This window comes from Ureibacillus manganicus DSM 26584, from assembly GCF_000772945.1.
Lineage (GTDB): Bacteria > Bacillota > Bacilli > Bacillales_A > Planococcaceae > Ureibacillus > Ureibacillus manganicus.
The window spans coordinates 115,343-222,806 of the sequence record NZ_JPVN01000005.1 but is presented as its reverse complement, the minus strand read 5'-3'; the positions used below and the strand labels follow the sequence as shown (position 1 = coordinate 222,806).

General features: G+C 35.7%; 103 protein-coding genes, 1 pseudogene and 2 riboswitches (1 of these 106 only partly in view). Of the genes and pseudogenes, 79 read left to right on the top strand and 25 right to left on the bottom strand.

Features of this window, described 5'->3' with window-relative positions; translation table 11 throughout:
• Nucleotides 1-639: 639 nt before the first annotated feature.
• The 6 genes from mutL (at nucleotide 640) to CD29_RS05860 (ending at nucleotide 7,161) form a co-directional block, all read left to right on the top strand.
• Nucleotides 640-2,535: a DNA mismatch repair endonuclease MutL gene (gene mutL, locus CD29_RS05885; RefSeq protein WP_036184051.1), complete on the top strand. Its 1,896-nt coding sequence runs from the start codon at nucleotides 640-642 to the stop codon at nucleotides 2,533-2,535.
• A 183-nt stretch (nucleotides 2,536-2,718) separates the two neighbouring features.
• Nucleotides 2,719-4,350 (top strand): glycerol-3-phosphate dehydrogenase/oxidase, encoded by a 1,632-nt coding sequence (locus CD29_RS05880; RefSeq protein ID WP_036184048.1) that lies wholly within the window; start codon nucleotides 2,719-2,721, stop codon nucleotides 4,348-4,350.
• Between the two features lie 94 nt (nucleotides 4,351-4,444).
• Nucleotides 4,445-5,380: an alpha/beta hydrolase gene (locus CD29_RS05875; RefSeq protein ID WP_328286474.1), complete on the top strand. Its 936-nt coding sequence runs from the start codon at nucleotides 4,445-4,447 to the stop codon at nucleotides 5,378-5,380.
• Nucleotides 5,358-6,290, top strand: coding sequence for a tRNA (adenosine(37)-N6)-dimethylallyltransferase MiaA (gene miaA, locus CD29_RS05870; protein WP_036184045.1), 933 nt, complete (start codon nucleotides 5,358-5,360; stop codon nucleotides 6,288-6,290). Before CD29_RS05875 ends, miaA begins: the two co-directional genes overlap by 23 nt.
• Before the next feature lie 60 nt (nucleotides 6,291-6,350).
• Nucleotides 6,351-6,587, top strand: a complete 237-nt coding sequence (gene hfq, locus CD29_RS05865; protein ID WP_036184043.1) for an RNA chaperone Hfq — start codon at nucleotides 6,351-6,353, stop codon at nucleotides 6,585-6,587.
• Nucleotides 6,588-6,858: 271 nt separating this feature from the next.
• Nucleotides 6,859-7,161 carry a rhodanese-like domain-containing protein gene (locus CD29_RS05860; protein ID WP_036184040.1) on the top strand — a complete coding sequence of 101 codons (303 nt, stop codon included), beginning with the start codon at nucleotides 6,859-6,861 and terminating at the stop codon, nucleotides 7,159-7,161.
• Between the two features lie 78 nt (nucleotides 7,162-7,239).
• On the opposite strand, the gene CD29_RS05855 is transcribed toward CD29_RS05860, so the two are convergent.
• Nucleotides 7,240-8,097, bottom strand: a complete 858-nt coding sequence (locus CD29_RS05855; RefSeq protein ID WP_052124018.1) for a dimethylarginine dimethylaminohydrolase family protein — start codon at nucleotides 8,095-8,097, stop codon at nucleotides 7,240-7,242.
• A gap of 174 nt (nucleotides 8,098-8,271) precedes the next feature.
• On the opposite strand from CD29_RS05855, the gene CD29_RS05850 reads away from it, so the two are divergent.
• The 4 genes from CD29_RS05850 (at nucleotide 8,272) to glnA (CD29_RS05835) (ending at nucleotide 12,776) form a co-directional block, all read left to right on the top strand.
• Complete coding sequence (locus CD29_RS05850) at nucleotides 8,272-9,519, top strand: methionine gamma-lyase family protein (protein ID WP_036184038.1); 1,248 nt, start codon at nucleotides 8,272-8,274, stop codon at nucleotides 9,517-9,519.
• 687 nt (nucleotides 9,520-10,206) lie between these two features.
• On the top strand, nucleotides 10,207-10,794 hold the full coding sequence (locus tag CD29_RS05845) for a Bax inhibitor-1 family protein (protein ID WP_169716158.1): 588 nt from the start codon (nucleotides 10,207-10,209) through the stop codon (nucleotides 10,792-10,794).
• 229 nt (nucleotides 10,795-11,023) lie between these two features.
• A complete protein-coding gene (locus CD29_RS05840; protein WP_036184108.1) occupies nucleotides 11,024-11,386 on the top strand; it encodes a MerR family transcriptional regulator in 363 nt (120 codons plus the stop codon).
• 55 nt (nucleotides 11,387-11,441) lie between these two features.
• A complete protein-coding gene (gene glnA, locus CD29_RS05835) occupies nucleotides 11,442-12,776 on the top strand; it encodes a type I glutamate--ammonia ligase (RefSeq protein ID WP_036184034.1) in 1,335 nt (444 codons plus the stop codon).
• Nucleotides 12,777-12,911: 135 nt separating this feature from the next.
• Here the strand turns inward: glnA (CD29_RS05835) and CD29_RS05830 are convergent, their stop codons facing one another.
• The 7 genes from CD29_RS05830 to CD29_RS05800 form a co-directional block, all read right to left on the bottom strand.
• Complete coding sequence (locus CD29_RS05830; RefSeq protein ID WP_036184032.1) at nucleotides 12,912-13,364, bottom strand: hypothetical protein; 453 nt, start codon at nucleotides 13,362-13,364, stop codon at nucleotides 12,912-12,914.
• 235 nt (nucleotides 13,365-13,599) lie between these two features.
• A complete protein-coding gene (locus CD29_RS05825) occupies nucleotides 13,600-15,036 on the bottom strand; it encodes a PilX N-terminal domain-containing pilus assembly protein (RefSeq protein WP_036184030.1) in 1,437 nt (478 codons plus the stop codon).
• 1 nt (nucleotide 15,037) lies between these two features.
• On the bottom strand, nucleotides 15,038-15,472 hold the full coding sequence (locus tag CD29_RS05820) for a PulJ/GspJ family protein (protein ID WP_036184028.1): 435 nt from the start codon (nucleotides 15,470-15,472) through the stop codon (nucleotides 15,038-15,040).
• Nucleotides 15,472-15,975 carry a type IV pilus modification PilV family protein gene (locus CD29_RS05815; protein WP_036184026.1) on the bottom strand — a complete coding sequence of 168 codons (504 nt, stop codon included), beginning with the start codon at nucleotides 15,973-15,975 and terminating at the stop codon, nucleotides 15,472-15,474. The genes CD29_RS05820 and CD29_RS05815 overlap by 1 nt, the downstream gene beginning before the upstream one ends.
• A gap of 282 nt (nucleotides 15,976-16,257) precedes the next feature.
• On the bottom strand, nucleotides 16,258-18,105 hold the full coding sequence (locus CD29_RS05810; protein ID WP_036184023.1) for a pilus assembly PilX N-terminal domain-containing protein: 1,848 nt from the start codon (nucleotides 18,103-18,105) through the stop codon (nucleotides 16,258-16,260).
• Nucleotides 18,106-18,112: 7 nt separating this feature from the next.
• Nucleotides 18,113-18,577 carry a type II secretion system protein gene (locus tag CD29_RS05805; RefSeq protein WP_036184021.1) on the bottom strand — a complete coding sequence of 155 codons (465 nt, stop codon included), beginning with the start codon at nucleotides 18,575-18,577 and terminating at the stop codon, nucleotides 18,113-18,115.
• Nucleotides 18,574-18,978 (bottom strand): prepilin-type N-terminal cleavage/methylation domain-containing protein, encoded by a 405-nt coding sequence (locus tag CD29_RS05800; RefSeq protein WP_036184019.1) that lies wholly within the window; start codon nucleotides 18,976-18,978, stop codon nucleotides 18,574-18,576. The genes CD29_RS05805 and CD29_RS05800 overlap by 4 nt, the downstream gene beginning before the upstream one ends.
• An 800-nt stretch (nucleotides 18,979-19,778) precedes the next feature.
• Between CD29_RS05800 and CD29_RS05795 the strand changes: the two genes are divergently transcribed.
• The 11 genes from CD29_RS05795 (at nucleotide 19,779) to CD29_RS05745 (ending at nucleotide 30,384) form a co-directional block, all read left to right on the top strand.
• On the top strand, nucleotides 19,779-21,068 hold the full coding sequence (locus tag CD29_RS05795; protein WP_036184017.1) for a VanW family protein: 1,290 nt from the start codon (nucleotides 19,779-19,781) through the stop codon (nucleotides 21,066-21,068).
• Between the two features lie 17 nt (nucleotides 21,069-21,085).
• Nucleotides 21,086-22,750: a GspE/PulE family protein gene (locus tag CD29_RS05790; RefSeq protein ID WP_036184015.1), complete on the top strand. Its 1,665-nt coding sequence runs from the start codon at nucleotides 21,086-21,088 to the stop codon at nucleotides 22,748-22,750.
• An 11-nt stretch (nucleotides 22,751-22,761) separates the two neighbouring features.
• Entirely contained in the window at nucleotides 22,762-23,811 is a 1,050-nt protein-coding gene (locus CD29_RS05785) for a type IV pilus twitching motility protein PilT (RefSeq protein ID WP_036184013.1), read from the top strand.
• The gene (locus CD29_RS05780; RefSeq protein ID WP_036184011.1) at nucleotides 23,808-25,016 is read left to right on the top strand and encodes a type II secretion system F family protein; all 1,209 of its coding nucleotides are present in this window, start codon (nucleotides 23,808-23,810) and stop codon (nucleotides 25,014-25,016) included. The genes CD29_RS05785 and CD29_RS05780 overlap by 4 nt, the downstream gene beginning before the upstream one ends.
• Nucleotides 25,017-25,060: 44 nt before the next feature.
• Nucleotides 25,061-25,588, top strand: a complete 528-nt coding sequence (locus CD29_RS05775) for a type II secretion system protein (protein ID WP_328286473.1) — start codon at nucleotides 25,061-25,063, stop codon at nucleotides 25,586-25,588.
• Nucleotides 25,589-25,861: 273 nt separating this feature from the next.
• On the top strand, nucleotides 25,862-26,332 hold the full coding sequence (locus CD29_RS19575) for a prepilin-type N-terminal cleavage/methylation domain-containing protein (RefSeq protein WP_052124017.1): 471 nt from the start codon (nucleotides 25,862-25,864) through the stop codon (nucleotides 26,330-26,332).
• 100 nt (nucleotides 26,333-26,432) lie between these two features.
• On the top strand, nucleotides 26,433-27,407 hold the full coding sequence (gene pilM, locus CD29_RS05765; RefSeq protein ID WP_036184009.1) for a type IV pilus biogenesis protein PilM: 975 nt from the start codon (nucleotides 26,433-26,435) through the stop codon (nucleotides 27,405-27,407).
• Between the two features lie 2 nt (nucleotides 27,408-27,409).
• Complete coding sequence (locus tag CD29_RS05760) at nucleotides 27,410-27,994, top strand: PilN domain-containing protein (RefSeq protein ID WP_036184007.1); 585 nt, start codon at nucleotides 27,410-27,412, stop codon at nucleotides 27,992-27,994.
• Nucleotides 27,995-27,996: 2 nt separating this feature from the next.
• A complete protein-coding gene (locus tag CD29_RS05755) occupies nucleotides 27,997-28,695 on the top strand; it encodes a hypothetical protein (RefSeq protein ID WP_036184003.1) in 699 nt (232 codons plus the stop codon).
• An 87-nt stretch (nucleotides 28,696-28,782) separates the two neighbouring features.
• Nucleotides 28,783-29,535: a prepilin peptidase gene (locus CD29_RS05750; RefSeq protein ID WP_036183999.1), complete on the top strand. Its 753-nt coding sequence runs from the start codon at nucleotides 28,783-28,785 to the stop codon at nucleotides 29,533-29,535.
• A gap of 132 nt (nucleotides 29,536-29,667) precedes the next feature.
• Nucleotides 29,668-30,384 (top strand): gamma-glutamyl-gamma-aminobutyrate hydrolase family protein, encoded by a 717-nt coding sequence (locus CD29_RS05745; RefSeq protein ID WP_036183997.1) that lies wholly within the window; start codon nucleotides 29,668-29,670, stop codon nucleotides 30,382-30,384.
• An 834-nt stretch (nucleotides 30,385-31,218) separates the two neighbouring features.
• Here the strand turns inward: CD29_RS05745 and lexA are convergent.
• Entirely contained in the window at nucleotides 31,219-31,842 is a 624-nt protein-coding gene (gene lexA, locus CD29_RS05740) for a transcriptional repressor LexA (RefSeq protein ID WP_036183994.1), read from the bottom strand.
• Nucleotides 31,843-32,012: 170 nt separating this feature from the next.
• Here lexA and yneA point away from each other — a divergent pair, with 170 nt between their 5' ends.
• From yneA to CD29_RS05710, 6 genes are all read left to right on the top strand, one after another.
• The gene (gene yneA / locus CD29_RS05735; RefSeq protein WP_140422895.1) at nucleotides 32,013-32,345 is read left to right on the top strand and encodes a cell division suppressor protein YneA; all 333 of its coding nucleotides are present in this window, start codon (nucleotides 32,013-32,015) and stop codon (nucleotides 32,343-32,345) included.
• Entirely contained in the window at nucleotides 32,345-33,031 is a 687-nt protein-coding gene (locus tag CD29_RS05730; protein WP_408056604.1) for a YneB family resolvase-like protein, read from the top strand. The genes yneA and CD29_RS05730 overlap by 1 nt, the downstream gene beginning before the upstream one ends.
• Before the next feature lie 216 nt (nucleotides 33,032-33,247).
• Nucleotides 33,248-33,478, top strand: a complete 231-nt coding sequence (locus tag CD29_RS05725; RefSeq protein ID WP_036183988.1) for a DUF896 domain-containing protein — start codon at nucleotides 33,248-33,250, stop codon at nucleotides 33,476-33,478.
• Nucleotides 33,479-33,608: 130 nt separating this feature from the next.
• Nucleotides 33,609-35,603 (top strand): transketolase, encoded by a 1,995-nt coding sequence (gene tkt / locus CD29_RS05720; RefSeq protein WP_036183985.1) that lies wholly within the window; start codon nucleotides 33,609-33,611, stop codon nucleotides 35,601-35,603.
• A 201-nt stretch (nucleotides 35,604-35,804) separates the two neighbouring features.
• A complete protein-coding gene (locus CD29_RS05715; protein ID WP_036183982.1) occupies nucleotides 35,805-37,487 on the top strand; it encodes a methyl-accepting chemotaxis protein in 1,683 nt (560 codons plus the stop codon).
• Nucleotides 37,488-37,895: 408 nt separating this feature from the next.
• Entirely contained in the window at nucleotides 37,896-39,578 is a 1,683-nt protein-coding gene (locus CD29_RS05710) for a methyl-accepting chemotaxis protein (protein WP_036183980.1), read from the top strand.
• 493 nt (nucleotides 39,579-40,071) lie between these two features.
• On the opposite strand, the gene CD29_RS05705 is transcribed toward CD29_RS05710, so the two are convergent.
• From CD29_RS05705 to CD29_RS05685, 5 genes are all read right to left on the bottom strand, one after another.
• Nucleotides 40,072-40,707, bottom strand: coding sequence for a response regulator transcription factor (locus CD29_RS05705; RefSeq protein ID WP_036183978.1), 636 nt, complete (start codon nucleotides 40,705-40,707; stop codon nucleotides 40,072-40,074).
• Nucleotides 40,708-40,731: 24 nt separating this feature from the next.
• Nucleotides 40,732-41,805 carry a sensor histidine kinase gene (locus CD29_RS05700; RefSeq protein ID WP_036183976.1) on the bottom strand — a complete coding sequence of 358 codons (1,074 nt, stop codon included), beginning with the start codon at nucleotides 41,803-41,805 and terminating at the stop codon, nucleotides 40,732-40,734.
• Nucleotides 41,802-42,485, bottom strand: a complete 684-nt coding sequence (liaF, locus tag CD29_RS05695) for a cell wall-active antibiotics response protein LiaF (protein WP_036183974.1) — start codon at nucleotides 42,483-42,485, stop codon at nucleotides 41,802-41,804. Before liaF ends, CD29_RS05700 begins: the two co-directional genes overlap by 4 nt.
• Before the next feature lie 96 nt (nucleotides 42,486-42,581).
• A complete protein-coding gene (locus tag CD29_RS05690) occupies nucleotides 42,582-43,238 on the bottom strand; it encodes a PspA/IM30 family protein (protein ID WP_036183971.1) in 657 nt (218 codons plus the stop codon).
• A 59-nt stretch (nucleotides 43,239-43,297) separates the two neighbouring features.
• A complete protein-coding gene (locus tag CD29_RS05685; protein ID WP_036183968.1) occupies nucleotides 43,298-43,654 on the bottom strand; it encodes a lmo0954 family membrane protein in 357 nt (118 codons plus the stop codon).
• Between the two features lie 367 nt (nucleotides 43,655-44,021).
• On the opposite strand from CD29_RS05685, the gene sirA reads away from it, so the two are divergent.
• Nucleotides 44,022-44,450, top strand: a complete 429-nt coding sequence (gene sirA / locus CD29_RS05680) for a sporulation inhibitor of replication protein SirA (protein WP_036183965.1) — start codon at nucleotides 44,022-44,024, stop codon at nucleotides 44,448-44,450.
• Nucleotides 44,451-44,578: 128 nt separating this feature from the next.
• Here sirA and CD29_RS05675 read toward each other — a convergent pair whose 3' ends face one another.
• On the bottom strand, nucleotides 44,579-45,073 hold the full coding sequence (locus tag CD29_RS05675) for a hypothetical protein (protein ID WP_036183962.1): 495 nt from the start codon (nucleotides 45,071-45,073) through the stop codon (nucleotides 44,579-44,581).
• Between the two features lie 333 nt (nucleotides 45,074-45,406).
• Nucleotides 45,407-45,823 (bottom strand): annotated as a pseudogene (gene phaQ / locus CD29_RS20630) (poly-beta-hydroxybutyrate-responsive repressor); the annotation flags it as partial.
• A gap of 214 nt (nucleotides 45,824-46,037) precedes the next feature.
• Here phaQ and CD29_RS05665 point away from each other — a divergent pair.
• The 5 genes from CD29_RS05665 to CD29_RS05645 all read left to right on the top strand — a co-directional run bounded on the left by CD29_RS05665 (nucleotide 46,038) and on the right by CD29_RS05645 (nucleotide 50,354).
• Nucleotides 46,038-46,466, top strand: a complete 429-nt coding sequence (locus CD29_RS05665) for a PhaR (RefSeq protein WP_036183959.1) — start codon at nucleotides 46,038-46,040, stop codon at nucleotides 46,464-46,466.
• A gap of 64 nt (nucleotides 46,467-46,530) precedes the next feature.
• Nucleotides 46,531-47,307, top strand: coding sequence for a 3-oxoacyl-[acyl-carrier-protein] reductase (gene fabG, locus CD29_RS05660; RefSeq protein WP_052124016.1), 777 nt, complete (start codon nucleotides 46,531-46,533; stop codon nucleotides 47,305-47,307).
• 52 nt (nucleotides 47,308-47,359) lie between these two features.
• The gene (gene phaC / locus CD29_RS05655; protein ID WP_036183957.1) at nucleotides 47,360-48,445 is read left to right on the top strand and encodes a class III poly(R)-hydroxyalkanoic acid synthase subunit PhaC; all 1,086 of its coding nucleotides are present in this window, start codon (nucleotides 47,360-47,362) and stop codon (nucleotides 48,443-48,445) included.
• Between the two features lie 217 nt (nucleotides 48,446-48,662).
• A complete protein-coding gene (locus CD29_RS05650) occupies nucleotides 48,663-48,884 on the top strand; it encodes a YneF family protein (RefSeq protein WP_036183953.1) in 222 nt (73 codons plus the stop codon).
• Between the two features lie 288 nt (nucleotides 48,885-49,172).
• Nucleotides 49,173-50,354 carry an acetyl-CoA C-acetyltransferase gene (locus CD29_RS05645; RefSeq protein ID WP_088322108.1) on the top strand — a complete coding sequence of 394 codons (1,182 nt, stop codon included), beginning with the start codon at nucleotides 49,173-49,175 and terminating at the stop codon, nucleotides 50,352-50,354.
• A 65-nt stretch (nucleotides 50,355-50,419) separates the two neighbouring features.
• Here CD29_RS05645 and CD29_RS05640 read toward each other — a convergent pair whose 3' ends face one another.
• Nucleotides 50,420-51,376 (bottom strand): alpha/beta hydrolase, encoded by a 957-nt coding sequence (locus CD29_RS05640; RefSeq protein WP_036183947.1) that lies wholly within the window; start codon nucleotides 51,374-51,376, stop codon nucleotides 50,420-50,422.
• Between the two features lie 252 nt (nucleotides 51,377-51,628).
• On the opposite strand from CD29_RS05640, the gene CD29_RS05635 reads away from it, so the two are divergent.
• Complete coding sequence (locus tag CD29_RS05635; protein ID WP_036183944.1) at nucleotides 51,629-51,892, top strand: YqkE family protein; 264 nt, start codon at nucleotides 51,629-51,631, stop codon at nucleotides 51,890-51,892.
• Between the two features lie 85 nt (nucleotides 51,893-51,977).
• The gene (locus CD29_RS05630) at nucleotides 51,978-52,664 is read left to right on the top strand and encodes a hypothetical protein (RefSeq protein ID WP_140422894.1); all 687 of its coding nucleotides are present in this window, start codon (nucleotides 51,978-51,980) and stop codon (nucleotides 52,662-52,664) included.
• Between the two features lie 22 nt (nucleotides 52,665-52,686).
• On the opposite strand, the gene CD29_RS05625 is transcribed toward CD29_RS05630, so the two are convergent.
• The 3 genes from CD29_RS05625 to CD29_RS05615 all read right to left on the bottom strand — a co-directional run bounded on the left by CD29_RS05625 (nucleotide 52,687) and on the right by CD29_RS05615 (nucleotide 55,954).
• Nucleotides 52,687-54,027 carry an amino acid permease gene (locus tag CD29_RS05625; RefSeq protein ID WP_036183938.1) on the bottom strand — a complete coding sequence of 447 codons (1,341 nt, stop codon included), beginning with the start codon at nucleotides 54,025-54,027 and terminating at the stop codon, nucleotides 52,687-52,689.
• A gap of 192 nt (nucleotides 54,028-54,219) precedes the next feature.
• Nucleotides 54,220-54,296: riboswitch (glycine riboswitch) on the bottom strand.
• A 261-nt stretch (nucleotides 54,297-54,557) separates the two neighbouring features.
• Nucleotides 54,558-55,058 (bottom strand): VanZ family protein, encoded by a 501-nt coding sequence (locus tag CD29_RS05620; protein WP_036183935.1) that lies wholly within the window; start codon nucleotides 55,056-55,058, stop codon nucleotides 54,558-54,560.
• Nucleotides 55,055-55,954 (bottom strand): aldo/keto reductase, encoded by a 900-nt coding sequence (locus tag CD29_RS05615; RefSeq protein ID WP_036183930.1) that lies wholly within the window; start codon nucleotides 55,952-55,954, stop codon nucleotides 55,055-55,057. The genes CD29_RS05620 and CD29_RS05615 overlap by 4 nt, the downstream gene beginning before the upstream one ends.
• Nucleotides 55,955-56,038: 84 nt before the next feature.
• Here CD29_RS05615 and CD29_RS05610 point away from each other — a divergent pair, with 84 nt between their 5' ends.
• The 3 genes from CD29_RS05610 (at nucleotide 56,039) to fur (ending at nucleotide 57,748) form a co-directional block, all read left to right on the top strand.
• Nucleotides 56,039-56,578: an NUDIX domain-containing protein gene (locus CD29_RS05610; protein ID WP_036183927.1), complete on the top strand. Its 540-nt coding sequence runs from the start codon at nucleotides 56,039-56,041 to the stop codon at nucleotides 56,576-56,578.
• Nucleotides 56,579-56,719: 141 nt separating this feature from the next.
• Nucleotides 56,720-57,229, top strand: a complete 510-nt coding sequence (locus CD29_RS05605; protein WP_036183924.1) for a hypothetical protein — start codon at nucleotides 56,720-56,722, stop codon at nucleotides 57,227-57,229.
• A 66-nt stretch (nucleotides 57,230-57,295) separates the two neighbouring features.
• Nucleotides 57,296-57,748, top strand: coding sequence for a ferric iron uptake transcriptional regulator (gene fur / locus CD29_RS05600; protein WP_036183921.1), 453 nt, complete (start codon nucleotides 57,296-57,298; stop codon nucleotides 57,746-57,748).
• Nucleotides 57,749-57,864: 116 nt separating this feature from the next.
• Here the strand turns inward: fur and CD29_RS05595 are convergent, their stop codons facing one another.
• Nucleotides 57,865-59,517, bottom strand: a complete 1,653-nt coding sequence (locus CD29_RS05595; RefSeq protein WP_036183919.1) for a zinc ribbon domain-containing protein — start codon at nucleotides 59,515-59,517, stop codon at nucleotides 57,865-57,867.
• Nucleotides 59,518-59,657: 140 nt separating this feature from the next.
• On the opposite strand from CD29_RS05595, the gene CD29_RS05590 reads away from it, so the two are divergent.
• The 12 genes from CD29_RS05590 to CD29_RS05535 all read left to right on the top strand — a co-directional run bounded on the left by CD29_RS05590 (nucleotide 59,658) and on the right by CD29_RS05535 (nucleotide 74,281).
• Complete coding sequence (locus CD29_RS05590; RefSeq protein ID WP_036183915.1) at nucleotides 59,658-60,080, top strand: zinc ribbon domain-containing protein; 423 nt, start codon at nucleotides 59,658-59,660, stop codon at nucleotides 60,078-60,080.
• Nucleotides 60,080-61,642, top strand: coding sequence for a zinc ribbon domain-containing protein (locus tag CD29_RS05585; protein WP_036183913.1), 1,563 nt, complete (start codon nucleotides 60,080-60,082; stop codon nucleotides 61,640-61,642). The genes CD29_RS05590 and CD29_RS05585 overlap by 1 nt, the downstream gene beginning before the upstream one ends.
• A gap of 273 nt (nucleotides 61,643-61,915) precedes the next feature.
• Entirely contained in the window at nucleotides 61,916-62,824 is a 909-nt protein-coding gene (gene xerD, locus CD29_RS05580; protein WP_408056603.1) for a site-specific tyrosine recombinase XerD, read from the top strand.
• A gap of 106 nt (nucleotides 62,825-62,930) precedes the next feature.
• Nucleotides 62,931-64,109 carry a phosphopentomutase gene (gene deoB, locus CD29_RS05575; protein WP_036183910.1) on the top strand — a complete coding sequence of 393 codons (1,179 nt, stop codon included), beginning with the start codon at nucleotides 62,931-62,933 and terminating at the stop codon, nucleotides 64,107-64,109.
• Between the two features lie 48 nt (nucleotides 64,110-64,157).
• Complete coding sequence (locus CD29_RS05570) at nucleotides 64,158-65,462, top strand: pyrimidine-nucleoside phosphorylase (RefSeq protein ID WP_036183908.1); 1,305 nt, start codon at nucleotides 64,158-64,160, stop codon at nucleotides 65,460-65,462.
• Between the two features lie 1,618 nt (nucleotides 65,463-67,080).
• Nucleotides 67,081-68,805, top strand: a complete 1,725-nt coding sequence (locus tag CD29_RS05565; RefSeq protein ID WP_036183905.1) for a SulP family inorganic anion transporter — start codon at nucleotides 67,081-67,083, stop codon at nucleotides 68,803-68,805.
• A 365-nt stretch (nucleotides 68,806-69,170) separates the two neighbouring features.
• The gene (locus tag CD29_RS05560) at nucleotides 69,171-69,524 is read left to right on the top strand and encodes an STAS domain-containing protein (RefSeq protein ID WP_036183901.1); all 354 of its coding nucleotides are present in this window, start codon (nucleotides 69,171-69,173) and stop codon (nucleotides 69,522-69,524) included.
• Nucleotides 69,517-69,960: an anti-sigma F factor gene (gene spoIIAB, locus CD29_RS05555; protein WP_036183898.1), complete on the top strand. Its 444-nt coding sequence runs from the start codon at nucleotides 69,517-69,519 to the stop codon at nucleotides 69,958-69,960. The genes CD29_RS05560 and spoIIAB overlap by 8 nt, the downstream gene beginning before the upstream one ends.
• Nucleotides 69,961-70,005: 45 nt before the next feature.
• Nucleotides 70,006-70,797: a SigF/SigG family RNA polymerase sporulation sigma factor gene (locus CD29_RS05550; RefSeq protein ID WP_036183894.1), complete on the top strand. Its 792-nt coding sequence runs from the start codon at nucleotides 70,006-70,008 to the stop codon at nucleotides 70,795-70,797.
• Nucleotides 70,794-72,260, top strand: coding sequence for a spore germination protein (locus CD29_RS05545; RefSeq protein ID WP_036183892.1), 1,467 nt, complete (start codon nucleotides 70,794-70,796; stop codon nucleotides 72,258-72,260). The genes CD29_RS05550 and CD29_RS05545 overlap by 4 nt, the downstream gene beginning before the upstream one ends.
• Nucleotides 72,261-72,367: 107 nt before the next feature.
• Nucleotides 72,368-73,693: a diaminopimelate decarboxylase gene (lysA, locus tag CD29_RS05540; protein ID WP_036183890.1), complete on the top strand. Its 1,326-nt coding sequence runs from the start codon at nucleotides 72,368-72,370 to the stop codon at nucleotides 73,691-73,693.
• Between the two features lie 222 nt (nucleotides 73,694-73,915).
• Entirely contained in the window at nucleotides 73,916-74,281 is a 366-nt protein-coding gene (locus tag CD29_RS05535; RefSeq protein ID WP_036183888.1) for a GNAT family N-acetyltransferase, read from the top strand.
• A gap of 449 nt (nucleotides 74,282-74,730) precedes the next feature.
• Here CD29_RS05535 and CD29_RS05530 read toward each other — a convergent pair whose 3' ends face one another.
• Nucleotides 74,731-75,237: a DUF309 domain-containing protein gene (locus tag CD29_RS05530; protein WP_036183885.1), complete on the bottom strand. Its 507-nt coding sequence runs from the start codon at nucleotides 75,235-75,237 to the stop codon at nucleotides 74,731-74,733.
• A gap of 149 nt (nucleotides 75,238-75,386) precedes the next feature.
• On the opposite strand from CD29_RS05530, the gene CD29_RS05525 reads away from it, so the two are divergent.
• From CD29_RS05525 to CD29_RS19570, 18 genes are all read left to right on the top strand, one after another.
• The gene (locus tag CD29_RS05525) at nucleotides 75,387-76,163 is read left to right on the top strand and encodes a segregation/condensation protein A (protein ID WP_036183883.1); all 777 of its coding nucleotides are present in this window, start codon (nucleotides 75,387-75,389) and stop codon (nucleotides 76,161-76,163) included.
• The gene (scpB, locus tag CD29_RS05520; RefSeq protein ID WP_036183881.1) at nucleotides 76,138-76,731 is read left to right on the top strand and encodes an SMC-Scp complex subunit ScpB; all 594 of its coding nucleotides are present in this window, start codon (nucleotides 76,138-76,140) and stop codon (nucleotides 76,729-76,731) included. Before CD29_RS05525 ends, scpB begins: the two co-directional genes overlap by 26 nt.
• Nucleotides 76,732-76,878: 147 nt before the next feature.
• Entirely contained in the window at nucleotides 76,879-77,859 is a 981-nt protein-coding gene (locus tag CD29_RS05515) for a D-alanyl-D-alanine carboxypeptidase family protein (protein ID WP_052124015.1), read from the top strand.
• A 393-nt stretch (nucleotides 77,860-78,252) separates the two neighbouring features.
• Nucleotides 78,253-78,984 (top strand): pseudouridine synthase, encoded by a 732-nt coding sequence (locus CD29_RS05510; protein ID WP_036183879.1) that lies wholly within the window; start codon nucleotides 78,253-78,255, stop codon nucleotides 78,982-78,984.
• A 111-nt stretch (nucleotides 78,985-79,095) separates the two neighbouring features.
• Entirely contained in the window at nucleotides 79,096-79,629 is a 534-nt protein-coding gene (resA, locus tag CD29_RS05505) for a thiol-disulfide oxidoreductase ResA (protein WP_036183876.1), read from the top strand.
• Nucleotides 79,630-79,640: 11 nt separating this feature from the next.
• Nucleotides 79,641-81,311, top strand: a complete 1,671-nt coding sequence (resB, locus tag CD29_RS05500; protein ID WP_036183874.1) for a cytochrome c biogenesis protein ResB — start codon at nucleotides 79,641-79,643, stop codon at nucleotides 81,309-81,311.
• Nucleotides 81,312-81,344: 33 nt separating this feature from the next.
• The gene (gene ccsB / locus CD29_RS05495; protein WP_036183871.1) at nucleotides 81,345-82,532 is read left to right on the top strand and encodes a c-type cytochrome biogenesis protein CcsB; all 1,188 of its coding nucleotides are present in this window, start codon (nucleotides 81,345-81,347) and stop codon (nucleotides 82,530-82,532) included.
• A gap of 181 nt (nucleotides 82,533-82,713) precedes the next feature.
• Nucleotides 82,714-83,430 (top strand): response regulator transcription factor, encoded by a 717-nt coding sequence (locus tag CD29_RS05490; protein WP_036183869.1) that lies wholly within the window; start codon nucleotides 82,714-82,716, stop codon nucleotides 83,428-83,430.
• On the top strand, nucleotides 83,423-85,198 hold the full coding sequence (locus CD29_RS05485; protein ID WP_036183867.1) for an ATP-binding protein: 1,776 nt from the start codon (nucleotides 83,423-83,425) through the stop codon (nucleotides 85,196-85,198). Before CD29_RS05490 ends, CD29_RS05485 begins: the two co-directional genes overlap by 8 nt.
• A gap of 125 nt (nucleotides 85,199-85,323) precedes the next feature.
• Nucleotides 85,324-85,866 carry an RNA polymerase sigma factor SigX gene (locus CD29_RS05480; protein WP_036183864.1) on the top strand — a complete coding sequence of 181 codons (543 nt, stop codon included), beginning with the start codon at nucleotides 85,324-85,326 and terminating at the stop codon, nucleotides 85,864-85,866.
• Complete coding sequence (locus CD29_RS05475) at nucleotides 85,853-87,091, top strand: hypothetical protein (RefSeq protein WP_036183861.1); 1,239 nt, start codon at nucleotides 85,853-85,855, stop codon at nucleotides 87,089-87,091. Before CD29_RS05480 ends, CD29_RS05475 begins: the two co-directional genes overlap by 14 nt.
• 786 nt (nucleotides 87,092-87,877) lie before the next feature.
• Nucleotides 87,878-88,050, top strand: a riboswitch (FMN riboswitch).
• Nucleotides 88,051-88,320: 270 nt separating this feature from the next.
• Nucleotides 88,321-88,905: an ECF transporter S component gene (locus CD29_RS05470; protein WP_036183859.1), complete on the top strand. Its 585-nt coding sequence runs from the start codon at nucleotides 88,321-88,323 to the stop codon at nucleotides 88,903-88,905.
• Nucleotides 88,906-89,043: 138 nt separating this feature from the next.
• Nucleotides 89,044-90,324 (top strand): kynureninase, encoded by a 1,281-nt coding sequence (kynU, locus tag CD29_RS05465; protein ID WP_235801784.1) that lies wholly within the window; start codon nucleotides 89,044-89,046, stop codon nucleotides 90,322-90,324.
• A gap of 24 nt (nucleotides 90,325-90,348) precedes the next feature.
• The gene (gene kynA / locus CD29_RS05460) at nucleotides 90,349-91,206 is read left to right on the top strand and encodes a tryptophan 2,3-dioxygenase (protein WP_036183855.1); all 858 of its coding nucleotides are present in this window, start codon (nucleotides 90,349-90,351) and stop codon (nucleotides 91,204-91,206) included.
• A gap of 24 nt (nucleotides 91,207-91,230) precedes the next feature.
• Nucleotides 91,231-91,863 (top strand): arylformamidase, encoded by a 633-nt coding sequence (gene kynB, locus CD29_RS05455; protein WP_036183853.1) that lies wholly within the window; start codon nucleotides 91,231-91,233, stop codon nucleotides 91,861-91,863.
• A gap of 256 nt (nucleotides 91,864-92,119) precedes the next feature.
• Nucleotides 92,120-92,509 carry a MerR family transcriptional regulator gene (locus CD29_RS05450; RefSeq protein WP_036183851.1) on the top strand — a complete coding sequence of 130 codons (390 nt, stop codon included), beginning with the start codon at nucleotides 92,120-92,122 and terminating at the stop codon, nucleotides 92,507-92,509.
• A 44-nt stretch (nucleotides 92,510-92,553) separates the two neighbouring features.
• Nucleotides 92,554-93,888: a type I glutamate--ammonia ligase gene (gene glnA, locus CD29_RS05445; RefSeq protein ID WP_036183849.1), complete on the top strand. Its 1,335-nt coding sequence runs from the start codon at nucleotides 92,554-92,556 to the stop codon at nucleotides 93,886-93,888.
• A gap of 165 nt (nucleotides 93,889-94,053) precedes the next feature.
• Nucleotides 94,054-94,779, top strand: a complete 726-nt coding sequence (locus CD29_RS19570) for a TlpA disulfide reductase family protein (RefSeq protein WP_052124013.1) — start codon at nucleotides 94,054-94,056, stop codon at nucleotides 94,777-94,779.
• A gap of 246 nt (nucleotides 94,780-95,025) precedes the next feature.
• Here the strand turns inward: CD29_RS19570 and CD29_RS05435 are convergent, their stop codons facing one another.
• A complete protein-coding gene (locus CD29_RS05435) occupies nucleotides 95,026-95,802 on the bottom strand; it encodes an enoyl-ACP reductase FabI (RefSeq protein WP_036183847.1) in 777 nt (258 codons plus the stop codon).
• A gap of 127 nt (nucleotides 95,803-95,929) precedes the next feature.
• Here CD29_RS05435 and CD29_RS05430 point away from each other — a divergent pair, with 127 nt between their 5' ends.
• Nucleotides 95,930-96,598 (top strand): DUF1129 family protein, encoded by a 669-nt coding sequence (locus CD29_RS05430; protein WP_036183845.1) that lies wholly within the window; start codon nucleotides 95,930-95,932, stop codon nucleotides 96,596-96,598.
• Nucleotides 96,599-96,626: 28 nt separating this feature from the next.
• Here CD29_RS05430 and CD29_RS05425 read toward each other — a convergent pair whose 3' ends face one another.
• Nucleotides 96,627-96,875 (bottom strand): ferredoxin, encoded by a 249-nt coding sequence (locus CD29_RS05425; protein WP_036183843.1) that lies wholly within the window; start codon nucleotides 96,873-96,875, stop codon nucleotides 96,627-96,629.
• A gap of 104 nt (nucleotides 96,876-96,979) precedes the next feature.
• Between CD29_RS05425 and CD29_RS05420 the strand changes: the two genes are divergently transcribed.
• From CD29_RS05420 to CD29_RS05400, 5 genes are all read left to right on the top strand, one after another.
• Entirely contained in the window at nucleotides 96,980-98,026 is a 1,047-nt protein-coding gene (locus CD29_RS05420) for a helix-turn-helix domain-containing protein (RefSeq protein WP_036183842.1), read from the top strand.
• Nucleotides 98,017-99,468 (top strand): RecQ family ATP-dependent DNA helicase, encoded by a 1,452-nt coding sequence (locus CD29_RS05415; RefSeq protein ID WP_036183839.1) that lies wholly within the window; start codon nucleotides 98,017-98,019, stop codon nucleotides 99,466-99,468. The genes CD29_RS05420 and CD29_RS05415 overlap by 10 nt, the downstream gene beginning before the upstream one ends.
• Nucleotides 99,469-99,581: 113 nt before the next feature.
• Nucleotides 99,582-100,190 carry a LysM peptidoglycan-binding domain-containing protein gene (locus tag CD29_RS05410; RefSeq protein ID WP_036183837.1) on the top strand — a complete coding sequence of 203 codons (609 nt, stop codon included), beginning with the start codon at nucleotides 99,582-99,584 and terminating at the stop codon, nucleotides 100,188-100,190.
• A 138-nt stretch (nucleotides 100,191-100,328) separates the two neighbouring features.
• A complete protein-coding gene (locus CD29_RS05405; protein WP_036183835.1) occupies nucleotides 100,329-101,081 on the top strand; it encodes a metallophosphoesterase in 753 nt (250 codons plus the stop codon).
• 63 nt (nucleotides 101,082-101,144) lie between these two features.
• Nucleotides 101,145-102,113: a YpdA family putative bacillithiol disulfide reductase gene (locus tag CD29_RS05400; RefSeq protein WP_036183833.1), complete on the top strand. Its 969-nt coding sequence runs from the start codon at nucleotides 101,145-101,147 to the stop codon at nucleotides 102,111-102,113.
• Nucleotides 102,114-102,249: 136 nt separating this feature from the next.
• Here CD29_RS05400 and CD29_RS05395 read toward each other — a convergent pair whose 3' ends face one another.
• On the bottom strand, nucleotides 102,250-103,221 hold the full coding sequence (locus CD29_RS05395; protein ID WP_036183832.1) for an asparaginase: 972 nt from the start codon (nucleotides 103,219-103,221) through the stop codon (nucleotides 102,250-102,252).
• Nucleotides 103,222-103,309: 88 nt separating this feature from the next.
• Here CD29_RS05395 and prsW point away from each other — a divergent pair, with 88 nt between their 5' ends.
• From prsW to cmk, 5 genes are all read left to right on the top strand, one after another.
• Nucleotides 103,310-103,987, top strand: coding sequence for a glutamic-type intramembrane protease PrsW (prsW, locus tag CD29_RS05390; RefSeq protein WP_036183830.1), 678 nt, complete (start codon nucleotides 103,310-103,312; stop codon nucleotides 103,985-103,987).
• Between the two features lie 106 nt (nucleotides 103,988-104,093).
• Nucleotides 104,094-104,900: a spore cortex-lytic enzyme gene (sleB, locus tag CD29_RS05385; protein WP_036184089.1), complete on the top strand. Its 807-nt coding sequence runs from the start codon at nucleotides 104,094-104,096 to the stop codon at nucleotides 104,898-104,900.
• Nucleotides 104,901-104,912: 12 nt separating this feature from the next.
• The gene (locus CD29_RS05380; protein WP_036183828.1) at nucleotides 104,913-106,193 is read left to right on the top strand and encodes a PepSY1/2 domain-containing protein; all 1,281 of its coding nucleotides are present in this window, start codon (nucleotides 104,913-104,915) and stop codon (nucleotides 106,191-106,193) included.
• A gap of 87 nt (nucleotides 106,194-106,280) precedes the next feature.
• Nucleotides 106,281-106,937: a flagellar brake protein gene (locus CD29_RS05375; protein WP_036183826.1), complete on the top strand. Its 657-nt coding sequence runs from the start codon at nucleotides 106,281-106,283 to the stop codon at nucleotides 106,935-106,937.
• A 194-nt stretch (nucleotides 106,938-107,131) separates the two neighbouring features.
• A protein-coding gene (gene cmk / locus CD29_RS05370) for a (d)CMP kinase (RefSeq protein ID WP_036183823.1) crosses the window boundary here: on the top strand, nucleotides 107,132-107,464 show its start. The gene runs 342 nt beyond the window's last position; only the first 333 of its 675 coding nucleotides appear in the window; the start codon lies at nucleotides 107,132-107,134; its stop codon lies beyond the right edge, outside the window.

Sequence of the window (107,464 nt, the reverse complement as noted above, 5' to 3'; positions counted from 1 at the left end):
TTCTATTAGACAAAACAGAATGAAAACAAGGGAGAATTGTCCAATAGAAGCGCTCTATGAGACAAAACAGAACAAAAACAAGGGTGAACTGTCCAATAGAAGCGCTCTATGAGACAAAACAGAACGAAAACAAGGATGAACTGTCCAATAAAAGCACTCTATGATACAAAACGAATTGAAAACAAGGGTGAATTGTCCAATAGAAGCGCTCTATGAGACAAAACAGAATGAAAACAAGGGTGAACTGTCCAATAGAAGCGCTCTATGAGACAAAACAGAATGAAAACAAGGGTGAACTGTCCAATAGAAGCGCTCTATGAGACAAAACAGAATGAAAACAAGGGTGAACTGTCCAATAGAAGCGCTCTATGAGACAAAACAGAATGAAAACAAGGGTGAACTGTCCAATAGAAGCGCTCTATGAGACAAAACAGAACGAAAACAAGGGTGAACTGTCCAATAGAAGCGCTCTATGAAACAAAACGAATAGGAAACAAAGCTGAACTATCCATTAAACAAGAGTTTTGTCGGAAATCCCTAATAAATTGTCGGGATTAGACGAAAAAACTACAGGATTATTAGGAAAACTGTCGGGATTCTTAATTAATAACCAAACAATATTAAAGGAGGCGATTCCTAATGGGAAAAATTCAAGTAATGGAAGAATGGCTGTCAAATAAAATTGCCGCTGGGGAAGTGGTTGAGCGTCCTTCATCGGTCGTGAAAGAATTAGTTGAAAACGCCATTGATGCGGGAAGTACGTCCATTGAAGTTTTTCTCGAAGAAGCAGGACTAACCTCCATTCAAGTAACAGATAATGGGAGAGGAATGGATGAGGATGATGCCCTTCTATGTTTTGGACGCCATGCCACTTCCAAAATTTCAAAAGAGCAAGATCTTTTCCGAATCCGAACGCTAGGATTTCGTGGTGAGGCCCTTGCGTCCATTGCATCCGTTTCAAAAGTTACTTTGAAAACATCTGATGGGGAAACGAGCGGCTTGGAAGTGCATCTAGAAGGCGGTCATGTTATATCGAAAACACCGACCGCATTTAGAAAAGGAACGGACATCACAGTATCCCAGTTATTTTTCAACACACCAGCGCGGCTAAAATATTTAAAAACAATACAAACCGAACTTGGGCACTCTATTGATTTATTGAATCGCTTAGCACTTGGATATCCCGATATTGCCTTTAAACTTGTACATAATGGAGGGGTTCTCCTCCAAACGAACGGCAGGGGCAATGTTCAGCAAGTGCTGGCGGCGATTTATGGAATGCAAAATGCGAAAAAAATGATCCCATTCAGTATTGAATCAAAGGACTACAAGGTGCATGGCTACGCTTCAATGCCGGAAGTGACACGTGCATCGAAAAACTATATTTCATTATTTGTAAACGGTCGATGGGTAAAACATTATTTGATTCAAAAAGCAATTGTTGATGCATATCACACATATTTGCCCATTGAACGCTACCCTATTGTAGTTCTCTATATAGAAGGCGATCCGCAATTAACGGATGTCAATGTTCATCCAGCGAAGCTTCAAATTCGCTTATCTAAAGAGCAAGAGCTGTTGCCTTTAGTCGAGAAGGCGGTCCGTGAAGCGATACGTGGGGCAATTCATGTACCTCTAGCGCAAAAAAAGGAAAAACCAACCCGCGTGCCAAGTGAGCAAATGAACATATGGAAAAATAGTACGCCAACATTTAATGAAACAAAATTAAATGAAATTGTGCAACGATTGAACGCTGAACCGACAGTTGTTAAAGAAGTGCCGTTAAATGAAATCTCACAACCTGACATCACACCGACATTTGAAACGAGCGATGTATTCGATACTACCACACAGCATGAAAGTAGCGATGATGAAATCTTCTGCCATCAGGAAAGTAGCGAAAGCGAAAGCGAAACGTTCACTGAAACACCGCCTGTAGCTGAAAAAGAACCTTTCCCTGACTTGGAAATCGTTGGCCAAATTCATGGTACGTATATTGTGGCGCAGATGGAGGATGGCTTTTATTTAATCGATCAGCATGCAGCTCAAGAACGCATAAAATATGAATATTTCCGAGATAAAGTAGGAGAGGTCAATCCAAATGAGCGTCAGTCATTGCTACTTCCGCTAACATTTCATTACTCATATGATGAGGCTTTAATACTCAAAGAAAGTCTTCATGCGTTAGAAGAAGTCGGTGTCTTTCTTGAAGATTTCGGTCAATCCTCGTTTGTGGTTCGCGAACATCCAACCTGGTTCCCTCTAGGATTTGAACAGGAAATTATTGAGGAACTTATTGAACAAGTGATGCAAACGAAACGTGCAGATGTGAAAAAACTACGAGAAGAAGCAGCAATTATGATGAGCTGTAAAAAATCGATTAAAGCGAATTATTTTTTGACAAAGGATCAGATGGTAGCACTTCTGGCAGATTTGAGAAAAGCTGATAATCCATTTACATGCCCGCACGGCAGACCTGTTATGATACACTTTTCAACTTATGAAGTGGAGAAGATGTTTAAGCGTGTAATGTAGGTGAAATATTTAATAATTAATTGTAGTAATCTGCCATTGTCGGAATTTTCTATGAAAATGTCGGATTTACTCTTAATTTTGTCGGTATTCTCAGCAAAAAAGTCGGATATATTCGCAGATTTGTCGGGATTATACTACTCACACCAAACAATTACAAACAAACATAAAAAAGGAGGCAATATCATGTATTCATATAAAGAACGTTCGCACATTTTTAACACGCTTAACAGTTACGCATTTGATGTGCTCGTAATTGGCGGGGGAATTACTGGGGCAGGAATCGCTCTGGATGCTGCGTCACGCGGTCTTTCAGTTGCCCTTGTTGAAATGCAAGACTTTGCGGCAGGAACGTCTAGCCGCTCAACGAAGTTAGTTCATGGTGGATTACGTTATCTAAAACAATTTGAAGTCGGGTTAGTGGCCGATGTTGGCCGTGAACGAGAAATTGTATATGAGAATGCGGTTCACGTAACAAAACCTGAGTGGATGCTGCTTCCAATATATAAAGAAGGCTCTCTTGGGTCAGTAACTACTTCAGTTGCATTAAGACTTTACGATCGACTTGCCAATGTGCGAAAAGATGAACGCAGAAAAATGCTCTCCAAAAAAGAAACATTAGACAAAGTGCCTTTCCTTAAAACAGAAGGTTTAAAGGGTGCTGGCTATTATGTAGAATACAAAACAGATGATGCTAGGCTTACAATGGAAGTAATCAAGAAAGCCGTTGAATATAAAGCTGTTTGCATTAACTATGCTAGGGTTACAGATTTTGTTTACAAAAAGAAAAAAATTGTGGCAGCTACAGTAAAAGATGAAATCTCTGGTGACACGATCACGATTCACGCACACCAAATTGTAAACGCAACTGGTGCATGGATTGAAGATGTGCAAGCACTTGATCAAGCGCAGAAGAAAAAACAGCTGCGCCTAACAAAAGGCATTCACATCGTCATTGATCAATCTGTTCTCCCGCTCGAACAAGCCGTTTATTTTGATACAGAAGATGAGCGAATGGTTTTTGCGATTCCAAGGGATGGGAAAACATACGTAGGGACGACCGATACGTTTTTCGAGGATGATCCGATTAACCCAACGGCAACCAGTGAAGATGTTGAATACTTAATCGAGGCAATTAATTTTATTTTCCCTGAACAAAACGTCGTAGCTCAGCACGTTGAATCTACTTGGGCAGGGGTCCGCCCTTTAATTTATGAAGATGGAAAAAATCCTTCTGAAATTTCTAGAAAAGATGAAATTTGGACGTCTAAAAGCGGATTAATGACCATTGCAGGGGGAAAATTAACAGGCTATCGCAAAATGGCAGAAGAAATTGTTGATAAAATAGTTAAGAAAAATCGTTTTAAACATGCAACGAACTGCATTACGCAAGTTCTAGCATTATCGGGTGCAAAGGGCCTTAATTCGAAAAACTTTGAGGACTATATTAAAAATAAAGCAAAAGTAGGGGAATCACTCGGTTTCTCATATGAAGATGCCAAAGCTTTAACTGCAAAATACGGTACGAATGTAGATGATGTGTTCATTCATGCGAAAAACCATAGTGCAGATTTGAATCTTCCTTTAGCTCTATACGCAGAATTAAGTTATTCCATTGAGAAAGAAATGGCTTATACACCTTCGGATTTCTTTATTCGCCGAACTGGAATGCTCTATTTTGATATTGCAACAGTTGAACAATATAAGAGTGCAGTGGTTGATCTAATGAGCAATACTATTGGTTATTCTGATACGGAAAAGTTAATTTACCAAACGCAACTTGATTTATTTATCGATGATGCGAAAAATCCAAAATAAAGAAGAATGCATTTTTTGAAAAGTACTCCAATTAGCTGTAATATTAAGGATAAGTATTATCGTTAAATACTAGGGGAACTAGGAGGAGCAAAACTTGACTAAGCGTTCGATGGAGTTATTGATTAATGATGGGCATCGAGTATTTGTTCGAATTTATGAACCGACTGGAGAAGTAATTGGACGTTTCCACATATTACATGGAATGGGGGAACACGGGGGACGGTATGATACTTTTGCAACAATGTTAATGGAGCAAGGTTATTTCGTCACCGTTCATGATCATAGAGGTCATGGGAAAACTGCAGAAATGAACGGGAAGCTTGGATACTTTGCAGATGAAAATGGATTTGCTCGAGTAGTTGATGATGTCTATGAAGTGATTCAAAATGTTCGTTATGATTACAAAAAAGTCCCAATATATCTTTTTGGTCATAGTATGGGCTCTTTTATTGCACGACGTTTTATCCAACTATACAGTGATGTTGTCGATGGTTGTATTTTGTGCGGAACAGGCACAACAACAGTCCTCCATAAAGTTGGGAATACGCTTGCTCGAACTCTTGCAAGAACAAAAGGGAAAGACTCTAAAGGTGAGTTAATGAATGAGCTTTCTTTGGGCGGTTTTAATAAGCAATTTAAAAATGTGAAAACGGGATATGATTGGCTAACATCTGACGAAGATGAAGTTCGTAAATACATTGAAGACCCGCTATGTGGATTTATTGCAACGAATCAATTTTTTGTCGATCTGACAGAAGGGTTACTCGTTATTAATCGAAAAGAAGAAAACGAGCGAATTGAAAAAGATTTGCCGATTTTATTGATAAGTGGGACTGAAGACCCTGTTGGACTTAAAGGTAAAGGCGTTTATAAGGTTGCAGAACAATTGAAAAATGCAGGGCTTCAAAATGTAATTATCTATCTGTTTGAAGGCATGCGCCATGAAATTTTAAATGAAGTTAATAAAGAACGCGTATATGACGTAGTAACACGGTGGTTAAAAGCAAATGACAAAACAAGAGCAAATTGAGGTAGTAGCCATTGTTGGGCCTACTGCATCAGGAAAAACAGCATTAAGTATAAAAATGGCCAAAGAATTTAATGGTGAAATTATCAATGGCGATTCCATGCAAATTTACGTGGGAATGGACATTGGAACAGCTAAAGTTACAGAGGAAGAAATGGAAGGCATCCCACATCATTTATTGGACATAAAAGAACCTACCGAAAGTTTTTCTGTAGCGGAATATCAGCAATTAGTACGGGAAAAGATTGCTGAAATTAGATCGCGTGGTAAACTTCCAATTATTGTCGGAGGAACGGGTTTGTATGTTCAAGCTGTTTTATATGATTTTCAATTTACAGAAGAAAAAGTAGATGAAGATGCACGTATGGCGTATTATAAGGATCTTGAACGGATTGGTCCTGAAGCTATGCATGAAAGGCTGATGGAGCTTGATCCAGAAACAGCGAAAACGATTCACCCGAATAATACGAGACGGGTAATACGAGCGCTTGAAATGGTTGAGCTAAACGGTGTCTCTAAAGCGTCGGAGGAGTTTAATAGAGGGACGATTCCTATGTACAATCATTTGATTGTCGGTCTGGATATGGATCGTGAAAAATTGTATGAGCGCATTAATTTGCGTGTTGACCTTATGATGGAGAAGGGATTGCTTGAGGAAGCGAAGTCGTTGTATGACCGAGATATTCGAGGTGTGCAGTCTGTTCAAGCAATCGGCTATAAAGAACTTTATGCCTATTTCGATGGAAGATTAACATTGGAAGAAGCGATAGAGGATTTAAAGCAAAATTCCAGACGTTATGCAAAGCGACAGTTGACTTATTTTCGAAATAAAATGGACGTTCAATGGATTGGCAATAATTGGAGTGAAATTATAAAAATTTCCAAATTTTTTGAATATCAAGAAGGAAAATAGTCGATTAATAGAGAATGTATACGAATAGGTCAAAATTATAAGGAAAAATGAGGTGTTTGTGTGAAATCGATCAATTTACAAGATACTTTCCTAAATACTTTACGCAAAAGCGGTACTTTCGTAACAGTGTTTCTATTAAACGGATTCCAACTGAAAGGAATCGTTAAATCCTACGACAATTTTACTGTATTACTAGAAACAGAAGGCAAACAACAACTAATTTACAAACATGCTATTTCAACATTCGTTCCCGCAAAAAACATCTCCATCCATGATAGTGTTGAAGAAAATGCATAATTTTTAGATCGGCAGTTCCTACTAGCCGATTTTTTTGTGTGCGAAATCTGCTGGACGTTGGTTCTTGTGGATTCGGGGAGAGATATTGCCAGGGATATTAGCCAAAATTAATGAAGTAATCGCCAGTCAGTCAAGGTGACCCCAGGCATAGCCCAAAAATTCAGCAGTATAAAATCATAAATTAATTCAACATGAAGAAGTTAACTTCCTAGCCGATTTCCCTATTATTATCTATAATGGCAATAGTAAAAGAAAAAGGAGTTTTATGAAAATGAAATCGATGACTACAGAAGAAATCATTAATTTATTAGACGCTAACGAAGATTTAAACATTATTGATGTTCGCGAAGATTTTGAAGTTGAAAATGGGATGATTCCTGGTGCTATCAATATTCCACTTGGCTCTATTCCTGAAAAAGTGAATGAATTGGACAAGTCCAAAGAATATATTTTAGTTTGTAAAGGTGGCGTTCGCAGTGCAAATGCTTGCGAATACCTTGAATCACAAGGGTTTCAAGTGGTTAATCTTGAAGGCGGCATGATGGACTATGATGGAGAGCTAGAATTTAAATAAAACTATTGGCACACAGAGGAAATCCTTCTTCTGTGTGTTTTTTGGTGCCAAGCATTTGAATGCCTAGCACCTTGATTATCAAAGCTCTCGTAAAATAGGAAGTGTACAACAACGGAATGACCCGCCAGATTTGATGATTTCTGTAATATCCACTTCAATCACATCAAAGCCACGATCACGCAGTTGTTTATTTACATTCTTATTGATTGGCAAGCTAAAGATTCTCTTATTACCAATATTTAATACATTTGTGCCAAGCTGAAATTGTTCTTCTTCCGATACTTCAATTAAATCATAGCGACTAGCTAAAAAATCAATGTCTTTTTGCATTAAAGCTTTTGGGTAGATCAGTGCCACTTCTGGTGAAATCACATTAAATATGCAATCTAAGTGCAAATATTTTTCTTTAAATGGGATTTGAATTACTTCGTATTGATTTAACAAACGTTGAAGTTGTTGGGCTGCTTTTTCATTTGTTCGATCACTCAAACCGACATAAATTGTCTTTTGATCGATCATTACATCTCCACCCTCAATTTCTTCCCCGATTAAATTATAGTAAGAAATTTCTTCATCTTCCAGCCACTGTTTTAGTACATTTTGCTCACCGGCACGAACATCGGTTGCCATTTCTGCAACAAATATTGTTTGTCCAAGTGTAAAGCCAATATCCCGAGTAAAAACTTGTTCAGGATATTTTTTATGATAAGGTAGTAAAATCACTTCAACATCATGATCCATTAACGTTTTTACAAATTCACGATGCTGCTCTAGCGCGCGTTGAATATGAATTCCTTCATTCTCAAAATGTTTTTGTGTTTCATTGATGACATCACGAATGGTCATATATTGAGGCGAACAAAGAATGACACGTTTTAATACATCGTATTCACTCTTGCAAAAAGTCTTATAAATTTCACTTGGATGTTCTTGCATTAATTATCCTCCAAAAACTCTTTTTCACTATGTTTTCCTAAATAAGCGTGGGTTATTACACAGGTGAGAAGAATAAAATTATTCCATGCAAGTGAAAGGATTTTATTATTATTTCAAAAAATGAAAAGTATTGATATGATGATATAGGAATTCATAAAGAACGGAGTAATACATATGGCATTTATATCATCTATTAAACCTGAAACCCTTGCATTAGCAAGACAAATTGAAGAAAGAGTTCGTCCTTACCACGCAAAAGTAGATCAAACTGCTTTCTTTAATCAGCAAAAGGTGCTTGCTGCTTTTAGGGAAAATCAAGTGAGTGATTATCATCTTCATCCATCTAGTGGCTATGGTTACGATGATGAGGGACGTGACAATTTAGAACGCGTTTATGCAAAAACCTTCGGAGCAGAGGCTGCTATTGTGCGCGCACAAATTATCTCAGGTACGCATGCAATTACATTAAGTCTTTTCGGCGTGCTGAGACCTGGTGACGAGCTCGTTTATATCACAGGGAAGCCTTACGATACATTGCAATCAATCGTCGATGGTGGTGAGAAGGATACAGGATCTTTGAAGGATTTTGGAATTGGCTACTCGCATGTTGACTTGATCGATGACAGGGAAATCGATTGGGACGGGGTTCGTGCTGCCATTAATGAACGCACAAAAATGGTAGCCATTCAACGTTCGAAAGGATATGCTAGTCGTCCTTCATATACGATAGAAGCGATTCGTGAGATGTGTGAGAAAATTCGAGAAATCAAATCAGATGTCGTGATTTTTGTGGACAACTGTTACGGGGAATTTGTTGAGGAGCAAGAACCTACGGAAGTGGGGGCTGATTTAATGGCTGGTTCCTTAATCAAAAATCCTGGTGGAGGATTAGCTAAGATTGGCGGATACATTGCTGGCCGTGCTGATTTAGTTGAGATGTGCGCATACCGTATGACTTCTCCAGGGATCGGTGCAGAAGCAGGAGCCTCATTAAATACTTTGGCCGATTTTTACCAAGGATTTTTTATGGCGCCACATATTGTAGCGCAAAGTCTGAAAGGGGCTATTTTCACTTCAGCGATGTTAGAAGAAGTGGGGATGACAACGTCTCCTCATTATACAGATGTTCGTACGGACTTAATTCAATCTGTGTCTTTCCAAACGGCTAAGCAAATGGTGGCGTTCTGTCAAGAAATTCAAGCCGCATCACCTATTAATGCCCATTACGCGCCAATACCAGCTTACATGCCGGGCTATGAAGATGATGTGATCATGGCTGCAGGAACTTTTGTGCAAGGTTCGAGCATTGAGTTAACTGCTGACGGCCCGATTCGCCCACCTTTTACTGCATACATTCAAGGTGGCTTAACTTACGAGCATGTGAAGTACGCGATTTGTAGCGCGGTGCAGAAGTTGGTTTAAAATTAATAGGTAACAGAGAGGCCTCCTCAAATTCCCGAATGCAACCAGAAATCGAGCAAAAGGTAACAGAGAGGCCTCCTCAGTGCCCGAATGCAATAAGAAATCGAGCAAAATGTAACCGAGAGGCCTCCTCAGTGCCCGAATGCAACAAGAAATTGAGCAAAAGGAACCGAGAGGCCTCCTCAGTGCCCGAATGCAACCAGAAATCGAGCAAAAGGTAATCGAGAGGCCTCCTCAGTGCCCGAATGCAACAAGAAATCGAGCAAAAGGTAACAGAGAGGCCTCCTCAGTGCCCGAATGCAACAAGAAATCGAACAAAAGGTAACCGAGAAACCTCCTCAGTGCCCAAGCGCAATAAAAATACGAGCAAAAGGTAACTGAGCATTTCCTCATTTCCATTAAAGATAGTATATTTTCCAACAATCGATAGAAAATCAAATTTTGTATCAAATCCAAATGACAAAATAATAAACTGATCAGTATTATCCGCACTTAAAATCTACCCAAACACGTTAAATTCCTACCCCACCTATGCAAAATCTGTCACCCCGTAACCAAACCATAACCTCCATTCTTCAATCTTCATCAAAATCTACTAATATCCCACAATCTTTTGAAATATAGTAAGTAATAAAGAAAAGATTGGGGTTGAAAATGGTTTACGCTGGGCGCAACAGAAACGTTAATATGATCTTGCAACATTATGCTGTGATGTGGGGGTTAATGTTGTTTGGTGTGCTGTTTGGGACGTGGTTACCATCTTCAGTAGTCACCCCGATATCATTGATTTGTCTTGCATTAATAGTGGTTACTTGTTTTGTGAAACACATTCGACTCCCTGACATCATTCTTTATCTCGTCCCATTTTTAACGGGGATTATGTTGTTATGGCTGTACCTATTTTTTATTGACATACTTGGGGAAGATCTACTGTTTACCGTTTTCGTAAGTACGGTTATTATATTTACTCTGCTTGCTGTGGCTGGGATGAAAATTCCAGGGGATATTACGGAAATGGGGAGTATCATATTTGCAGTTGTCGTGGTAGTAATCGTTTTTTCATTTGTTTTCGTATTTTTTCCAGTAGAAAATACATTCCTACTATTCCTTGCGGCAATGCTAGTTCTCTTTTTTGCTGTTTACACCGTCTTCGAATTCAACATGATCTGCTACAACTATGTGAGAGATGATGATGTTATTTACGTGACACTTTACCTATTTTTAAGTTTCTTTAATCTAATAGCAAACTTACTAGAAGTTGTAAGGCGAAATTGATTATCACGCACAATATTCCTCATCTTAATAAAGACTACAGATCTCTCGTTTACCTTACGAATCTGTAGTTTTTATCATCTAAATTTCCAAAAAATTCAATAATAAAAGACGTATGTTAGTTTTCCTAACATGTAATTGACAACCAATCTTCCAAAGAGTATATTATTTGTAAGGGGAGGTGGAGAGAGTGAGTAGTGAAAACAAAAGATCTAGTGAACTTCGTCGCTCAATGCCGCTATTGCCAATTAGTACAGTGATGCAATTAACAGAGCTTTCTGCTAGGCAAATTCGCTATTACGAAGAACACGAGCTTATTCAACCGCACCGTACGGAAGGTAATCGACGTATGTTTTCTTTAAATGATGTTGATACTCTTCTTGAGATAAAAGATATGCTTGAACAAGGGGTAAACATGGCTGGAATCAAAAAAGTGTTCGACATGAAAAAACATTCAAGCCAGTTAAAAGCTCAAGCTAAAGAAGAAATATCAGATAGTGAATTACGTCAAATCCTACGTGAAGAAATGAAGCTGGTGCAACGCCAGCAAAAACCGTCCCTAAGACATGGGGATATGTCACGTTTTTACCAGTAACACAATACAGAGAAAAAAATTTTGACAAGCAAGCGAAATTAGGAGAGTGCAATCTGTGGGTAAATACACAAAAGAAGACATTAAACAAATCGTAAAAGAAAACAATGTAAGATATATCCGACTTCAATTTACGGATATTCTAGGTACTATTAAAAACGTTGAAATACCAGTAAGCCAATTAGATAAAGCATTAGATAACAAAATGATGTTTGACGGATCATCTATTGAAGGTTTCGTACGAATTGAAGAATCTGACATGTATTTACATCCAGATTATGATACTTTCGCAATTTTCCCTTGGACTCATGAAAAAGGTAAAGTGGCGCGTCTAATTTGCGATATCGCTACTACTGACGGTCAACCATTTGCAGGGGACCCTCGTTCAAATTTAAAACGTATTTTAAAGAAAATGGAAGAACTTGGATTTACAAGTTTCAACTTAGGGCCTGAGCCGGAATTCTTCTTATTCAAATTGGATGATAAAGGAGAGCCAACGCTAGAAGTAAATGACCATGGTGGTTATTTCGACTTAGCACCAACTGATCTTGGTGAAAACTGCCGTCGTGATATCGTTTTAGAGCTTGAAGAAATGGGCTTTGAAATCGAAGCATCTCATCACGAAGTAGCGCCAGGTCAACATGAAATCGACTTTAAATATGCAGATGCAATTACTGCATGTGATAATATACAAACTTTTAAATTAGTAGTAAAAACAATTGCACGTAAACACGGTTTACATGCAACATTTATGCCAAAACCATTATTCGGTGAAGCAGGTTCTGGTATGCACTTTAACGTATCTCTATTCAGAGGAAACGAAAATGCATTCTTCAATCCGCATACTGAAATCGGATTATCAGAAACGGCTATGCAATTTATGGCAGGTGTACTTCACCACGTTCAAGGATTTACAGCAATCACAAACCCAACTGTAAACTCCTATAAACGTTTAGTGCCTGGTTATGAAGCGCCATGTTATGTTGCTTGGTCAGCTCAAAACCGTTCACCATTAATTCGCGTGCCATCCGCTCGTGGTGCATCTACTCGTATTGAAGTACGTTCAGTAGACCCATCAGCAAACCCATACCTTGCAATGGCTGTAATTTTAGAAGCAGGTCTTGAAGGAATTCGCCAAGGCTTAGTACCACCAGCACCAGTTAACCGTAACATTTACGTAATGACTGAAGCTGAGCGTATTGCAAACGGTATCGACAACTTACCACCTTCATTAGACGATGCACTTCGTCTACTAGAAAAAGATGAAGTTGTTAAAGAAGCTCTAGGCTCACACATTTACGAAAACTTCAAAGAAGCAAAAGAAATCGAATTCGAAATGTTCCGCTCTTATGTTCACCCTTGGGAGCGCGATCAGTACATGAAAATGTACTAATTGGGTGCTTTGCACTCACACAATTCAGAAACGATTCTGACATTATATAGCTAATTCCGGTAAACTTCGGGATTAGCTATTTTTTTTCATTCAAAAATGAAAAAGAGCTCCAATTTAGGAGCCCCTTCCAAAACCTTACTTTTTCCAAGTAACAACATTATCCATTTCGTACATTAACTCACGGTTTTCTTTATCAAACACTTGCACTAATGTTCTAGATAGATTTGGAAATGAATCGTGTGGTTGAACACTTAGTAAAATATAAAAATCTGTATCATTATTATTTTTCTTTTCGTAAATCGTAGTTTGCTTGTCTTTTTTATTTTCCTCAAAACCTAAACTTGTAATGGCATCTTGTTGTTGGTCGACTGTATAATCAACTGCAATGGCTGACAATCCAGCATACTCATTTTGTGCTACCCCTGTTGCTTCAGCAATTTGTTCTTCTGTAAATGTAGCGTTACTAAAATATTGGAAATAAACCCCGGCAGCACCACCCACTAATAAAAGAACAATCACGAAAATCGCAATCACCTTCACGGCAGAACCACCTTGTTCATTGCGTATGTATTGCATAAATTGTTTCAATTGAATTCACCTACTTTTAGTTGGAATCATGGAAACTCTTATTACTTATTAATTTACACTAAACCGCTTACAATTACTGTGTACAAAAAAGGAACACTGAAATGAAGATGGCTGCATACAATATGGATTTTTTCTCGTTAGGCAAAATTTGCATACGACTTATTTGAAATTATGTGTAATTTTCACTTAATTCTAAATATGTCGTATGTCTAAAATGGGGGATTTACAAAATGCACTAGGTTTCGATTAATGGCTGTACAGATACTGGGTCCGTTTTTTCGATGGTATACGCATTTTGCAAACCTCCACCGGCACTACCGTCTATACGAGCGCCACCTGTAATAAGAAAGTTATTGCAAAGGAGTGTGCCATTTAAAGTCGCACCACCTGTCAAAGTGATATCATAATTTGGCATAAATAGTAAAACATTTTCATTGATAGATCCTCCATCAATTTGTACAGTGCCTACACCGTTTGAGTATATATTTCCAGTAAATCCAGCGCCACCGGAAATTTGTAGATCGGCGTCTTTTATATATAAATCAGCATTCAATTTAAGTCCGTCAGCAATTGTTACTTTCGAATCGCCAGCATAATAGAGTTTCAATTTATTAGTCGCACCGCTTAAATTTATATTAGCGTACTGAAACTGAAGGTTATTTTTAACGAAGATTGTTAAATTTCCAGTGCCGATAATGTGTAAGTTGGCCGCAAGTGATAAATCATCGACATATAAAATTTTATCGGAGTTGCCGACGTCTAATGTGAAGTTCATATTATTTCCCACAGACATCTTGTCTATTTTTAAGTTCCCAGTTAAAGAGAGAGTTTTATCGTGATGAGTGTTCCAAGTTGCCTCAATTTTGTTGTTACGTATTAATGGAGAGTAGTTAGGGATGTATGTGGCATTTTCAAACTGTTTTGAGTCAAAGTTTAGATGACTCTTGTAAGTTGATTCTATTAAAAGATTAAAACTTTTAGGGTCGTAAGTAATTGTTCTTCTTTGCCCGTTAGTTAGCCTGATACTATTTTGAGTTGATGAGGCGAGTTCACCTTTAATATTTTTCAATATATCATCATAACCTAAAGATATTTGATCTTTAGCATATACAGCTACTTTACTAAAATCACCTAATCCTCCACCTGTAAGCTGAATGCTATTTAAATTAATAGCAATATTTTGAGATACTGTACGTGAATTGTTATTAATTTTTCCTGTGGATGATAGTTTATAAATCAATTGCTCATTTTGCCAAACGACATCCACTTTAATAGTTGACTCAGGTTGTTGAGAAAATTGTGTTTGGTAGTGGGTATAGGTGCTTGTTTCTAACGCATCTGGTGTCATATTTTTAGTTAAATGATTTAAAAATATTGCTTTAAATGGTTGGGGGGAGGGGGTTGATAATTGTTGTTCGTAGTCTGTTACTGCTAGATTATAGAGTCGATTAATTTCTGTGATAAGAATTGCCTTTTTCTCTACTAATCCAGATTCTGCAATATAGTAGACTGTCTGATCATTTCTTTCATGTACTGTTGTTTTCAACATAAAGGAGGAAAGTTGTAATATACTTAGGCCGATTATTGAAATTATAACTACTGTTAGAATGACGATAATTAACGTAAATCCTTGTTCATTATTGTTCCGCTCTACTTTTGGAAATTTACGCAAATTATGTTTCCCCCCTGACAACGATTACTGTTTGGTTGACTTTATCATTACTTCTAATCTTAATGGTCACTTTTGCCCCAATTTTATCGACAATAAATTCGTCAATTTGCTTCGCGAATAGAGAGCCATTTTTATATAAAATCTTATTAGCGGAATCCCATTGATAACTTAAGTGATTATTGATTACTAGCAAATGATTCCCATTTGAATCCTTTTCGATTTTAACAGTATCTGTTTTTCTAATCTCTCTAGTTAACTCTTTTAAAATTAGAGTGTTGCTCAATAGCTGTTCATTTTGACCTGCTTGTTGATAGTAAGCATTTTGACTTTGTATGAAGACATTAAATATGAGAATCGTTATGAGAGAGGTGATGGCAAGTGCTGCAAGGATTTCGATTAAAGTAAGACCTTGATGATTTGTAACTTTACGATACATTAAGACCCATCACTCCATTCGATTGTATTTTCCATCTGAGCCTTAAGTAGACCGTCCTTTTCCTCAAAAACTTGAATAAGTATTCTGATGAAGTTTGAATTGGTTGCAATTGTATGTTGTTTCAAAGTGAGTTTAATATATTGATCTGTTTCAAAATCATACTTATCAAATACCGTTTTCCCGCTAGTTTGAGAGATTTTGTGATAACAATATTTTGTAGCTGGGCGATTCGCTGGATTCGTATCATTACAATGGTCGAGTGATTCCACTCCAGTAACTAGTTGTCCAAGAACGATGTTACTAGAAAGGTAGTACATCTGCTCCATTTCCGACTGTGCAACATAAGTTGAATCTATAATGGTTTCGGAACTTTTTGTTGTCTTAGCCGACTGAATGAACAGATAGAAAAAACTTAAAAAAATCAAAGATAATATAACGATAGAGACCAAGACTTCTAGTAGTGAAATTCCTGATGAATGATCAATTGATTTTTTAAGTGTCAATTCAGATCACCTACTTTGGAAAGATTGTATTAGGATGAATTGCAAACTAGTGATGTTTTTATAATACAATTGTTACCATATAGTATGAGAGGGGGTTGGGGAATAAAACTACTAAGATAAAACAGCACTGGGATATTTGAGGAATTTAGGTTTAAGTCACCCAAAAAGCTCATGAATAATTCGAAAACCTAATGTAAAAAGGATAGGAATTATTATCAAGTTTTAGATTAACATTGAAAAGGGGATTATCCAATTTACTTTGGATAATCCCCTTTGTAACTACTATTTATAGATAACTTCAAAATCCCTTACAGCTTCAATGCTAGGTAGTAAATTATCTAATGTTGCGGGTTTACTTGGTGAGGGAGTTGAACTTGTTCCTTCGTCAATTGTTAATTGAGAACATTTTTGTTCAAAATCATTTTGGTGTACAAGTTTAGAAATAACATTTATACCATTCTCGGTAAGTCCTGAGATATTCCCCTCTACACATACAAGTGAATCGTTAGAAACATTAACATTACCTTTTTTAAATGTAGCATCACCGTGGACATATATTTTTGAATTATTAATTCCGTTATAAAAATGGTTATCAAATAATAAGTCGCCATTTACATATAGGAATGATTTATTATTTATCCCATTAGTAAATTGACCATTAAATTTCATATCTTTTTTACTATATAATGTTGAATTGTTAATACCATTGTAAAAATGATTGTCAAAAACTAAATTTCCTTCAGAAATCAAAAATGAATCGTCAGAAATACCATTTGAAAATTGATTGCCAAATATCATATCTTTTTTACTATATAATGTTGAATTTTTTATTCCATTGTAAAAGTGATTCTCAAATATCAAATTCCCCTCAGAAATCAAAAATGAATTGTCAGAAATTCCATCTGAAAATTGATTGCCAAATTTCATATCTTTTTTGCTGTATAATGTTGAATTGATAATCCCATTATTAAAATGATTGGAAAATGTCATATTTTCTTTAGTAAATAGTTTAGAATTATTTATCCCACCATTAAAGATGTTATCAATTGTTAGATTTTTATCGGAATACAATAATGAGTCTTCTTTTATGCCTCCATTAAAACTTTTAAATGTCATATCAGAAAAGCTATATAATTTCGAATTTGATATCCCGCCACTTAGTTCATTATCTGATGAGATAGTCCCTTTTGAATACAAGATTGAGTTATTAGTGATTCCGTCATATATTTTTTTCATCTCGATACTTGTCCCGCTATAGAGGCTAGTATTATTAATCCCACCGCTGAGTTGATTTGAAACTGACATATCACCATATTTTGCATAGAAATTTGTATTTTTTAAACCATTATAAATTTCTTTAAACTGGATGTATGTGTTACTATATAAATCTTTATTTATAAATTCATTGCCATCTATACTTCCTGTATAGTTAATTTGATTTTCAATTCTAACAGAAGGGGGAGATGGTTCAGAAATTGTGTTTTTAGGTTGTGCGTTAGAAATGAGTGCATTTATGTTTATTCCAAGAATGTCAGAAATGGAATTCCCTCCGGTACCGGGTATGTTAGGTGTTGAGGGAGTTAATGCTCTATCCAAAACCCTATTAAGTTCTAATTCAAAAGTCCCACTAATGCTGTGGGAATTATTATCAATTGTCCCTTTACTTTCAAAATTGATGATGATTTTATTGTTGACATACGCTGAAACTACATCAACAATTTCAAAATGAATGTCTGATTGCCCACCGATTTGGTGTTTTATCGGAATACCTTTTAATAATCCGTCATTATCTACAGATATGTTTAGTCTACTCAAAATTTCATCTGTAGTATATGGTATTTCCTTTTCGCCATTTGCTACTTTATTAATGTTTTCAACTGCAATATTAGCGATTACTTTATTAATAGCAGGTTGTAAAACGGTTTGAGCATTTGAGATTAATACATTTTCCATATATATAATTCCCATTTCTGCAATGTCCTCTGCTTGCATATTTTCTTCGGTGATAGTGACTTGTTTACTAGTTGAAAATGTGAGATTCATAAGGAGTAATCCTATAATGGTAAAGACAACAATTATCAATAATACCATCACTAAGGCCATACCGTGATCATTATTTAATTTTTTCATAAGTCACCTACAATCTTGATAAGGTTGTTATAATTTCGTATTGCTCACCAGAAGAACTTTCAATTTCAATTCGTACATTAAGTGTTTTTTGTTCTAAAGGGTTAATGGTGAATTTTGTTATTTCGTTACCATCTTTATTAGTTAATTCTTCATTATCCTTCATTATATATAAATAATAAACGAATTGTTTTTCCGAAATTGTTATAGTTTCAGAATCGTTTTTTATGGTTAACTTTTGATCATCATTTTCAATTAATATTTCGTAATTTTTGTTTTGTTTATGTAGTTTATTTAATACTGAAATGATATAATTCGCTTCTTGGTGGAGAAATGCATTAGTTTCTGTATTTTTGCTGATTTTAAATCCGGTTGAAGAAATGCTAATAATTAAAACGGTAACAATTGAAAGAATGGCTATCACAGCTAAAACCTCTACTAAGGTTAATCCAGATGAATTATTTATTTTCTTCAATTATTTTCCAACTCTCCTTTGCAGTAAGTATAGGTATCGGATACTTCTGCACCTTCTTTCATCACTTGTATATGAACCAAATGTAGTTCTGGTTGCAAATTTCCACTTTCCGGATTTTTGTTTAATGAAAGTTTTATTGTATATTCAGAGTTGCCAGATAAGAACTCTTTAGTATAGTATTCTCCGTTTAAAGAAGTATTGGCTTTAACAACTTTACATGACGATTCTCTGACTTCAACAGACGTACTTCTTGCAATATTCATTGCTTGAATACTTTCGTCATTCATATTATTTAACCGAGTAGAGTTTAATAAGAAGCTGAATATAGAAATTAAAATAATTGAAAGAAGAATTATTGCCGCAATAACTTCTACTAGTGTAAGTCCTTTTTCGTTGTGCATGAGGTTAGTATATTCCCCCTTAAATATTTATGTTTAATGAGAATTTAAATTTAATGTGTTTTTATTTTTGTATTTATGAATATAATACTACTATTTGTGTAAATATAAATGATAGATTCATATTTTTTGAATTAATTATGAGAAGTAGTTCGTGATTTATTCTACCACATAACCTACTATTTAAAATTCATAATGCTAGGTTATGAATTTTAAAAGTACAGAAAATTAGCAGCTTTGTTCTTATTTTGAAAGGAGCAAAGCTGTTTTATTCTCATATCTAAATGCAAGGTAAGGAAATTTGTAAAGTGACATCTTTTGTTCATATATTCATTAGATTCTAATCAACAAGTTATTCGATTTTTTAATTAAAAGATAAAAAAATAGTATAAGAATCGAAAATAAATGAGTCTAAAGTAACGTAATTAAAACTATAAATATAAAAATATTTTTAAAATAGATAAAAAAGGGCTATACAAAACTCAACTTTTGATATAAAAATGAATAAATGAGATTATTATTATAGATTAATATAGTTAAGAAAAAATAATTAGTGTGAATTGATACATAGTAATCTTAGTTTAGTGGATGATAAAAAATGAGCCTTATAGGTTATGAGGACTATGGTTTATAAGTGATTCTAATTATATCGATTCTTTAAATTTATTGTTAAGAGCATATACAGTTAAATCAGTTTTGTGTATGCTAATATTATAAAATAGTAGTCATATCTTACCAATTATTTTGATAAAATCTAATATAAATAGTAAATCTATTACTTACTAGAATTTGGGGTGAAATACATGAAAATCCAATTTAAAATGTTCACTCTTGCTGTTATGTGTATTTTTCTTCTATATATGTGGTTACCGACACAAGATATTATGAGAGTCTTTGCTGATGATGAAAGTAACGGTTCTACAATTGCTGGTGTTAATGTAAATGGACTAGATCCAGAGGAAATAGAATCCGTTTTACAGGATGCGGTAAATGTATGGATGCAAGAAGACATTAAGGTGATTGGTGGAGAAATAGGACTTATTGTTGATTCGTCCAAGCTCCAATTTGACATTCCATCTACCATCACTGAATTCCAAACTCTAGTAAAAAAGCCCTGGTATGCATTTTGGGATAATGAACGTGTAATTCATATACCTTTAAAAGTAGCTGAAAATGAGGAGATTAAAAACGAAGTTGCGAAAGTTGCAGCATGGGATACTGATGAAACCTACAATCAACTAATATCTCAAGTTTCCTTTTTAATGGATCATAAAGTAGAAGCAAAAGTTAAGCAATTGGACGCCTATAATACGGAGCGACTTGCCTTAGCGATTAGTAATATTCCGTCAGATGCCTTTGCTCCAGTTGAATTAGTAACGCTTTTAGATGGGAAGATGGTTAACCCTGATGAGGAGTTTTCATTCATCGAAACTGTGAATGAGAATATTAACAAAGTAAATAACGAATCGTTAAATTTTGTTTCTTCCTTATTATATAATGCTGTGTTACAGACGGAATTTGAAATTCTGGAACGTCATCAAAGTAAAGAAGTACCAACATCAGTAGAAATCGGAACAGAAGCAGTCATTAATGTTAACGTTAATGAAGATTTGAGATTCTTAAACAATACGAAATATGTTGGGAAAATTAATGCATCTTTTGATGGGAATTCGTTGAAGGTTGAAATTACTTCTGACACGAAATTCAAAGAAGTGAACGTTACTGTTGATAAAGAAATCCTTATGCCTCGAATGATTTACCGATATTCAAATGATTTACCACTTGGCCAGCAGCAACTGCTTCAAGATGGAAAAGAAGGGTACAGAGTCATTGTTACTCGTACGATTTCAGGAAACGGTACTACTCAAGAACAAAGGATTAGCCGGGATTATTATCCACCAGTTAATGAAATTATCTTGAAATCTTCAAAACAGCCTGACCCGATCAGTGAATTGCAACCAAATACAGGGGAATATGATTCTAACATGGAAATTGACTTAGATGGAGACGGGTTACCAGACATCGAAGTACCAGTAAAGAGTGACGACGAGCCGACAACTTATGATAAAAGTGGCGATAGTGTAACTCCATAGAAAGGGATGAATGCACAATGAGAGGTACAACACGGAAACGACTTGGGGACTTACTCATTGAATCGGGTGTAATTACAACCCAACAGCTTGACTATGCTTTATCCAATAAAAGCAGTGATGAAAAACTCGGGGATTTTCTTATTCGAGAAAATTTTATCACTGAACAACAGTTGATAGAGGTTTTAGAGTTCCAACTAGGAATACCTCATATCAACCTAAATCAATACGCAATTGACCCTGAATTACTTCAATTAGTACCTGGCGAATTGGCAAAACGTGCGAAAATTATGCCCGTTCGTCGAGATAAAAATAAATTATTTATCGCCATGGCAGACCCAATGGATTACTTCGCGATTGAAGAAGTCCGAATGGCTACTGGGTGTCAAATTGAGACAAGTATCGCGGCCAAAGATGATTTATATAGAACAATTACGAAATACTATGACTTGCAAGAATCAATGGATGCCGCACTCTCTGATTTAGGTGTTTCACCGACAGAAACGCAGCAAGAAATTACAGATGAAGATTCACCAATTGTACGACTTGTGAACCAAATTATTGCAAACGGTGTGGCGCAGCGAGCAAGTGATATTCACTTCGACCCTCAAGAAACAGATTTCCGCGTACGTTACCGTGTCGATGGAATTTTAAGGTCGGAACGCTCTTTGCCAAAACATATGCAAAATATGATTACAGCACGTATTAAAATTATGGGGAACTTAAATATTACAGAAACCCGCGTTCCGCAAGATGGTCGTATCAAATCGACTGTTAATTTTAAACCAGTAGATATTCGTTTATCAACATTACCAACTGTCTACGGTGAAAAGATTGTAATGCGTGTTCTTGACTTGAGTAGTGCAATGAATGATGTTTCCAAATTAGGTTTTACAAAGGAAAACGAAAATCAGTTCCGTAAAATGATCTCAAGACCAAATGGAATTGTTTTAATAACTGGTCCTACTGGATCAGGGAAATCTTCAACATTGTACGCAGCTTTAAATAATTTAAATCAAGAAGGCGTTAATATTATTACAGTTGAAGATCCGGTTGAATATCAACTTGAAGGTGTTAACCAAATTCAAGTTAAAGAAGAAGTTGGGCTAACATTTGCTGCAGGTCTTCGCTCGATTTTACGTCAAGACCCAGATATTGTAATGGTTGGGGAGATTCGAGACTTAGAAACAGCAGAAATAGCAGTTCGAGCATCTTTAACCGGTCACTTAGTATTAAGTACGCTTCATACAAATAGTGCAGTTGAGTCAATTTCAAGGTTACGAGATATGGGAATTGAACCTTTCTTAATATCTTCTTCCTTAATCGGGATTGTGTCGCAACGTTTAGTACGTCGCGTTTGTCGTGACTGTGCTCAAACGGTACCAGCAACGGAGAGGGAAAAGGAAATCTTTGCAGAAGCGGGGATTACGATTGAAACCGTTCAACGGGGACGAGGTTGCGGTGCATGTAGTCAAACTGGCTATCGCGGTCGTTTAGCAATTCATGAAATATTACCTGTGGATCGTGTCATTCGGGATCACATTTTACAACGTAGCAACATCACTGTTATTCGTGATTATATGACGGAAAAGGGATTGCCTTCATTAGTAAAAGACGGTTTGTTAAAAGTTCTAGATGGTGTTACTACGACAGAAGAAGTTCTTCGTGTAGCTACATTTGATTAGGAAGTGAGAATATGTTTAGTAATTTTTCGATTGATGCATTACTTCAAAAAGCATATGAAGAAAAAGCATCAGACCTTCATATAACAGTTGGTATTCCGCCAGTATATCGTATTAATGGCCGATTACAACAATATGGACAAGACATTATCAATCCAGAAGATGTACAAGCAATGGTAAATGCAATATTACCAAAACATAAAGCAGATGAATTTGAAGCTAAAGGAGAAACCGACTTTAACTATTCGCTTGGTGACTTATGTCGTTTCCGTGTGAATGCATATCATCAAAGAAATGTTGGAGCCATTGCCTTTCGTTTAATTCCATCAAAGATTCCAACCATTGAAACACTTGGAATGCCTAGAGTATTATTCGATTTGGCTGATAAACCACAAGGGCTTGTCCTTGTAACAGGTCCAACAGGGTCAGGGAAATCTACAACACTTGCAGCAATGCTTGACTATATAAATGAAACAAAATCAAAGCATATTATTACGTTAGAGGATCCGATTGAGTATTTGCATCACCATAAAAAATCAGTCATCAATCAACGTGAAATCGGTGTAGATACGAATGATTTTGCAAGTGGATTACGTGCATCACTTCGTCAAGATCCAGACGTAATTCTTGTGGGTGAGATGCGTGACTTAGAAACCATTTCAACGGCTATTACAGCAGCTGAAACTGGGCACTTAGTTTTTGCAACGCTTCATACATCAAGTGCACCAACAACAATTGACCGTATTATTGACGTGTTTCCACCGCATCAACAAGGTCAAATTCGTATACAGCTAGCGAACGTTTTACAGGGAATTATTTCGCAACGATTATTTGTTCGAAAAGATACAAATGGTCGAATTGCAGCTACTGAAATAATGGTAGCAGTACCTGCTGTGACGAACTTAATTCGTAACGAAAAAGTTCATCAAATTCCAAGTGTGATGCAAACAAGTAGAGCATTAGGAATGCACACATTACAGTCTTCACTACAAGAATTAGTGTCAAGAGGGAAGGTGTCCTTAGAGGATGCAAAACCTTATTTGAACGTGGGTGAGTTTAATTGACCGTTTTTAAATACGTAGGTCGAACGAAAACTGGTGCTTCAACAAAGGGTACCATTAGCGCCGCGAACAAAAATGCGGCAATCGCTAAATTACGTAATCAAGGGATTAATCCGCGTGAGCTTACAGAGTCAAAAAGCATTCTGCATAAGGAATTAACATTAGGTGGAGCATCAGTAAAAAATCAAGATTTTGTTATTTACTGTCGCCAGTTTTCCACACTGATTCGTGCAGGAGTTTCGATAGTAGATGCAACAAATATATTAACAAAACAAACAAAAAGTAAACCTTTGAAAACTGCTTTGGATGCAGTGGAGGACGATATCCGATCAGGTATCCCATTTTCAGAAGCAACGGTAAAACATCCAAAGGTATTCCCTGCATTATTTACAAACATGATGCGCTCTGGGGAAGCGACTGGTAACATCGATGAAACATTGGAACGTTTAGCAAATACGCTTGAGAAACAATATAACTTAAAGAAAAAAATCCAGTCTACGCTTACTTATCCGGCGATATTAATGGTAATTACGATATTCGTAGTATTCTTCCTATTAGTATTTATCGTTCCAAACTTTGTTACTACCTTTGAGTCGATGGATGCGGAATTACCGGCGATTACGTTATTTACGTTAGCGCTAAGTAATTTCCTACAGAAATTTTGGTGGGTTGTTTTATTACTAGCAATAGTAGTTATTATAGTCTTTCAATTTCTTTATAAAAACAATAAAGAATTTCATTATACCGTTCATTATGCAATTTTAAGAGCGCCAGTCTTTGGCCCATTATTACAAAAGAACGTCATCGCACGTCTGATGAGAACATTATCTTCATTATTTAGTAGTGCAGTACCAATATTAAGCTCACTTACTATCGCAGAAAAAGTAGTGGGGAATCCAGTGGTAGGAAAAGTTGTGCTAGAGGCTAGGACAAGCCTTGAAAAAGGAAGTACCTTAACAGAACCTCTAGAAAAAAGTTGGCTATTCCCACCGTTAGTGACATCCATGACTTCCATTGGTGAGTCAACAGGTTCACTAGACTACATGTTAGATAAAATAGCAGATTTTTATGAGGCAGAAGTAGATAGAGCAGTAGACACTTTAAAAGCATTAATCGAACCAATGATGATCCTAATCTTAGCGGTCGTTGTAGGATTTATCGTCGCTGCCATTATGATGCCGATGTTTAGCTTATATGGACAACTTTAAACGGAACAAATCGTGGAAGGGCGTTTTGCGGGGAGGTGAGCAGTATGCAACGAACGTCCAAGCAAAAAGAAATTGAAATTTTACACAACCAAAATATGGGAGGATTTACGATGAGAAAATTCGTAAAAGAATTATTAAACAAACGTCTTAACAATGAAAAAGGTTTGACTTTAATTGAATTATTAGCTGTGATTGTTATTCTAGGAATTATTGCTGCGATTGCTGTACCTGCGATTGGTGGTATAATTGACAGTTCACGTATTAAAGCAGTAAAAGCAGATGCTGTAAATGTAATAAATGCAGCTAATATTTATTTTACAGAGAATCAAGATGCACAAAATGCTACAGGTACTCAATTAAGTACTTATCTAACTAGTTTTGGAAATCTTGATCAATCAACAGTTACAGTAAAAAAGAATGCATCTGGAGGTAATTCAATAACAGCTACTGGGACAGCAGGTACTACAACTATTTACTTTAATGATGCAACTCTTACTGAAATAGATGTTGATTCTGCAACTATTGGAAATACAAATGCTACTCCTGTATCTACTGTAAAAGCAGGATCTTAATTATATGAAATAATGTATCTATTCTTAATTTTCTATAAGACAACTAACGACTTTGAGTTAGTTGTCTGATTAGAAAATTAATATTAAGAAGACTTTTAACATAGCCCTATTTACTGCTTCATAATTTTAGTTCGTTACTTAAAGTTTAGGCTTATATAATTATATTATATTCTTATTTAAAGAAGTTGAATTATTTAATTTTGTGGGAAATTATAGTATTTTTATAGTAATGATAAATCAATAATACATACAAATAATAGGAGTGACAAAACTATGAAATATTTTATGAAAAAATTAATAGCTAAACGATTTAAAAATGAACATGGTTTAACTTTGATTGAACTATTAGCTGTAATTGTTATCCTGGGTATAATCGCTTCAATAGCAGTACCATCCACAGGGAACCTAATCCAGAATACCCGTGATAAAGCAGTTCTTTCAGATGCTGTTAATATCATAGCTGGCGCAAAATTTGCTAATTTATCAGGTGCTTGTGACGCTAGTATTACAAATGATGCTGATCCAAAATATTGTGATTCAGATATATTAAATAATTACATAGATGGTATAACACTTGGTGGAACTAATAACGAGAATGCTAGTGTAGTTTTAGTTGCAGGTAAATGGAATATTAATTATACAAAATTCGGTGACATAATTAATATTAAACGTAGTGATGGTACAACGTCTTTTAATGCTACAACAACAATAACAGAAGAAGAATTACTATCAATATTAAACTAACTTCAAGACGTTCATATAAAATAATTAATTATCTATAAGACAACTAACTAAAAGTGTTAGTTGCCTCATTAGACAATTAAAAGAAAAGGAGGCCCACCACATGTTCAAACAAAAAAAGAAATCCTCACACGTATCTATAGAACTCAACGACTATGTTTTTCGTGCGCTTGTGATGAAGGGCCATTCTTTTGTGGATGCGAAGGTTATTGAAGTGGAGCTTCCTCGAGGGGTTGTTCAAGAGGCTTCCATTCAAGATGAATTGGAGCTATTCAATATTTTTAAATCGATTGCGGTGAAGTTGGCTGGGAAAAAGCAAAGTGTGCGTTTTTTTGTACCTGACCCAACGATTCTATTGAAATCCTTTGAGCATCCAAGTGATGTGGAGACTAGTAAATTAAAAGAGTATGTGGAAATGGAGCTAGGTCACACGATTCACTTACCATTCCAAGGGCCGCTAATGGATGTATATGATCCGATTCCTGGAGATAGACAAGCAATGCTTTTTGCAGCTGCACCTGAAGAAGTACATAAAATGACAAATTTACTTTTAGATATAGATATGAATCCCGATGTTGCCGATATTCGTGCGTTATGCAACTTGCGATTCTTAGATCACTTGCAATTATTACAACAGGACAGAACCTATTTAATAGCAAATTGGTTAATCAATGAACTTTCTATCTGTATCTATTCAAACGGTAGTGTTGAATTTATCCGTTATCAACCAATCGATACGGATTTATCCCAATGGCGTGCGAATGCGGTTTCAGAATCTGAAATTGATTTTTCTTTTTCAGGTAATATGGAAGACTATCGTATGATTTTATCTGACCAAGTGCTTGAACTTGACCGTATTATGAATTTCTTCCGATTTTCTTTGAATAAAGGAGAAAAATCTGTCGATGAAATCGTTGTCATGGGAGATAATCCATTTTTAGTACAAATTCAATCTTTCTTACAAGAGAATTTACCTTTACCAGTAAATATTGTGGATGATGAATTGGTAGACAAACATTTTCCTAACTTTAAAGCAAAGCACGCATCCTTACTAGGTCTTGCGTTAAAGGTGGTTTAACAATGATTCCTGATATAAACCTCATACCCAAGTTAGAGAGAGAACAGACCACATCTAAGCTTGTTTATATCATTCTAGGAGCCCTGACACTTGTCGCACTAGCTTTTTTTGCATGGCAATATTTTAGTGCTAATAGTAGCATTACTGCACTACAAGCCGAACAAGCAAATTTACAATTACAAAGAGATCAATTACTCGCAAAACAAACAGAGTTAACTAATACACAAACAAATTCGATCGACGAAATTATTGAGTATGTTGAAATTATTTCATATCCTGTTTTACCTTTAATTCAGGAAATTGAAACTTTACAACCAAACAATGCATATTTACGTTCTTATTCGTTTGGTGTTGATACTGTATCGATTTCCGTGGATTTTGAAACTTTGAATGACGTGTCACAGTATATTTCCCGTTTAACCAATAGTGAATTTTTTATAGATGCTCAAATCTCTAATATTTCGCAATTTGATTTAGGTAACCCAACTGACGATGATACTGAGGAAACTTTTAACGTTATTCCAAGACATACAACAAGCATTACTCTAATCATCGATGAACTCTATCTTGCTACAGGAGGTAGATAGCAATGAATTTATCCAGTAGCAAAAACACACAGATTATTTTACTCGTTGCTTTAATTGCTGCGCTTATCTTTGCAGTCTATTATTATTTAGTTTTACCAAAACAAAGTGAAGTGGATGCGTTGAATCGATCTATTAACTCTTTAAATACTGAGATTTCAACGATTCAAGAGCAAATCGGGCAAGAGCAAGCTGCTAGGAAAGTAAAAACATCCAGTGCGCTTTCCTTACGCAAAAAGATGCCAAATTCACGTAAAGTAGATGAACTATTATTAAATATTGAAGAAATTGAGTATGTTACGGATTCACTTGTTTTATCTATTTCTTTTAATGATTATGATTCTTCTGCTCAAGATGCAGGCATTGGGTTCCAAAATGAAGAAGAAACAACTACTGATCCAAATGCACAAAATACAACTGAAACAACAGAAGGGGAAACTGGAAACGAAAATGCTTCACCCTTTAATTTGGGCATGGACTTACCGCCAGAATTAAAAATGATTTCATTTAGTATGCAAGTTCAATCTCCAGATTACAATCGTTTATTGCAATTTATCGATGAAATTGAAAAGTTAGAGAGAATCATGCATGTTGATTCCATTAATTTTTCACTTCCTGGTGAAGATGCAGAATTTAATGAAGATGCTTCGGATATTGTTACTGCTTCGATTCAAGTAACTACTTTCTATTATGAAGGGGAGTAGTTATTAAGAAATGCTTTTGACATTTTTGTTAGAACCTTTATACTAGGAATTAGTTATTTTTTAGTGCTAGATTAGGAGTTGGGTTTAGTGGAATATGTTATTTTGATATTTGCATTTTTATTTGGGATGATTTTTGGGTCATTTTATAACGTTGTTGGATTAAGAATCCCATTGAAGATGTCAATTGCATATCCACCTTCCCATTGCACGAATTGTATGCATCGCTTATCAGTTCTTGACTTAATACCGATTTTTTCGTATATCTTCCTGAGAGGGAAGTGTCGTTACTGTGGTGCGAAAGTGTCACCTATTTATATGGCGACAGAACTATTTACGGGGATTTTATTTGCCTTTGCTTATTGGCAGCTAGGATTTACACCTGAATTAGTTGTTGCGTTGTTATTTATTTCATTACTTGCAATCATTGTCGTTTCTGACATCGCCTATATGATTATTCCCGATAAAGTATTATTATTCTTCCTTCCTTTGCTAGCTTTAGGTCGATTTTTCGCCCCATCCGATCCTTGGTGGGATAGTTTACTAGGGCCAGTAGTAGGGTTTACGGTTTTATTTTTAGTGGCGTTACTGTCTAAAGGTGGCATGGGCGGTGGAGATATTAAGTTATTCTTCCTCATTGGCCTTGCGCTTGGAACGATTGGTACATTGGTGACATTGTTCTTTGCTTCCGTAATTGGGATGATAGTTGGTTTTGTAATACTAAAAGTTCGTGGACAAGATCGAAAACAGCCAATTCCATTTGGACCTTCCATTGCTCTCGCTGCGATCATTGTCTATTTTTACGGAGATCAAATTATTGAATGGTACATAAGTATATTGTAAATGTTGAGCTTAACGAGATGTCGTTAGGCTTTTTATTTTGTCGGGAGATACCATTATTTAAATAATTCTCGCAATTTAAAACATTATGAAATATAATTTGATATATTATGATTTTACTATGGGGGTGCTAGTTTGAAACCTGTAATTGGATTAACATTAAGTATTGAAAATGATACAAGTTTTATTAATTGGCGATATACGAAGGCAATTATTGGGGCAGGGGGCTTACCAGTTGGGATTCCTCTATGGGTTGAAGAAGACGCAGAGCAGCTTGTAAAGATGTTTGATGGTATTGTGCTATCAGGTGGTGGCGATTTACATCCACATACATTTGGGGAAGAACCACATGTGAAATTGGGTGCTGTCAACAGTGACCGCGATCGTCTGGAATTGGCATTGGCGAAAGCGGCGATTAAGGCGGGGATTCCGATTTTTGCTATTTGTCGCGGACATCAAGTGCTAAATGTTGCCTTAGGTGGAACGCTTTATCAAGATATTTATTCACAAACAAAAGATATTTACTTACATAGTCAAACGGCTCCAAGACATGAAGGCACGCATTTTATCTCGGTGAGTGAAGATAGTTTACTATATAAACTACTTGGAAAAGATAAAATCGTCGTGAACTCATTCCATCACCAAGCCATTAAAGACGTGGCTCCTGGTGTAAAAGTTACTGGGAAAGCAAATGATGGCATTATAGAAGCAGTAGAAATTGAGGATCATCCGTTTTGTTTAAGCGTTCAGTGGCATCCAGAGGAAATGGCTGTCGGTGGAGATTCAGACTCTCAAAAACTATTTGCGGCGTTTATTGTAGCGAGTAAGAAGGTAGAGGTTGCAAGTAAGTAAATTAATGTTTGGAATTTGGGATTTAAAGTCACTGGGGGAGACTCGGTGGCTTTTTTTGATGGGGGTTTCTAGGAAACAAAAACGAAAACCGTCCTAGCAGAACGCTCTATAGATCGGAACGATTAACAAAGCAAAAAACAATTTAACTCAAATGTCTCATGGAATGGCTTTACGAGACAAAATAAAGAACAGTTACAACTCTAATGTCATATAGAATGGCACTACGAGACAAAACTCGAAACGGTTTCAACTCAAATGTCTCATAGAAAGGTTCTACGAGACAAAACAGGCAGCGGTTCCAATTCGAATCTCTCATAGAATGGCCCTTCGAGACAAAACTCGAAACGGTTTTAACTCAAATGTCTCATAGAAAGGTTCTACGAGACAAAACAGGCAGTTTTTCCAATTCGAATGTCATATAGAATGGCCCTACGAGACAAAACTCGAAACGGTTTCAACTCAAATGTCTCATAGATAGGTTCTACGAGACAAAACAGGCAGCTTTTCCAATTCGAATGTCTCATAGAATAGCCCTACGAGACAAAACAGGAAACGTTTCCAACATAAATGTCTCATAGAATGGCCCTACGAGACAAAACTCAAAACGGTTCCAACTCAAATGTCCCATAGAAAGGTTCTACGAGACAAAATAGGCAACTGTTCGGACTTATATATCCCGAACAACAGCCCTATAAGACAAAACAAGGATCACTTTCGCAATAATCCTCAGAAAGCAACATTATCAACTATCAGAGCCAATAAACTTATTAAACAACAAAAAAGCCGATTCAGAAACTCACCTGTTTCAAAATCGACTTTCCCTATATATCACTCTTAATGAATACGACGATACAATCCAACTACTTTACCTAAAATGGATACTTGATTTACGTAAATTGGGTCCATTGATGAGTTTTCCGGTTGTAGGCGGAAGTGATTTTTTTCTTTGTAGAAGCGTTTAACTGTTGCCTCATCTTCTTCAGTCATTGCTACGACAATTTCCCCGTTATTAGCTGTAGCAGTTTTCTTTACGATGACATAATCTCCGTTTAAAATACCAGCTTCGATCATCGATTCTCCCATAACCTCTAGCATAAACAATTGATCTTCGCTTGTGCCGTAAGAATCTGGTAGAGGGAAATATTCTTCAACATTTTCGATTGCTGTAATTGGAAGACCAGCTGTTACTTTCCCTATTAGGGGAACACTTACAACATTTTGTTTTGGAACAAGGTTTTCTTCTTCCATTTCTAAAATTTCTATCGCACGAGGTTTCGTAGGATCGCGACGAATTAACCCTTTGCTTTCTAAGCGCGCTAAATGGCCATGTACAGTAGAGCTTGAAGCAAGGCCAACCGCTTCTCCAATTTCACGAACAGAAGGTGGATAACCTTTTGTACGAACTTCTTCTTTAATGAATGCTAATATATCTTCCTGTCTTTTCGAAACTTTTTTCAATCTATCTCACCTCTGGTATGAATATCTATCAATACTAGTTACATATAGTATAGCAACGAGAAATGGAAAATGCAAACATAAGTTCGAATAAAGTGTTGACAAAAACGTATGTTCGGTTTTATATTAAGAATATACATATGCGAACAAACATTCGGAAAGAGGTAAGGGATATGAATTGGCTAAAAAAGAATAGTTATATTAAAGTACTTCTAACAGCATTTTTACTTATAGCAGGATACGTACTAATTACTGATGATGGTGAGACAACATATAAACAAATTGAAGTACAACATGGCGATAGTTTATGGTCATTAGCAGAGAAGTACCGTGGCAGTACGCCAACCCATGAATGGATCAAAACTGTACAAATTGAAAACAATTTAGATGGAGAAATCATTGTAGCAGGTCGTGAGTTAACAATTCCTCTAGAAGCTGCTGTTATAATGGCACAGGATTTTGAGCAAGATGAAACAGAAGTAAAGGTAGCGACGAATAACCAATGATGAACAAAAAAAGAACTGCAGTAATATATGCAAGAGTAAGCACAGAAAAAAATTCACAAGAAACTTCATTAACCCGTCAACTAGATGAACTACAAAAATATGCAGGGCAAATGGGCTATGCTGAACTTGCTTCGTTTCAAGATCAGCATAGTGGTTATGAAGTTGACCGTGATGGACTACTTGAAATGATGGATTATATTAAAGAACATAAAGTTGAGGCATTGTTTATACAGGATGAAACACGCTTAGGGCGTGGACATGCTCGAATGGCTGTTATACATTTGCTACAAAAATATGAAACTACCATTTATTCATTAAATGATGTTGGACCTATTTCATTAAATGAAATGGATACTATGTTACTTGAGATTTTAGCAATTGTTGAAGAATATCAAAGAAAGATTCATAATGCAAAAATCCGTCGTGGCATGCGACGTGCTGTAGAAAATGGCTATAAGCCAGAACTAAACTTAAAAGATCGAGGAAATCATGAAGGACGAGAACGAATCGAAGTTCCAATAGAAGAAATCGTTAATCTACGTAACAAAGGACTTACTTTCAATGAGATCGCCTCAACCTTACGTGGCGTAGGGTTCCAAGTAAGTAAAGCAACCGTGCATCGAAGATATCAGGAATATATGGATGGAAATGAGGAATCAAGCCCTGTTCCAAATTTCCGAAAATAAAATAATTTTGCACACTATATCAATCAAACAGAGTTAGTTCATCGAGAACTAGCTCTTTTAATTTAATTCAACAAGAATCTTACAAATTTGTAAAATATCTTATTGCTTAGCATTCCAACTGAATGGATCATATATTTTTTTAAGTACTTTCACTTGCACTTCGACTCTTTTTCTCATACCTTTTAAGTATTGGTATTTAGAAAGGTTGGAACAAAGATGTTATCAAAAGAAAAAATTGCAAGAATTAACGAACTTTCAAAGAAAAAAAAACAGGGAACACTGACAGAAGCAGAAGCGAAAGAGCAAACAGCACTTCGTAAAGAATATTTAGATACTTTCCGTAATTCATTCCGCGACACGATTACAAACGTTCAAGTTCTTGATGAGAATGGGAATGATGTAACCCCTGAAAAAGTGAAACAAGTAAAACGTAATCGATTAAATTAACTAGAATGATATAACACATTAGTAAAATGTATGTCATATTTCCGAATTTGTCATAGAACAGGATTGTTTTATTACACAATTTTGTCTAAACTGTATTAGAAGAAAAAGACACAAGAGAGGAAGTCTAGCAATGACAACAAATGCGGATTTACAAGCAATTAATGCAATCCGAACTTTATCAATTGATGCAATTGAGAAAGCGAACTCAGGACACCCTGGATTACCAATGGGTGCTGCGCCAATGGCATATACTTTATGGACTAGACAGTTAAAACATAACCCACAAAATCCAAAATGGTTTAATCGCGATCGTTTCGTTTTATCAGCAGGACACGGATCGATGTTATTATATAGCTTACTCCATTTAGGTGGTTACGGACTTGATATGGAGGAAATTAAAAATTTCCGCCAATGGGGTTCAAAAACGCCAGGTCACCCAGAGTATGGACATACTGTTGGGGTAGAAGCAACGACTGGGCCACTTGGACAAGGTATTGCGATGTCAGTTGGTATGGCTATGGCAGAACGTCATTTAGCTGCAACTTACAACAAACCTGGCCATGAAATCGTAGACCACTACACATACGCATTATGTGGTGATGGAGATTTAATGGAAGGTGTTGCAGCAGAGGCAATTTCTTTAGCTGGCCACCTAAAATTAGAAAAATTAATCGTACTTTACGATTCAAATGATATTTCTTTAGACGGAGATTTAGCAAAATCATTCTCTGAAAATGTTCAAAAACGTTTTGAATCTTATGGTTGGAACTATATTCATGTTGCAGATGGTACTGATATTGATTCTATCAACGCTGCTATCGAGCAAGCAAAACAATCATCAGACAAGCCAACACTAATCGAAATTAAAACTGTAATTGGTTTTGGTTCGCCAAATAAATCAGGTAAAGCTGATGCTCACGGTGCTCCTCTTGGTGCAGATGAAGTAACATTAACTAAAACTGCTTACGATTGGGGTCATGAGCCATTCCAAATTCCGCAAGAAGTATATGATACATTCAATGCGGCTGCAGAACAACAAGGTGCACAACCTGAAGCTGAATGGAATGCTAAATTTGAAAGCTACAAAGCAGAATTCCCAGAATTAGCTGAACAATTCGCTAATGCAATGAATAACGAATTACCTGCTGATTTCGATGCAGAAGTTCCTGTTTATGAAGCTGGTAAATCTGTTGCAACACGTTCATCTTCTGGAGATGTAATTAACGCATTAGCTAAAAAAGTACCTTCATTCTTTGGTGGTAGTGCAGACCTTGCTGGTTCAAACAAAACAACGATCAAAGGCGGCGGCGACTTCTTTGCTGAAACTCCAGAAGGTCGTAACATTTGGTTTGGTGTTCGTGAATTCGCAATGGGTGCAGCATTAAACGGTATGGCATTACATGGAGGCTTAAACGTATTCGGTGGTACATTCTTTGTATTCTCTGACTACGTTCGTCCAGCGGTTCGTTTATCTGCATTAATGGGATTACCTGTAACATACGTGTTCACTCATGATTCAATTGCAGTAGGAGAAGACGGTCCGACACATGAACCAGTAGAACATTTAGCTGCATTCCGTGCAATGCCTAACTTATCAGTTATTCGCCCTGCAGATGCAAATGAAAGTGCTGAAGCTTGGAAATTAGCGATTTCATCAAAATCAACACCAACTTTATTAGTACTTTCACGTCAAAACTTGCCGGTGTTAGCAAAATCAGCTGAGCTTGCAAAAGACGGTGTTGCAAAAGGTGCTTATGTCGTATCACCAGCTACAAAAGCTACGCCAGATGCAATCCTTCTTGCTACTGGTTCAGAAGTTTCATTAGCTGTTGAAGCACAAAAAGCTTTATTAGCGGACGGAATTGATGCTTCAGTAGTTTCAATGCCTTCAATGGATCGCTTTGAACAACAAACTGCTGAATACAAAGAATCTGTATTACCAAAAGCTGTTACAAAACGTTTAGCGATTGAAATGGGTGCATCATTTGGTTGGCATAAATATGTTGGCTTCGAAGGTGATGTTCTTGCAATCGACCAATTCGGTGCAAGTGCTCCTGGGGAAATCGTCATGGAAAAATACGGTTTCACTGTTGACAACGTAGTAGCAAAAGTAAAATCTCTATAAAATAAAATCATCTCATAAGTCGATTTGTTACAAGTTTTGTGACAAATCGACTTTTTTCTTTTCATTTAAGTGTAGTTAAAACTATCTATTTGAAAAAGTCTTAAAAACTTTCAAAAGAATCAGAAATCATGTAAAATATTCCTTATCTACTAAATTTTCAAAATATTTAACTAGTTGAGGCACAAGGGATGGGATGACGACATGAGACTAACTATTGCAAAAAAATTATGGCTAGGCTTTAGTACATTAAACGTTCTACTATTAATAACTGGGGTAATCTCTGTTTTTTCTTTTTTTTCATTAACAGGAAAATATCAAACAATTGTTGATGTGAATATTGAAAAAATTAATATAGCGAACGAAATTGAAAAGTCGCAAATAAAAGCGGAAGCAAATTTATTGGCTTTTATTTCATTTAATAATGTAGAGGCAGTCGATCAAATACGCGGGTCTTTACAGAATGCGACAAATTCCTTTGAGAAATTTTCTAGTTTTCAAAATGATGAAGAAACTAGCAAAATATTAGAAAAAGTAAGTACAAACTTTAAGGTATATAACGAAACGAATAATAAAGTAATAGAAATGAAAGAAAGTGGTAAGCCTTTTACAAGTTCCTTGGCCCAATTAAAAACGCATAATACACAAATCGTTACTTATTTATCACAATTGGTTGAACTTCAACAAACAAATGTTGAAAAGGCAAAAGCCGAAATTAATACGTATCAGACGACTATATTGATAGTTATTAACGTTATAATCCTTGTCAGTATTGTACTTGGTATAGTAATCACAATAATTGTAAGTAGGAATATTTCGAACCCAATTAAAAAAGTAACCGACGGATTAGAACAAATTGCAAATGGTAATCTATTAGCTGAAACGATTCACATTAAAAATAAAGATGAAGTAGGTTTGATGGCACAAACGTATAATAAAATGCTGGTAGATTTAAAAAGCATTGTTGGAAAGGTAAGAGATTCCTCCTCACAGCTTGCAGCAAGTGCTGAGGAATTGTCTGCGAGTTCTGAACAAAGTCTGGCTTCCTCACAGATGGTTGCAACATCGACGGAACAACAGCTTACAACAAGTGATCGACAAGTAAAATTAATGACATCATCTGTTGATGCTATGCGTGATTTAAACACAGGGATGGACCAAATTTCACAAAGCAACGAAGAAATGCTACGGTCATCCGATCACGTGCACAAATTAGTATCAAAAGGTTCAATCGTTATTTCTGATGTTGTGAATCAGATGGAGACGATTCATCAAACATTTAATGATACAAATTCCATCATGCTTGAAATGGAAAAAAACTCAAACGAAATTCAAACGATTACAGCACTCATCACAAATATTTCAGATCAGACAAATTTACTTGCACTTAATGCTGCAATTGAAGCAGCGCGAGCTGGTGAGTATGGAAAAGGTTTTGCTGTAGTTGCCGATGAAGTTCGAAAACTTGCTGAGCAATCGAAAAAATCGGCTGACGAAATTCAAAAAATGGTTGATCAAATACAAAAAGCAAGTGGAGCAGCCGTACATGCCATTACAGATGGCGGGGTAAAAGTGAACGAGGGAATCTCAAAAACTAACGAATCATTGCATGTATTTAAAGAAATCGAAATAAGTGTAGAAGATGTCATTGGAAAAGTAGAATCTGTTTCTGCTGCCATTGAAGAAATTCATGCAATTGCAGACTCCGTAACAGAAAGCGTAATGAAAGTAGAGTCTCTAGCAAAGGATGCTGCTGCTTTCTCTAATGATTCTAGCGCTGCAACAGAAGAACAGCTTGCAGTCAACCAGGAAATCTCATCAAGTGCGCACTCACTCGCTGAGCTAGCTGAAAAGCTTCAGCAGGAAGTTCGTAAATTTAAAATATAATCAAAATCTAGCCTACAGAGTTTGTTGTAGGCTTTTTTTAACTTCATTCAGTAAGAGTTAATACTTTCATAAATAGAGAGTTAATTGGAAAGGATTAGCACTCCGTGGTAGTGTAAGCCTAGACTGAATGAAGTTAAAGCCTCCGGCGGATGCCACAGATTTTTAAAGGTTTAATAATTGAACTCAGACTAAGAGCGCCACGTCCTGTGGCAACGTCTGAGTGACCAACATCCTGCTCCTGCGGTGCCGTAGCTCCTCGTCGCAAAATGGATTTTGTTGGCATAAGCTCGATAAAATTTGGGCACAAATTCGCCTTGGCGAATTTGATTATGAAACTATTCACCTATCTACTTGCTATTTTTACTGAAAATTTTTAATATTATAATAACTGAGGAGAGTGGTGTGTGTATGAAGTTTTCGATTCGTAAAAAACTATGGATTGGGTTTGGATTCGTCTTATTTTTACTATTAGCTATAAGTATCGTATCGTTATTTACAATTAATGATCTTACCAATCGATATCAAAATATACTAGATATTGAGGTAGAAAAGATTAATCTAGGAAAAGAAATAGAGATATTACAAAATGAGGCGGAAGTCTCAGTCTTTGAATATATTACATTAGAAAATCCGAGATCCATTGTAGATATTAAAAATGCGCAAAATGATGGGTTTTTAGCAATTGCCACACTGAAAGCATTAACAAAAGACAAAAGCATTGCAGATATTATCATTGCTCTGGAATCCTCGACAAGTTGGTTTTATAAATCTGCCGATCAAATTATTTCCCTTAAGTCAAGTGGCAGAGATCTAAGTGATGCATTAAATACAATGAAAGAAAATAATGATACGATTACTTCACAAATTAGTCAGTTAATAGATTTAGAAAATCAAAATATACAACAAGTGAAAGCTGATATAAATTCATATCAGGCGAGGTCGTTTATTCTCGTATTAATCATTACAATGATTTGCATTATTTTAGGCCTTGGTATTGCTACAGCAATGGGCATTTATATTACGAACCCAATAAGAAAAGTGACATCTGGACTTGAAGAAATTGCGAAAGGGAACTTATCGATTGAAGAACTTCATATTAAAAGTCGTGATGAAGTGGGGATCATGGCTCAAACGTACAACAAAATGCTCGCAGATTTACGTCAGATTGTCCAAAGAGTTCGTGATTCTTCTGCCCACCTAACAACGAGTGCAGAAACATTATCCGCTACCTCTCAAGAAACTTTAGCTTCATCACAAATGGTTGCAACGACTACGGAAAAACAATTAACTACGAGTGAACAACAAGTACACTTAATGCAAACATCTGTCGATCAGTTGGAAAGTCTTGATTCTAGTGTAAGTCAAATCGCAAAGAGTAATGAGGAAATGATTCACTCAACGGAATCAGTTCACAAATACGTAGTGAAAGGTTCTGAAGTAGTTACAGAAGTTGTGATGCAAATGGATTTGATTCACCAAACGTTTAATGAGACGACTGAAATGATAAAAAATATGGAAACAAAATCTAGTGCCATACACCATATTACTTCCTTAATAACAGATATTTCAGAACAAACAAATTTACTAGCATTAAATGCAGCGATTGAGGCAGCACGTGCTGGAGACTACGGAAAAGGTTTTGCAGTTGTTGCTAATGAGGTAAAGAAACTAGCAGAGCAGTCCAAAAATTCAGCAAAACAAATTAATGAAATGGTAAAACAAATTCAATTGGCAAGTATGGAAGCAGTTCAATCTGTAACAAATGGTGGATCCAAAGTGAATGAAGGAATCAACAAAACGCAAGAATCCTTACAAGTATTTACTAACGTTAAAGATAGTGTTAATGACGTCATTATTAAAGCAGAAACAGTTACAAATGCTATTAGAGAAATTAAACAGCTGACTAATTCAGTAAAAGAAAGTATTATACGAGTACAAGCCTATGCGAAGGATGTCGCTTCACTTTCCAATGAAACGAGTGCTGCAACCGAGCAGCATCTGCAAGCAAATGAAGAGATTGCATTCAATTCTCAATCATTAACGAAGTTAGCTGAAACACTACAAATAGAGGTTAGGCATTTTAATTTATAAAAAAATAGACGGATGCAGGGGGTGTGCATCCGTTTTTTGTGGTTATTTATGGGAATCTAGCTTGCCAATTTTTTACGTTGTATCAGTAATGTGGCTTCTCGAGGACAGAAAAACTGAAAATAACGGAAATTCGTTCTCGAAACCCACTTTCGAGAACAAAAAAACTAAAATTTTCGTAAACTTGTCCTCGAAACCGCATCTCGAGGACAAAAAGACTGAAACTATAAGAAAAGTGTCTTCGAGACGCGTCTCGAGGACAAAAAATCCAGTAATTACATAAACTTGTCCTCGAAACCGCGTCTCGAGGACAAAAAAGCCAGAAATTACATAAACTTGTCCTCGAAACCACGTCTCGAGGACAAAAAAGCCAAAAATTACATATACTTGTCCTCGAAACCTCATCTCGAGGACAAAAAACAGAAAATATCGGAAAATTTGTCCCCGAAGCCGCTTCATAAATTCAATTTGATCAATTACATCGATTATATTTTATTTATTTTTTCACCAATCCATTGTGAAACGCATACACAACTGCTTGGGTACGATCTTGAACATCTAGCTTCGCTAAAATGTTACTTACATGTGTTTTAACAGTTTTTAAAGCAATAAATAATTCATCTGCGATTTCTTGATTCGTTTTGCCTTGTGCTACAAGAAGTAGGACTTCCATTTCGCGATCCGTTAATTGTTCATGTAAAGCAACTGTTGTATTGGAGCGCATTCTTTGCATCATCTTCGTCGTAACCTCAGGCTCTAAAACGGATTCACCGCTCATCGTCTTTCGTATTGCATCAGCAATTTGCTTCGCATTAGACGTTTTCAAGATATAGCTAACTGCACCTGCTTCAAGGGCAGGGTATACTTTATCATCATCTAGGAAACTGGTGACCATCATAATCTTGGCATCTGGCCATTGTTTCAAAATCTCAGCAGTTGCTTCGGCACCGGTCATGACAGGCATTACATTATCCATTAAAATTAAATCTGGACGCAAGCTCAATGCCAATTCCACAGCTTCTTTGCCGTTTTCTGCTTCACCGACAACTGTCATATCAGGTTGCGCTGATAGATAAGCAGAAACCCCAATCCGCACCATTTCATGATCATCCACAATCAACACATTAATCATTTTCCCACCCCAATCTAAAAAATATTACATAGAATCACTTTCAGAAGCATCTTCTAGTTTCAAAGGTTCAGCCGTTATAGTACGATTCTTTAATGGTACCTTCACTTCCACAATCGTCCCTTCGTCAGGAACAGATACAATCTTATAGGTACATCCAATTTCAACTGCGCGTTCAGCAATATTTTTCAACCCATAAGAAGTCGTTTTACTATCATCCTCAACATTAAAACCACGACCATTATCTTGAATACGTAAAATTGCGATATTTTCGCGTGCGATTAGTAACAATTCAACCTCTGTTGCTTTTGAATGGCGTAATGTATTTGATAATGCTTCTTGTGCAATGCGGAATAAATGATCTTCCTCTGCCTTTGAAAGTACAATTTCTTCAATGTTATAGTCTATTACAAAATTAACCTTCTGTTTTAATTCAATCACAAGCCCTGTTAAACCTTCTGCAAGTGTATTGTTGCGAAGTGCAATAGGGCGTAAATGAAGAAGTAACGCTCTCATCTCAAGTTGTGCTTGTTGAACGATTTTCTCCACTTGCTGGAGTGTCTTTTGAGATTTTTCATCGCCTTGGCCTTGTTCGGTTAATGCCGATAGTAACATTGATGCGGCAAATAATTGTTGTGAAACAGAATCGTGAAGTTCGCGAGCTAAACGTTGTCTTTCTTGAACAATTCGTTCTTGAATAATGACATCGTTTGAGTCCACTCTTTCATTTGTTAGCTTTTGTAAGCTGTTGCGCTGGGTTTCGATAAGTTCACTTGTTTGAAGTAATGCTTTTCTTAAAGCTCTTGGAATATTTCGCTTCTTTTCCAATGAGAACTCTGGGTCAACTAACTGTTTCACATATTTGATTGCCAAAGTTTCTCTTGTCTTTGAGGCAATCGCCATCCAAATGCTGATCACACAACTTATAACAAAAATCGCAATAACGAAATAGGCAACGATCGGCATGTTCTCATAGCGATCTTCCCAAAGTGGTCGGAATGTTTCTTCGACAGGTTCACCAAGGAGGATAAAAAAGAACATAAACATCATCGTGCTCAGTAGCATAAACATTGTAAAAGTACGAATGACAAATGCAATCATTGTCTGACCACCTCCACATCACCTAACCAGGTTGCAACGTGGATGACGAGTTTTCGTTTTGCTCCATCGGCTTCACCATCAGTAATAAGTAGATTTTCATTCATTAATCGTTTCGATGGTTTCCCGGGGAGTTTGACCTCACCTAAAATCGTCGAATATTGTAATCGGAACGGAATATCGTAAGGAACAACGACTGTCACTTTCCCAATGGATTGACGAATCGTAATAACCGATGTCCCTACAGGCAATATCGTTTGTGTCGTATCAATCGTAATGTTACCGAGAAACCGCTGAATATGAACGTCTTGCCATTTGTATGCTTCTAGTGGGGGAGATATTGACCCAATCAAATCATTTTTATGTATTGCGCCTTTTTCAAAAGCTGCTCCATCTACAATAATGTCATCCTGTGGTTTTTTATATTGCTTATAGAGCATGTAAATTAGGGTAGCGATGACAAATAATCGCAAAGAAGTTACGTTTAAAACCGCTAAAAAGGCAAAGAAACAGCCAACCCAAAACATAATTTTATTACGCTTTTTAAAACTAAAATAGAGTAAAAATCCACTAATGATAAGAAGGAAGGCACCACCGTTATTAAAAACAGTTAGCTCAGCAAATACAATTAAAAGTAAAATAATGAGTCCAGTTGTCAGTTGGTCGGTTGTAAATTTGTTCATATCAGGTACCTCCTTTATATCATGTGAGTGCGTTAACGTAAGAAGAGAGAAAGCGTAAAAGCTGCTTTCTCCTTAATATTCTTACTAATTATACCATTACATTGCTTGTTCGTTAGAAGTTTCTACTTGTAATGTAGGTGTCGAAACTGCTTTATTTTTTTCTAGTTGTGCCAAACGTGTTTCTAGCATTGTTACTTCATATTTTTTATCAATTTTAGTTGATAGATGGTCAATATAAGCTGAAATGTCTTCAAAACTTACATCATTTTTAGATTCAATGACATGATCCATTTTGTGATGTGCACGGACTACATTTTCTTTCCCCATCAACTGCAATTGACGAACTTTCATATCTTTAATTTTATGTTTCATTGTTTCATATTTGCTTTCAAGCTCGAAAACTTGAACTTTCGCAGTCTCTAGACTAGTAATTAAAGTTTCTTTGCGCACTTTGTAAACTGCAACTTCTTGCTCAGCAAAAGCAATTAAATCTGCTTCATTTGATTCTAATGCAAGCACTAGTTGGGCAGAACGTTTTTCCAACATAGTTGCTGTTTCTTTTAATTCGCGATCGAGTTTGTCTTTTAATTCCACTTGTCTTTGAAGAAGTTTACCTGTTTGTTCTGTTTGTTTTTCTGCTTCACGAATGTATTGGTTTAGCATGGCGATTGGGTTTTTATTTTCTTTTTTGTCAAACAACTCGTGTAAATCCGCTTGAATTTGGTACTTAAATCTTGTTAATAAACTTGTCATTTTTTTATTCTCTCCTCGTAGTTAAAGTTGTAGTAGGGGAGGGGATTCCACCCCTACTGTTATTTAGTTAAGTTTGACCATTCTCTTTCAAAGTTTGTAAATGGATCGTCTTTTTTAGTTGTTTTTGGGAAGTCAACTTTTACATCTTCGTCTTTCCATTTTTTATAAAGTACATATAGAACGACGATTGCGACAATTCCGATAACCGCTGGAATATTCGAGATAGCAGATAGTACACCGATAATTCCTAAGATAATCCACATAACTTTTGAAAAAGTTGTCTTACTTTTTACATAGAAGTGCATTGCAAGGAAGATTAATAGCGCTGAAAACGCAAGACCAATAATTGGACCAACCATCGCAATTGCAATGATGAAAGTAATTCCTCCGGCAATTAATAATAATAGTTTTTTCATTTTCGTTAACTCCTTTCGTTGATACCTTTATGTTACCTTCCTCACGATTTTTCTAAAACGGACTGTAAATGGATTTTCAACTAGGTCTTGAGACTGAGTCGAACTAGGAATACAGTGCTATTTATGAGTTTCTCCCGGTATAACCGTCCGTAAAACTCCTCCTGAAAAAGATAGGGGGGAGTTAACGGACGCTAATACCCCGATTGGTTCAACTAACCATCAGCGGAGTGAAAAGATCCTCCACTGATGGAAGTTTCACTGTATCCGGTATTTTGACAAAAATAGAACTGAACTCATGACAGTATGTGACAAAATATTCAGAATAGTTTATGTATAATAGCAATTAAGGAAAGGAGGACAAATCCATATGAGAATTTATTCAATTTTTAATATAAGAAAAGAATATCAGTCATTTATTTTTGGTAGAGAACGCATGCTTTTAGAAATGGTACGTACAACAGATGAAGTAAAAGAGTCCTCTGTAAGCAGGCAACTCAGTTTTATATGCGAGCCGTTAGAGGAATCGAGTGTGAAAGGCCATATCCTTGAACATTTACAAGATCGATTCCCAAATACGTCATTTACAGGTGAAGTACTGAAAATCGAACATCAACTAAAAGGTGAAATAAAAATAAAACTGCGTAAATATTATATCGAAGCTGTATGTGAAGGCTCACGTATGCTCGATTTAGACCTGTTTCAATCTCTAGGACAGATTAATGATTCGTTCTTAGCATTTAATAAAGAAGAATCAGAATGTGGCTGGTTGAAGCCGATTAAGCATTTAACCTACTAGAGGAGTGATTACCTTTCTAATAGATAGCGAGACAAAATTAAATAGAAAAAAATCCCTACCTCACAATTTGGGGTAGGGATAATTATTTATGTGTATTTCAGGGGGTACACAATGTTAACGAATTCGAGTTATTCGTTAACCGCTAATAATTTTTTGTGAGTTTCTTTCATTTGTGAAGTTAACTCTTCAATTTTAGTGAATGTTTCATCACGCTCATGTTTTTGTTGGTCAAGTACGTTTTTAACTGTAGCTTCCCAATTCAATTGAGAAGTTGTGATAAGTTCGAAAATTGTGTTGCTAGGCTTCCAAGCTAAATGTTGAGCTTTGTCAGTAATTTCTTGAACACTTTCAATCCAGTTTGATACTTGATCCATTTGGCCATTTTTGTTTAATTCATTAAAAGTGCTTTGTAATTTCTCTTGGTACTCTTTTGAAGCCTTTTTAGATTCGTTTTCAATTGTTTGTAACGTAGAAACAGTTGAATCAAGTAATTCTTTTTGATAGTTAAAAGCTTGTAAAGTTTTGTTTTCAATATCATCTTGAAGCTGTTGGAATGATTTTAGACTGTTAAACCAACCATCCCATAAAAAATCGACGTTTTTTGCAAGTTGTTCATTTGCCATAATCTTTGTAATCCTCCTTTAATTTTAAAAACAGTTTCACAATTTATAATGAATGCAATAATTTGCATAACATCCTAATTAATCGTTTTCGGTTGATTGTGAGCTCGCAGATGCTTTTGCTGTCGATTGAGTAGTCTTTGGAGTTTTAGGCTTAGTTGTGCGTTTAGTTGTAGTTTTTTTAGCAGCTGGTTTAGTAGCGGTAGTATTTGTAACTACCGTTTTTTGTTGTTTTTCAATTGTTGTTTTTTCATTAGCTACAGTAATTTCTGTCAAAGCGTCATTGTTTTCAGTTTTGTTCACAGAATCTACATTTGGTTTCGATTCTTTTTCAACGGTTTCAGTCGTATCTTTAACAGGCTTACTTTTCGTAGGTGTAGTGGAGAAATTAAAGTTGAATGGATTATATAAGTTGAAAAAAGAATTTAACATTTTTTGATATTCACTTAATGATCCTGCCCACATATCTAGATACTGTTCTCCAGCTTCTGTTAAAGAATAGATGCGTTTTGCAGGACCACCAGAAGTTGTATCCCAAACAGATGTTACGAGTGAATCTTTTTCAAGTTGTCTTAAAGTACGATAGAAATTTCCATGATCTAAAGAATTAATTCCAAATTTCGTAAGTTTTTCAATCAATTCATAACCATGCGCATTCCAGTCACGTAGATGTAAAAGCATAATTGGAATGAGGAAATTCTTTGGTGCACCTAATGTAGGACTATTTTTTTTCGATTGATTTGATTCCATCATATGTCACCTACTTTCTGAATAATATTAAAAAGACTATATATGTAATTTACACCTAAAGGAAATAGTTGTCAATTAAGGAAATGTAAATTATGTTGTAAATTGTGTAAATTGTGTAAAAATATCAACAATTTTGAATATTCCGCGTTTTGAGTCAGGAAATATGGTAGGATAATTTTGTTAAGTAAACAATATACATTTGAGGAGATGAATACCAGTGACGCAATCAAATTCTTTTGATGCTTTTAATCTTTTTAAAGAAATGTATAACAAAACAGAAAGTGCTTGGCGTGAAGTGATTCAAGAAACTTTAGAAAAACCCTCTTTTTCTGAAAGTTTAGGGAATGTTCAAACGTCCTATTTACAGTATCAGGAACTAGTAAACAAAATGACAGAAAACTTTTTAAAACAAGCAAATGTTCCATCCAAAGAAACGATTGCAGATTTAGCATCATTAGTTATCAATGTTGAATCGAAGGTTGATAGTTTAGAAGAATTTTTAGAGGAACAAACTATTAATGCTGAAATTGATCAATTATCTAAAAAAATAACAAAATTAGAGAAAAAAATGGATACAATTATCGATCTTTTAAATAAAAATGCTGAGCTTTTGCAAGTGAATAATTCTGAAGTAGTTTCCAAGTAATCTTGTCTAAAATTTATTTCTTATAAAAATAAAGAATTTTAATTTTCTAAGGAGTGTATGGAACATGACGACAGTATTAGAAATTCAACAAGCAAATCCATTAAAACCACTTTTAGGGAAGGTTGCAATCGTTACAGGTGCTTCCCGTGGAATCGGCGCTGAAATCGCTCGTGTACTAGCAGATGCAGGTGCTTCTGTAGTTGCGACACACCAACATGGTTCAAAAACTATTAATGAAGTCGTACAACAAATTGAAGAAAAAGGCGGAATCGTTCACGCTATGTCTTCAAATGTTGTAAACGAAGAAGATTGTGAAAATTTAGTGAATGAAACAATCGAAAAGTTCGGTAAAATCGACATTCTAGTTAATAATGCAGGTATTACGAAAGACCGTTCATTTAGAAAAATGACAAAAGAAGATTGGGATGCTGTGATCGATGTAAATTTAAACGGCATTTTCAATACGACTAAGGCAGTTTATGATCACATGCTAGGTCAAAAATTTGGTCGTATTATTAATATTTCATCGGTTGTTGGGTTAGCTGGTAATTTCGGTCAAGCAAACTACGCTGCAACGAAAGCAGGAATTCTTGGCTTCACAAAAACGTTAGCAATCGAATCGGCTAGCAAAGGAATTACAGTTAATGCAGTTTGCCCAGGTTTTATCGGCACTGAAATGGTAGCTGCTATGCCAGAAGATGTATTAGCTGGTGTTGTGGCAAGAGTACCAGTTGGTCGACTTGGAGAGCCACGAGAAGTTGCAGAAACAGTTTTATTCTTACTACAACAAAGCTATATTACAGGTCAGGCTATTAGTGTTAATGGCGGATTATATATGTAGGTTTTTGCTCATTGTTCTTTTAGATTTTCAATTCAATTTTAGGAGGGATAGTGTGATTAATTTAGATACGAAGCCTTTAGAACGAATTATCGAAAATTTACCCAAAGATCCAAGCATGGAACGTATGAAAAAAGTTGCGAATGTTCTATTTGTTGAGCCAGAACCAAAAGTAGGTCAAACACCGAAAGAAGTTATATGGACAAAAAATAAAGCAAAATTATATCGTTTCCAACCAAATATGGAAAAGACTAATAAAGTCCCAATTTTAATGATCTATGCACTTATTAACAAACCTTATATTTTAGACTTATACCCAGGGAATAGTTTAATAGAATATTTGACAAATAAGGGCCATGACGTTTATTTGCTAGATTGGGGCGAGGCAGGATATGAAGATCGTCACAAGAAACTTGAAGACTATATTTTAGACTACATTCCACGTGCTGCGAAAAAAGTGTTAAAACATTCCGGTGCAAAAGAAATTTCAATGTTTGGTTATTGCATGGGCGGAACAATGACAGCCATTTTCACAGCTCTTTATAACAAAGTATTACCTATTCGTAACTTACTTTTGTTAACAACACCAATTGATTTTAGTGATGCGGGGATGTACACAAATTGGTTAGACAAACGTTACTTCAAATTAGATAATCTTGTTGATACACTTGGGAACATTCCATTTGAGATGATAGACTTCGGAAACAAATTACTTAGCCCACTTGCTACAACACTTGGTGCATATGTAACGTTAGCAGATAAAATTGACAATGAAGATTCTGTTTTAACTTGGAAGTTAATGCAACATTGGTTAAACGATGGTGTTCCTTTCCCAGGTGAATCTTACCGTCAATGGATTCGTGATTTTTACCAAGAAAATAAGCTGGTTAATGATGAATTAGTTGTTCGCGGTCAAAAGGTATTATTATCAGACATAACGGCAAATTTATTTACAATTGCTGCTACACACGATAATATCGTTTCACCGTCACAAACTACTCCACTAATGGATAAGGTATCTAGTAAAGATAAAACGTTAGAGATTGTACAAGCAGGGCATGTTTCGGTTGTTACAGGACGAAAAGCAGTTGCTGAAAGATTCCCTCTAATCGAAAACTGGATTACTGAACACTCAAAGTAAGTATCTGTATATAAGATTGGATAATTTGGTGCATACTATTTTATAGGGTTCTTTTCTTAATACATGGAAAGAGGAGACTATCATTTAGATAGTTTCCTTTTTCTTTTAGAAACTCAATAAAAAAATATGGAAAAGCTAGTAACAATAAAATGAATAGTGTATAATCCTTTAATGGAGAGAATTTCTCGGTATATTTATTGTAGAGGAGATTGTCATAATGAATTTAGTGCTTGGAATTGTATTAATTATCGTTGCATTAATCGGGGGTACTGTTCTAGGATTTTTTCTAGCACGTCAATATATGATGAAATATTTAAAAGAAAACCCACCAATTAACGAGCAAATGATTCGCGTCATGATGGCACAAATGGGCCGTAAGCCATCTGAAAAACAAGTGCGTCAAATGATGCAACAAATGAATAAATTACAAGATAAATAATAGGAAAAGGTTATCCAAAATGATTCAATTTCATTTAGGATAACCTTTTTTTCTTAACTCTACCCGAACCAATAACTGAAGATGATAATCCCTTAGAATATAAAATTGTACTTTATCGATTATTGTTTTAGTGAAATATTGCGTTACTGTTAATGATTATTAAAATATCAATATAATGTCGAAAAATGTTATTTAGTTTGGTAAATTTGTATAGAGAGACATTAGTCTTTTATTAATTTTTATATATGTATTTTGATTCAAGTGAAAAATTTAGAAAAGGGAGAGAATGTGGTGAAAGAAGTAGTAATTGTGAGTGCTGTCCGAACAGCTATAGGATCTTTCCAAGGTACTCTAAAAGATGTATCAGCAGTAAAATTAGGTGCAATCGTTATTAAAGAAGCTTTAAGTCGTGCGAAATTATCTGCCTACCAAGTCGATGAAGTGATTATGGGAAATGTATTACAAGCTGGTTTAGGTCAAAACCCTACTCGCCAAGCAGCTATTCATGCTGGTTTACCTCATTCGATTCCATCTATGACTATAAACAAAGTTTGTGGCTCTGGTTTAAAATCGGTTCATCTAGCTGCACAAGCGATTGCTGTTGGAGAAGCGGATATTGTGGTTGCTGGTGGATTTGAAAATATGAGTCAAGCTCCATATCTATTAAAAAATGCGCGGGATGGTTACAAAATGGGTGACCAAAAAGTAGTAGATTCAATGATTAATGACGGTTTATGGTGTGCATTCAACGACTATCATATGGGAATAACTGCAGAAAACCTATGTGAACAATATAATATTTCACGTGAAGAACAAGATGAGTTTTCTGCACGTTCGCAAAGCAGAGCTGCTGAGGCACAACAAGCTGGGAAGTTTAAAGATGAAATTGTTCCTGTAGAGATTCCACAACGTAAAGGAGCGCCGATTATCTTTTCTGAAGATGAATATATTAGAGGCAATACGACAGTTGAAACACTTGCTAAATTACGCCCTGCATTTAAAAAAGATGGTTCTGTAACTGCTGGAAATGCTTCCGGAATTAATGACGGTGCAGCGGCTGTTGTTGTAATGTCGAAAGAAAAAGCAGAAGAACTTGGCATCCAACCATTAGCAACCATTGTTGCTAATGCAGCAGTTGGCGTAGATCCTTCAATTATGGGAATTGCACCAGCAACTGCTGTACGTAAAGTTCTTGAAAAAGGAAAGATAGCATTAGATGATATTGACTTAATCGAAGCAAACGAAGCATTTGCAGCACAATCGATCGCGGTTGATCGTGAATTACAATTTAACCACGAGAAACTAAACGTAAACGGTGGAGCAATTGCACTTGGACATCCAATTGGAGCAAGTGGTGCTCGAATTTTAGTAACACTTCTACACGAAATGCAAAAGCGCGATTCAAAAACAGGGCTTGCTACATTATGTATCGGTGGAGGCCAAGGCGTCGCTACCATTGTAAAACGATAGATAAATAAAAAAAAGGTGCTCTACGTCATGTTGGGAGCACCTTTTTTTTATGGATATTATGTTGATTAGGATTCAGCAGCAGACTGTTCTTTGACTTTATTCAATACGTATTGTTCTAAAAAATCTTTAACTGTTTGTTCGTATTCTACAGGATTCTCGTTGAAGGACTGGGCATGGGCACCTTTTTCGAATCGTTTGATCTCTTTAGGACCATTTTTTACTTCGTACATTTCATCTGACATTTCTGGTAAGATGAACTCATCCTGTAAGCTGTGTACAAAAAGGACCGGCGATTCGATATTCGCGACAGCTTCTTTTGGTGAAATGTCCCAAATTGAATAACCGTCACGTAATCGAAGGAAAATATTTGCTAAGTGCACTGGAAGTTTTGTGCGTAGAGCGGTTTGTTTTTTAATAACATGGGAAACTTGCTTTGAGAAATCTGAAAACGCACAATCGGCTATATAAAAATCTGCATTGTCTTCAATTGAGCCAGCGTAAAGTAGTGTCGTTGCTGCTCCCATGGATTCTCCATGAATACCTAAAATGGCATTATCCCCAATAATGGAACGAACCGTGTTCACGACAGCTTGTAAATCGAATTTTTCATAATGACCATAACTTGTCGTTTTTCCACCAGATTCACCATGTCTGCGGTGATCGAACACGAACGTGTTAAATCCTAGTCTTTCATACATCCTTACATACTTCATGGAATTCAGTTTGTTTTCGGTTATTCCGTGGCTAATAATTACAGTATTTTTCGTGTTAAGTGGTTGTAGAAATACACCTTTTACTTGATAACCATTTGGTGAATCAATTAGCATTTCTTCTTTTCGGCAATTGTTGTACCATTGTTCATCAAAACGTTGTGCTTTTATTTCACGGTCGTAAATAAATTGATCGTCCTTCTTTTTGATATACATTAATTTGTTTGTGACTAGGATACCAAAAGCAGTAGTTGCAGCAGATAGGGCAGTTGTAAAAATACTGGAGAATAAAAGAACCTTCCGTCGTTTCATAAAAACACCTCGATCTCCTAAATTTTGAAGATACCACATAAACATAAGTCTAAATTCATTGTAGCACGGGATTGTAAATACAGTATAAATTGATATTCGACTCGAAATGGAAGGGGAAATTTGTTAAAATCGCATTACGAGACAAAAATTACGCGCAAGATGCTTATTACTATTTTACGCAAAAAGCGCGTGATAGGTTCTCATTAATCTCGTCCAAAACGGTTTAATTAAAATAAAAAGTAGGTGTTTTTTATGGCTAAAAATAAAAAAGTACGTCCAAAAAATAATGTGAATGAAAATTCAACTTCAAAGCAAGAGTCACTTACACTACAAGATCAATTGAATGGTGATGTTCTGGCAAAATTAAAGCTTGCAAAGAAAAGCTTAATGGATGAAGCAGAGGCAAAAGAAGCTGAACGCCAAGCTCAGCTCGCGTTTGAACGAAAACAACGCGAAAAAAACATGAGCTTTGAAGAATTACTTGAGAAGTATGGGGATAGCGGATCGAAGTTTTAGTGAGGATGATTGTGTTTGAGTAAAGCTGGTGTATGTTAGCGTTTTTTCATGGACAAAACAATCAGAATACTTGTGAGAACTGTCCATGACACCGCTTCTCAAGGACAAAAAAATCAAGAATATCGAAAAATTGTCCTCGAAACCGCTTCTCGAGGACAAAAGCATCAAGAATATCGAAAACTTGTCCTCGAGAACGCTTCTCGAGGACAAAAACATCAAGAATATCGAAAACTTGTCCTCGAGACCGCTTCTCGAGGACAAAAACATCAAGAATACCGAAAAGTTGTCCTCGAGGCCGCTTCTCGAGGACAAAAACATCAAGAATATCGAAAAGTTGTCCTCGAGAACGCTTCTCGAGGACAAAAACATCAAGAATATCGAAAACTTGTCCTCGAGACCGCTTCTCGAGGACAAAAACATCAAGAATACCGAAAAGTTGTCCTCGAGGCCGCTTCTCGAGGACAAAAACATCAAGAATATCGAAAAGTTGTCCTCGAGAACGCTTCTCGAGGACAAAAACATCAAGAATATCGAAAACTTGTCCTCGAGACCGCTTCTCGAGGACAAAAACATCAAGAATACCGAAAAGTTGTCCTCGAGGCCGCTTCTCGAGGACAAAAACATCAAGAATATCGAAAACTTGTCCTCGAGACCGCTTCTCGAGGACAAAAGCATCAAGAATATCGAAAACTTGTCCTCGAGATCACTTCTCGAGGACAAAAAAATTAAGAATACCGAAATTTTGTCCAAACATACGTCTAACCAACCCTAAAACCCACACAAATCATAAAACTCTACTTAGCTTTACGCATCCCATACATAAAGAACAACAAAATAAACCAAATCGGTGTTAGCAGTAACGCAGGTCGCGTATCATCTGAAACAAACATAATCCCTAAAATCGCTACAAATAGGCAGAGTACAACATAGTTAATAAATGGTGTAAGTGGTGCTTTAAACGTCGACTTTCTATGTAAATCAGGACGTTTTTTCTTATAAACAATGTGAGAAATTAAAATTATACTCCACACCCAAATGAAACAAATTGCACTTATTGTTGTAACGATACTAAACGCAGAATCTGGTAAAGCATAGCTGAGTAATGCTCCAACTGATACAACAACAGAAGATACAAACAATGCATTTCCAGGGACGTGATTTTTATTTAACTTTGCATAAGATTTTGGCGCTAATTTTTGCTTACTTAAGTTGTACATCATGCGACTTGTGGAGAATAAACCACTATTCCCGGCAGATGCTGCAGAAGTTAAGACGACAAAGTTTATAATTCCAGCAGCAAGAGGGATTCCGACTAACGAGAATACTTGTACAAACGGACTACTAGCAGCACTTAATTCTGTCCAAGGATTTATACATAAAATTACAAACACTGCACCTACATAGAACAACAAAATACGAACAGGGATTTTGTTGATGGCAGAAGGAATATTCTTCCCTGGATTTGCCGTTTCCGCTGCAGATACCCCCACTAATTCAACTCCCACAAAAGAAAACACAACCATTTGGAAGGCAAATAAAAACCCTGCAACACCATTCGGGAAAAATCCACCGTGCTCCCATAGATTTGATACCGTTACATAGCCAGTATCTGTTTGGAAACCAATGACAATCATGACAATCCCAATAATAATAAGTGCGACAATCGTAATTACTTTAATAATCGCAAACCAAAACTCTAATTCTCCAAATAACTTCACCGTCAGTAAATTTAAGCCAAGTAAAATTACTAGACAGATAATAGCAGGGATCCATTGCGGGATATCAAACCAATATCGAACGTACACACCTACAGCGATTATGTCTGCCATTGCAGTCATAATCCAACAGAACCAATAAGTCCAACCTGTAACATAACCCGCCCAATCTCCCAAATAATCGGTCGCAAAGTCAATAAAAGATTGATAGCCCTTTTTCGATAATAACAATTCACCTAGAGCGCGCATTACAAAAAATACAGCTACTCCTATGATTAAATAGACGAGTAGAACAGAGGGGCCAGCCTTCTCAATTGCAGCTCCAGACCCTAAAAATAATCCTGTTCCAATCGTTCCACCAATGGCAATTAATTGAACATGCCGGTTTTTCAAATCTCGTTTTAATTCTTGCTGTGCCATCACATAAAGCCCCCAATAATTAATAAAATTTTCGTATAACACTTAGGGAAATCTCGGAATGGAGTTGTAAACGCAAACCGCAACAACTCTATTAAAAATAAAAAAGAGATAGCCGGATGAGCTATCTCTAGAAGTCTAAGAATAGAAAAAATAAAATGAAGAGAATAAAAAAATATTCCCATAAATTATTTTTTACTAGTTCCTGTCCTTTTGCCTGAGATTGTGAACCCTTCGGCGCCGCTAAATGCGGACTCTCCAGAAATTGCTCCAGCTATAGTGGTCCCATAGCCTTCAACGCATTTTATGTAGTTGTCTATAAACTTACTACCTTACAAAACTTCTAAAAAAAAGTTTAAACGAATAGTAACAGTTCTTGTCGAATTATACAAGACCCTTTAAAAAGTTAGAGTGCTAAGAAAGTAGAGAAACAATGTTTGTTTTAGAATGGTTCTCGTATAGAACAGTTAATTTTGTAATAAATAAGAATAGTCTAAATTATATTGAAACAACAAAAAAACTGACATAATATGTCAGTTTGTGAAGGTCTTTGTTTTCCTATCTTTCAATAAATATCTTATGAAAATCAAAAATTTACAGATTACCACAAACGTTATAGCACCGGCAGTATCTATGATGACATCCTGAAAAACTCCCGTGCGACCAGAAAGGAACGTTTGATGATATTCATCAAGACAAGCAAGGATGAACGTTGTCACAATCGCATAAATCACTGCAAACTTCAATTTGAATTTTCGATAAACCAAATAAAATATACTTGCTAACAGTCCATACCCGACAAAATGAAAACCTTTTCGTATTAAAAACTCTACAAAATGATAATAGCCACGTGTCTCAATAGAAATTGTATTTCCCCAGTAGTTCAGTTCAATGCCACTTAAAAAATTATAAAAAGGTTGATCTGCTAATATTGTTTTAAAGGAAGGAATGAGTGTTTGCTGTTCATAAGTAGTGTTTGAAAAGGTAACCAAGGTGATCAACCCAATCACTAATAGTAATATATATTTTTTCATCTGTGCTCTGTATATGTGTCTAACTTTAGAGTTGGATTAATATCCTTGATGTTTTTGATCTTTTGTGCGAGGTTGTAAGCTGCTATATTATCGAGAAGTTGCTTTTCATTTTTCGTTCCAATCACTGTTGAAGCAATGACGGGATGACTTAAATTATAGGCAATAGCTGCTGCATGAAGATCACCATACTGAGCCTCAATTTGTTGGAGTACATTAACCAATTCTTCTTTCGTATAACTCATGTAACCATTCGACTTTTCAATACGTGTTTTCCATTCATTTGTTAATAATCCTTTAGCGATGGAGCCTCGTGTTACAACAGATGCCCCCGACTTTTCAATCCCTTCAAACCATTCCTCAGCACGTCGATCTAACATACTATATTGCATCATGTTCGAGACGGCTGAACTATTTTTGAAAAAAGGCAAGAAGACATTTGGGCGAATGGATGATATGCCATATTCTCGTATAAGCCCATCTTTTTTCAATTTTTCAAAGGTAGCAATGATTTCATCCAAAGAGTCCTCAATTGTTCCACCATGCAACTGATAGATGTCAATGTAATCTGTCTTTAAACGACGTAAACTGTCCTTTAAGCCTTGTTCAATGTGGGTTGGAGACGCATCCCAATGCCAACCTTTTCCGTCCTCGTTCCACACATTTCCCACTTTTGTCGCAAGCACAACTTGATTGCGATAAGATTTCAACCATTTTCCAACAACTTCCTCATTCATCCCTCGATCGTACAAATCTGCGGTATCAAAGTAGTTTATGCCATGTTCAATCGCAAGCTCAATTATAGGTTTCGCTTCATTCATATTCGTTGGGAGCGACATACAACCTAAGCTAAGTTCTGAAATTTCAATCCCACTATTTCCAACTGTCCTTTTTTTCACAGTAAGAACCTCTTTTCTATCACTGTATTTCCATAATAATGGTACAATGAAACAAATCTTAACGACAAGTGAGGAAACTCAGTTATGAAGAAATTTGAAGAAAAAACAATCCATACAGAGCCAATATTTAAAGGGAAGGTGATTTCCTTAAAGGTAGATGATGTCACACTTCCTAATGGAAAGGTATCGAAAAGGGAAATTGTTAATCACCCTGGGGCTGTTGCAATTATCCCGATAACAGATGATGGGAAAGTTATTCTAGTTGAACAATATCGAAAAGCGTTAGAGAGGTCCATTATAGAAATTCCAGCAGGAAAATTAGAATTGGGGGAGGCCCCTGAACATACCGCTATAAGAGAATTAGAAGAAGAAACAGGTTTTGGCTGTCATGAGCTAACATATATTCAAACCTTCGCCACTTCACCAGGCTTTGCTGATGAAGTTATTCATCTTTATGTGGCAAAACAATTATACAAAATAGAAAATAAAGCAGAACTTGACGAAGATGAGTTCGTGTCCTTAATTGAAGTTACCCTTGAAGAAGCAGAGCAAATGGTAGTAGAACAAAAAATATATGATGCAAAAACGGCATTTGCAGTACTTTGGATAAAGCTAAACCAATAACAAATCCATTCAAATTTTAATCATATAAAATAAAGAGGAACACAGCTTGAAAATTGCTATTTTTTCTTAAAATTTAATCCTATTAAAATTGCATAATGATAGAGAACGGGCATAAGATGTATCAACGAAAGGAGAATGCTTATGTTTCGTTCTACTATACTTATACAATATGCGGTTATTTTAGCAATTAGTTTTGTGAGTGGCGTTGTTATATTTCAGGCGTTTGCATTGGACAAATCCATTCAATTAATCGAATTGATTGATTCTAGAGTAATAGATCCTTCTAATGTGTCATTTTGGCAATCAATTCTTCCTTTAGGTGTTTCCATTTTACTCGTCCTTCTCTTTGCAACACATCCGTATATTCCTTTTGTTGCCCAATTTGTAGTTGCAATACGAGCTACCTTCTTTGGATTTAGCTCAGTATTTTTACTAACGCAACAAGAGTCAATGATTGTATATAGCCTATGGTGGTTCCCATTCCAGCTCATCTATTGCATTTTGTTACTAATTCTGTGTTCGGTATATACTTCAAAGAAGGTTGGACCGAATCGAAGACATTTTTTTGCTCAAAATCTATTTTTTATACTTCTTGCAGTCTTTGCAGGAATATGTATTTTTGAGATTATAGTAATATCTTACATTTTCTAAACATTCTCTCCTTGTCATGACTTTTACTCATTTGGTATAATGAACGTGAGTTTAGGAGGGCGTCGTATGGAAAGCCGTATCGATCGAATAAAAAAACAATTACATAGTGCTGGCTATAAACTGACGCCACAGCGAGAAGCGACAGTTGCAGTGCTATTGGAACATGAAGAAGATCATCTAAGCGCTGAAGATGTATTTTTAAAAGTAAAAGATAAGGCACCTGAAATTGGGTTAGCCACTGTTTACCGCACATTAGAGTTATTAACGGAATTGAAAATTGTCGATAAAATTAATTTTGGTGACGGCGTTTCCCGTTACGACTTGCGACAAGAAGGAGCGAAGCATTTCCATCATCATTTAGTCTGTATTGAATGTGGTTCTGTTGATGAAATTCAAGAAGACCTATTAGATGATGTAGAGGCTATCGTTGAACGAAGATGGAATTTTATTATTAAAGATCACCGACTAACATTTCATGGAATTTGTTTCCGATGTAATGGAAATAAAGGAATTAAATAATAATTTCGTAGAGTACTGTATACTTACATGCAGTACTTTTTCTTTTGCTCTAATATAGTTAATCTCAACAAAAAACGATCCTTCGATAGGTTTGCTACTCGAAGGACCGTTAAAATTTAATCTATTTTTGTTTTATTTACTTCTCTTATATCTTCAATGTTTGCAATTTTTAACATGCCATCGACATATTCAAACGTATAACGTTTTTCACGTTCGTAATGCCATGTGCCATCTTCTTCTGAGTAAAATTCAAATGTTTCAAGGGTTTCGACAATTAAACTATTCGCAGAAAGTGGATAACTGTCTATAACTTCATTTGAAATAAAATCATAATAGTAAAAACCTAAGTCCTCGTGATCTACAACAAATGTCTCGTAATTATTTTGAAGTTGGCTACCGTCAATAAAATAATCTTCCACATAGCTAAAGTCTGCCATATTTACAGCGTATTGATAGTCCCATCTAAAACTATAGAACATATCTTCTGCTTCGTAACTGTAATAATCATAGAAATCTTGAATTTCATAAAGCTCCTGAATTTCAGCAAAGTAAATATGTGTGTCATATTCGGTTAAATAAAGGGTTTCTGATTGTATCGTTTCACCATTTTCGTTTGTTGCTTCTGCGTAAATTTCCACAGAACCATCTAAAGGCGCAGCGATGAACTCAATTTCATATGGTGTTTTACCAGTATCTTTCCCGTTAATAAATACTGTTGCATCATCGATATCAGAAGATAAATAGATGAAATTAGGACTTAAATCAATTTCATAAGTATATTTATTTTTACCAGTACCAGATATAATTACTTCTTCATTGATAGTTTCTTCAAAGTAATCATCTTTATAGTTCAGAGTATATTTATAAATTCCTGGTGCGAACGAACCAATTTTTGTTTCCTCTTTTGATATATTAACCGCTTTTTGTTCACCGATTTTTAGTGTGCTTTCAAAGTCAGGAAAATAATTATAGACCGAGAATTCAACAGGAATTACTTGAAATACTGTCTTTTTATAGAAAAATAAGAAGTCCTCTTGTTTTACTGACATGAGTCGATCATGATTTTCGTTATAGACAATACCTATAATAGCTCCATTTTTTACGTCTTGCACGGCCTCATCTAAATCATCAATAATCCAATCATTGTCCTCAACATATTGATAGAATGCTTTTGGCTCGACATATGTGCCATCAGGGAACACAAAGGAATTCGTGAACTGTTCTTCATCTCCATCCTTAAAGTATTGTGTAATTTTGTCTAATTGACCTTTTGGATCTAGCATGTTTTGGATGAAGAAATGTGCACCAATTGCTAATCCAATTAAAACTATGGCAGAAATAATTCCGATTTTCGCACCTAGACTTAGAGGCTTTTTTACTTTTTGTGGTTGGTCGTATTGTGTACGTTTTGCTTGGTCGTTTTGAAACGTTTGGTTATTCATTGGCACTTCTGTTAACGGTGCGCCGCATTCTAAGCAAAAACGACTAGGATTCACGGATACTCTACCACAGTTTGTACATATTTGTTGCGGTTGTTGGAATTCACCTTGTTGGAAAGGGATAGATTCTGGATGATTAGGCGAATGGCTTGGATGATTAGGTTCCATAGTTGGTTGTTCCATCGTATTGTTTAAATTGTTTGGAGGAACGGATTCTTGCTGTGAAGAATTATGTATATTGTTGCTAGGGGCGGGAAACATCGTTCCACAGTTGATACAAAATTTTTCGTGGTCTTTACTTTCAAAACCACAATTAGAACATTTTTTCATAGTTTACTCCTTTTGTAATATAGTTAACTAAAACTATAGTACCATGTTATTTGGAAAAAATTAATACCTCTTTTAGGTTGATAGAATTATGGATAACCCATTAGAATTAGAATGGAATAATAATATTGGAGGGAAATAGTATGATAGATTCAATTGAGCAAAGAGTCCCCGAACTTCAAGAGCTAAAACAACAACTTAATCTAGCGAAAGAACAAAGAATAAATTTAGTTATTAAGTTAGGTGAAATTACTCTAGGTCAATTAAGAATTGATGAGGTTGATATTTCATTACTTAAAAATATTTCGGATGAAATTATACATAAAGATGTGATCATATACCAAACTCAAAATGCAATTACAAAATTTGCTGCACAATTACATCACTGCCCGAATTGTCAGCAACAGGTGGAAGAAAGTGCAAAGTTTTGTGGGAATTGTGGGACGTTGAATCCTTATTTTATTGATCCAAATGCACAACAAGTTATTTGTAATACTTGTGAACAGTTAATAGAAGCACAACATATGTATTGCCCTTGCTGCGGTGTTATACAGGAGGGCAATTAATGAGGTGTATACATTGTAATAGGCAGCATCCGAGTCATTATGTGTATTGTCCCGAAACGTCAAAACGAATCGATTCATATGATGAAAATTATTTAACATATACTGCCAACGACTTTTGTTCAAATTGTGGAACGAAAAATGAGTTCAGCTATTCTTATTGTGTAAATTGTGGGCAATCTTATTTAGCAAAAGAACATAAGAAAAATACATTGAATCGTGTGGCAGAAGATACAATCCCAAACATGAAAATACATTCAAAGGTAAATATAAATACAGAACGGTTAAAATCTACTTCTATAGAAAACTTAAATTATATAAAAAAGAATAAATTAATAATGGTACCAATTTTCATAGCACTCATTATTATGATTATTAGTACATTCTGGATTAAGTCTACTGCACTTTCTGCATTAGGAGACGAATTTGGGTATTATGATGAAGAAACTATTGTCTTTGCAGCTTTATTAAAACCTGATGTAATAGAAGATAAAATATCAAGTCAGTTTGGTATAGATGTTGATGTCCCAAACTTCACCTCATTCCCCATTATGGCGGCTTTACTTCATAATGCAGATTTAGACTTTGAAATGACTGTAGGTGCTATGGGAGAAACAGAAGGGATAAAGGTTGACTTAAATAATCTTTTTACAGGTTTACTAATAATTCCAATACTCGCACTAATCATTGGTGGGATTATTTATGGTCGGATGGCAATTAAGAATAACTGGCCAGTTTATAAAGGAATCCTTTATTCCATAGTGGGATACACAGTTGTCATGATGATTTTATCGATTTTTGCGCGTGTTTCTTTCAATAAAACCGTTGATGCTTATTTTATAGAAGGAACATTGAAAATTAGTTTATCAACGTCATTTATTGACATTCTATATACATCGCTAATTTTATCGACTTTATTTTTCGGAAGTTTTGCCCTAATTTCTTACTACGGAAAATTAGTATTTGTGAAAACTGCAGAGCAGTCCAAAATAGTACTCTATGCATACGCAGCCTTTATAGCTACCTTTGTAGGTGTAGTGTTTAATTATTTGTATTCACTAGTGTTTATTATGGAAGATTTTATGAGGTACGGTCCTGAAATCCCGCACTTTATTATGTCAGTGTATACAGGGATTGCGACTTGGTTAATGTCAATTTTAGGATTATTCCAGATGGGCAACAATCATGAAACATTTTCTTATCGCGCCTTGTTTAATGGACGTGGAAATGAAGTAATGGTCGATATGCTAGGCACGGATATTTTGTTCCATAACATGATTTTGCTATTTTTAATTGCGGTCATTATTATAGCGGTAGTAGGGTACTTTACATTTAATGCGCATCAATTGAATCTGAAAGATATTGCGATTTTTGCGTTAATGTTTACTGCAATCCAATTAGTACTGGTAAATGGGTTTGGCATCAAGATTGGCATTGACTATATTTACGATCAAAACTCAATCAAAATCGGCTTTGAAATCGTTAGTACATTAATTGTTGCCTACATACTTTCTTTTGCTAGTTATTATTGTGGGGGCTATATAAGAAAAGTGTTAAATAAATAAAATAGGGCATTCTGTGTGTAAAAAGTGCAATCCTTTCGGGGATTGTGCTTTTTCTTTTGGAAAAATAAATCGGGTTTATTAGATTTTGATATAAATAACAGACAAAACGTATATGATAATTGACGCAAATGCTAAATTAATAGACAAACTACTGAGTATAATAGACAGTGTTTAAATATAGATAGGAAACTTTAAGACTTTTTGCAAAATCAAGGGATAAATCTTGTACACCTGCCAGAAAAAAACTATCATAAAACGTAAGAAGGTTAGGTGATGAAGGTGAAACATTCAAAGGATGCACTGTTAGATTATATTCATTTTTTACAAGTAGAAAGGCAGCTTTCAAAAAATACATTAGCCTCTTACCGAAGAGATTTAGAAAGTTATATTGAGCATTTACATAAAGTACAAGAGATTGAGAATTTATCGGAAGTCTCCCGTTCAAACATACTGCTACATTTGGAAGATCTACGGACTAATGGTATTGCGGCTAGATCTATTGCGCGGCATATATCGGCGATAAGGTCATTTCACCAGTTTTTACTGCGTGAGAAGGTGACGGATTCAGATCCAACGATTCATCTAGACATGCCACAAATCGATCAAAAGCTCCCAAGGGTTTTAACAATTGAGGAAATTGATGCTCTAATTGCCGCACCTGATCGAAGAAAACCTCAAGGGATTCGTGACGTTGCCATGTTAGAGTTGCTCTATGCATCAGGAATGCGCATTAGCGAATGTATTGGGTTAGATTTAAATGATGTCCACATCACAATGGGTTTTGTACGTGTGTTCGGTAAGGGTGGGAAGGAGCGAATTGTCCCGCTAGGAAAAAGTGCGCTTAAAGCAATTGATTCTTATTTACAAATTGCGCGAGATCAGCTGCAAGGTAAATATCCGAAAACTGATGCGTTTTTTATTAACCAAAGAGGGAAACGCTTAACAAGACAAGGGTGCTGGAAACTTCTAAAAGAACATGCACAAAAAGCGAATATAAAAAAGGAAATTACGCCCCATACTTTAAGGCATAGCTTTGCAACCCATTTAATAGAAAATGGCGCAGATTTAAGAGCAGTTCAAGAGATGCTAGGTCATGCCGATATTTCGACAACCCAAATTTACACACATATTAGCAAAACAAGACTATCGGAAGTATACAAACAATTCCATCCGAGAGCTTAAATTTATAGGTTCGAAGTGTTATTTCGGGATTTTTTAAAATTTTATCGGTATAATTTCCCGAGTGAGTTGTAAACAGGTAAAGTTAACATCGTAGGAGGAACAAAATATGAACAAGTTTAAAAAAATACATCTAGTGGTTATGGATTCAGTCGGTATTGGAGAAGCGCCTGATGCTGCTAACTTTGGTGATATAGGAGCAGATACTTTAGGACATATTGCAGAGGAAATGAACGGGCTAACAATGCCAAACCTTGAGTCATTTGGTCTTTCTAACATTCGTGAAATTAAAGGGATAAACAAAGTTGATACTGCTAAAGCATACTATGGCAAAATGCAAGAAGCTTCAGTAGGTAAAGACACGATGACAGGACATTGGGAAATTATGGGGTTAAATATTGACACACCATTTAAAGTATATCCTGAAGGATTCCCTGCTGAACTAATCGAACAATTAGAAGCTAAAACAGGTCGCAAAGTAATTGGAAATAAGCCAGCAAGTGGAACAGCGATTCTTGATGAATTAGGGAAAGAGCATATGGAGACGGGTGCAATTATCGTTTACACATCTGCAGATCCAGTTCTACAAATTGCAGCACACGAAGATATTGTTCCGTTAGATGAACTTTATAAAATTTGTGAAATTGCACGTGAAATTACATTGCAGCCTGAGTTTTTAGTTGGCCGTGTAATTGCGCGTCCGTTTATCGGAACGCCAGGTAATTTTTCACGAACTTCTAATAGACATGATTATGCATTGAAACCATTTGGTCGTACAACAATGAACGAGCTAAATGATGCAGGGCTAGATGTTATCGCTATTGGAAAAATTTCGGACATTTACAATAATGAGGGTGTTACTGAATCAATTCGCACTCAAAATAATACTGACGGAATGGATCAGCTTGTTGAAGTTGTAAAACGTGATTTCCATGGTATTAGCTTTTTAAATTTAGTTGATTTCGATGCAAATTACGGTCATCGCCGCGATCCAATTGGCTACGGTAAAGCGTTAGAAGAATTTGACCGTCGTTTACCAGAAGTGTTATCTGAATTAGCTGAAGATGATTTATTGATTATCACAGCAGACCATGGAAATGACCCAACATTCCCTGGAACAGACCATACACGTGAGTATGTTCCTTTACTTGTTTACTCACCAAGATTCGCTAAAGGAAATGAATTACCACTGCGCAATACCTTTGCAGATATTGCAGCAACAATTTCGGAAAACTTTAGTGTAAGTGCACCTCCATTTGGCACGAGTTTCTTAGCAGAACTTAAATAAAAAAGATTTTGTGAATAATAAACCAAGGCAAGAAGGAGGCCGCTCAATATGAGAATGGTTGATATTATCGAAAAAAAACGAAATGGTGAAGAACTTACGAATGAGGAAATTCGCTTTTTTGTAAATGGTTATACAAAAGGTGATATTCCAGATTATCAAGTAAGTGCGCTTATGATGGCCATTTATTTTAAAGATATGACAGAACGTGAAAGAGCTGACTTAACTATGGCAATGGTGGAGTCAGGAGACAAAATCGACTTATCCCAAATTGAAGGTGTGAAAGTCGATAAGCATTCAACTGGTGGTGTTGGCGACACGACAACATTATCTTTAGCAGCAATGGTAGCAGCTTGTGGAGTACCGGTTGCAAAAATGAGCGGTCGCGGGCTTGGCCATACTGGCGGAACGATTGATAAGCTGGAAGCCATTGAAGGATTCCATGTGGAGTTATCAAATGATCAATTTGTTAAGCAAGTAAATGATATAAAAATGGCAGTTATCGGTCAAAGTGGCAACTTAACTCCAGCCGATAAAAAATTGTATGCTCTACGCGATGTGACAGGAACAGTTCCAAGCATCCCGTTAATCGCTAGTTCCATTATGTCGAAGAAAATTGCAGCAGGTGCAGATGCCATAGTACTTGATGTAAAAACAGGTGACGGAGCATTTATGAAGACGATTGAAGAATCGGAAGCACTCGCTCATGCGATGGTGAAAATCGGGAATAATGTAGGTCGTAAAACGATGGCAATTATTTCAGATATGAGCCAGCCATTAGGATATGCCATTGGGAATGCCCTTGAAGTGAAAGAGGCGATTGATACATTAAAAGGTGAAGGACCTGAAGATTTACAGGAGCTTTGTTATACATTAGGCTCTCAAATGGTCGTAGTAGGCGGCAAGGCTGTAACAATTGAAGAAGCTCGAACAATGCTCGAGGGTGTAGTTCAAAGTGGTGAAGCACTAGAAATTTTCAAAAAATTTATTGCTGCACAAGGTGGAGACCCATCTGTTGTAGATGATCCATCGCTTTTACCTCAAGCAAAATATAAAATCGATGTCGCTGCTAAAGAAACTGGGTACATCAGTAAAATGGAGGCCGATGACATCGGAATCGCCGCAATGTTACTTGGTGCCGGCCGTGCAACGAAAGAGTCAACGATAGATCTTTCTGTTGGTCTTGTATTACAGAAAAAGGTTGGGGATGCAGTTGCAATCGGCGATACTCTTGTGACAATTCATACAAATGATCTTGATATAGAAAAGGTCATTCAAAAACTTTATGCACATATCATTATTTCTGCTGATAAGGTTGAAGCACCCGAATTAATTAAAAAAGTAATTACAGAGTAAATAGCTTGGAGATTATCTAACGTAAATTAGATAATCTCCTTTCTTTATTATGGAGTCAATATTGGTTTGATTGTTGTATTACTTTTCTCGATAGGCGGTTTTTATCTAAGTGGATTTCTCAGTGCCCGGAAGGCGGTTGGTTTTCGTGATAGGGTAGCAGAGAAGGGCTTTCGGTGCCCGAAAGGCGATTAGTTTATGTGCAAGGGTAATAGAGAAGGGCTTTCAGTGCCCGAAAGGCAATGGGATTATGTGCAAAGGTAACAGAGAAGGGCTTTCTGTGCCCGAAAGGCAATTAGATTTCGTTAAAAGGTAACAGAGAAGGGATGTCAGTGCCCGGAAAGCGATTAGTTTTCGAGAAAAGGTAACAGAGAAGGGATGTCAGTGCCCGGAAAGCCATTAGTTTACGTGAAAAGGTAACAGAGAAGGGATGTCAGTGCCCGAAAGGCGATTAGTTTTCGTTAAAAGGTAACAGAGAAGGGGTGTCAGTGCCCGGAAAGCGATTAGTTTACGTGAAAAGGTAACAGAGAAGGGTTATCAGTGCCCGAAAGGCGATTAGTTTTCGTGAGAAGGTAACAGAGAAGGGTTATCAGTACCCGAAAGGCAATTAGTTATCGAGAAAAGGTAACATAGAAGTATTCTATGTGCCCAAAGGACTCAATCCTGAACGAGCAAAGTAACGTAGAAGCGTTCTATGTGCCCAAGGGACTCGATCCTGAACGAAAAAAGTAACATAGAAGCGTTCTATGTACCCAAAGGACTCAATCCTAAACTAGCAAAGTAACATAAAAGCGTTCTATGTGCCCAAAGGACATAATCCTGATTGAGGAAAGTAACATAGAAGCGTTCTATGTGCCCAAAGGACTCGATCCTGAACGAGCAAAGTAACATAGAAGCGTTCTATGTGCCCAAAGGACTCGATCCTGAACGAGCAAAGTAACATAGAAGCATTCTATGTGCCCAAAGGACCCGATCCTGAACGAGCAAAGTATCATAGAAAGTTCTATGTGCCTGAAGGACTTCATTTCGATTGAAAATAGTAACATAGAAACGTTCTATGTGCCCAAAGGACTCAATACCGAACGTGATAAGTAACATAGAAGCGTCTAATGTTACCAAAGGATTAATCCTGATCAATTAAGGTAAACTTAGCAGCACTCAATGTACCAAAAAGAATCAATTCTGAACAAGAAAAGTATCATAACTCATTGGACGAAAGCCTCTAATTTCCACACTCACTTCCCCATATATTTCTCCATTAATATTAGTATAATAAAATACTTCCAGGATCGATCTAGAAAATAATATTTCTAGGACTATTGTTATATAACAGAAATGGTGCTAAAATTAAAGGCATAATTCACACATGAGTACATGTCACAAGTGGTTTAAGCTATAACTTAAATGAATATCGCCTACAGATCCTCCCCAATAGATTGAGATCGATAAAGACGACTTTTACAGTTAGTAGCGTATAACAATTATTATATGCGACTAACTTTTTATTTTAATTCTAGAAAAATATGCTAGAATAAGGTTAATTTCATATTTTTTAACAGTTACGAGTGAATTTGTGACAAAAAAGAGAGAAAAACGAAATATTACTAGAAGAAGGGATAATATGGGGAAATTTTGGACGGGGAGATTTGAAGGGTATTCATTTAATTTGTTTAAGAAGGATTTATTATCCGGGACAATTGTTGGAATAGTAGCAATACCACTTGCCATGTCATTTGCCATTGCTTCAGGTGTGAAGCCAGAATACGGAATTTACACTGCTATTATTGCAGGTATTTTAATTTCCTTACTAGGTGGGTCAAAGTATCAAATAGGTGGACCAACTGGCGCATTTGTTCCTATTTTGCTTGGGGTAGTCATTGCATACGGTTATGAGAATCTATTAATAGCTGGTTTAATGGCCGGTGTCATGCTAGTCCTAATGGGAATTTTTAAACTAGGTGCACTGATTAAATATATTCCTAGACCAGTAACAATTGGTTTTACAGCGGGTATTGCGGTCATCATTTTTACAGGACAAATCGGTAATTTCTTTGGGTTAACAGGTATGAAATCACATGAATATTTCATAGATAACATACGGGAAATTGCAATGCATTTTAACACAATTAGTTTTTATAGTGTAATCATTGCACTGATTTGTTTAACTGTACAATTGTTAACACCTAAAATTTTACCCAAAGTTCCTGGTGCATTAGTTGGGATTGTTGTTTCATCAATTATCGCGGCGCTATTTTTTAGTGGGCAAGTTGCAACAATTGGTTCAACTTATGGTGCCATTCCAAGTACACTACCTGAATTCCAAATTCCTGAAATTACATTAGAGAAGATTTATTTGTTACTTGGACCTGCCTTTGTAATTGCGATGCTAGGGGGTATTGAATCCCTGTTATCCGCAGTAGTAGCAGACGGGATGACAAATAGTAAACATAATAGCAATAAAGAATTAGTTGGTCAAGGGATTGCCAATATCGTTACACCTTTCTTTGGTGGGATTCCTGCAACTGGTGCAATAGCTCGTACTGCAACGAACATTAAATCTGGTGCAGTCTCACCAATGTCAGGTGTGATCCATGGTGTTGTAGTACTATTAACACTACTTGTCTTTGCGCCATTTGCCGTTCATATTCCACTAGCAAGTTTAGCTCCAGTGTTAATGATTGTTGCTTGGAATATGAGTGAACGCAAACATTTTGCACATATTATGAAGTTAAAATCAGGTGATTCTCTCGTTCTCGCAATCACATTTTTACTTACTGTATTTACTAGTTTAACAAATGCCGTAGTTGTTGGACTTTTACTCGCAGTGGTGTTGTTTGCAAAACGAATGAGCGACATGTTAGTGGTAACAAAAGTACTGCCAGATCATGAAGAACCAAACGGCAAAGTACTACCACATGTAGTCAAACCAACACATGACTGTCCTCAAGTTAGTATTTATACGATTGAAGGACCGTTATTTTTCGGTGCCGCACAAACCTTTGAACAATCTATATTGTCTTCTATTAACTACAGACCAAATGTATTAATTTTACGAATGGGGAAAGTGCCATTTATAGATACTACAGGCGAAGAATATTTCCGTAATATTGTTAGAGATTTTAAAGGTCAAGGTGGAATAATTCTTGTAACCGGAGTAAGTGACAGATTGAAAACCATCTTAGATCAAAACGGATTATCGAAGGAAATTGGAGAAGGTAATTTCTATAATCATACTGGGGATGCCATCAATCGAGCTATTGGGTGTCTCAATCGCAATGTTTGTCTTGGTTGTAAACATTTCGCATTCCGTGAATGTGTAGAATTATCAAGTACTAAAATAAGTTAATAAATAAAAAACTATCTTTCAAATTTGGTTAATCTAATTTGGAAGATGTTTTTTTTTTGATTAAAATTTTTCCTTTTTATCCATACTAAATGATGGTTATGTCTTTTTAACTTCATTTAAGAAAAGTGTCTATTTTCTATAAGTAACAATAAATGAGGTTGATTACACTGTCCATTTTACATAGCAACTTCGAGTTAAAAAAACAGAACAACTTGAAGTTTTTAGTCCGCTAAAATAGTCGAAGAGAAAAGTTTATATGTCGTATTACGACAACTTTTAACGAATTACTTCTACTATTGTCAGTCGGAAGGGAAAAAAGAGTGCAATGTGGAATAGCCTTATGTAAGAGGAGGCGAATACCATACATGAATTATGAAATTAATATGCACTCAAATACAATCGCAGTGATTCGTTTATTTGGTGAACTAGATCACCATGCAACAGAAAAAATCCGTGACCAAATTTCTAGAACTATTTTACAAGGTAGTCTCAATACGATTATTTGGAATTTAGAAAAGTTGAATTTTATGGATAGTTCTGGGATAGGGTTGATATTAGGGCGCATGAGAGAACTGCGTGCAGTAAATGGACAAACAATCATATTAAACCCATCGAATACGATGAAGAAAATTTTCCAATTTTCGGGATTATCATCTTATATGATGGATGGAAAAGAAAAAGACGCAATAATGCATGCAAGGGGGATTGTGAATGGATAACGAAATGACGCTTTCATTCTTAGCTGTAAGTGAAAATGAAAGTTTAGCGAGGATGGCATTAACGAGTTTTGTTTCGCAGATAGATCCTACCATTGATGAACTTTCCGAATTTAAAACGATTGTTTCAGAGGCAGTATCGAATGCAATCATTCACGGCTATGACGAAGATGGTAAGGGTGTTGTTACTGTTCATGCTGTACGTGAAGGTGATGTCATTTCGGTTGCAGTTAAGGATGAAGGAAAAGGTATTTCTGATTTACAGAAGGCAATGGAACCGTTGTATACGTCAAAGGCAGAAATGGAACGTTCTGGCATGGGCTTTACTATTATGGAAAGCTTTGCAGATAACTTACAAGTCGAATCTGAGCCTGGTGTTGGAACAGTAGTTACTTTCTCAAAAAAATTTCTCTCTGTAAAGATGCCACAAATTTCATGATATTGGACGCGAATACGTTAGACGTATTTGATAGAAGTAAGGGGGATGAGGACAATCGAACAGCCGTCCAACATTTTATTGACACAGGAGGAAATGCGTGAGCTCATTGCTCTAGCACAAGCTGGTGATATTGAAGCAAGAAAGCAAATGATTGAAGGCAATACACGGCTCGTTTGGTCGATTGTTCAGCGGTTTGCTTCTCGTGGAGTTGAGCTTGAGGATTTGTTTCAAATCGGGTGTATTGGGCTCATGAAATCGGTTGACAAGTTTGATTTATCCTACGATGTGAAATTTTCAACATACGCTGTCCCCATGATAATTGGGGAGATTCAGCGTTTTTTACGAGATGATGGGATGGTAAAAGTCAGTCGTTCGATTCGTGAGCTTAATTATAAAATTCGCCATGCGACCGATGAATTTATGAAGACAAACGAAAAACCACCAAGCGTTTCCGAATTAGCAGATATGTTAGGAGTAACAAAGGATGAAGTACTCGTTGCAACCGATGCAATGCGCGATCCTGCTTCATTACATGAACAACTATTTGAAAGTGAAGGGGACTCCATCACTTTAATGGATCAAATGAAGGATGAAAAATCCGAATTACCCTTCCAATACGTACCGCTGAAAGAAGTGCTGGCTAAGCTCGATAAACGTGAACAGGCCATCATTTACTTACGTTATTACTTAGATTTGACGCAGACGGATATTGCAGAAAGGCTCGGTATATCCCAAGTACAGGTGTCGAGGCTTGAAAAGAAAATTTTAGCACAACTTAAACAATGGATGGACACAAACAATACATCACGATCTACTAAAAAGACGGTGAATAAATGACAAACAAGATTTTTACATCTATAGACGAGGCAAAAGTATATTTAGAAGGGCAATTTGGAAAAGATGAATCGTTTGATATCCTTTTAAAAGAAGCTCATGTAAGAGATTTACCAGTTCTACTTGTATACGTTAGTGGGTTAATTGATTCAAATACTTTAACGATTCAACTAACTCCGCTTTTCTTTGAGCGTAGAGATAGTAAAGAATTTGAAATGAATGACCCCATTGACGATGAAGTAGCTTATTTTAATGAACATCTTAACTTCTTTGGGAAATCTGAGGTGAAAGACAAAGATGAGTTTGTTACCTCAGTCCTAAGTGGAACGGTAGGAATCATTACACTACATGGTTATGCTTACACATTGGAGTTACGTAATTATCCTGGACGTTCACCAGAGGAACCGGATAATGAGAAAGTTATCAGAGGGTCACGCGATGGCTTTGCGGAAAATATTATTATCAATGCAGGTTTAATCCGCCGTCGTATTAGAAGTCCTCAATTACGATTTAATCTTCATAAAGTAACTGATTTAGGTAAAGCAGACGTTGCAATTGTCTATATGAATGACATTGTAAATACTAAACATTTAGAGTGGATAAAAAAAAGATTAGATCAAATTAAACACGATGGTCTTACGATGTCTGATAAATCGCTGGAAGAATGGTTATTTAAACAAAAGTTCCATCCGATGCCATTTGTCAGATATTCGGAAAGACCTGATATCGTTGCTGCTCATTTATTGGAAGGCCATATTGCGATTGTAGTGGATACATCACCATCGGTAATCATCGTTCCAGTAACGATGTTCCACTTATTGCAACATGCGGAGGAATATCGTCAAGCTCCATTTATCGGAACCTCCGTAAGACTGCTTCGGTATATAGCCGCATTTCTAAGTTTAACTCTTTTACCAATTTGGTATTTATTAGCCACCAATGAGTTTCACCTTCCGGAGGGGCTAGGTTTTATTGGATCGAAAGAGGAGTCCCACATACCATTGTTCTTACAAATTATCATTGCGAGTTTAGGTTTAGAGTATTTGCGGCTAGCTGCGATTCATACACCTACACCATTATCGACCGCAATGGGATTAGTCGCCGGTGTAATTATTGGCCAAATTGCAATAGAAGTTGGGTTATTCACACCTGAAGTTGTTCTCTATACAGCAGTTGTTGCAATATTCTCCTTTGCAATACCAACCTACGAACTGAGTACAGCGTTAAAATACTTCCAATTCTTAATAATTATTTTAACTGCTCTTTGGGGAGCCAATGGATTCTTCATTGCACTATTCTTTACATTTTCTTACTTCTGTCATTTAAGACCGATGAACGTGCCATATATGTGGCCTTTAGTGCCGTTCTTTCCGAAAGCATTTACGCGTGTGTTTATTCGATTCCCAATGGCAGACGATGCAATCAGACCATATATTGTCGGTGCAAAATATCGCAAACGTTCTTGAGTGGACCATTGCGAAACGGTCTTTCCTATGTTAAAGTTCACATATAAGTTTTTTGTTATTTTGAAGGGGATTTTTCATTTTCCTTTGAACTTAAGGAGAGATCGTTTATGCATTTATATGGAACTCAAAACATTTCAAAAGACGGTCATTTAATGATTGGTGGGGTAGATACAGTCGATTTAGCAAAGACATATGGTACCCCACTTTTCATCTATGACATTGAATTAATACGTAATCGTGCAAGAGGTTTTATTAATACTTTTAACAAAATGGGTGTAAAAGCTGAAGTGGCGTATGCATCGAAAGCATTTTCATGTATTGCTATTTATCAACTAGCGAAACAAGAGAATTTATCTTTAGATGTTGTTTCTGGTGGTGAGCTATATACGGCAATTAAATCTGGCTTCCCAGCAGAAAGAATTCACTTCCACGGAAATAATAAATCCTACGCTGAGTTAGAGCTTGCGTTCGACACAAAAATTGGATGTATAGTTGTAGATAATTTCTATGAAATCGAATTATTAAAAGAGATTTCTGAAGCGAAAAAACAATCCATGCGTATTTTACTTCGTGTAACACCAGGGGTAGAGGCGCATACACATGACTTTATCACAACTGGCCAAGCTGATTCTAAATTCGGTTTTGATTTAAACAATGGTCAAGCCGATGAAGCATTCCAAAAAGTTGTTAATCATCCGTATTTACAATTATTAGGGTTACATTGTCATATCGGTTCACAAATTTTTGAAACTGACGGCTTTAGCTTAGCAGCTGGAAAGTTAATGAAAAAAATTAGTGATTGGAAAGAGCAATTCCAATTTGAATGTACAGTATTAAATTTAGGTGGTGGCTTTGGTATTCGCTACACAGAAGAAGACCATCCATTAGAGCCTAAAGTGTATGTGGAAGAAATGATCAAAACGGTTCAAGAAAATGTTAAAGAATACAAATTATCAATGCCTGAAATTTGGATTGAACCAGGTCGTTCATTAGTTGGAGATGCTGGAACTTCACTTTATACGATTGGATCACAAAAAACTGTGCCAAATATTCGTGAATACATTGCTGTTGACGGAGGGATGAGTGATAATATTCGTCCTGCTTTATATGATGCAAAATATGAAGCGACAATAGCAAACAAAGCACACGAAGATAGAAACTTTACATACACGGTTGCAGGTAAACTGTGTGAATCAGGAGATAAATTAATCATAGATGCAGAATTACAAAAAGCTGATGCAGGTGATCTACTAGCTGTGTTTTGTACTGGTGCTTATGGTTACTCTATGGCCTCAAACTATAATCGTGTTCCACGTCCTGCGGTTGTCTTTGTTGAATCTGGTGACCATCAACTAGCTGTTCAAAGAGAAAGTTATGAGGATCTTGTTGTAAATGATCTTCCATTTTCTTTGAATAAGGTGAGTGTAAAATGAGTAAAAGTGCAAAATGGTGGCTATTAGGTATTTTAGTGGTGGCATGTATTGTCTGGGCATTAATATACTTATTTATTATCATTCCAAATTCATCTTTACAATAATGTGAACAATCATTAGGTAATAAGTCACAAGTGTGTAGTTGCTTACTTTAGATAATTCGTGTAGGATAGTTAATATTATGTAAAGATGTTATGTTAAGTAAAAGAGGGAATGTTATAGATGTTAGTTCGCTATAAAAAATCATTTGAAAAAATAGCAATGGGACTGCTTTCGTTTATGCCTCAAGAAAAAGATGTTAAACATCTTATGGAAACGATGCAAAAGTATGAGCAGGATGATCATTGGCAATTGTTCTTTTGGAAAAAAGGGGAAGAATATATTGGAATAGTGGGCGTTTTTGTTGATGAAAAAACCGCTACGGTCCAGCATATTTCCGTCATCCCTTCCCACAGAGGTGAAGGTGTTGCATTAGCAATGCTTCAAGAACTTTCAAATCAATATCATACGATTCACGCAAACGAAACGACTAAACCATTTATAGAAAAATGTTTATCCATTTTGAATGAGGCAGAAGGTACAGAATAGTGTACCTCTGCTTTTTCTTTTGAGTGATTGAATAAAATCTCCTTTAATGAATTATCTAAATCTGAATGATCGTCATTTCGATAGGTTAACTCATATAGGGAATTTCTAGCAAATGGGTTACAAAATAAATTCGGCGATTTTGGAGAAAAGTATGGAGTAAATCGGTCGAACTGGCTCCTCGAGGACAAAAATCACTGGAAAACGGGAAAACTGTCCTCGAAAATGCTTCTCGAGGACAAAAATCACTGGAAAACCGGAAAATTGTCCTCGAAAATGCTTTTCGAGGACAAAAATCACTGGAAAACCGGAAAATTGTCCACGAAAATGCTTCTCGAGGACAAAAATCACTGGAAAACCGGAAAATTGTCCTCGAACATGCTTCTCAAGGACAAAAATTTCTCGAAAACCGAAAAAATGTCCTCGAACCTGCTTTTCGAGGACAAATCATTCTATTTTCTATTTTTTAAGTTTCTTTTAATTTCTCTTTCATTTAGAATATCTGAGCGATCGCGAAGCATATGTTTATTAAGTAGAAAGTGATACGAATGATTTGGTAGATCTTCAATTTTTTTAGCTACAATGGACTTTAATTCGGAGTTAGTGACCTGTAGTTGAAACGCTACAAATGGACAATCTTGCATTAATGCATCCATTGATTTTAAGCAATGATCGATTAAATCTTCAAAATCAATATGCTCAAAGAACTCAGAGTTTTTATTTGCTTGAAAATTGTCATAAGCTTTACGTAATATACGTAGTGCACCGTTCAGGTTTTGTCGCCTCCAGTGATACATACCTGTTGCTAATTGAATATAACCAACTAATGGATGATTTTTCTCACCTGGCGCTAATTTTTTCCAATAATCTTCTAAAACTTCGTGACATTCAAAATAATCTTGGTTGCCATTAAAAAATGCCAAATAATCTATAAATAATGGGTGAAACTGCGAGTGCATTGAAATCCTCTTTCCTATATACTAATTAGTGTCATTAAAATAGTAAGTTCAAATTCAGAACTAATCTCATTAACTTTCACAACTGATGACAAATAAAATTCCAAAAAAATTAACACTACATATGAGTGATTTTAATAGGTGGTACAGTTATGTCTTATGAAGTAAAATTAGATGCCTTTTCAGGGCCTCTTGATTTATTATTGCATTTAATTCATCGGTTGGAAATTGATATCTATGATATTCCAATGGCAGAATTGACTTCGCAATATATTGACCATATTCATGCTATGAAAGAATTAGAACTAAATGAGGCAAGTGAGTACCTAGTAATGGCTGCAACACTACTTGCTATCAAAAGTCGAATGCTTTTACCAATACATGAAGGTGAATTGGAAGATGCTGAATTTGAAGTCGAAACAGAAGATCCAAGGGAAGAACTAGTAATCAAACTAATTGAGTATAAAAAATATAAAGAAGCTGCAATTGAGTTGAAAGAATTAGAATCGGACAGATCCTTAGTTTATACTCGGCCACCAAGTGACTTAACTTCAATGGTACCAGATCAACAGCTTGCTTTGTTTGACGCGAAAGTAAATGTGTACGACATGATTGGTGCGCTACAGAAAATATTACGTCGTAAAAATTTAAGAAAACCATTATCTACAAGAATTGCGCGACAGGAGATTTCTGTGAAAGAGCAAATGTTTGCTGTTGTAGATTCATTGAAGGTGCAAGGTGGGAAGTCTTCTTTTTCAGATCTTTTTCCCTATGAAGATAAGACAACCATTATCGTAACTTTTCTATCAATCTTAGAACTTATGAAAAGACAAGTCGTTTCTGTCGAACAACAAAAAAACTTTGATGAATTATTTGTAATTTTGGACAAGGAGGTTCCTGACAATGAACTCAGAACTATTGATGAGTAAAATAGAAGCACTTTTGTTCGTTATTGGGGACGAAGGAATTACTGCAAAACAATTATCGCAACTGCTAGAAGTTGAAACGATGGAAATAGAAGCAGCATTAAGTGAATTAAAAACAAACTACGAACAATCTGAAGTAAGTGGAGTCACTTTAAAAAATTTAGCAGGTACATACCAACTAACTACAAAACCTGAAATGGCTGATACTATTAAAAAATTAGTTGAAAATCCAACAAGTAATGTGCTATCGACAGCTTCACTTGAAGTTCTCGCAATTATTGCTTATAAACAACCTATTACTAGAGTTGAGATTGAAGACTTACGTGGAGTTAAGAGCGATCGACCTATTCAAACACTTGTATCACGTGCGCTCATACAAGAGGTCGGGCGTGCAGAAGGGACAGGCCGAGCTATTTTATATGGCACAACAAAAGAATTTTTAAATTACTTCGGATTAAATTCATTGAAGGATCTTCCGCCATTACCAGATGAAGTACTTAAAGACAATGATCAAGATACAGATTTATTCATGACAAAATTCCAAGAGACTTTTGCAGGTGAGGAACAGTAATGTTTTTAATCTCTATTATTAGTAATGGTAGGAAATATAAATGCATATGTTTGAGTTAATATAGATTTAGTTTGTTTATTGTTAAACAATTAAATACTTAGATAACTATTTAACGAAGGAGTGCCTAGCCTGAAGAAACTTGTTAAAGTGATTTTTGTTTTAGCATTTTCACTTACTGCATATTTCGGCGTAGCACAAGCCGCCAGTGCTTCATACGCTGTTATTGATGCTGATACTGGGAGACTATTATATGGTAGTAGTCCTCATGTAAAGATGCCGATTGCAAGTTTAACTAAAATGTGGACTGCCCTTGTAGCAGTCGAAAATGCTGAACTAGATATGGAAGTGACGATTTCACATGAAGCCGGTCTTGCAGAAGGATCTTCTATCTATTTGGAGCCAGGTGAAAAGGTAAAGCTAGAAACTTTACTGTATGGTCTAATGCTTCGTTCTGGAAACGATGCAGCCCATGCAATTGCTGAAAGTGTCGGTGGGTCCGTTGAAGGATTCGTAGATTTGATGAATGAAAAAGCTTTGTTCTATGGACTTAAGAATACTTATTTTACAAATCCATCTGGACTACATCATGAATTCCATATTTCAACTGCTTATGACACTGCACTTATGTTAAAATATGCAATGGATAACGAAAATTTTAGAGAAATTGCTACTACGATCACATACAATTCTACTGATAAGCTAACACACGGTACAAACTGGTTAAACAAACATCGATTATTAAGAGAAAATGTTGGAGCGATTGCGGGTAAAACAGGTTTTACGAAGATCGCAGGTAGAACGTTAGCGACTTATTTTGAAAAAGATGGTAAAAGAGTGATTGTTGTCACGTTAAATGAATCAAATGATTGGCAAGTACATAAATATCTTGCGGAAAAAGCTTTTGATGAATACAAGGCTGTGACAATTGCTGACAAAGGCACTTATCAAGTAAATAAAAATATATCCGTAATTTTGAAAGAACCAATTCGATTATTATTAACACCAAAAGAAGAAAACCAACTAAAAAATGTACTATATCTTTCTAGAAAACAAAGCGAATTTGGAGTGTGGCACATATTTTTAAATAATCGTAGTGTCTTTACAAAAAAGGTAGATTTAGAAACGTAGGGTTTAAGTGTAATAGGACTTGCCTAGAATGTTCAAATTTCTAGGTAAGTCTTTTTTTGTTTTTAATGAATTTTGGTGGAAATATTATATTTGAATAAACATTGATAAGTTATTGTTGTACAACCTAAGAAGTATCAAGATGAGTTATTATATATATTTTTGTACAAAAAGTGGCATAGCTTGATCTTGAATTGGTACAATAAGCTATTTTCCTTTAATATTGCGATAAAATATGACATAATTTTCAACAGATTCAAGAATAACTTTTTTGTAGAACACTAAAAAAGGGTAACCTTATGTAGAGGGACATAATTAGTTCCTATAGCGACAATTCGAAATTTTAACGCTTATGTCGTTTTCATAAAGCATCTTAATAGACGGAGTGAACAATTAATGGAAAGATTACAAAAAGTAATAGCATATGCAGGAGTAGCTTCAAGGCGAAAAGCAGAGCAACTCATTTTAGAAGGTAAAGTAAAAGTAAATGGAAAAGTTGTAAAAGAATTGGGAACCAAAGTATCTAATTCTGACGTTATAGAAGTGAATGGTATTAAACTTGAAAAAGAGGATAAAGTTTACTACCTACTATATAAACCGAAAGGAGTTATTTCAGCAGTAACTGATGATAAAGGTCGTAAAACAGTAACAGACCTTTTCAAGCATGTACCTGAACGAATTTTCCCAGTTGGACGTCTCGATTATGACACTACTGGTCTTTTATTATTAACAAATGATGGCGAATTTGCATATCAAATGACGCACCCTAAATTTAAGATTGATAAAACTTATATTGCACGAGTAAAAGGTGTTCCGACGATTGAAGGGTTAAAAAAACTACAACGTGGAATTAAGTTGGAAGATGGCAAAACCGCTCCTGCAAAAGTAAGTATGACTTCTTTTGATGAGCAAGCGGGGAAGGCGATTTGTGAAATTACTATTCACGAAGGAAGAAATCGTCAAGTGCGTCGTATGTTTGAAGCAATTGGAACACCAGTTGTTAAGCTTAAGCGTGAAAGATTTGCTTTTCTAGATTTAACAGGACTAACTCCTGGAGAATATCGCCAGTTATCAAAACATGAAGTAAAGCTTCTAAGGGTCTTGGCGGAAACTGGTAAGATCGATTAGCACAATGCAAATAGTGAAAAGTTCGAAAATCATTCAAATTAGATAAAAGTACTATCATAGATATTTGTTATAATAGAGAAGACTGTAAAAATTGGGGAGGTTACCGCTCAAATGGATAAAAAAAGAAAGCGCTCTATTATTCGTGGAGTTATTTTAGCTGTTTTACTTGTAGCTATTGGATTTACAATATACAGCTCATTCACGAAAGATAAAGTTGAATTATTAGCAGTAGGAGACACTGCACCCGATTTTGAACTTGTTGGATTAGACGGCACAAAGCATCGTCTTTCAGATTATAGAGGAGAAGGCGTTATGTTAAATTTTTGGGGAACATGGTGCGAACCTTGTAAAAGAGAAATGCCAGCTATGGACCGCCAATATGAAGCATTCAAAGACCAAGGTGTAAATCTTCTAACGATTAATATCGCACAATCTGAATTTGAGGTTCAAAACTTTTTAAATAATCTTGGTGTTGATTTTCCGACAGTTATTGATAAAACAAGAGATGTAATGACTGCTTATAATGTCATAGATTTACCAGCATCTATTTTTATCAATCCTGATGGAAAAGTATTAAAAATAAAAACGGGTGAAATGAAAGAAGCAGACATAATTTCGCATATGGAAATGATCAAACCAGAATAGGAGTCCTCTTTATGGAAAAAAATGTTTGCGTTTGTGGTCATGAAAACCCTGTTGGAACGAAAATTTGCGTAAACTGTGGTAGACCATTAACGGAAGAAGCAAAATCTCAAAAAGTTTTAGATATGAAATACGACGGTTCTGCCATCCGCTCTAAAACTTACAACAAGTCAATTGTAGATAAAGTTTGGAATTTCTTTTCTAGTGTAAAAGTAGGGGTCGCATTAATTATTATTACACTAGTCGTATCTTCCATTGGGACAATTCTTAAACAAGAAGCGTTTGTAGCCGCAGGGAATGAAGCAGGCAGAGCTGCATTCTATGAAGATTCATATGGTAGTTTTGGAAAGCTTTATTATACTTTAGGTTTTTCTGATTTATACAACCAAATTTGGTATCTTGTTCTTGTTGCAATGTTAGGTATATCAATAATCGTTGCTAGTATTGACCGTGGAATACCTCTACATAAATCTTTAAAAAATCAACGTGTACGTCGTCATGAAAGTTTTATGAAACGCCAACGTGTTATTGCAGAAGGTTATGTACCATCAAGCGATTCTTCTAAAGTGTTAGATGTAGTAGAAGAAAAAATGAAAAAATTAAATTATAAAGTTCGTCGTGATGGAGAAGCTCTATTGGCTGAAAAAGGAAGATTTTCTCGTTACGGGCCTTATATCAACCATGTAGGTTTAATAATTTTCTTAATTGGCGTGTTAATGCACAAATTTCCAGGTGTCTATGTTGATGAGTCTATGTGGATTCGCGAAGGAGAAACTCGTGCTATTCCTGGAATGGAAGGTTACTTCTTAGAAAATAAACAATTTATTTTCGAAACACACGATAATGATCCGACAACTGCTCAAATACAGCAAGGTGTGAATGCGGTTGCAAAAAACTATCAAACTGATATTGTATTATACAAGCAAGCCGAAGATGCATTACCAGGACAAACTGATAATTTAGAAGTGGTGAAAGAATATTCAATTCGAGTAAATCATCCATTAGAGCATAATGGATATGCACTATATCAAATGGATTTTCGATTAAATGAATTAAAGGAAATGTCATTCCAGTTAACGAATAAGGAAACTGGTGAAGCATTAGGTGAGGTAGCAGTTGATTTAAGAAATCCAAAAAAAGAATATGTAATTGATGAAAATACTAAAGTAGAGCTAATGGAATTCTATCCTGACTTTTCAGGTTTTAATAATGAAGGTGAACCACAAACGTTATCTCCGAACCCAAATAATCCAGCATTCATTTTTAATATGATTACACCAGAACATCCAGATGGAGAAATAAGCTTTGTTGCGATTCAACAAACAGTTGAGCCAGCAGGAGATAACACGTACAAAATGGCATTTTCAGGGATAGATACTATTAACATGTCAGGATTAACAATCCGAATGGACAAAACAATTCCAATTTTATTTGTGGGTGGGTTTATTTTCTTATTAGGCCTAGCAATAGGATCTTATTGGAACCACCGCCGTATTTGGATTCAACAATTTGAAAATGGGCAAATACGTTTAGCAGCACATACAAACAAAAACTGGTTTAGTATTAAGAAAGATCTTGATGCTATTACTGAACATGCACATCTACCACAGTATATTGACCAGTTAGATGATGAAAAAGATAAAGATAAAGATGAAGAAAACGATCAAGAGGATCAAAAAAATTAGATTGTATATGAAAAGGAAAGGTGACAACACCTTATGAGTTTAATTGATTTAAGTGGTAATTTATTAGAAGTTGCATTTATTGCTTATTTAATTGCTACACTATTAATCGGTGGTTCGATTAAAAGTAACAAGCCAGATGGAGCAGAAAAACGTGCTAACAAATGGGGAAATCTCGCAATTTTAGTTACGATAATAGGATTCCTATCTCATATAGGATATTTTATCACACGTTGGATTCATTCAGGACATGCACCAGTGAGTAATATGTTCGAATTTACAACGGCGTTTGGTATGTTCTTAGTTGGGTCGTTTATATTAATTTTCTTTATGTACCGTGTTACAGCTCTTGGATTAGTAGCTTTACCAATTGCATTGTTAATTATTGCTTGGGCAGGAATGTTCCCGCAAGATGTTACTCCATTAGTTCCATCATTACAAAGTCATTGGTTAACGATACACGTTATTACAGCAGCATTAGGTCAGTCAATATTGGCTATTAGTGCAGTTGCAGGTCTAATTTATTTGTTAAAAGATGTTGATACAAAGAAAAAAGGGAAGCAACGTTTTTGGCTTGAAGCAATTTTATATTTCTTAGTACTTATTTTAGGAAATATTGTCACTTCAGCTGTATTTAATGCAGTTGGTTATGAAGCACAGTATTCTTATGTAGATAAAAACGGAATGTCACAAGAAATTATTTATAATGTTCCTGCGATTTTCGGAATGAATGAATCTGCAACACTTACTGAAGGTGCGATGGATCCGATGATTGAAGTGCCAGCATTCATCCATGCTTTAAAATTAACAACAGTTGTTTGGGCAATAATTGTTGGTACAATTCTGTATATCTTAATTCGATTAATTGCGAGAAGACGAATAGCTGACATGCTTAAACCATTAGTTAAGAAAGTGAACTTACAACTATTTGATGAAATTGGTTATCGTTCTGTATTAATTGGATTCCCAGTATTCTCATTAGGGGCACTTGTCTTTGCTATGATTTGGGCACAAGAGGCTTGGGGTCGATTCTGGGGTTGGGATCCAAAAGAAGTTTGGGCTCTAATTACTTGGTTATTCTATGCAGCTTTCCTTCACTTACGACTGTCAAAAGGTTGGGAAGGCAATAAAAGTGCATGGCTTGCATTAATCGGTTTTGCAATTATTATCTTTAACCTAGTTGTAGTAAACTTAGTAATCGCTGGTCTACACTCATACGCATAATATTAGGATTATCGAAAGTTCTTCTTATAAGGGAGAGCTTTCTTTCTATTTAACATTTAGCTGTAAAACAGATTAAACTATAGATCGAAATAGAGAAAAGTCCTATTTCGCTTTATATTCTTTTCATTTTTTTGCATAAATAGTACAATAATAGTAGAGAAGAATGAGAGGGGTAAAACCTATGTCTGAAAATATTTCTATATTAGTCGTAGACGATGAGGATCGTATTCGTCGTTTATTGAAAATGTATTTAGAACGAGAAGGATATGAAGTAGAAGAAGCTGAAAATGGTGAAGTCGCTCTCGCAAAAGCATTCGAGAAAGAATATAGCTGTATTTTATTGGATATTATGATGCCTGAAAAAGATGGGCTTCAAGTTTGCCAAGAACTTCGTGAAAAGAAAGTAACACCTATAATTCTTTTAACTGCAAAAGGTGAAGAAGCAAACAGAGTTCAAGGGTTTGAACTAGGTGCAGATGATTACATAGTAAAACCTTTTAGTCCACGTGAAGTAGTATTACGTGTGAAAGCAATCTTACGTCGTTCAGCAGCATTTTCACCAGTATCAAATACATCTGCATCAAAGGACTTAGTTGTATTTCCACACTTAACAATTGACCACGATGCACATCGCGTTACTGCTGATGGAACAGAAGTGAACTTAACACCTAAAGAATATGAATTGCTATACTTTTTAGCAAAATCGCCAGACAAAGTTTTTGACCGTGAACAATTACTAAAAGAAGTTTGGCATTATGATTTCTTCGGAGATCTTCGTACTGTAGATACGCATGTGAAACGTTTACGTGAAAAGTTAAACCGTGTCTCAGAAAATGCGGCGAAAATGATCGTAACTGTTTGGGGCGTTGGCTATAAATTTGAGGTAGTCAATGACTAGAATATGGAATAGTATTGTCGGGAAGCTATGGGCAACCATATTGCTTCTCGTTTCATTTGTATTATTCATTTTCACGGTGTTAATGCTTGAGTTTTTTGACAATTACCACAAAGAACAAGCAAAAACTTCAATAAGTAATACAGCCGCAACCATTGCCAACATCGTTGACCAATATGAAGTGGATGAGTTTTTAGATGACATTATTGGTGATTTATTAAGTGCTGATATTAATGCATTTATCGCAAAAAATCCAAACGAAGTGTCTTCCTCATTTCAAACAGGGATCAATCAAGTAGAAATACAAAATAACATTTTAACTAGTGATGCATTTAAACAAGTATTTGAAACCGATCGACAGATTATCAATGAAATGATTCTTCCCTCTCAAAAGGAAAAAGATCAGTTAGAATCCTATGTCGTTTTAGGTTATCCGCTAAAAAGTGAATCAGAAGTCCATGGGGCAATATTTATCTTCCAAAACCCTGATGCGCTTTTGAAAACGACTAGCCAAACAACGAAAATCGTCTTTTTATCCGCAGCTATTGCCTTCTTGTTAACTACTTTCTTTGCATTTTTCTTATCTAGCAAAATTACGTTACCGTTAAGAAAAATGCGTGAACATGCATTTGAGTTAGCTAAAGGGAAATTCGATGGCCAATTACCTTCCACACAAAACGATGAGATTGGTCAATTAGCGGTCGCATTTAACCAAATGGGCCGTCAGCTGAAACATCACTTAGAAGTGATAAATCAGGAAAAAGAACAGTTATCGAGTATATTAACGTCTATGACAGATGCGGTAATTACGTTCAATCGTGATCGAACAATTCTTTTAAGTAATCCACCTGCCGACATACTATTGCAAAAATGGTTCATTAAACAAAATGCTACGAGTGGCAGCCCAATTCCAGATGAAATATACCATATGCTTGATCATGTACTTGATTTTGAGGATAAAATCGAAGAAGAATTAGACATTAAAGGATCAAGTTATAATATTTCAATTAGTCCGCTGAAAAATAATGGACAATCCATTCGTGGTGCAGTTGCAGTTATTCGAGATATGACGGAACAAAAGAAATTGGAAAAATTACGTTCGGACTTTATCGCCAATGTGTCTCATGAACTTAGAACACCTATTGCAATGCTACAAGGATACTCCGAGGCTATTATAGATGACGTCGTTTCAAGTGAAGAAGAACGAAACGAAATGATTCGTATTATTTACGATGAGTCCCAACGTATGGGAAGACTTGTTTCAGACCTATTAGACTTAGCAAGAATGGAATCAGGCAATGTTACATTATTTAAAGAGAACATACCAATTGTCCACGTGATTGAACGAATCACACAAAAATTCGCACAAGTCGCAAAAGAAAAGCATGTCCACCTTGAATTTGAGACCGAACTCTCAGATGACTTACATGTGGACTTGGATGAGGATCGTATTGAACAAGTATTAACGAACTTGATCGATAATGGGATTCGTCATACACCGATGGAAGGAAGTGTGACAGTTTCACTTGAGGTAGAGCTTTCCTATGTGAAGATAAATGTATCTGACACTGGTGAAGGAATACCGAGAGAAGATCTTCCATTTGTATTTGAGCGTTTTTATAAAGCTGATAAAGCAAGAACCCGCTCAAAAAGTGGAACTGGCTTAGGGTTAGCTATTGCTAGAAATATTGTAGAGGCACATAAAGGGAATATCAAAGTAGATAGCGAAGTTGGTAGGGGTACGACATTTACTTTTTATTTACCACTATAAGGAATTCGTTTACAATAAGCAGGGAATGCATTTTCCCTGCTTTTTTGGAAAAATTTAAAAGTGTTAGATACCGTAACTTTTAACAGTTTGAAACGACAAATTTAGTAGAATGGGAGTGGTTATGGATGAAAGAGTCCATTTTCCATCGTTTGTATGATACTTACCATCAAGACGTCTTTCAGTTTCTAATTTATTTAGTGAAAAATCGCTCAGTTGCTGAGGATTTATCGCATGAAGTATATGTAAGGGTGTTAAAATCCTACGATCGTTTTGAGGGTAAGAGTTCTGAAAAAACATGGCTATTTGCGATTGCTAAAAATGTTGCAATAGACTATTTTCGGAAAAGTTCAGTACGTTCATCGCGTACATTCGATGCCTTTGATTGGGAGACGAACCAACTAGTTTCTCCTACAAAATCACCCGATGCATTAGTAGAGTTAAACGACGATATGCAAGAGCTACTTTTAGCACTGGAAAAATGTACAGGTGATCAAAAAATGGTAATTGTGATGCGCTATTTTCAAGAGCTTTCCATTGCTGAGACAGCAGAAATCTTAAATTGGACAGAAGGAAAAGTTAAAACGACACAACATCGAGCGATTAAACATTTAAGGGAGTTATTAACGAATGACACTGTAAAGGAGGCAAAGTCACATGAGTCAAAATAAGTGGGATGACGACAAAATCGAAGACCTTCTTTCTTCTGTTCCTAAAATGAAAGACAATCGAACAAAAGATGAGATCCTAAAGCGACTAAAAGACGATGGTGTTTTTGATGATGAGCCTTCAGAGAAAACAGTAACCATTAAGAAAAAACGCACTTGGATTCCTCCGCTAATTACTGTCGCTGCTATTGCCTTAATTGCACTAATGATTCCTTCACTTATGAATCAAATGGATAGTGGGAAAAACGAAGTTGCAACTAGTTCGATGGATGCTAGAGAAGCAAGCGAAGAATCTACTGATATGAATGCATTTAATGCTGAGTCTGCTGAAACTAAAATAGGACTTGATTCCAATGAGTTTGGCATTATGGCAGATGATAATGCTATGAATTTGAGAACATCCGTTTATCCTGAAGATTTAGAAGGATACACTGTTTTTCATATAGGTTTATCGGGTGATCAAGCATACAACATTCCATTTACTATTTTAATACCGAAGGAACAGGTAATGGAAGATTTGGGGAAGCCGGATCCTACTGGAGTGGAACTGTATAATTATTATGCTCCATTGTTTAACGAAGAAGCTATTGGTTTCCAGGATTACCACCCTTATAAAGGAACGATTTCCGAGAATGGAAATCAGGTGATCCATACACTACCACCGGATCATGGTTATGATATGGGTTCTGCTTCGGAACGTATATATATTAGGTCATTAATGGATACGTTTAAATCATATAATCAAGCTGTGTTGTTAAATGAAGATGGTTCACCTGCAGGATTCGCTCATACTGGATTAATTGAAAAACCAATAGAATTACACTCTGAAACTACTCAAAATAATTATTTTAGAATTTCACAGGATGATGGTTCAGTATTTTTATCAACATATGGTGGTGAATCATATGCAACTGTGATAGAAGCACTTGAAAACATGAAACTGGTGGTAACTGATCCTTTCCAATCAGTTATATTACCAGGGGTAGATTACACAGTTGCTGTTAATGGTGAAGCAGTCATTGTTGAATTTACTTCTGAGCTTGATTTACTAAGTTACGATCAAGTGGCAGCGATGCAAATGATAGAAGGTATTTTATTAACAGCGGCTAGCTTTAATATGGAAGTGAAATTCGAAAACGTTTTACAATCAGATTGGGGCGGATTTGATTTCACAAATCCATTACCAATACCGGTAGGGCCGAATAAGCTGCCATTGTTGGTTGAATAAGGACATGTAGGATGAAACCCGCGCGGTGTTGCGCGGGTTTCTTTTTTATGCGAGAGGTGATTATCATAGAGGCAATGGAAAATGTAAGCAAACTATCCATGAGAGTATTGTAATGAAATAAGAGACGTTCTACGAGACAAAACGCTAAAAAAGCCAGGAGGAATTGTCGCATAGAGACGTTCTACGAGACAAAACGCTAAAGAATCCAAGAAGAATTGTCTTATAGAGTCGTTCTATGAGACATTAGGCTAAAGTATCCAGGAAGAATTGTCTCATAGAGACGTTCTACGAGACAAAACACTAAAGAATTTAGGGAGAATTGTCTCATAGAGTCGTTCTACGAGACAAAACGCTATAGAATCCAAGAAGAATTGTCTTATAGAGTCCTATGAGACATTACGCTAAAGAATCCAGGAAGAATTGTCTCATAGAGCCGTTCTATGAGACAAAACACTATAGAATTTAGGGAGAATTGTCTCATAGAGTCGTTCTACGAGACAAATAGGTAAAGAAACTTAAAAGAATGTACCATAGACGTGTTCAACAAATCAGAATATATTTAAAAAACAAAAATTGTCTAATATAACTTCTCCATTTGCCACAAACTGACCATACAATACCCTCAACGCCTTCTTTCCCACGATCAACTACACATTGTCCTTGCCAACCCAAGCAAATCCCTAAACAACTTCACATGACTAATGTAAATATCTCGAATTCAAACAATTATCTTTACAGATGCCCAGAAACAAGATATAATGAATTCGTAATATTAAATTAAATATGATTCATCTTCGGGGCAGGGTGAAATTCCCGATCGGCGGTAATAGAAGTTTGCAATTCTGACCATTCAATTGGAGGACTATGCAAAATAACTTCTTAAGCCCGCGAGCTTGTTTAGAGCAGGATTTGGTGCGATTCCAAAGCCGACAGTATAGTCTGGATGGGAGAAGGTGAAGGTACGGTCGTCTTTCGTGTACTTTAATGAAAGGTAACTGTATGTTTAAGTATTTTTGTGTAAATTTTCCACACAACTATGCTTATTTAAGTATATCTAAACTCCAGTTTAGGTTACTTTTAACATGCAAATTACCCGAATAGACGTTTATTAAACTATACCTATTCTCCCTTATGCGCTTCTTTGCATAAGGGTTTTTCATTTTAGAAAACGAAAAGTGAGACTGTCCTTTCTTCTTGCGAGTTGAATCAGCAAAGAGGAGAGATTATCTATGCGTAATCAAAACATGAAGTTGCGTTCATACGTAACAATTGGAATGTTAAGTAGCATTGCATTTGTATTGATGCTAATTAAATTCCCACTACCAGGTTTCCCAGTATTTTTACAAATTGATTTTAGTGATGTGCCACCTTTAATCGCGGCAATTACAATGGGACCTATTGCGGGTATTACTGTTGAATTCTTTAAAAACCTATTAGACTGGATTTTCTCAGGTACTCCAACAGGAATACCTGTAGGACATATGGCAAATTTTGCTACAGGTGTTCTATTTATTCTACCAGTTTATTATATTTATAAAAAATTTACTTCGTTAAAAGGATTGGCATTTGGACTTGTTGTTGGGACAGTAACGATGTCAGTTGGCATGAGTATCTTAAATTATATTGCATTCCTACCTATGTACACTTACCTATTAGGATGGGGAACTTTCGATATGAAAGAGACAATTATTTTAGGGATTTTACCATTTAATGTTATTAAAGGAATTCTATTAATGTTTGTAGCATTAGTATTATTCCGTACAATGAAAACATGGATTGAAAATCAAAGAGCTCAATACTTATTACAAAAATAAAAATGATTAAATAAAAAGGTCGCCTCTTGAAAGAGAGCGACCTTTTTTGCATATATAAACCTTAAGTATAAATCTTGTATACTTCTACTCGATAAAATTTGTTTCAATTTAAAACTCTTAACAATGGTGGTGTTGATCGTGAATGTTAATCAGTTTGCTCGAAGTTTTGCAGAACATTTGGATTCTAAGGATCCTCTGAAAAAATATAAAGCGGAATTTTATGTGAAAGACAATGTTTATTATTTGGATGGAAACTCGTTAGGTATCTTATCGAAACGCTCCGAACAAACCGTACTCACTATTTTAAATTCTTGGAAGGAATATGGAATAGATGGCTGGACTAAGGGTGAATATCCGTGGTTTTATTTCTCGGAAAAACTTGCAGAAAAATCTGCTCCGTTAGTTGGTGCGAAGCCAGAAGAAGTAATACTGACAGGTTCAACTACTAGTAATTTACATCAATTATTAGCTACTTTCTATAAACCGCAAAACATTAGAACAAAGATTTTAGCGGATGAATTAAATTTCCCATCAGATTTATATGCTATTAAAAGTCAAATTGCTTTAAGAGGTTTAAAGACGGAAGACCATTTAGTCTTAGTTAAGAGTAAGGACGGCCATACATTACTGGAAGATGAAATAATTGAAGGAATGAAAGAAGATGTTGCTGTCGTCATTTTGCCTTCAGTTTTATATCGCAGTGGTCAAGTGCTAGATATGAAAAAATTGACAGACGCTGCTCACGAGCGTGGTATCATCATTGGATTTGATTTATGTCATTCAATAGGAGCGATACCTCATGCTCTACATGAAACAGGTGTGGATTTTGCATTTTGGTGTAATTATAAACATTTAAATGGGGGCCCGGGTGCTGTAGGAGGACTTTTTGTTCACGAAAAACATTTAGGAAAGATTCCGGGGTTATTAGGTTGGTTTGGATCTGAAAAATCTAAACAATTTAACTTGGAAACTGAGATGACACCTTCGACAACTGCTGGGGCTTATCAATTAGGGACACCGCATATATTAAGTTTAGCCCCGTTGTTTGGTTCACTTGAACTATTTAATGAGGTCGGGATAGATGCAATCAGGGAGAAGTCTTTAAAGCTAACAGGCTATATGATGAATTTAATTGATCATAAGTTGAGAGGGTTTGACTTTACATTTGGAAATCCAATTGGAGAATCTTCCCGTGGCGGACATATTTACTTGGTACATGAGGAAGCAGCACGTATTTGTAAAGCATTAAAGAAGGAAAGAGTTATTCCTGATTTCCGAATGCCAAACGGGATTCGGCTTGCACCTGTAGCGCTATACTCCTCTTTCACTGACGTTTGGGAAACGGTGCAAATTTTATATTCTATAATGGAAAAACAAACATATAAACTATTTGATAACCAGAGGGATGTTATCGCGTAACGATGCCAAGAAGGGGGATATTTCGTGGAGGACTACTCCATTTCTGAGCTACAAGAAAAACTTAAGGGCGAAAAAGGGATTCATACGGATTTTGAGAACGAAATGACATACGGTGAATATTTAAGTCTAGATCAAATTTTAGAAAGTCAAAAATTATTATCAGATCACCATGATGAAATGCTTTTCATTATTATTCATCAAGTGAGTGAGTTATGGATGAAATTGATTTTACATGAAATGAAAAGTGCGATTATAGCCATAAAGCAAAACAAAATGCAACCGGCATTCAAGATGCTTTCTCGTGTTTCAAAAATACAAACTCAAATCATACAAGCTTGGGACGTACTTGCGACGATGACACCATCTGAATATTTAGAGTTTCGCCATAAACTCGGTAAGGCTTCAGGGTTTCAATCATATCAATATCGCCAAATAGAATTTGCTTTAGGGTATAAAACAAAACATATTTTAAAAATCTATCAAAAGGATTTAGAGCTTACAAAAACCCTAGAACAAGCACTGAATTCTCCGAGTATATATGATGTTGCCATTCAAGCATTGGCAAGAGAAGGACTTCCGATTAATAAAGATTTACTCACTCGAGATTTCAGTATCACTTATTCTGGGGATGAATCTGTTGCAGCCGCCTGGAAACAAGTCTATTTAAATGTAGACCGATATTGGAATCTCTATCAGTTAGGGGAAAAGTTAGTAGATATTGAAGATTGGTTACAGCAATGGCGATTTAGACATATGAAAACAGTTGAACGAATAATAGGATTTAAAGTAGGAACGGGTGGATCATCTGGTGTAAATTATTTGAAAAAAGTACTAGATCACCGTTTCTTCCCTGAACTTTGGGATTTACGAACAAGTTTATAAGGATTATTGAGAATAGGTGATGAAATGGCAAAGAAATGGATAGACATTACGCAACCTTTCACAAATACGATTGCTACTTGGCCTGGGGATACACCTTTTACTTTTGACTTAGCTTATACTAAGTATGAAACGGGTTCCGTTAATATTGGGAGGTTTACAACGAGTACTCATACAGGAACCCATGCGGATGCTCCTTTTCATTTTGATGATAATACACCAACCGTTGACCAGTTGGATATCAATGTGTTTATAGGGACTGCATTGGTGGTTGATTTAAGCAATAAGATGGAGCTTTGTAGTGAAGATTTCAAAGATATCGATTTAAGGGGAGCTAAGCGAATACTGTTAAAACTTCATCAAGAAGTGAATTTTGAAGAATTTCCAGAGTTAGTTCCAATCATACATCCTGACATTGCCCCATTTCTTAAAGAAAAGGGTGTTGTGTTATTGGGTGTTGATTGTCCATCGGTAGATGCGCTCGATAGTAAATCATTAAATACACACCATTCACTATACAATAATGGTATTTATATCATTGAAAATCTAGTGCTACAAAACATAACACCTGGTTTCTATGAATTTATCGGTTTACCACTTAATATTGTAGGTGCGGATGCCGCTCCGGTTCGCGCGGTTATTAGTAAAATTGACGATTAGTATTTTTCACATGAAATATAAATTAAGATAAAAACACGCATTCACGATATGTGAACGCGTGTTTTTTTATGTGTTAATGTAACGAGATGTTACATGTAGTTTGCAATTTAATCAATATGCCAATAATTATTTCCATTTTTTTCATCTAATTATGAGATGGTTAGTATCTAAAATTTGTATGTTATATTTTATAACATGATATTGATTTGAAACATAACATGAAATAAAATAAAAACATGTAAGGGAGGAGATGTTAATGAGTCGAGAGTATCGAAGATCGATGCCGTTACTCCCAATGAGCATGGTTATGCAATTAACGGAGTTATCTGCAAGACAAATTCGATATTATGAAGAACACAATCTGATTGAACCAGTACGTTCAGAAGGGAATCGCAGAATGTTTTCGTTAGATGATGTTGATTCATTACTTGAAATTCGAGAACTTCTTGAACAAGGAATTAACATGGCTGGAATCAAAAAAGTTTTCGATATGAAAACAAATCGTGTAAACAAACCTAACATCTTATCGATATCAGATTCAGAACTCCGCACAATTTTACGCGATGAAATGCAACAGGCACGCATTATGAAGAAAACATCTCTGCGCCAAGGTGATTTAACACGATTTACACAAAAAGGTAAGTAGGTAGATTAATAGGTTAAATAATTTGAATATTAGGAGTGATTGGAATGAGTAAGTATACTAAAGAAGATGTAAAACAAATCGTTAAGGAAAAAGGTGTAAAATTTATTCGACTACAATTTACAGATATACTTGGTACGATTAAAAATGTTGAAATTCCGTTAAGTCAATTAGATAAAGCATTAGACAATAAAATGATGTTTGATGGATCATCAATTGAAGGTTTTGTTCGTATTGAGGAATCAGATATGTATTTGAAGCCGGATTTAGATACTTTTGTAATTTTCCCCTGGACTGCTGAAAAAGGGAAAGTTGCCCGCTTAATATGCGATGTGACAAATCCTGATGGTACTCCATTTGCTGGTGATCCACGCTCTAACTTAAAAAGGGTGTTAAAAAATATGGAAGAGCTAGGGTTTACTAGCTTCAACTTAGGACCTGAGCCAGAATTCTTCTTATTTAAATTAGATGAAAAGGGCGAGCCGACGATGGAATTGAACGATTCAGGTGGTTACTTCGATTTGGCTCCAACCGATCTTGGAGAAAACTGTCGCCGAGATATCGTATTAGAACTTGAAGAAATGGGCTTTGAAGTCGAAGCTTCCCACCATGAAGTTGCACCAGGTCAGCACGAAATTGACTTTAAATATGCCAATGCTGTGGAAGCATGTGATAATATCCAAACATTCAAATTAGTTGTAAAAACTATTGCCCGAAAACACGGTTTGCACGCGACATTTATGCCAAAACCATTATTTGGAGTGAACGGTTCTGGGATGCACGCAAATCTTTCATTATTTAGTGGCAACAAAAACGCATTCTGGGATGAACATGCGGATTTACAATTATCAGAAACGGCTCGTCAATTTATGGCTGGCGTTATGAAACATGCACGTGGTTTTACTGCGGTGACGAATCCATTAGTGAACTCTTATAAACGGCTAGTACCAGGTTATGAGGCCCCATGTTATATCGCTTGGTCAGCACGCAACCGTTCGCCGTTAATCCGTATTCCTGCATCACGTGGCTTATCAACTCGTATTGAACTACGCTCGGTAGACCCGTCAGCAAATCCTTATTTAGCGATGGCAGTTATCTTGGAAGCTGGTTTAGATGGAATCCGTAACGGATTAACTCCTCCTGCAGCAGTCGATCGCAATATTTATGTTATGAGTGCAGCAGAACTGAAAGAGAATGGAATTGCTAACTTACCAGGATCGCTAGCAGAAGCGTTATCAGAATTAGAGAAAGATGAAGTGATTAAAGGGGCGTTAGGTGAGCATATTTACTCTAACTTCAAGGAAGCAAAAGAGATTGAGTTTGATATGTTTAGAATCGCTGTACATCCTTGGGAGCGCGAACAGTATATTCAAATGTATTAAAACGTGCAGGGTACTAATTAGATTACAGTATGTAAGGTGCTAGATTTTTTTCTAGCATCTTTTTCATTTGTTTTTATCGATTCTCTTAAAAAACTATTTTTCATGATGTGAGATTCAGGACATATATTGAATACAGTAAGAATGTTTATAAAAGGAGGGGAATCCTTGTATAAAAAACGGCTGAATTTCATACTAGTTGGAGTTCTATTGTTTGCTCTCATTTGGACCATCTATTCAAATCTTTTTCAGGTAGAAAAAACTAGTAATCAAACAATTGCTATAGGTAGTCACGAAATCGAACTTGCTGAAGATAGTAATTCCGAAATAACTGAGCATGACCAAATTGAGAATAACGACCAGGAAGACAATGAGCCTCATAATCATGAGGAACATGAACATGATGCTAATTTAATAGAAAACCATTACACTCATGACGGTCATCTGCATGAAGAATATACAACTGAAGTAGTAAATATGAACAAATCTGCGCACGCCTTCATTACGAAAACGTTAGATGGTGAAACAGTACAACTATCAGACTTTTTAGGGAAGAAAGTAATACTAAACTTTTGGACAACGTGGTGTCCTCCTTGCCAAGAAGAAGTACCTGAACTGCAGAAATTTTACGAAGAAACTATGAATCATGATGAGGTTGTTTTACTTGGTTTAAATATAACGAAGGATGATCTTGGGATTGATGTAATTCATCAGTTTCGAGAATATTATGGAATTACGTATCCAATATTGTTAGATGAGAATAGGGAAATAACAGATAAGTATGAAATTTTAACAATCCCAACAACTTACATTATTGATGAAAATGGAAATCTCGAAAAGCAAATCATAGGACCACTTACAAATGATATGTTAATTAAGTTAATGAAAGAGTAACTCTTTTAAACTTGTGTATATGGAGCCCTTTAGAAAACACGGTTTAGTTGTGAAAGAAGATGCCGATATTGTTGTGATGAAAATTAAGTAGACTTATTGGAGCTAAAAATGTTAGGGAATCCGCCGAGATTGATGAGAAATCCGCCAATAAATCTGGGAAATCCGTCAATAGACCAAAATAAATCAGCCAAACCAACATAAAAACAGCACCTTCCACTTTAGATACAGTGAAAGGTGCTCATATTTTTATCCCATAATATTGTAGCCAGAGTCTACATAGATGATTTCTCCAGTTACACCGCTTGAAAGGTTACTTAACATAACCATTGTCATATTTGCAACTTCTTCTGAAGTTACGTTTCGTTTTAATGGTGATTTTTCTTCGATCATATGAAGGATTGTGTTGAAGCTTGGAACACCCTTTGCAGCTAATGTGCGGATAGCACCAGCTGAAATAGCATTTACACGAATTCCTTCAGCACCTAAATCGTATGCTAAATAGCGAGTTGAAGCTTCAAGTGCAGCTTTTGCAACACCCATTACGTTGTATCCTTCTAATACACGTTCAGCCCCTAAATAAGTCATCGTAACAATTGAACCGCCCTCTGACATGTAAGGACGAGCAGCTTTTGCCACAGCAACTAAAGAATAAGCGCTTGTATCTTGTGCAAATGCATAGCCATCACGAGTTGTTTCAACAAAACGATTGTGTAAATCTTCAGCATTTGCAAAAGCTACAGAGTGAACGATTCCGTGAATTGCTCCATATTTTTCGCCGATTTCACTAAATGCGTTAGCAATGCTTTCATCACTGTTCACATCACATTGAACTACATCTGTGTTATATTCTGTGTAATCAGCCAAAACTTTGTCAATTTTACCTTTCGAACGTTCTTTACGATATGTAAAAATGACATTCGCCCCAACTTCTAATAGTTTCTTTGCAACGCCCCAAGCAATGCTTCGTTCGTTTGCTACTCCCATCACTACGATGTTTTTATCTTTCAATTGTAAAACGTCCATTTAGATTCGGCCCCTTTATAATTCGTATTATATCAGTTATTAGTACCAACTACTAAAAATGATTTTATCAGTTAATCCTGTAAATATCAATAGAATTATAGTACCTTTAAGTTGGAGGGATGCAACGATGCTAACAGTAAAACAAATTATTAAACAAAATAATGAAAAACGTAAATTATTAACTACTGAAAATGAAAAGTATTATGCAGATTTGCTTTTATACACGAGAATGAAATTTTTTAAAAATGAGAGAGTTACTGAAGAAGTGTTGTTAAGCTTGTTGGATCAGCTTTTGGAGGCCCAACAAGAAGGGAAGTCTGCAGAAGAATTATTTGGTAGGTCGTCGAAACAGTTGGCAGATCAAGTGATTCAGTCATTACCAAAGGAGAGTGGTAAAAGTATAGCTGAATTTGGATTAGAAATTATTTTTACTTTGTTTGGATGGTTCTTAATCTTGTGGGGAATCTGGCCAGCTGTAAAGAAAGAAGATCCTACCATTCAACTTGGTTCCCTTGCTGTTTCTGCCGTACTACTTATAGCAAGTCTTCTACTATTAGTCTATGTAGTTATTAAAATCGTAAGAAATTCCACTATTTCTGATAAAAAGAAGAAGGAATTGTCAACGCGTTTTTTTGGAACGCTAGTGGTAGTTCTTTTTGCGGCTGGATTCCTAATTAACTTCTTCATGGAACCATTCGGACCAGAAATGACGATTTCTTATTACACTCCATTTGGATTAGGATGTTTTTTGCTACTTGCGAGTTATATTTTAAAAAAATATCGAGAAGTAAAATAAAAAGGACATGGAAAGCCATGTCCTATTATTATTCAAATTTTAATGCATCTCCGTCAAATGACTCATCCGCTACTTTAATAGAGTCTGTTGGACAGCCTTCAAAAGCGTCTTGCATATCCTCTAGTAGATCTTCTGGAACTTCTGTAGTCCCCATGTTATCATCTAAAATAACGAAGGCAATTCCTTCATCGTCATAATCATAAATATCTGGGGCCGCAGCACCGCAAGCGCCACAAGCAATACATGTATCTTTATCTACAATTGTAAATTTTGGCATCTCTTTCTCTCCTTTTTCCATCTGCTGCATAAGAGCACACTTTTCATTCTAAATCGGTTTAATCGACTTTTCAACATAATACTACAATTTTGGAGTGGTTGATTTTGATATTTCAAACTTTAGTCTTAAATTTACTCGCAACATTTAATGGAGAACGGACCGTTTCAGCAGTCTATCATTTGTTGCGTGGAAAGCGGTCTGGACAGACAATTCAAGACGTTGGAATATTTGGTTTACATAGTTATTTTGGAATTTTACCAAAACTACAAAGAAGGCAATTTGATGAACAAATAAATAATTTATCAAATCAACATTACATATCTATTTTGCCAGAAAATCGTTATAGGATTACAGAAACAGGATATTCTTTTTTAAAACAATCTATGAAACTTTCATTTGATGGATGGCATTATCGAGGAAATGAACATATCTTTTTTGCCCGACTGTCACTAATTGTTCAAACATTATCTTACCTCAGCGACGGAAATATGAAGTTCATACCTATTCAACAAAATGATGATATTCAATTATGGGTAAAATCTTATTTAAAAACACAACAATATCAAAACGGTCATTTACAACAAAAGCTTTTGAATGAAATAGTTGCAAGTTTAGAGAAGGTGAAAAACGAAGAAAGAGAAAAGTCAATCGTTATAAAAAGATTAAGTGGTGTAAATCAACCAGGATTTACTTGGCAACAGATTAGCATTCATGAAAAATTAACTGAAATGGATGTTCAGTTACTATACATCTCATGTATACACCATTGGCTTAATGAAATTACATTTAGTGAGGAAAACTATCCATTACTATCAAAAATAGCAGAACGAGTCCGCATTGAAATGACATTAACTGAATCAGCAAACCAGACAGCTCAACTTTTCAAAAAGGGCTATTCTATTGATGAAATAAGTATGATTAGGAATCTGAAAACTAGTACGATTGAAGATCATATTGTAGAACTAGCAATGAACGACCGCAAATTTCCTATTGTAAAATTTTTAACAGAAGAAGAAACGAATAGCGTATTACGTACAATTGACGATTACCAAACAAAAAAGTTAAAAGTATTGCATGAAGTTTTACCGAATTTGTCTTATTTTCAATTACGACTTGTTTTAGCAAGAGGTGACTCAAATTCATGGAATTAGAAGATATATTATATCGACATTTTGGCTATCATTCCTTTCGACCGGGCCAAAAGGAAGTGATTGAGCAAATCGTTGTTGGAAGAGACGTGATTGCTCTATTGCCTACAGGGATGGGGAAGTCATTATGTTATCAATTACCAGGCTATGTTTTTAATGGAACTGTTTTGATCGTATCTCCGTTATTATCTTTAATGCAAGACCAGGTAACACAAATGAAACAATTTGGTGAAAAACGAGTGGTCGCTTTAAATTCTTTTTTAACATTTCAGCAAAAGCAATATGCTTTAAATTACTTACATCAGTATCGATTTATATTCATTTCACCTGAAATGTTGTTACAAAAACAGGTGTATGAGCGGCTGAATGAAGTGAATTTATCTTTGGTTGTAGTGGATGAAGCACATTGTATTTCTCAATGGGGATTTGACTTCCGACCTGATTACTTGCGGATAGGTGAGCTTTTCCATGGTGTAAATAGGCCACCGATATTAGCATTATCTGCCACAGCAACAAATAAAGTTCTTGGTGACATTCAGAACTATTTAAAAATGGACGAGCCTTTTCATTATATTCATTCAGTTGACCGAAAGAATATTCATCTATCTAGACGACAATTTCAGCGCCAAGAAGACAAAGTAGACTGGATTATTGAGCATGTATTAGAAACTGAAGGCCCAGGCATTATTTATACACAGTCGCGAACAAAAGCTGAGAACATTAGTAATCGACTAATTCAAGTGGGGGTTCAAGCAGCAAGTTATCATGCAGGAAAAGAATCAGTGGATCGACAATTTATCCAGCAACAATTTATAGAAGGATCCATTCAGTGGATTGTTGCGACAAATGCATTTGGAATGGGTGTGCATAAAAGTGATGTTCGACAAGTTATTCATCATAGTTTGCCTTCCAATATAGCAAATTATATGCAGGAAATCGGAAGGGCAGGTAGAGATGGAAAGGATTCGCTAGCCATTTTGCTATATGAAGATGGTGACGAAAATTTTGCAAAAATGCTAGCGACTGATGATTTACCAACAGACCATCATATAGCACTCTATGAAAATTACCGTTTTAAAAATGAAAATCCATTCATCATGTTTCAAAATGGTGAAATCTCTGAAACTGCCTTTCGAGTACTAGATTATTGGATGAATGAACAGCCAACTGATGAAGTTCAACGATTGTTACATAAAATGCGAATCGAAAAAATGCAAGCTGTTGATGAAATGATGGAAATTGTACAAACAAAGGACTGTATGAGAAATGTACTCGTACATTATTTTGGGCAACAGTTAACTGAACGACCAAATAACTGTTGTGAATGCTGCGGTATAATTGTAAAAGAGATCATTGAACCTCGTAAATTACATGAAATTTCCACTAAACCTGACTCATGGAAAGATAGAATTCAGAGCATATTAATTGGGAGAAAAAATAAATGATGAAACTTTTTCTTCTAAAATTCGACATAATCTATGAAAATTGCATTTACATGCATTTACAATTACATTGAATTTCGTCATAATATGATAATGGAAGCGTCGGAGGTGGAAAAATGAGTAAAAAGGATTATAGAGAAAAAATTGAACAACATCGTCAATCTATAGATGTAGAAAAACCTAACTCCAGACAGTCACGCTCTCGTTATGGAAAAAATAAAAAGCCTAGACGTAGAGATCCTTTAATGACAATATTAACTGTTATTTTTATTTTCATACCACTTGTAGTACTAGTGTACATATGGGGATTCTATACACCAACAACTCCAAGTAAAGCTCAGGGTAACGAAGAAACACTAGAATATGAGAAGAATGATAAACTAGAAGAAGATGAAACTACTATTGATGAGCCTGTTTTAATAGATGACACGGTAGATGAAAATAAAGAGGAAGATGACTTGTCTGAAAATGACAATCGAAATTCAAATGAAGTCGATCAATCAAATGATAAACAGAGTACAAATAAAGATACATCATCTGCTGAAACATCAACTGAAAAAGAGAAAAAAGATGAACAAATTTCAAATGGAAAGCATAAAGTAGAAACTGGAGATACTCTTTACAAAATTGCTAATGAAAGAAATACAACCGTTGATGCAATTATGGAAGCAAACGGTATGCAAACTCCAGATATCCAAGTGGGACAAACATTAATAATTCCATAATATGTGAACAGATTATTTTATTTCTAATTATTAATCGTTTACAATATATTTCATATAATAGGTACAAAAATTGTATTTTTAAGACGATGGTATAAAAACTGCATCGTCTTTTTTCTTGTCGTGAAAGGGGTGGGCTTCTTGATTTATATCTTTTTTTTAGTACTTCTTTGCGTTGCAATTGTACTATTTATGGTGAAGGAAGCTTTTGAAAATAACGTTTTATATCATGAATTTCAGTTGAATGGAATTGAAGGAAACATCACTTTATTTTTCATTTCTGATATACATGTACGAAAAATTGATAAAAAAATGATTCAAAATATCTCTACTAAAGTGGATGCGGTTATTGTTGGTGGTGATCTTGCTGATAAGAGAACATCTATTAATCGGATTTACGACAATTTGAAATTGTTAGGTTCATTAGGCCCAACTTATTTTGTATGGGGGAATAATGATCGAGAAGTAGGAGAGGCTAGGCTACGCGAAATTTTTGCAAAAACCGGTGTTCAAGTGATTGAAAACAATGCTATTTTATTGAACGATCATTATAAAATATGGTTGAGTGCTGTTGATTTTACATCGGATGTAGGGGGTGATGTTGAAAAAACCTTCAAGATCGTTCCTAAAGATGAGCTCAATTTTTTTATTTCTCATAATCCTCAAATATTTCCCGAGATCCAAAAGAGATTTAAAGTGGATCTTTTAATGGGTGGACATTTGCACGGAGGACAAATAAGATTAGGACCGTTTGGTATTCATCCACAGGGATCATTTTCTATTAAAAATGGTGTTCCGACTTTGATTAGTAACGGATATGGAACTACGTTATTACCTTTCCGATTCGGTGCGAAACCAGAATGTCACATAATTGACGTAAAATTTAAAGGGTAAATTTTAAACGAACTGGAAACTTCGAGATATAATAGTACTAGGTTCGTTTAAGGAGATGTCAGTATGAAAAGGAAAGACGCGATTATCGTTGGTGGAGGTCCTTGTGGTCTATCGGCTGCCATCGAATTGCAAAATATTGGATTACAACCAATTATTATTGAAAAAGGGAATGTCGTAAATGCCCTCTATCATTATCCGACACACCAAACATTTTTTAGTACGAGTGAAAAATTAGCAATCGGTGATGTTCCATTTATCATTGAGGAACGAAAACCACGGAGAAATCAAGCGCTCGTTTATTACCGTGAAGTGGTGAAGATGAAAAATCTTCAAGTTCATCGATTTGAAAAAGTTCTTCATGTTACGAAGCTTGAAGATGGAAATTTTCATGTAAAGTCAGATAAAGATGAATATGTAACACCTTATGTTGTAATTGCAACAGGGTATTATGATCAGCCTAACTTTATGAATATCCCCGGTGAAGACCTATCAAAAGTTTTCCATTATTTCAAAGAGGCACATCCATTTTTTGATACAGATGTTTTAGTCATAGGTGGGAAAAATTCTGCTGTGGATGCTGCATTGGAACTAAATAAGGCGGGGGCCAGAGTGACAGTTTCTTATAGGGGAAGTCAGTACTCACCAAGTGTAAAACCTTGGATATTACCTGAATTTGATGCTCTCGTACGAAATGAAGAAATCAAAATGCTGTTTAACAGCAATGTGTTACAAATTGCTGAAAATGAAGTGACATTGTTAGTTGATGGAGAGGAAAAAATAATCCATAATGATTTTGTTTTTGCGATGACTGGCTATCATCCGGATCATCACTTCATACAATCAATGGGTGTTGGAATAGATCAAGAAACGGGTCGACCAATATATAATCCAGAAACAATGGAAACAAATGTAGAAAATTTATTCATTGCTGGAGTGCTAGCTGCAGGAAACAATGCAAATGAAATCTTTATCGAAAACGGAAAGTTTCATGGTGGATTTATTGCGAATTGTATTGTGAATAAAGAGAAATGAAATAGCGGCGGGTGAACGCCGCTATTTTACTTTAGATAAGGCTAAGATTAAATTGGCCATCTATGTCAGTTAATAACGGAATGTATTTCGAGTTTGATACATAGATTGGATAATTGCTCCCATTATTAAATAAAAATTAATTAAAAAACTCTTTCAAATCAACAGGACTGTTCACCTGATTCAACCCAATCAACAACTTTAGTCGGGCTTTTTGTCCGCTAATTCCAGTTGCAAAGATTACACCTAAATCCTCAAGCATTTTACCACCACCATGATAGCCATAAACCGGTTCAGCAATTCCGTTAAAGCATCTTGAAACAAGGACAACAGGAATTTTAGCTTCAATTAATTTTTGAATGCCATCTACAACTTTTGGAGGTACATTTCCTTGACCTAATCCCTCTAGGACAACACCGTCATATTTAAGTTGAAAAATAGATTCTAACAAATCTCCCTCCATGCCAGCATATACTTTCAACATTGCGACTCTTTTCTCTAAGGAGTTTACTTCAACGTATCTTCTTTTTATTGGCGATTGGTGGATATGAACTAATTTTTTTGTAATTAAACCAATTGGACCATATTGTGGACTTTGAAAAGTGTTTACACTAGAAGTAGAAGTTTTCGTAATGTTAAATGCTTGATGGATTTCATCATTCATCACGACGAGAACACCTTTCTTCCGTGCGTCTTCACTACACGCAACACGAACAGCCTCTACTAAATTATAGACTCCATCAGCACCTAGTTCATTGGAAGATCTCATTGCACCTGTGATTACAATTGGTAAATCATAATTTGTTGTTAAATCTAGAAAATAGGCAGTTTCTTCTAAAGTATCTGTTCCGTGTGTAATAACGACACCATCAACTTGATTTGCTTTTATAGATTCAACGAGCAAATTTTTGAGTTGAAGCATTTCATAAGGTGTTATGTGTGGTGATGGTAGGTTAAATGCTTCTACTTCAATTATGTTAGCGTACTTCTCTAGATTACTACTTAAGCCCATTATCGGGTTTGAATCGGATGTTGTGACCGACCCGGTTTCATTATTTATTTGCATTGAAATTGTCCCACCGGTATGTACTAATAAAATGTTTTTTTTCATTTTTAAATTCTCCTTTAAATTCGCTTTATAAGCAAGTTTACATGTTATAATAATTTTAGAGTTTAGACTGTAAAAGGAGCAAATCGACATGTTTATAATATTGTCTGCTGCGATAGCTCCAGGCCTCGCGTTGTTCAGTTATTTCTACCTTCGTAATCAAATGTCAACAGAACCGCGAAGAACCCTGTTTCAAGCATTCATCTATGGGGCATTTATCACCTTTCCAATAATGTTTATTCAATATGTTTTACAAGAAGAAGGTGTTTTTGCTAGTCCATTTATAGCGAACGTCTTATTTTCAAGTACAATTGAAGAATTTTTTAAATGGCTTGTTATTTTTGTAGTTATTTATGGCCATGTTGAATTTGATGATCCGTATGATGGTATACTGTATGGTGCAAGTGTTTCTTTAGGATTCGCTACAGTTGAGAATGTACTATACTTACTATCATTTGGTATTGATACTGCTTTTATGAGAGCCATATTACCAGTAAGTAGTCATGCATTATATGGTGTGTTAATGGGTTATTACTTTGGGAAAAGTAAATTTGCGAAAAATGATAAAGCGACGGAATATTTACTACTAGCATTTTTGGCACCATTAATATTACATCTTATTTATAATACGATTTTATCATTTGAAGATTACTGGGTATACCTTGTTGCTCCATTTATGTTATTTTTATGGTGGTTAGCATTAAATAAAGTGAAACTTGCGCACCAACATTTAGTAGAACACCTAATAGAACAAAAAAAATACAATTAACGGTTCAAGAAATCAATCATTGGATTTCTTGGACCGTTTTTCTATTTACAACGTATAAAACATTCTCTTTTTTACATGCTATGAGAAAGGAGTGAATTATATGGTAATGGTAAGAAGCATACTTATTACTTTTGTATTAGTACTTGGAATTGCTTCATCTATTGATCAAACAAAAGAAGCTCATGCTTTCTCAGGGCGTCTCTTAGAGCGCGGTTCTTCTGGTGATGACGTAATAGAATTACAAGCTAGATTACAATGGGTAGGTTTTTATAATGGGAAAATTGATGGAATTTTCGGCTATGGAACTTACTGGGCATTACGTAATTTCCAAGAACAATGGGGTCTAGATGTTGATGGGATTATGGGGCAAAAAACTAGAGACACATTAGTAAGAGCAAGTAAATTTAATCGTGATTGGGTTCACAAACAAATTGCCCAAGGTAACCAGTTTACCCACTATGGAAATACCCCTTTAGAACAACAAACAAAAGCCGGAAGAGGCACTAATGGTGGACAAGGGCAAAATAATGCATCTACTGTTCAATTGCCAGTTAAATATTCAGAACGTGATTTACAATTAATGGCTAATGCTGTTTATGGGGAGTCTCGTGGAGAACCTTATGAAGGACAAGTTGCAGTGGCTGCGGTTATTTTAAATCGATTAGAATCACCTGATTTTCCAAATACAATCTCAGAAATTATTTTCCAACCTGGTGCATTTACCGCAGTAGCAGATGGTCAAATTTGGTTAACACCAAATGATAGAGCAAAACAAGCCGTCCTAGATGCTATGAATGGTTGGGACCCATCGGAAAATGCGCTCTATTACTTTAATCCAGTTACTGCAACAAGTAAATGGATTTGGTCAAGACCACAAATTAAGCAAATCGGTGAACATATATTCTGCTACTAAAGGAGGGATCACATGAAAAATGCAGTCTATTTGTTATCAATAGCTGTTCTTGCACTTGGATTATATTCGTTTGAAGTTAGGAATGAAAACAAACTGTTAGAAAGAACGGTACATGCACAATATACAAACGCATTAACAAGTGCGTCTGAAACATTATCAACTCTTCAAACTTCTGTCAACCAGTCGCTATTATTCCAGGATCAAAATGCACTTAATAAAGAACTGGACAATATTTGGCGACTGAGTGACCAATTAAGAGCTTCCTTAAGTGGGTTACCATTAAACAGGGAGGTAGCTAATAATTGGATGAAATACATTGGTAGTATCGGTGAAGAAGCAAGATTAGCTGCTGAAAAAGGAAACTATGAAGCTTGGCATGAAAAAATGGGTGTTGTAGGGTCGAATCTAAGAAACTTATCAAATGAATGGGAAGTTGCTACTTCTAGATATTTCGAAAATGATGGAGATTTCTCGAAGTGGCAACGAGTGTTAAATAATGAAACAGAACAAGATCAATTTGCAAATGTTGCTTCAAATTTAAAAACGTATTCTGAAACAGATTTCCCTTTAACAGCAAGTGAATCTGATTGGTTGAAGAAAAGAGAACTACAAAACTTAGATGATAAGGAAATTACAAAAGAGCAAGCAATCGATGTTTTAGAATTACTAATACCTAATATTAAAGATGCTGCCTATACAGTGACAAAAAGTAAAGACACTGCACCATACCCGTTTTATCATATTCAATTTGTAAAAGGTAGTCGTATCGGATATGCAGACATTACTGTTAAGGGTGGCCATATTTTATCCTTCTTATCTGAGCGTCCTGTGCAAGAAGAACGTAATATTTCAGAACAGGATATCCGTGATTTAACTTATCAATTTATGAGAAATGCCGGCTACGAGGATGTAGAAATTATAGAGTTCAGAGAAAATCATCAAGTATATCATATTGCAACAGCACGAGTTTACGGTGAAGCATTTGTTTATCCTGATGGAATTCAGCTAAAAGTTTCAAAGGCTAGTGGAGAATTATTAGGATTAAATGCAATGGAGTATGTACAAAAAGAAACAATAAAAGAACAACCAGTAAAGGCAATTGACTGGAACAAATTCTTCCGCCCAGGAACATTCGTAGAAGAAGAAAGAATGATCTATACTGAAAATGATTTATTTGAATTACGATTATGTTATGAAGTAATTGCTCGTTACGATAACGAATTAAACGAAACATTTAGAGTTGTAGTAGATGCTGAAACTCATGAAGTTATTAAGGTAGAATATATGCGTTAATTGAATGTCATTTGAGAAATATAGAAAATATAAACATTTCGTGCAATAATAGATTATATATTATTATTGCACGAGGTGGAGATTTATTTGGAGATTAAAATTGGAACAGAGCTAACTTTGGAACCGATACCTGCTCTAGAAGACTTTGAAAGATTCCATTGTAAACTAGTTGAGCAGACGGATCGTATCCTTTATATCGATTATCCAGTTAATAGTTTAACAAAAAAAACTGCCTTTTTAGTAGATGGTTCTCAGTTTCGTGTAACTTTTGTCAGTGGACAAGATAAAAGTTATGCTTTCAATACCGAAGTTATAGGTCGTAAAATGACTAATATTCCAATGATTATGTTAACACTTCCTCCAGATGATGAATTTATTAAAATTCAGCGAAGAGAGTTTGTTCGTGTGAAAACGACCATCGATGTCGCTGTTGAATTCGATCGTCAAACTTTTCAGTTCGTAACACATGATATTAGTGCTGGAGGTCTAGCACTCAATCTTAATAGAAATGTACCTTTTAAAGATGGTGATCAAATTCACTTAACAATTGTATTACCATTTTCAAATGGAGACATTCGATATGTTCAGACAAAGGCAGCGTTCATCCGAACTTTTGAAAAAGGTGTGGATAAACTAGCTTCTATTCAGTTTATAGAGACTTCTGATTTAGCAAAACAACAAATACTACGCTTCTGTTTTGAAAGACAATTGATGAACCGTAGGAATGAAATGAAAATTATGTAGGATTCAAAAAATTCGATGAATTATAGAATATCAAAAGGATACGTTTAACATTTCCCCATTTGCTTAAAAGCCCTATATGATATGGGCTTTTTCTTTTGTCACTTCAAAATTATTTTATTGTTTTAAAAAGTATAATACGAGAAAATGCGCCAACACCTATGGTAAAATGTTGCTTGGAAAGTAGGGATATTACTATGTCAAAACAAATACAAATTGCTATTGACGGTCCTGCAGGGGCTGGAAAAAGTACGATTGCAAAAATTGTAGCAGAAAACCTTGGCTTTACATACATCGATACTGGAGCAATGTATCGAGCAGTTACGTATAAAGCAATAAATGAAAACATAGAATTAAACAATGCAGAAGCATTAGAATCGATGCTTTTAAAGACCGTGATTGACTTAAAACCATCGAAAAGTGGACAACTTGTCTTTTTAGATGGAAAGGACGTTACAAATTTAATCCGTTCAAACGAAGTAACTGCAAATGTCTCACAAGTTTCAGCACACCCAAATATTCGTGAAATA

What these genes read in the sequence shown, in the direction of transcription:
- CD29_RS05470 (WP_036183859.1), top strand. Translation starts at nt 88,321, where the DNA reads ATGCGTAATCAAAACATGAAGTTGCGTTCATACGTAACAATTGGAATG.
- tkt (WP_036183985.1), top strand. Translation starts at nt 33,609, where the DNA reads ATGACAACAAATGCGGATTTACAAGCAATTAATGCAATCCGAACTTTA.
- scpB (WP_036183881.1), top strand. Translation starts at nt 76,138, where the DNA reads ATGAACTCAGAACTATTGATGAGTAAAATAGAAGCACTTTTGTTCGTT.
- liaF (WP_036183974.1), bottom strand. Translation starts at nt 42,485, where the DNA reads ATGAACAAATTTACAACCGACCAACTGACAACTGGACTCATTATTTTA.
- CD29_RS05585 (WP_036183913.1), top strand. Translation starts at nt 60,080, where the DNA reads ATGAGGTGTATACATTGTAATAGGCAGCATCCGAGTCATTATGTGTAT.
- CD29_RS05705 (WP_036183978.1), bottom strand. Translation starts at nt 40,707, where the DNA reads ATGATTAATGTGTTGATTGTGGATGATCATGAAATGGTGCGGATTGGG.
- CD29_RS05755 (WP_036184003.1), top strand. Translation starts at nt 27,997, where the DNA reads ATGAATTTATCCAGTAGCAAAAACACACAGATTATTTTACTCGTTGCT.
- lysA (WP_036183890.1), top strand. Translation starts at nt 72,368, where the DNA reads ATGCATTTATATGGAACTCAAAACATTTCAAAAGACGGTCATTTAATG.
- yneA (WP_140422895.1), top strand. Translation starts at nt 32,013, where the DNA reads ATGAATTGGCTAAAAAAGAATAGTTATATTAAAGTACTTCTAACAGCA.
- CD29_RS05565 (WP_036183905.1), top strand. Translation starts at nt 67,081, where the DNA reads ATGGGGAAATTTTGGACGGGGAGATTTGAAGGGTATTCATTTAATTTG.
- CD29_RS05800 (WP_036184019.1), bottom strand. Translation starts at nt 18,978, where the DNA reads ATGCACAACGAAAAAGGACTTACACTAGTAGAAGTTATTGCGGCAATA.
- CD29_RS05685 (WP_036183968.1), bottom strand. Translation starts at nt 43,654, where the DNA reads ATGAAAAAACTATTATTATTAATTGCCGGAGGAATTACTTTCATCATT.
- CD29_RS05715 (WP_036183982.1), top strand. Translation starts at nt 35,805, where the DNA reads ATGAGACTAACTATTGCAAAAAAATTATGGCTAGGCTTTAGTACATTA.
- resB (WP_036183874.1), top strand. Translation starts at nt 79,641, where the DNA reads ATGGAAAAAAATGTTTGCGTTTGTGGTCATGAAAACCCTGTTGGAACG.
- CD29_RS05810 (WP_036184023.1), bottom strand. Translation starts at nt 18,105, where the DNA reads ATGAAAAAATTAAATAATGATCACGGTATGGCCTTAGTGATGGTATTA.
- fabG (WP_052124016.1), top strand. Translation starts at nt 46,531, where the DNA reads ATGACGACAGTATTAGAAATTCAACAAGCAAATCCATTAAAACCACTT.
- CD29_RS05530 (WP_036183885.1), bottom strand. Translation starts at nt 75,237, where the DNA reads ATGCACTCGCAGTTTCACCCATTATTTATAGATTATTTGGCATTTTTT.
- CD29_RS05640 (WP_036183947.1), bottom strand. Translation starts at nt 51,376, where the DNA reads ATGAAACGACGGAAGGTTCTTTTATTCTCCAGTATTTTTACAACTGCC.
- CD29_RS05700 (WP_036183976.1), bottom strand. Translation starts at nt 41,805, where the DNA reads ATGATTGCATTTGTCATTCGTACTTTTACAATGTTTATGCTACTGAGC.
- CD29_RS05380 (WP_036183828.1), top strand. Translation starts at nt 104,913, where the DNA reads ATGAAAAATGCAGTCTATTTGTTATCAATAGCTGTTCTTGCACTTGGA.
- mutL (WP_036184051.1), top strand. Translation starts at nt 640, where the DNA reads ATGGGAAAAATTCAAGTAATGGAAGAATGGCTGTCAAATAAAATTGCC.
- CD29_RS05855 (WP_052124018.1), bottom strand. Translation starts at nt 8,097, where the DNA reads ATGCAAGAACATCCAAGTGAAATTTATAAGACTTTTTGCAAGAGTGAA.
- CD29_RS05570 (WP_036183908.1), top strand. Translation starts at nt 64,158, where the DNA reads ATGAGAATGGTTGATATTATCGAAAAAAAACGAAATGGTGAAGAACTT.
- CD29_RS05415 (WP_036183839.1), top strand. Translation starts at nt 98,017, where the DNA reads ATGGAATTAGAAGATATATTATATCGACATTTTGGCTATCATTCCTTT.
- CD29_RS05775 (WP_328286473.1), top strand. Translation starts at nt 25,061, where the DNA reads ATGCAACGAACGTCCAAGCAAAAAGAAATTGAAATTTTACACAACCAA.
- CD29_RS05620 (WP_036183935.1), bottom strand. Translation starts at nt 55,058, where the DNA reads ATGAAAAAATATATATTACTATTAGTGATTGGGTTGATCACCTTGGTT.
- prsW (WP_036183830.1), top strand. Translation starts at nt 103,310, where the DNA reads ATGTTTATAATATTGTCTGCTGCGATAGCTCCAGGCCTCGCGTTGTTC.
- kynB (WP_036183853.1), top strand. Translation starts at nt 91,231, where the DNA reads ATGGCAAAGAAATGGATAGACATTACGCAACCTTTCACAAATACGATT.
- deoB (WP_036183910.1), top strand. Translation starts at nt 62,931, where the DNA reads ATGAACAAGTTTAAAAAAATACATCTAGTGGTTATGGATTCAGTCGGT.
- CD29_RS05550 (WP_036183894.1), top strand. Translation starts at nt 70,006, where the DNA reads ATGAGGACAATCGAACAGCCGTCCAACATTTTATTGACACAGGAGGAA.
- spoIIAB (WP_036183898.1), top strand. Translation starts at nt 69,517, where the DNA reads ATGGATAACGAAATGACGCTTTCATTCTTAGCTGTAAGTGAAAATGAA.
- CD29_RS05785 (WP_036184013.1), top strand. Translation starts at nt 22,762, where the DNA reads ATGTTTAGTAATTTTTCGATTGATGCATTACTTCAAAAAGCATATGAA.
- CD29_RS05490 (WP_036183869.1), top strand. Translation starts at nt 82,714, where the DNA reads ATGTCTGAAAATATTTCTATATTAGTCGTAGACGATGAGGATCGTATT.
- ccsB (WP_036183871.1), top strand. Translation starts at nt 81,345, where the DNA reads ATGAGTTTAATTGATTTAAGTGGTAATTTATTAGAAGTTGCATTTATT.
- CD29_RS05485 (WP_036183867.1), top strand. Translation starts at nt 83,423, where the DNA reads ATGACTAGAATATGGAATAGTATTGTCGGGAAGCTATGGGCAACCATA.
- CD29_RS05610 (WP_036183927.1), top strand. Translation starts at nt 56,039, where the DNA reads ATGAAGAAATTTGAAGAAAAAACAATCCATACAGAGCCAATATTTAAA.
- CD29_RS05535 (WP_036183888.1), top strand. Translation starts at nt 73,916, where the DNA reads ATGTTAGTTCGCTATAAAAAATCATTTGAAAAAATAGCAATGGGACTG.
- CD29_RS05635 (WP_036183944.1), top strand. Translation starts at nt 51,629, where the DNA reads ATGGCTAAAAATAAAAAAGTACGTCCAAAAAATAATGTGAATGAAAAT.
- xerD (WP_408056603.1), top strand. Translation starts at nt 61,916, where the DNA reads ATGAAGGTGAAACATTCAAAGGATGCACTGTTAGATTATATTCATTTT.
- CD29_RS05860 (WP_036184040.1), top strand. Translation starts at nt 6,859, where the DNA reads ATGAAATCGATGACTACAGAAGAAATCATTAATTTATTAGACGCTAAC.
- CD29_RS05425 (WP_036183843.1), bottom strand. Translation starts at nt 96,875, where the DNA reads ATGCCAAAATTTACAATTGTAGATAAAGATACATGTATTGCTTGTGGC.
- CD29_RS05595 (WP_036183919.1), bottom strand. Translation starts at nt 59,517, where the DNA reads ATGAAAAAATGTTCTAATTGTGGTTTTGAAAGTAAAGACCACGAAAAA.
- fur (WP_036183921.1), top strand. Translation starts at nt 57,296, where the DNA reads ATGGAAAGCCGTATCGATCGAATAAAAAAACAATTACATAGTGCTGGC.
- CD29_RS05605 (WP_036183924.1), top strand. Translation starts at nt 56,720, where the DNA reads ATGTTTCGTTCTACTATACTTATACAATATGCGGTTATTTTAGCAATT.
- CD29_RS05675 (WP_036183962.1), bottom strand. Translation starts at nt 45,073, where the DNA reads ATGGCAAATGAACAACTTGCAAAAAACGTCGATTTTTTATGGGATGGT.
- CD29_RS05690 (WP_036183971.1), bottom strand. Translation starts at nt 43,238, where the DNA reads ATGACAAGTTTATTAACAAGATTTAAGTACCAAATTCAAGCGGATTTA.
- CD29_RS05730 (WP_408056604.1), top strand. Translation starts at nt 32,345, where the DNA reads ATGAACAAAAAAAGAACTGCAGTAATATATGCAAGAGTAAGCACAGAA.
- CD29_RS05400 (WP_036183833.1), top strand. Translation starts at nt 101,145, where the DNA reads ATGAAAAGGAAAGACGCGATTATCGTTGGTGGAGGTCCTTGTGGTCTA.
- pilM (WP_036184009.1), top strand. Translation starts at nt 26,433, where the DNA reads ATGTTCAAACAAAAAAAGAAATCCTCACACGTATCTATAGAACTCAAC.
- sleB (WP_036184089.1), top strand. Translation starts at nt 104,094, where the DNA reads ATGGTAAGAAGCATACTTATTACTTTTGTATTAGTACTTGGAATTGCT.
- CD29_RS05435 (WP_036183847.1), bottom strand. Translation starts at nt 95,802, where the DNA reads ATGGACGTTTTACAATTGAAAGATAAAAACATCGTAGTGATGGGAGTA.
- CD29_RS05410 (WP_036183837.1), top strand. Translation starts at nt 99,582, where the DNA reads ATGAGTAAAAAGGATTATAGAGAAAAAATTGAACAACATCGTCAATCT.
- CD29_RS05850 (WP_036184038.1), top strand. Translation starts at nt 8,272, where the DNA reads ATGGCATTTATATCATCTATTAAACCTGAAACCCTTGCATTAGCAAGA.
- glnA (WP_036183849.1), top strand. Translation starts at nt 92,554, where the DNA reads ATGAGTAAGTATACTAAAGAAGATGTAAAACAAATCGTTAAGGAAAAA.
- CD29_RS05790 (WP_036184015.1), top strand. Translation starts at nt 21,086, where the DNA reads ATGAGAGGTACAACACGGAAACGACTTGGGGACTTACTCATTGAATCG.
- CD29_RS05820 (WP_036184028.1), bottom strand. Translation starts at nt 15,472, where the DNA reads ATGTATCGTAAAGTTACAAATCATCAAGGTCTTACTTTAATCGAAATC.
- CD29_RS05760 (WP_036184007.1), top strand. Translation starts at nt 27,410, where the DNA reads ATGATTCCTGATATAAACCTCATACCCAAGTTAGAGAGAGAACAGACC.
- miaA (WP_036184045.1), top strand. Translation starts at nt 5,358, where the DNA reads ATGACAAAACAAGAGCAAATTGAGGTAGTAGCCATTGTTGGGCCTACT.
- CD29_RS05880 (WP_036184048.1), top strand. Translation starts at nt 2,719, where the DNA reads ATGTATTCATATAAAGAACGTTCGCACATTTTTAACACGCTTAACAGT.
- CD29_RS05725 (WP_036183988.1), top strand. Translation starts at nt 33,248, where the DNA reads ATGTTATCAAAAGAAAAAATTGCAAGAATTAACGAACTTTCAAAGAAA.
- CD29_RS05475 (WP_036183861.1), top strand. Translation starts at nt 85,853, where the DNA reads ATGAGTCAAAATAAGTGGGATGACGACAAAATCGAAGACCTTCTTTCT.
- CD29_RS05510 (WP_036183879.1), top strand. Translation starts at nt 78,253, where the DNA reads ATGGAAAGATTACAAAAAGTAATAGCATATGCAGGAGTAGCTTCAAGG.
- CD29_RS05450 (WP_036183851.1), top strand. Translation starts at nt 92,120, where the DNA reads ATGAGTCGAGAGTATCGAAGATCGATGCCGTTACTCCCAATGAGCATG.
- sirA (WP_036183965.1), top strand. Translation starts at nt 44,022, where the DNA reads ATGAGAATTTATTCAATTTTTAATATAAGAAAAGAATATCAGTCATTT.
- CD29_RS05525 (WP_036183883.1), top strand. Translation starts at nt 75,387, where the DNA reads ATGTCTTATGAAGTAAAATTAGATGCCTTTTCAGGGCCTCTTGATTTA.
- CD29_RS05845 (WP_169716158.1), top strand. Translation starts at nt 10,207, where the DNA reads ATGATCTTGCAACATTATGCTGTGATGTGGGGGTTAATGTTGTTTGGT.
- CD29_RS05480 (WP_036183864.1), top strand. Translation starts at nt 85,324, where the DNA reads ATGAAAGAGTCCATTTTCCATCGTTTGTATGATACTTACCATCAAGAC.
- CD29_RS05560 (WP_036183901.1), top strand. Translation starts at nt 69,171, where the DNA reads ATGAATTATGAAATTAATATGCACTCAAATACAATCGCAGTGATTCGT.
- CD29_RS05710 (WP_036183980.1), top strand. Translation starts at nt 37,896, where the DNA reads ATGAAGTTTTCGATTCGTAAAAAACTATGGATTGGGTTTGGATTCGTC.
- CD29_RS05630 (WP_140422894.1), top strand. Translation starts at nt 51,978, where the DNA reads ATGACACCGCTTCTCAAGGACAAAAAAATCAAGAATATCGAAAAATTG.
- CD29_RS05840 (WP_036184108.1), top strand. Translation starts at nt 11,024, where the DNA reads ATGCCGCTATTGCCAATTAGTACAGTGATGCAATTAACAGAGCTTTCT.
- CD29_RS05795 (WP_036184017.1), top strand. Translation starts at nt 19,779, where the DNA reads ATGAAAATCCAATTTAAAATGTTCACTCTTGCTGTTATGTGTATTTTT.
- resA (WP_036183876.1), top strand. Translation starts at nt 79,096, where the DNA reads ATGGATAAAAAAAGAAAGCGCTCTATTATTCGTGGAGTTATTTTAGCT.
- CD29_RS05625 (WP_036183938.1), bottom strand. Translation starts at nt 54,027, where the DNA reads ATGGCACAGCAAGAATTAAAACGAGATTTGAAAAACCGGCATGTTCAA.
- CD29_RS05395 (WP_036183832.1), bottom strand. Translation starts at nt 103,221, where the DNA reads ATGAAAAAAAACATTTTATTAGTACATACCGGTGGGACAATTTCAATG.
- CD29_RS05590 (WP_036183915.1), top strand. Translation starts at nt 59,658, where the DNA reads ATGATAGATTCAATTGAGCAAAGAGTCCCCGAACTTCAAGAGCTAAAA.
- CD29_RS05650 (WP_036183953.1), top strand. Translation starts at nt 48,663, where the DNA reads ATGAATTTAGTGCTTGGAATTGTATTAATTATCGTTGCATTAATCGGG.
- CD29_RS19575 (WP_052124017.1), top strand. Translation starts at nt 25,862, where the DNA reads ATGAAATATTTTATGAAAAAATTAATAGCTAAACGATTTAAAAATGAA.
- CD29_RS05430 (WP_036183845.1), top strand. Translation starts at nt 95,930, where the DNA reads ATGCTAACAGTAAAACAAATTATTAAACAAAATAATGAAAAACGTAAA.
- CD29_RS05545 (WP_036183892.1), top strand. Translation starts at nt 70,794, where the DNA reads ATGACAAACAAGATTTTTACATCTATAGACGAGGCAAAAGTATATTTA.